Origin of the sequence: Serratia sp. 22264 (assembly GCF_052045345.1) — a bacterium.
GTDB lineage: Bacteria > Pseudomonadota > Gammaproteobacteria > Enterobacterales > Enterobacteriaceae > Serratia > Serratia plymuthica.
Window position 1 is genome coordinate 57672 of sequence record NZ_JBQEOY010000005.1, and the last position, 114182, is coordinate 171853.

The 114182-nt window shown below is 58.2% G+C and carries 101 protein-coding genes, 1 tRNA gene, 1 other RNA gene and 1 riboswitch (1 of these 104 only partly in view); of the genes, 53 read left to right on the forward strand and 50 right to left on the reverse strand.

Going from position 1 to position 114182, the window contains the following annotated elements; genetic code table 11:
* The 3 genes in view from ACTJJ1_RS17570 to ACTJJ1_RS17580 are tightly spaced (at most 30 nt apart) and all read left to right on the forward strand, a layout consistent with a single transcriptional unit that may run on beyond the window.
* Positions 1–1046 carry the 3' portion of a sucrose-6-phosphate hydrolase gene (locus tag ACTJJ1_RS17570; RefSeq protein ID WP_037434022.1) on the forward strand. 364 nt of this gene lie to the left of the window's left edge, so 1046 of the gene's 1410 nt are visible here — the last part of the coding sequence; the start codon falls outside the window, past its left edge; it ends in the stop codon at positions 1044–1046.
* A gap of 21 nt (positions 1047–1067) precedes the next feature.
* Positions 1068–2111: a substrate-binding domain-containing protein gene (locus ACTJJ1_RS17575; RefSeq protein ID WP_004948209.1), complete on the forward strand. Its 1044-nt coding sequence runs from the start codon at positions 1068–1070 to the stop codon at positions 2109–2111.
* A gap of 30 nt (positions 2112–2141) precedes the next feature.
* Positions 2142–2960, forward strand: a complete 819-nt coding sequence (locus tag ACTJJ1_RS17580) for a shikimate 5-dehydrogenase (RefSeq protein ID WP_006328125.1) — start codon at positions 2142–2144, stop codon at positions 2958–2960.
* 71 nt (positions 2961–3031) lie between these two features.
* Here ACTJJ1_RS17580 and exbD read toward each other — a convergent pair whose 3' ends face one another.
* Positions 3032–3454, reverse strand: a complete 423-nt coding sequence (exbD, locus tag ACTJJ1_RS17585) for a TonB system transport protein ExbD (RefSeq protein ID WP_006328132.1) — start codon at positions 3452–3454, stop codon at positions 3032–3034.
* A 3-nt stretch (positions 3455–3457) separates the two neighbouring features.
* Positions 3458–4429 (reverse strand): tol-pal system-associated acyl-CoA thioesterase, encoded by a 972-nt coding sequence (exbB, locus tag ACTJJ1_RS17590; RefSeq protein ID WP_020439823.1) that lies wholly within the window; start codon positions 4427–4429, stop codon positions 3458–3460.
* A 456-nt stretch (positions 4430–4885) separates the two neighbouring features.
* On the opposite strand from exbB, the gene metC reads away from it, so the two are divergent.
* Entirely contained in the window at positions 4886–6082 is a 1197-nt protein-coding gene (gene metC, locus ACTJJ1_RS17595) for a cystathionine beta-lyase (RefSeq protein ID WP_004948223.1), read from the forward strand.
* 154 nt (positions 6083–6236) lie between these two features.
* Entirely contained in the window at positions 6237–6896 is a 660-nt protein-coding gene (locus ACTJJ1_RS17600) for a DedA family protein (RefSeq protein ID WP_440834688.1), read from the forward strand.
* On the opposite strand, the gene ACTJJ1_RS17605 is transcribed toward ACTJJ1_RS17600, so the two are convergent.
* The gene (locus ACTJJ1_RS17605; protein WP_004948229.1) at positions 6893–7819 is read right to left on the reverse strand and encodes a LysR family transcriptional regulator; all 927 of its coding nucleotides are present in this window, start codon (positions 7817–7819) and stop codon (positions 6893–6895) included. The two genes, ACTJJ1_RS17600 and ACTJJ1_RS17605, sit on opposite strands and share 4 nt — an antisense overlap.
* Before the next feature lie 108 nt (positions 7820–7927).
* On the opposite strand from ACTJJ1_RS17605, the gene ACTJJ1_RS17610 reads away from it, so the two are divergent.
* A complete protein-coding gene (locus tag ACTJJ1_RS17610) occupies positions 7928–8956 on the forward strand; it encodes a zinc-dependent alcohol dehydrogenase family protein (protein WP_004948230.1) in 1029 nt (342 codons plus the stop codon).
* A 28-nt stretch (positions 8957–8984) separates the two neighbouring features.
* Here the strand turns inward: ACTJJ1_RS17610 and ACTJJ1_RS17615 are convergent, their stop codons facing one another.
* Complete coding sequence (locus ACTJJ1_RS17615; protein ID WP_122289375.1) at positions 8985–9890, reverse strand: AraC family transcriptional regulator; 906 nt, start codon at positions 9888–9890, stop codon at positions 8985–8987.
* Between the two features lie 194 nt (positions 9891–10084).
* On the opposite strand from ACTJJ1_RS17615, the gene yqhD reads away from it, so the two are divergent.
* Both yqhD and dkgA read left to right on the forward strand, forming a co-directional pair.
* Positions 10085–11248: an alcohol dehydrogenase gene (gene yqhD / locus ACTJJ1_RS17620; RefSeq protein WP_020439826.1), complete on the forward strand. Its 1164-nt coding sequence runs from the start codon at positions 10085–10087 to the stop codon at positions 11246–11248.
* A 291-nt stretch (positions 11249–11539) separates the two neighbouring features.
* Positions 11540–12364 carry a 2,5-didehydrogluconate reductase DkgA gene (gene dkgA / locus ACTJJ1_RS17625; protein WP_004948241.1) on the forward strand — a complete coding sequence of 275 codons (825 nt, stop codon included), beginning with the start codon at positions 11540–11542 and terminating at the stop codon, positions 12362–12364.
* A gap of 45 nt (positions 12365–12409) precedes the next feature.
* Here the strand turns inward: dkgA and ACTJJ1_RS17630 are convergent, their stop codons facing one another.
* The 4 genes from ACTJJ1_RS17630 to ACTJJ1_RS17645 all read right to left on the reverse strand — a co-directional run bounded on the left by ACTJJ1_RS17630 (position 12410) and on the right by ACTJJ1_RS17645 (position 15865).
* The gene (locus ACTJJ1_RS17630) at positions 12410–13813 is read right to left on the reverse strand and encodes a GH1 family beta-glucosidase (protein WP_409443669.1); all 1404 of its coding nucleotides are present in this window, start codon (positions 13811–13813) and stop codon (positions 12410–12412) included.
* A complete protein-coding gene (locus ACTJJ1_RS17635) occupies positions 13810–14139 on the reverse strand; it encodes a PTS lactose/cellobiose transporter subunit IIA (protein ID WP_004948247.1) in 330 nt (109 codons plus the stop codon). Before ACTJJ1_RS17635 ends, ACTJJ1_RS17630 begins: the two co-directional genes overlap by 4 nt.
* The gene (locus tag ACTJJ1_RS17640) at positions 14136–15455 is read right to left on the reverse strand and encodes a PTS sugar transporter subunit IIC (RefSeq protein ID WP_440834692.1); all 1320 of its coding nucleotides are present in this window, start codon (positions 15453–15455) and stop codon (positions 14136–14138) included. The genes ACTJJ1_RS17635 and ACTJJ1_RS17640 overlap by 4 nt, the downstream gene beginning before the upstream one ends.
* A gap of 104 nt (positions 15456–15559) precedes the next feature.
* Positions 15560–15865, reverse strand: a complete 306-nt coding sequence (locus tag ACTJJ1_RS17645) for a PTS sugar transporter subunit IIB (protein ID WP_004948253.1) — start codon at positions 15863–15865, stop codon at positions 15560–15562.
* A gap of 266 nt (positions 15866–16131) precedes the next feature.
* On the opposite strand from ACTJJ1_RS17645, the gene ACTJJ1_RS17650 reads away from it, so the two are divergent.
* The gene (locus ACTJJ1_RS17650) at positions 16132–16737 is read left to right on the forward strand and encodes a transglycosylase SLT domain-containing protein (RefSeq protein ID WP_004948255.1); all 606 of its coding nucleotides are present in this window, start codon (positions 16132–16134) and stop codon (positions 16735–16737) included.
* A gap of 64 nt (positions 16738–16801) precedes the next feature.
* Here the strand turns inward: ACTJJ1_RS17650 and ACTJJ1_RS17655 are convergent, their stop codons facing one another.
* Positions 16802–18967: a YgiQ family radical SAM protein gene (locus ACTJJ1_RS17655; protein ID WP_004948258.1), complete on the reverse strand. Its 2166-nt coding sequence runs from the start codon at positions 18965–18967 to the stop codon at positions 16802–16804.
* A gap of 180 nt (positions 18968–19147) precedes the next feature.
* Here ACTJJ1_RS17655 and ACTJJ1_RS17660 point away from each other — a divergent pair, with 180 nt between their 5' ends.
* The gene (locus tag ACTJJ1_RS17660) at positions 19148–20035 is read left to right on the forward strand and encodes a PfkB family carbohydrate kinase (protein WP_440834695.1); all 888 of its coding nucleotides are present in this window, start codon (positions 19148–19150) and stop codon (positions 20033–20035) included.
* A 40-nt stretch (positions 20036–20075) separates the two neighbouring features.
* Positions 20076–20249, forward strand: a complete 174-nt coding sequence (locus tag ACTJJ1_RS17665) for a hypothetical protein (RefSeq protein ID WP_440834697.1) — start codon at positions 20076–20078, stop codon at positions 20247–20249.
* Here ACTJJ1_RS17665 and ftsP read toward each other — a convergent pair.
* The 3 genes from ftsP to parC form a co-directional block, all read right to left on the reverse strand.
* Positions 20227–21642: a cell division protein FtsP gene (gene ftsP, locus ACTJJ1_RS17670; protein WP_440834699.1), complete on the reverse strand. Its 1416-nt coding sequence runs from the start codon at positions 21640–21642 to the stop codon at positions 20227–20229. The two genes, ACTJJ1_RS17665 and ftsP, sit on opposite strands and share 23 nt — an antisense overlap.
* A 131-nt stretch (positions 21643–21773) precedes the next feature.
* Positions 21774–22511 carry a 1-acylglycerol-3-phosphate O-acyltransferase gene (locus tag ACTJJ1_RS17675; RefSeq protein ID WP_004948265.1) on the reverse strand — a complete coding sequence of 246 codons (738 nt, stop codon included), beginning with the start codon at positions 22509–22511 and terminating at the stop codon, positions 21774–21776.
* 232 nt (positions 22512–22743) lie between these two features.
* Positions 22744–25017 carry a DNA topoisomerase IV subunit A gene (gene parC / locus ACTJJ1_RS17680; RefSeq protein ID WP_004948267.1) on the reverse strand — a complete coding sequence of 758 codons (2274 nt, stop codon included), beginning with the start codon at positions 25015–25017 and terminating at the stop codon, positions 22744–22746.
* A gap of 324 nt (positions 25018–25341) precedes the next feature.
* On the opposite strand from parC, the gene ACTJJ1_RS17685 reads away from it, so the two are divergent.
* Positions 25342–25923 carry an NAD(P)H-dependent oxidoreductase gene (locus tag ACTJJ1_RS17685; RefSeq protein WP_004948269.1) on the forward strand — a complete coding sequence of 194 codons (582 nt, stop codon included), beginning with the start codon at positions 25342–25344 and terminating at the stop codon, positions 25921–25923.
* Positions 25924–25970: 47 nt separating this feature from the next.
* On the forward strand, positions 25971–26279 hold the full coding sequence (locus tag ACTJJ1_RS17690; RefSeq protein ID WP_004948272.1) for a putative quinol monooxygenase: 309 nt from the start codon (positions 25971–25973) through the stop codon (positions 26277–26279).
* Between the two features lie 21 nt (positions 26280–26300).
* Here the strand turns inward: ACTJJ1_RS17690 and ACTJJ1_RS17695 are convergent, their stop codons facing one another.
* The 6 genes from ACTJJ1_RS17695 to nudF form a co-directional block, all read right to left on the reverse strand.
* Positions 26301–27197, reverse strand: a complete 897-nt coding sequence (locus tag ACTJJ1_RS17695) for a LysR substrate-binding domain-containing protein (RefSeq protein ID WP_004948274.1) — start codon at positions 27195–27197, stop codon at positions 26301–26303.
* A gap of 90 nt (positions 27198–27287) precedes the next feature.
* On the reverse strand, positions 27288–29183 hold the full coding sequence (gene parE, locus ACTJJ1_RS17700) for a DNA topoisomerase IV subunit B (RefSeq protein ID WP_020439830.1): 1896 nt from the start codon (positions 29181–29183) through the stop codon (positions 27288–27290).
* Between the two features lie 77 nt (positions 29184–29260).
* Positions 29261–29842 (reverse strand): esterase YqiA, encoded by a 582-nt coding sequence (gene yqiA / locus ACTJJ1_RS17705; protein ID WP_004948280.1) that lies wholly within the window; start codon positions 29840–29842, stop codon positions 29261–29263.
* On the reverse strand, positions 29842–30672 hold the full coding sequence (gene cpdA, locus ACTJJ1_RS17710) for a 3',5'-cyclic-AMP phosphodiesterase (RefSeq protein WP_440834702.1): 831 nt from the start codon (positions 30670–30672) through the stop codon (positions 29842–29844). Before cpdA ends, yqiA begins: the two co-directional genes overlap by 1 nt.
* Positions 30673–30699: 27 nt before the next feature.
* Positions 30700–31125 carry a DUF1249 family protein gene (locus tag ACTJJ1_RS17715; protein WP_004948286.1) on the reverse strand — a complete coding sequence of 142 codons (426 nt, stop codon included), beginning with the start codon at positions 31123–31125 and terminating at the stop codon, positions 30700–30702.
* Positions 31122–31757, reverse strand: a complete 636-nt coding sequence (nudF, locus tag ACTJJ1_RS17720) for an ADP-ribose diphosphatase (RefSeq protein ID WP_004948289.1) — start codon at positions 31755–31757, stop codon at positions 31122–31124. The genes ACTJJ1_RS17715 and nudF overlap by 4 nt, the downstream gene beginning before the upstream one ends.
* Positions 31758–32042: 285 nt before the next feature.
* Between nudF and tolC the strand changes: the two genes are divergently transcribed.
* Entirely contained in the window at positions 32043–33545 is a 1503-nt protein-coding gene (tolC, locus tag ACTJJ1_RS17725) for an outer membrane channel protein TolC (RefSeq protein ID WP_421414081.1), read from the forward strand.
* 150 nt (positions 33546–33695) lie between these two features.
* A complete protein-coding gene (dhaR, locus tag ACTJJ1_RS17730; RefSeq protein WP_004948295.1) occupies positions 33696–35645 on the forward strand; it encodes a dihydroxyacetone kinase operon transcriptional regulator DhaR in 1950 nt (649 codons plus the stop codon).
* Between the two features lie 9 nt (positions 35646–35654).
* Here the strand turns inward: dhaR and dhaM are convergent, their stop codons facing one another.
* Genes dhaM through ACTJJ1_RS17750 form a run of 4 tightly spaced genes read right to left on the reverse strand, consistent with a single transcriptional unit; the run spans position 35655 to position 39968 of the window.
* Entirely contained in the window at positions 35655–37085 is a 1431-nt protein-coding gene (gene dhaM / locus ACTJJ1_RS17735; protein WP_004948297.1) for a dihydroxyacetone kinase phosphoryl donor subunit DhaM, read from the reverse strand.
* An 11-nt stretch (positions 37086–37096) separates the two neighbouring features.
* Positions 37097–37729 (reverse strand): dihydroxyacetone kinase subunit DhaL, encoded by a 633-nt coding sequence (gene dhaL, locus ACTJJ1_RS17740; protein ID WP_004948299.1) that lies wholly within the window; start codon positions 37727–37729, stop codon positions 37097–37099.
* Positions 37730–37738: 9 nt separating this feature from the next.
* On the reverse strand, positions 37739–38809 hold the full coding sequence (gene dhaK, locus ACTJJ1_RS17745) for a dihydroxyacetone kinase subunit DhaK (protein ID WP_041417396.1): 1071 nt from the start codon (positions 38807–38809) through the stop codon (positions 37739–37741).
* A 52-nt stretch (positions 38810–38861) separates the two neighbouring features.
* Positions 38862–39968, reverse strand: a complete 1107-nt coding sequence (locus tag ACTJJ1_RS17750) for a glycerol dehydrogenase (RefSeq protein WP_440834706.1) — start codon at positions 39966–39968, stop codon at positions 38862–38864.
* Between the two features lie 352 nt (positions 39969–40320).
* On the opposite strand from ACTJJ1_RS17750, the gene ACTJJ1_RS17755 reads away from it, so the two are divergent.
* Together ACTJJ1_RS17755 and ACTJJ1_RS17760 are read left to right on the forward strand one after the other, a co-directional pair.
* Positions 40321–40986 carry a DUF1190 family protein gene (locus ACTJJ1_RS17755; protein WP_004948305.1) on the forward strand — a complete coding sequence of 222 codons (666 nt, stop codon included), beginning with the start codon at positions 40321–40323 and terminating at the stop codon, positions 40984–40986.
* 3 nt (positions 40987–40989) lie between these two features.
* Positions 40990–42150 carry a glutathionylspermidine synthase family protein gene (locus tag ACTJJ1_RS17760; RefSeq protein ID WP_440834707.1) on the forward strand — a complete coding sequence of 387 codons (1161 nt, stop codon included), beginning with the start codon at positions 40990–40992 and terminating at the stop codon, positions 42148–42150.
* Positions 42151–42207: 57 nt separating this feature from the next.
* Here ACTJJ1_RS17760 and ygiD read toward each other — a convergent pair whose 3' ends face one another.
* The gene (gene ygiD / locus ACTJJ1_RS17765) at positions 42208–42990 is read right to left on the reverse strand and encodes a 4,5-DOPA dioxygenase extradiol (protein ID WP_004948311.1); all 783 of its coding nucleotides are present in this window, start codon (positions 42988–42990) and stop codon (positions 42208–42210) included.
* A 208-nt stretch (positions 42991–43198) separates the two neighbouring features.
* Here ygiD and zupT point away from each other — a divergent pair, with 208 nt between their 5' ends.
* Positions 43199–43966: a zinc transporter ZupT gene (gene zupT, locus ACTJJ1_RS17770; protein WP_037431762.1), complete on the forward strand. Its 768-nt coding sequence runs from the start codon at positions 43199–43201 to the stop codon at positions 43964–43966.
* A 254-nt stretch (positions 43967–44220) separates the two neighbouring features.
* A complete protein-coding gene (locus ACTJJ1_RS17775) occupies positions 44221–45753 on the forward strand; it encodes an alkaline phosphatase (protein ID WP_440834709.1) in 1533 nt (510 codons plus the stop codon).
* Between the two features lie 67 nt (positions 45754–45820).
* Here the strand turns inward: ACTJJ1_RS17775 and ribB are convergent, their stop codons facing one another.
* Complete coding sequence (ribB, locus tag ACTJJ1_RS17780) at positions 45821–46474, reverse strand: 3,4-dihydroxy-2-butanone-4-phosphate synthase (protein ID WP_004948318.1); 654 nt, start codon at positions 46472–46474, stop codon at positions 45821–45823.
* A 112-nt stretch (positions 46475–46586) separates the two neighbouring features.
* Positions 46587–46748: riboswitch (FMN riboswitch) on the reverse strand.
* 145 nt (positions 46749–46893) lie between these two features.
* Here ribB and ubiK point away from each other — a divergent pair.
* The gene (ubiK, locus tag ACTJJ1_RS17785; RefSeq protein ID WP_004948322.1) at positions 46894–47172 is read left to right on the forward strand and encodes a ubiquinone biosynthesis accessory factor UbiK; all 279 of its coding nucleotides are present in this window, start codon (positions 46894–46896) and stop codon (positions 47170–47172) included.
* A gap of 32 nt (positions 47173–47204) precedes the next feature.
* Here the strand turns inward: ubiK and yjeH are convergent, their stop codons facing one another.
* From yjeH to ACTJJ1_RS17805, 4 genes are all read right to left on the reverse strand, one after another.
* Positions 47205–48455, reverse strand: a complete 1251-nt coding sequence (yjeH, locus tag ACTJJ1_RS17790) for an L-methionine/branched-chain amino acid transporter (protein ID WP_440834712.1) — start codon at positions 48453–48455, stop codon at positions 47205–47207.
* Between the two features lie 24 nt (positions 48456–48479).
* A complete protein-coding gene (gene hldE, locus ACTJJ1_RS17795) occupies positions 48480–49910 on the reverse strand; it encodes a bifunctional D-glycero-beta-D-manno-heptose-7-phosphate kinase/D-glycero-beta-D-manno-heptose 1-phosphate adenylyltransferase HldE (protein ID WP_020439835.1) in 1431 nt (476 codons plus the stop codon).
* Between the two features lie 93 nt (positions 49911–50003).
* On the reverse strand, positions 50004–52841 hold the full coding sequence (gene glnE, locus ACTJJ1_RS17800) for a bifunctional [glutamate--ammonia ligase]-adenylyl-L-tyrosine phosphorylase/[glutamate--ammonia-ligase] adenylyltransferase (protein WP_004948330.1): 2838 nt from the start codon (positions 52839–52841) through the stop codon (positions 50004–50006).
* A gap of 45 nt (positions 52842–52886) precedes the next feature.
* Positions 52887–54194 carry a CYTH domain-containing protein gene (locus ACTJJ1_RS17805; RefSeq protein WP_020439836.1) on the reverse strand — a complete coding sequence of 436 codons (1308 nt, stop codon included), beginning with the start codon at positions 54192–54194 and terminating at the stop codon, positions 52887–52889.
* 279 nt (positions 54195–54473) lie between these two features.
* Here ACTJJ1_RS17805 and ACTJJ1_RS17810 point away from each other — a divergent pair, with 279 nt between their 5' ends.
* Positions 54474–55094 (forward strand): TIGR04211 family SH3 domain-containing protein, encoded by a 621-nt coding sequence (locus ACTJJ1_RS17810; protein ID WP_004948337.1) that lies wholly within the window; start codon positions 54474–54476, stop codon positions 55092–55094.
* Positions 55095–55215: 121 nt separating this feature from the next.
* Positions 55216–56460: a multifunctional CCA addition/repair protein gene (locus tag ACTJJ1_RS17815; RefSeq protein ID WP_004948339.1), complete on the forward strand. Its 1245-nt coding sequence runs from the start codon at positions 55216–55218 to the stop codon at positions 56458–56460.
* Positions 56461–56500: 40 nt separating this feature from the next.
* On the opposite strand, the gene bacA is transcribed toward ACTJJ1_RS17815, so the two are convergent.
* Positions 56501–57325, reverse strand: coding sequence for an undecaprenyl-diphosphate phosphatase (gene bacA, locus ACTJJ1_RS17820; RefSeq protein WP_004948342.1), 825 nt, complete (start codon positions 57323–57325; stop codon positions 56501–56503).
* A gap of 131 nt (positions 57326–57456) precedes the next feature.
* Positions 57457–57816 (reverse strand): bifunctional dihydroneopterin aldolase/7,8-dihydroneopterin epimerase, encoded by a 360-nt coding sequence (gene folB, locus ACTJJ1_RS17825; protein WP_006320572.1) that lies wholly within the window; start codon positions 57814–57816, stop codon positions 57457–57459.
* A 107-nt stretch (positions 57817–57923) separates the two neighbouring features.
* Between folB and plsY the strand changes: the two genes are divergently transcribed.
* Positions 57924–58562, forward strand: a complete 639-nt coding sequence (plsY, locus tag ACTJJ1_RS17830) for a glycerol-3-phosphate 1-O-acyltransferase PlsY (RefSeq protein WP_004948349.1) — start codon at positions 57924–57926, stop codon at positions 58560–58562.
* Positions 58563–58596: 34 nt separating this feature from the next.
* Here plsY and tsaD read toward each other — a convergent pair whose 3' ends face one another.
* Positions 58597–59610 (reverse strand): tRNA (adenosine(37)-N6)-threonylcarbamoyltransferase complex transferase subunit TsaD, encoded by a 1014-nt coding sequence (gene tsaD, locus ACTJJ1_RS17835; RefSeq protein WP_004948351.1) that lies wholly within the window; start codon positions 59608–59610, stop codon positions 58597–58599.
* A gap of 326 nt (positions 59611–59936) precedes the next feature.
* Here tsaD and rpsU point away from each other — a divergent pair, with 326 nt between their 5' ends.
* The 3 genes from rpsU to rpoD all read left to right on the forward strand — a co-directional run bounded on the left by rpsU (position 59937) and on the right by rpoD (position 64033).
* A complete protein-coding gene (gene rpsU / locus ACTJJ1_RS17840; RefSeq protein WP_001144069.1) occupies positions 59937–60152 on the forward strand; it encodes a 30S ribosomal protein S21 in 216 nt (71 codons plus the stop codon).
* A gap of 136 nt (positions 60153–60288) precedes the next feature.
* Positions 60289–62037 (forward strand): DNA primase, encoded by a 1749-nt coding sequence (gene dnaG / locus ACTJJ1_RS17845; protein WP_004948354.1) that lies wholly within the window; start codon positions 60289–60291, stop codon positions 62035–62037.
* Positions 62038–62194: 157 nt separating this feature from the next.
* Entirely contained in the window at positions 62195–64033 is a 1839-nt protein-coding gene (gene rpoD / locus ACTJJ1_RS17850) for an RNA polymerase sigma factor RpoD (RefSeq protein WP_006328195.1), read from the forward strand.
* 70 nt (positions 64034–64103) lie between these two features.
* On the opposite strand, the gene mug is transcribed toward rpoD, so the two are convergent.
* Positions 64104–64592 (reverse strand): G/U mismatch-specific DNA glycosylase, encoded by a 489-nt coding sequence (mug, locus tag ACTJJ1_RS17855; protein ID WP_004948359.1) that lies wholly within the window; start codon positions 64590–64592, stop codon positions 64104–64106.
* 148 nt (positions 64593–64740) lie between these two features.
* Here mug and ACTJJ1_RS17860 point away from each other — a divergent pair.
* Positions 64741–64817: transfer RNA gene (locus ACTJJ1_RS17860), tRNA-Ile, on the forward strand.
* Positions 64818–65243: 426 nt separating this feature from the next.
* Here the strand turns inward: ACTJJ1_RS17860 and ACTJJ1_RS17865 are convergent.
* Positions 65244–65960: an HPP family protein gene (locus ACTJJ1_RS17865; protein WP_440834718.1), complete on the reverse strand. Its 717-nt coding sequence runs from the start codon at positions 65958–65960 to the stop codon at positions 65244–65246.
* Positions 65961–66131: 171 nt separating this feature from the next.
* Here ACTJJ1_RS17865 and yfcF point away from each other — a divergent pair, with 171 nt between their 5' ends.
* The gene (gene yfcF, locus ACTJJ1_RS17870) at positions 66132–66767 is read left to right on the forward strand and encodes a glutathione transferase (RefSeq protein WP_004948365.1); all 636 of its coding nucleotides are present in this window, start codon (positions 66132–66134) and stop codon (positions 66765–66767) included.
* 67 nt (positions 66768–66834) lie between these two features.
* Here yfcF and ACTJJ1_RS17875 read toward each other — a convergent pair whose 3' ends face one another.
* From ACTJJ1_RS17875 to ACTJJ1_RS17885, 3 genes are read right to left on the reverse strand one after another with little or no spacing between them, the layout of a single operon-like run.
* Complete coding sequence (locus ACTJJ1_RS17875) at positions 66835–68079, reverse strand: aromatic amino acid transport family protein (protein ID WP_004948368.1); 1245 nt, start codon at positions 68077–68079, stop codon at positions 66835–66837.
* 58 nt (positions 68080–68137) lie between these two features.
* The gene (locus tag ACTJJ1_RS17880; protein WP_004948371.1) at positions 68138–69592 is read right to left on the reverse strand and encodes an NAD-dependent succinate-semialdehyde dehydrogenase; all 1455 of its coding nucleotides are present in this window, start codon (positions 69590–69592) and stop codon (positions 68138–68140) included.
* A gap of 13 nt (positions 69593–69605) precedes the next feature.
* Entirely contained in the window at positions 69606–70871 is a 1266-nt protein-coding gene (locus ACTJJ1_RS17885; protein WP_004948375.1) for a 4-aminobutyrate--2-oxoglutarate transaminase, read from the reverse strand.
* A gap of 121 nt (positions 70872–70992) precedes the next feature.
* Here ACTJJ1_RS17885 and pdxR point away from each other — a divergent pair, with 121 nt between their 5' ends.
* Positions 70993–72462, forward strand: a complete 1470-nt coding sequence (gene pdxR, locus ACTJJ1_RS17890; RefSeq protein ID WP_004948378.1) for a MocR-like pyridoxine biosynthesis transcription factor PdxR — start codon at positions 70993–70995, stop codon at positions 72460–72462.
* On the opposite strand, the gene ACTJJ1_RS17895 is transcribed toward pdxR, so the two are convergent.
* Complete coding sequence (locus ACTJJ1_RS17895; protein WP_440834721.1) at positions 72449–74068, reverse strand: ABC-F family ATP-binding cassette domain-containing protein; 1620 nt, start codon at positions 74066–74068, stop codon at positions 72449–72451. The two genes, pdxR and ACTJJ1_RS17895, sit on opposite strands and share 14 nt — an antisense overlap.
* Before the next feature lie 302 nt (positions 74069–74370).
* Here ACTJJ1_RS17895 and ACTJJ1_RS17900 point away from each other — a divergent pair, with 302 nt between their 5' ends.
* On the forward strand, positions 74371–76392 hold the full coding sequence (locus ACTJJ1_RS17900) for an oxidoreductase (RefSeq protein WP_202290731.1): 2022 nt from the start codon (positions 74371–74373) through the stop codon (positions 76390–76392).
* 42 nt (positions 76393–76434) lie between these two features.
* Here ACTJJ1_RS17900 and rlmG read toward each other — a convergent pair whose 3' ends face one another.
* Positions 76435–77574, reverse strand: coding sequence for a 23S rRNA (guanine(1835)-N(2))-methyltransferase RlmG (rlmG, locus tag ACTJJ1_RS17905; RefSeq protein ID WP_006328224.1), 1140 nt, complete (start codon positions 77572–77574; stop codon positions 76435–76437).
* A 149-nt stretch (positions 77575–77723) separates the two neighbouring features.
* Here rlmG and ACTJJ1_RS17910 point away from each other — a divergent pair, with 149 nt between their 5' ends.
* The 5 genes from ACTJJ1_RS17910 to sstT all read left to right on the forward strand — a co-directional run bounded on the left by ACTJJ1_RS17910 (position 77724) and on the right by sstT (position 82780).
* Positions 77724–78230: a M48 metallopeptidase family protein gene (locus ACTJJ1_RS17910; RefSeq protein WP_004948389.1), complete on the forward strand. Its 507-nt coding sequence runs from the start codon at positions 77724–77726 to the stop codon at positions 78228–78230.
* Positions 78231–78330: 100 nt separating this feature from the next.
* Positions 78331–79311 (forward strand): Gfo/Idh/MocA family protein, encoded by a 981-nt coding sequence (locus tag ACTJJ1_RS17915; protein WP_440834724.1) that lies wholly within the window; start codon positions 78331–78333, stop codon positions 79309–79311.
* Position 79312: 1 nt separating this feature from the next.
* Positions 79313–80044: a glutamine amidotransferase gene (locus tag ACTJJ1_RS17920; protein WP_004948394.1), complete on the forward strand. Its 732-nt coding sequence runs from the start codon at positions 79313–79315 to the stop codon at positions 80042–80044.
* Between the two features lie 257 nt (positions 80045–80301).
* Positions 80302–81276, forward strand: a complete 975-nt coding sequence (locus ACTJJ1_RS17925) for a TerC family protein (protein ID WP_006320513.1) — start codon at positions 80302–80304, stop codon at positions 81274–81276.
* Positions 81277–81544: 268 nt separating this feature from the next.
* On the forward strand, positions 81545–82780 hold the full coding sequence (gene sstT, locus ACTJJ1_RS17930; RefSeq protein ID WP_004948401.1) for a serine/threonine transporter SstT: 1236 nt from the start codon (positions 81545–81547) through the stop codon (positions 82778–82780).
* Positions 82781–82784: 4 nt separating this feature from the next.
* Here sstT and ACTJJ1_RS17935 read toward each other — a convergent pair whose 3' ends face one another.
* The 3 genes from ACTJJ1_RS17935 to uxaC all read right to left on the reverse strand — a co-directional run bounded on the left by ACTJJ1_RS17935 (position 82785) and on the right by uxaC (position 86340).
* Entirely contained in the window at positions 82785–83342 is a 558-nt protein-coding gene (locus ACTJJ1_RS17935; protein WP_006320511.1) for a YgjV family protein, read from the reverse strand.
* 74 nt (positions 83343–83416) lie between these two features.
* Complete coding sequence (locus ACTJJ1_RS17940) at positions 83417–84907, reverse strand: UxaA family hydrolase (RefSeq protein WP_122288891.1); 1491 nt, start codon at positions 84905–84907, stop codon at positions 83417–83419.
* A gap of 20 nt (positions 84908–84927) precedes the next feature.
* Positions 84928–86340, reverse strand: coding sequence for a glucuronate isomerase (uxaC, locus tag ACTJJ1_RS17945; protein WP_004948418.1), 1413 nt, complete (start codon positions 86338–86340; stop codon positions 84928–84930).
* Between the two features lie 385 nt (positions 86341–86725).
* Between uxaC and ACTJJ1_RS17950 the strand changes: the two genes are divergently transcribed.
* The 11 genes from ACTJJ1_RS17950 (at position 86726) to ACTJJ1_RS18000 (ending at position 94231) form a co-directional block, all read left to right on the forward strand.
* Complete coding sequence (locus tag ACTJJ1_RS17950; RefSeq protein ID WP_004948421.1) at positions 86726–88024, forward strand: MFS transporter; 1299 nt, start codon at positions 86726–86728, stop codon at positions 88022–88024.
* A 114-nt stretch (positions 88025–88138) separates the two neighbouring features.
* On the forward strand, positions 88139–88915 hold the full coding sequence (exuR, locus tag ACTJJ1_RS17955) for a transcriptional regulator ExuR (protein ID WP_004948422.1): 777 nt from the start codon (positions 88139–88141) through the stop codon (positions 88913–88915).
* A 185-nt stretch (positions 88916–89100) separates the two neighbouring features.
* Positions 89101–89547: a hypothetical protein gene (locus ACTJJ1_RS17960; protein WP_004948424.1), complete on the forward strand. Its 447-nt coding sequence runs from the start codon at positions 89101–89103 to the stop codon at positions 89545–89547.
* Between the two features lie 139 nt (positions 89548–89686).
* On the forward strand, positions 89687–90367 hold the full coding sequence (locus ACTJJ1_RS17965; RefSeq protein ID WP_004948426.1) for a DedA family protein: 681 nt from the start codon (positions 89687–89689) through the stop codon (positions 90365–90367).
* On the forward strand, positions 90367–90738 hold the full coding sequence (gene mzrA / locus ACTJJ1_RS17970) for an EnvZ/OmpR regulon moderator MzrA (RefSeq protein ID WP_004948428.1): 372 nt from the start codon (positions 90367–90369) through the stop codon (positions 90736–90738). Before ACTJJ1_RS17965 ends, mzrA begins: the two co-directional genes overlap by 1 nt.
* 210 nt (positions 90739–90948) lie before the next feature.
* Positions 90949–91320, forward strand: coding sequence for a DUF1090 domain-containing protein (locus tag ACTJJ1_RS17975; protein ID WP_006328229.1), 372 nt, complete (start codon positions 90949–90951; stop codon positions 91318–91320).
* A 164-nt stretch (positions 91321–91484) separates the two neighbouring features.
* Positions 91485–91790, forward strand: a complete 306-nt coding sequence (locus ACTJJ1_RS17980; protein ID WP_004948431.1) for a DUF883 family protein — start codon at positions 91485–91487, stop codon at positions 91788–91790.
* 1 nt (position 91791) lies between these two features.
* Positions 91792–92193 carry a phage holin family protein gene (locus tag ACTJJ1_RS17985; protein ID WP_004948433.1) on the forward strand — a complete coding sequence of 134 codons (402 nt, stop codon included), beginning with the start codon at positions 91792–91794 and terminating at the stop codon, positions 92191–92193.
* Complete coding sequence (locus ACTJJ1_RS17990; RefSeq protein WP_006328231.1) at positions 92190–92477, forward strand: YqjK-like family protein; 288 nt, start codon at positions 92190–92192, stop codon at positions 92475–92477. The genes ACTJJ1_RS17985 and ACTJJ1_RS17990 overlap by 4 nt, the downstream gene beginning before the upstream one ends.
* 297 nt (positions 92478–92774) lie before the next feature.
* Entirely contained in the window at positions 92775–93170 is a 396-nt protein-coding gene (locus ACTJJ1_RS17995; protein WP_006328232.1) for a DoxX family protein, read from the forward strand.
* 74 nt (positions 93171–93244) lie between these two features.
* Entirely contained in the window at positions 93245–94231 is a 987-nt protein-coding gene (locus ACTJJ1_RS18000; protein ID WP_440834730.1) for a glutathione S-transferase family protein, read from the forward strand.
* A 108-nt stretch (positions 94232–94339) separates the two neighbouring features.
* Here the strand turns inward: ACTJJ1_RS18000 and ACTJJ1_RS18005 are convergent, their stop codons facing one another.
* On the reverse strand, positions 94340–95245 hold the full coding sequence (locus tag ACTJJ1_RS18005; RefSeq protein WP_004948447.1) for a LysR family transcriptional regulator: 906 nt from the start codon (positions 95243–95245) through the stop codon (positions 94340–94342).
* Positions 95246–95352: 107 nt separating this feature from the next.
* Here ACTJJ1_RS18005 and ACTJJ1_RS18010 point away from each other — a divergent pair, with 107 nt between their 5' ends.
* A complete protein-coding gene (locus ACTJJ1_RS18010; RefSeq protein ID WP_440834732.1) occupies positions 95353–96054 on the forward strand; it encodes a pirin family protein in 702 nt (233 codons plus the stop codon).
* 84 nt (positions 96055–96138) lie between these two features.
* Here the strand turns inward: ACTJJ1_RS18010 and rnpB are convergent.
* Positions 96139–96517: RNase P RNA component class A (gene rnpB, locus ACTJJ1_RS18015), an RNA gene on the reverse strand.
* A gap of 41 nt (positions 96518–96558) precedes the next feature.
* A complete protein-coding gene (gene rsmI, locus ACTJJ1_RS18020; RefSeq protein WP_004948453.1) occupies positions 96559–97422 on the reverse strand; it encodes a 16S rRNA (cytidine(1402)-2'-O)-methyltransferase in 864 nt (287 codons plus the stop codon).
* Between the two features lie 62 nt (positions 97423–97484).
* On the opposite strand from rsmI, the gene ACTJJ1_RS18025 reads away from it, so the two are divergent.
* Genes ACTJJ1_RS18025 through dolP form a run of 4 tightly spaced genes read left to right on the forward strand, consistent with a single transcriptional unit; the run spans position 97485 to position 101089 of the window.
* Positions 97485–99512, forward strand: coding sequence for a penicillin-binding protein activator (locus ACTJJ1_RS18025; RefSeq protein WP_122288888.1), 2028 nt, complete (start codon positions 97485–97487; stop codon positions 99510–99512).
* Complete coding sequence (locus ACTJJ1_RS18030; protein ID WP_004948459.1) at positions 99509–99862, forward strand: YraN family protein; 354 nt, start codon at positions 99509–99511, stop codon at positions 99860–99862. The genes ACTJJ1_RS18025 and ACTJJ1_RS18030 overlap by 4 nt, the downstream gene beginning before the upstream one ends.
* Positions 99863–99913: 51 nt before the next feature.
* On the forward strand, positions 99914–100504 hold the full coding sequence (diaA, locus tag ACTJJ1_RS18035) for a DnaA initiator-associating protein DiaA (protein WP_004948462.1): 591 nt from the start codon (positions 99914–99916) through the stop codon (positions 100502–100504).
* A gap of 9 nt (positions 100505–100513) precedes the next feature.
* Complete coding sequence (gene dolP, locus ACTJJ1_RS18040) at positions 100514–101089, forward strand: division/outer membrane stress-associated lipid-binding lipoprotein (protein WP_004948464.1); 576 nt, start codon at positions 100514–100516, stop codon at positions 101087–101089.
* Between the two features lie 42 nt (positions 101090–101131).
* Here the strand turns inward: dolP and mtgA are convergent, their stop codons facing one another.
* From mtgA to ACTJJ1_RS18060, 4 genes are all read right to left on the reverse strand, one after another.
* Positions 101132–101863, reverse strand: a complete 732-nt coding sequence (mtgA, locus tag ACTJJ1_RS18045; protein WP_006328238.1) for a monofunctional biosynthetic peptidoglycan transglycosylase — start codon at positions 101861–101863, stop codon at positions 101132–101134.
* Complete coding sequence (gene elbB / locus ACTJJ1_RS18050; protein WP_073440851.1) at positions 101860–102513, reverse strand: isoprenoid biosynthesis glyoxalase ElbB; 654 nt, start codon at positions 102511–102513, stop codon at positions 101860–101862. The genes mtgA and elbB overlap by 4 nt, the downstream gene beginning before the upstream one ends.
* A gap of 238 nt (positions 102514–102751) precedes the next feature.
* A complete protein-coding gene (gene arcB / locus ACTJJ1_RS18055) occupies positions 102752–105091 on the reverse strand; it encodes an aerobic respiration two-component sensor histidine kinase ArcB (protein WP_006328248.1) in 2340 nt (779 codons plus the stop codon).
* A 104-nt stretch (positions 105092–105195) separates the two neighbouring features.
* On the reverse strand, positions 105196–106122 hold the full coding sequence (locus ACTJJ1_RS18060; RefSeq protein ID WP_409443710.1) for a TIGR01212 family radical SAM protein: 927 nt from the start codon (positions 106120–106122) through the stop codon (positions 105196–105198).
* 694 nt (positions 106123–106816) lie between these two features.
* Between ACTJJ1_RS18060 and gltB the strand changes: the two genes are divergently transcribed.
* Together gltB and ACTJJ1_RS18070 are read left to right on the forward strand one after the other, a co-directional pair.
* Entirely contained in the window at positions 106817–111277 is a 4461-nt protein-coding gene (gene gltB, locus ACTJJ1_RS18065; protein WP_440834737.1) for a glutamate synthase large subunit, read from the forward strand.
* A gap of 10 nt (positions 111278–111287) precedes the next feature.
* Positions 111288–112706, forward strand: coding sequence for a glutamate synthase small subunit (locus tag ACTJJ1_RS18070; RefSeq protein WP_440834739.1), 1419 nt, complete (start codon positions 111288–111290; stop codon positions 112704–112706).
* A gap of 180 nt (positions 112707–112886) precedes the next feature.
* On the opposite strand, the gene sspB is transcribed toward ACTJJ1_RS18070, so the two are convergent.
* Together sspB and sspA are read right to left on the reverse strand one after the other, a co-directional pair.
* Complete coding sequence (gene sspB / locus ACTJJ1_RS18075) at positions 112887–113384, reverse strand: ClpXP protease specificity-enhancing factor (RefSeq protein ID WP_004948483.1); 498 nt, start codon at positions 113382–113384, stop codon at positions 112887–112889.
* A 5-nt stretch (positions 113385–113389) separates the two neighbouring features.
* Complete coding sequence (sspA, locus tag ACTJJ1_RS18080) at positions 113390–114031, reverse strand: stringent starvation protein SspA (RefSeq protein ID WP_004948486.1); 642 nt, start codon at positions 114029–114031, stop codon at positions 113390–113392.
* Positions 114032–114182: the final 151 nt, after the last annotated feature.

Consider the following 114182-nt stretch of genomic DNA (forward strand, 5'->3'; position numbering starts at 1 on the left):
CCGACGGTTCTCGCACCGCGTACCAGTGCCTGGCGCTGGAAAATGCGCAGGGCGGGTATGACAAGCTCGGCCCGGTGCTGCCGCTGCCGGAAGGCTACAGCGGCCACGTGCGCGATCCCAAGGTTTGGCGCCATCAAGACAACTGGTACATGGTGCTCGGTGCCCGTGACCTGCAGGATCGCGGTAAGGTGCTGTTGCTGCGCTCCGCCGATCTGCGCAGTTGGCAGCTGTTGGGGGAGATTGCCGGATCGCAGCTGAACGGCATGGGCGATTTCGGCTATATGTGGGAATGCCCGGACCTGTTCACGCTGGCGGATGCCGAGGTGTTGATTTGTTGCCCGCAAGGGCTGGCGGCGCAGGACGAACGTTATCTCAACGTTTACCAGGCGGGCTATCTGACCGGCAAGCTGGATTATCGGCAGGCGGCCTTTGAACATGGCGAATTCCACGAGCTGGACGCCGGGTTCGAATTCTATGCGCCGCAAACCACGCTGGCCGAAGACGGCCGCCGTCTGCTGGTCGGCTGGATGGGCGTACCGGAGCAGGACGAAGCCTGTCACCCGACGTTGCAATACGGCTGGATCCATACCATGACCTGCCCGCGCGAGCTTTCTTTGCAGAACGGCAAGCTTTACCAACAGCCGGCCCGTGAGTTGCAACGGTTACGCGGCGAGGGCAGCCAATGGCAGGGAATTGCAGATAACGCGCCGGGCTGGCCGGTCGACAGTGCCGAAGTGATGCTGACGCCCAACGGCGCATTCAGCGCCGACTTTGGCGATGCGATGACGTTGAGTTGGGACGGCGCCTTGCTGCGCCTGACGCGCAACAACCTGCGCAACGGGCAGCCTGAACACCGTTACTGGCGCGGTGAGGTCACCCATCTGCAAATGCTGTTCGACAGCTCCAGCGTGGAGATTTTTATCAACCACGGCGAAGGGGTCATGAGCTCACGCTACTTCCCTGGCCCGCAGCCGCGCCTGCGTTTGAGCGGAGAGGCGCAGCTTGCACTGGAGCACTGGCCGCTGACGCCATGCATGCTAGAATGACGCATCTCCCGTTGAACTCAGATGCCGTCAGTGAAAAAAAACAAACGCATAACCATCAGTGATATTGCCGCGCTGGCCGGCGTGTCGAAATCGACCGCCAGCCTGGTGCTTAACGGACGCAGCAAAGAATACCGGGTGTCCGACGACACCCGTGACCGCATTCTGGCGCTGGCCGGCGAGCACCACTATCAGCCTAGCTTCCATGCACGTTCGTTGCGCTCTTCCCGCAGCCATACCCTGGGGCTGGTCGTGCCGGAAATGACCAACTACGGTTTTGCCGTGATTTCACGCGAGCTGGAAACCCTGTGCCGCGAGGCCGGTTTGCAGTTGCTGATCGCCTGCTCCGATGAAAACCCGGCACAGGAAATGATGGCGGTGAACAGCCTGGTGCAACGCCAGGTCGACGGCCTGATTGTCGCCTCCAGCCAGCTCAGCGATGTGGAATACCAAAAGATTAACGCCGGCCTGCCGGTGGTGCAGATGGACCGCCTGATCACCGGCTCCGCGTTGCCGCTGGTGATGACAGACTCACTGACCTCGACCGCCACGCTGGTGGAAAACGTCGCGCGCCAGCATCCGGACGAATTTTATTTCCTCGGTGGCCAGCCGCGCATCTCGCCGACGCGCGATCGCTTGGCCGGTTTTCAGCTCGGCCTCGAACGCGCCGGGGTGACCTGTAAACCGGAATGGATCATCAACGGCAATTACCACCCCAGCTCCGGCTACGAGATGTTCGCTCAGCTTTGCGCGCAGCTTGGCCGGCCGCCGAAAGCGCTGTTTACCGCCGCCTGCGGCCTGCTGGAAGGGGTGTTGCGCTATCTGAATCAGCATCAGTTAATGGAAAGCGACCTGCACCTTTGCAGTTTCGACGACCACTACCTGTTCGATGGCCTGACGCTGAAAATCGACACCGTAGCCCAGGATTGCCGCGCCCTGGCCCAGCACAGTTTCGATATGGTCAGCCGGCTTATCGACGAGCAGCCGTTGGCGCAGAATTCATTATATCTGCCGGGCAGTATCCACTGGCGCCACCCAGGTTCGAAGGCACTGCTCGGCCAGCCCTAAATTCAGGTTTTCCCGATTAAGGAGCCCATCATGAGTCGTGAGATTAACAAAGATACCCAGCTGTGCATGTCGCTGGCCGGCCGCCCTGGCAACTTCGGCACCCGCTTCCATAACTATCTGTACCAGGAACTGGATCTGAACTTTATCTATAAGGCATTCACCACCCAGGATATTCAGGCGGCGGTGGGCGGCGTGCGCGCTCTGGGTATTCGCGGTTGCGCGGTCTCCATGCCGTTCAAAGAGAGCTGCATTCCCTTCCTCGATGAGTTGGACGCTTCCGCCACGGCGATTGAATCGGTCAATACCATCGTCAATGACGGCGGCTTCCTGCGGGCCTATAACACCGACTATATCGCCATCGCCAAACTGCTGGCACAGCATCAGATCCCGGCGGACACCACTTTCGCCCTGCGCGGCAGCGGTGGCATGGCAAAGGCGGTGATCGCCGCCCTGCGCGACGCCGGTTTCAAACGGGGACACATCATCGCCCGCAACCCGGCGGCAGGCCAGGCGCTGGCTAGCGCTTACGGTTATCAGTGGCTGGCGGAAGTCGGGGAGTTAACCGCGGATATGCTGATCAACGTGACCCCCATAGGTATGGCCGGCGGCGCGGAGGCGGAACAGCTGGCCTTTACCCCGGCAACCCTCGAAGCGGCGAAAATCGTCTTCGACGTGGTGGCACTGCCGGCGGAAACCCCGCTGATTCGCAACGCGCGCAAGCAAGGCAAACGGGTGATCACCGGTGCGGAAGTGATTGCATTGCAGGCGCTGGAGCAGTTCGTACTCTATACCGGCGTGCGCCCTACCGATGAGCAGATCGCCCGCGCCGCGGCGCATGCTCGCGGCTGAATTTTATCAAAGCATTGATATAGAAAAAGGGCGCCTCGGCGCCCTTCTCATCGTTAGCGATATCCGGCCCGCTACTTCGCGGCGCCTTCCATCCCCACCAGCCCCACTTTCAGGTAGCCGGCTTTACGCAAGGTATCCATCACGCTCATCAGCGTTTCGTAGTCCACGGTCTTGTCGGCCTGGAAGAAGATGGTGGTCTCTTTGTTCGCCTGAGTGCGCTGATCCAGCACCGCCGTCAGTTGATCGGCGCTGACCGCTTGCTCACCCACGTACAGTTGCTTATCCGCTTTCACCGACAGGAACACCGGTTTTTCCGGGCGCGGCTGCGGTTTGGCTGAAGAAGCGGGGAGATCGACGCGGATATCTACCGTTGCCAGCGGCGCGGCCACCATAAAGATGATCAACAGCACCAGCATGACGTCGATAAACGGCGTCACGTTGATTTCATGCAGTTCGCCGCTGTCGTCCAGATCTTCATTTAAGCGCATCGCCATAACTCACCCCACCCGCAGTTGGTGTGAATGCTGTGAGCGTTTGGCCTCTGCCGTCGCGGCCAGATCCAGATCGCGGCCCAACAGCAACAGCACCTGCGCCGCCACGTCGCCAACCTGGGCACGATGGCCGCTGATGACACGGGCAAAGACGTTATAAATCACCACCGCAGGGATCGCGGCGACCAACCCCAATGCGGTCGCCAGCAGCGCTTCCGCAATGCCGGGCGCGACGACGGCCAGGTTGGTGGTTTGCGAGTGGGCGATGCCGATAAAGCTGTTCATGATGCCCCAAACGGTACCGAACAGACCGACGAACGGCGAGATAGCGCCAATGGTCGCCAGGAAGCCGTTGCCGCGCCCCATGTTTCGGCTGTAGCCCGCTACGCGGCGCTCAAGGCGGAAACCGGTACGTTCTTTGATGCCGTTGTTGTCGTTGGACTCCGCCGACAGTTCCAGCTCGTTTTGCGCGTCGTTCAGCAACACCACGCTGATGCTTTCTTCGGAGAAATGCTGCGCCAGCTCGCTGGCTTCATCCAGCGTACGCACATTGGCCAGCGCCAGCTGCTCGCGGCGCAGACGGCGCTTGGCGCGGAACAGTTCGCTGCCTTTGGAGAACAAAATGGTCCAGGTGACGATAGACGCCAGCACCAGACCGATCATCACTATCTTCACGACGATGTCCGCGTGCTGGTACATGCCCCAAACGGACAGATCCATGCCGCGGGTTTCCGGTGGCTGAAGGGTCGGCGCCGGATTGAGCGGGGTCAGGCTTTCAGGTGCTGCAGCAGCAGGTGCGGCGGCCGGAGCAACGCTCTCGGTCACGGCGGGGTTGGCCGCCGGTGCAGCCTGTGCGCTGCCGGCCAGCCCAATCACCAATACCATCGAAGCGATCAGACCACGGCCTAACGCCTTGCCCCATTGCGCCCGGCCTTGGCCGAACGATCCTTGATTTAAATGCTTGCCAGCCGTTTTCACGCTGTGCCTCCACCCGTTACCGATCAAAATTGAGGAATAATTCAGCGTGCGATCATATCAAACCAATCAGGGATTGATAGTAGTTCTCATTATTATTTACCAAATAATCGGCAATATTTCAGATCTCGCGGCGTCGGAGCCGCAACATTCGCCCATTCGCTGCCGGTTAGGCCCTTTACTCCCCTTTTAAAGGGTTTTTCGTTACTTTTCGCCCACAGAGGTGCAACAAACGCGCGCCGACAGTATTTTTGCCTGTGGGCTGTCCGTTTGCCGATATGCGTGCGAGTTAAACGCCGTCATGCAGAATGATGGCGTGCCAGAACGCTCTCCGACAGAGGATTATGGCCGTTTCTATATCTGGAAGTTAAAACGTCTGGATGGCTATTATATGTCATGTTAACCTAAGGGCTATCGCAAAAACGCCAGTGAAAAGTCAGTAAAAGTGAGCCCATTCCTATGACGTCAAAAAATATCGAAACCACGCTGATCGCCGCCGGGCGCAGCAAACGCTATACCCTGGGCTCCGTCAATCCCGTCACCCAGCGCGCTTCCTCACTGGTATTTGACTCCGTTGCGGCCAAGAAACACGCCACAGCCCAACGCGCCCACGGCGAACTGTTTTATGGCCGCCGCGGCACCCTGACCCACTTCGCGTTTCAGGATGCGATGGTCGAGCTGGAAGGCGGCGCAGGCTGCGTGCTTTATCCGTGCGGCGCGGCGGCGGTATCCAACGCCATTTTGTCTTTTGTCGGTGCCGGCGACCACGTGCTGATGACCGGTTCGGTCTATGAGCCGACGCAGGATTTTTGCAGCCACATTCTTAGCCGCATGAACGTGACGACCACCTATTTCGACCCGCTGATCGGCGCCGATATCGCCGGGTTGATTCAGCCCAATACCCGCGTGGTGTTTCTTGAATCTCCCGGTTCCATCACCATGGAAATTCAGGATATCCCGGCGATGGTGCAGGCCATCCGCGCCGTAGCGCCGGAAATGGTGATCATGATCGACAACACCTGGGCGGCCGGCGTGCTGTTCAAGGCGCTGGATTTTGATATCGATATTTCGATTCAGGCCGGCACCAAATACATCATCGGCCACTCCGATTACATGCTCGGGACCGCCGTGGCCAACGAACGCTGTTGGGACCAACTGCGCGAATATTCTTACCTGATGGGCCAGATGGTGGACGCCGATACCGCCTATATGGCAAGCCGCGGCCTGCGTACGCTGGGCATACGCCTGAAGCAGCACGAGCAAAGCAGTATCGAAGTCGCCAACTGGCTGGCGGAACGGCCGGAGGTAGAGGTGGTCAATCACCCCGCGCTGCCCGGCTGCAAAGGCCATGAATTCTACCGCCGCGATTTCAGCGGCTGCAACGGCCTGTTCTCTTTCGTGCTGAAACAGCGGCTTAGCGACAAACAACTGGCCGACTATCTGGATAACTTCAGCCATTTCAGCATGGCCTATTCCTGGGGTGGCTATGAGTCGCTGATCCTGGCTAACCAACCGGAAGAGCTGGAGGCGATCCGTCCGGCGGGCGGCGTTGATTTCTCCGGCACGCTGATACGCCTCCATATCGGCCTGGAAAACGTGCAGGATCTGATCGCCGACCTCGCAAAAGGGTTCGAGCGTATCGCCAACGCACGCTGATCCGCAGCCCGTTGCGCTGCCAATTTTATTCTGCTTCGTTTAATGTGTGCTTAAGCTATTAGCAGTACACTACGCGAGTAATGGTCAGATACGGTCAACATCACCTCCTGGAGAAGGGGGCCCCGGGCGCAACCGGCATGCAACAGGACTTAAAATGGATGTATTACGAGAGATTGTTCATGCGCTTTGGCAGCAGGACTTCATTGCCCTTGCCGACCCAAGCGTAATTTGGGTGGTTTATGCCGTGCTTTTCACCACTTTGTTCCTTGAAAATGGATTACTGCCAGCCTCCTTCCTGCCCGGCGACAGCCTGCTGCTGTTATCCGGCGCATTGATCGCCAAAGGCGTGATGGCTTTTGTCCCCACGCTGATTATTCTGACCCTCGCCGCCAGCCTCGGCTGCTGGCTCAGCTACTTGCAGGGCCGCTGGTTGGGGCATACCAGTCTGGTGAAAGGCTGGCTGCTGCAACTGCCCGCCCAGTACCACCAACGCGCGCACAACCTGTTTAACCGTCACGGCCTGATGGCCCTGATGATCGGCCGCTTCCTCGGCTTCGTTCGCACCCTGCTGCCGACCATAGCCGGCATCTCAGGGCTGAACAGCACGCGTTTTCATCTGTTTAACTGGTTAAGCGCGGCAGTTTGGGTCGGCACTCTGATCAGCCTCGGCTACGCTTTCAGCCAGATCCCGCTGGTGAAACGCTACGAAAGCCAGGTGATGACCGGGCTGATGCTCTTGCCGCTGCTGCTGCTGTTGGTGGGCTTACTGGGCGCCATGCTGGTTATCTGGCGCAAAAAACGCGCTTCCGCCTAGCCGACAGGCTTCGCTTCGATCAATTCCATATTGGCGGGCAACTTGCTCGCCAACAGATCCACCGCCAGCCGCACCTTCAACGGCAGATGCGGCGTCTGCGGCCACACCGCATGAGCGTCAAAAAACAGCCCTGGCCTATCCCGCATAACCCGCACCAGTTCACCTTTAATCAGTTGCCCGCGCACCAGCCAACACGGCAGCCAGGCAATGCCGAACCCGGCAACCGCCGCATCCACTATCGCCTGCAGATCATCCATCTGCAGACGGGTGCCCGGCATCATCTCCCGCGTCACGCCGTCCGCTTCGGGGATCAACCAGTTACGCACCACGCCGGCACGCACATAAGCCACCGCGTCGTGCTGCGCCAGTTGTTCAATGTTCTGCGGTTCACCGCGGCGCTGCAAGTAAGCCGGTGCGGCGCAAAGCGCCATGCGATGGTTACCGAGTCGCCGTGCCACCAGCCCGCTGCTGTTGCCCAACTCGCCGTTGCGGATTGCCAGATCAAAACCGTCCTCAATCAAATCCACGACGCGATCGTTAAACGACAGCTCCAGCTCCAGCCCAGGGTGTTCGCGCGCCAGTTCGGTCAGCAACGGCGCGATGCAGATGCGGCCAAACAGCACCGGCATCGTTACCCTTAGCCTGCCGCTGACTTCTCGTTTGCCCGACTCCAGCAGCGTTTCCGCCGTGCGGATCTCCTCCAGCGCCCGCAGGCAGCGTTCGTAGAACAGCGCCCCGTCGTCGGTCAGGCTCAGGCTGCGGGTCGTGCGGTGGAACAGGCGCACACTTAGCCGCTGTTCCAGTCTGGCGATGGTCTTCCCCACCGCCGAGCGCGAAAGATGCAGCCGGTTGGCGGCCAGCGCAAAGCTCCCCGCCCCCACTGCGGTGACAAATACCGAAATGCCGTTCAACCGATCGGTCATGGTTTGTATCTCTTAAAGAAACAATCAAAGGAAATCTTATCGCCACTGGCGAATATCAATCAACGATAATATCGACAGGTCTACTTATTGCCGACTTTGGAGTGAATCATGACTGACACAATGCAACGCTGGACAATGGCCGCCCTGGGGCGCCAACATCTGCAACTGACCGAAAGCGCCATCCCGCAGCCGGGGCCGCACGAGATCAGGGTGAAAGTGAAGGCGGTATCGCTGAACTACCGCGACAAGATGGTGATAGAAACCGGCATGGGGCAGACATTGCCGCAGCCTTTTATCCCGGCTTCCGACATGGCCGGAGAGGTGGACGCCATCGGCGCAGGCGTCAGCCGCTTCCAGCCCGGGGAACGGGTCATTTCCACCTTCAGCCCCGGTTGGATCGACGGTCGACAGAAGCCGCACGGTGATGCGCGCACACCGCCCTACCGCACCCTTGGCGGTTTTTATCAGGGTATGCTGGCGCAATACGTGGTGCTGCACGAAGACTGGCTGGCCGCAGCACCCGCCTCGCTGGACGACGTACAGGCCAGCACCCTTCCGTGCGCCGGGCTGACCGCATGGTTCGCTCTGGTGGAACAAGGCCGCCTGCACGCCGGCGAATCGGTGTTGGTGCAAGGCACCGGCGGCGTGGCGCTGTTCGCGCTACAGATAGCCAAGGCGCACGGCGCGGAGGTGTACGTCACCTCCGCCAGCGATGAAAAACTGGCGCGCGCCAAAGCGCTGGGTGCCGATCACGGCATTAACCGTCTGAACGGCGACTGGGTGGACGCCGTGTATGAACTGACGCAAGACCAGGGTATCGACCATATAGTTGACACCGTTGGCGGCCCTAACCTCGGCAACTCGCTGCGCGCCGTGGCGGTTCACGGGCGCATCTCGGTGATCGGCGCGCTGGAAGGTTTCGAGGTTTCGGCCCCCGTCGTCCCGCTGCTGCTGAAATCGCCGGTGATTCAAGGAATTGGCGTCGGCCATCGCCGCGCGCTGGAAGATCTGGTGCGCGCCGTGGATACCTTGGGGCTGCAGCCGGTGATCGACCGGGTTTACCGCTTCGATCAACTGCCGCAGGCGCTCGATCATCTCGACCGTGGGGCCTTCGGCAAAATCGTACTGACGCCGTAAAGCGCTGCCCGGCGGCAGGCAGCCGACGTTAACCGAGTGGGCTGTCGCGCAGCCGGGCAATTTCATCGCTCGGCGTCACGCCAAAGAAACGTTTGAATTCGCGGCTGAACTGCGAGGCGCTCTCGTAGCCGACGCGGATCGCCGCGGTGCTGGCCTTCAGGCCGTCGTGCACCATCAATAAACGCGCCTTGTGCAGCCGATAAGATTTCACATATTGCAGCGGCGAGGTGTTGGTTACCGCCTTGAAGTTATGGTGAAACGCCGAGATGCTCATATTGACCTCACCCGCCAGCTGCTCCACGTTGAGGCTTTCCGCATACTGGTTCTCGATACGCCGCAGCGCCTTGGCGATCTGGCTAAAATGCGTATGGCGGTTGACCAGCTCCTGCAACGATGCCCCGCAGGACCCGCGCAGCACGTGATAGAGGATTTCACGCACGATCTGCGGCCCCAGCACCCGGGCGTCCAGCGGTTTGGCCATCACGTCCAGCAGGCGCTCGGTGGCGCACAGCATCTCTTCCGACAGCGTAGCCAGATTCACCCCGCTGCTTTCCCGGCGCGGCTGCATCAGATAGTCGTCATCGCCGATGTCGATCAACAGATCCTGCAGCATCTGGGTATCGATATTGACCGCCAGCCCTACCAACGGCTGCTCAGGGCTGGCAAAGGTTTCGCACTCGAACGGCAGCGGCACCGACATCAGCAGATAGTTGCGCGGATCGTACTGGAACACCTTGTTGCCGCAATAACCGACCTTGTGTCCCTGAAAAACGATCACCACCCCAGGTTCATACATCACCGGTTGACGCGGGCAGTAGCGATCGACGTACAGGATCTTGACCCGCGGCACCGGCGACGGCGTATAGCCGTTACCCTCGGCAAAGCGCGCGGCCTGGCGCGCCATGCGGCAGCGCAGTTCATCGATTTCCGTCACTGAAACACCCTCTTACACTCAGAACAATTCGGCATAAATAATAGTTTAAAACTCTATTTTTCTACAATGCTTTGTAGGAATAGGCAAGACTTGCACAGGAATGTGCATTGTGCTGCGAGGCTAAGTTACTGACAATACGCATCAGATATTTTTGCGCCGCCGGCGCTTTCCCCATGCAGAAGAGAAATGACCCCATGCAAAACTTTATCCTTCATACCCCAACCAAAATCCTGTTCGGCCAGGACCAAATTGCCGGCCTGGCACAGCAGATCCCTGCGGACGCACGCATCCTGATCACCTACGGTGGCGGCAGCGTGAAGAAAAACGGTGTGCTGGATCAGGTTTATGCCGCGCTGGCCGGCCGTAACGTGCAGGAGTTCTCCGGCATCGAGCCTAACCCAACCTACGAAACGCTGATGAAAGCGGTCGAAGTGGTACGCGCGGAAAACATCGATTTCCTGCTGGCGGTCGGTGGCGGTTCCGTGGTTGACGGCACCAAGTTCATTGCCGCAGCGGCGCATTACCAGGCGGACAGCGATCCGTGGCACATTCTGAAAACCGTCGGCAGCCAGATCACCGGTGCGGTGCCAATGGGTTGCGTGCTGACGCTGCCGGCTACCGGTTCTGAATCCAACAGCGGTGCGGTGATCACCCGCAAAAGCAGCGGCGACAAGCAACACTTCTTCTCGCCGCACGTGCAGCCGCTGTTCGCGGTGTTGGATCCGGTAGTGACCTACTCGCTGCCGCCGCGCCAGATCGCCAACGGCGTGGTAGATGCCTTTGTGCACACCCTTGAGCAATACCTGACTTACCCGGTCAACGCCAAAGTGCAGGACCGTTTTGCCGAAGGCCTGCTGTTGACGCTGCTGGAAGACGGCCCGCGCGCGCTGGCCGAGCCGGAAAACTACGGAGTCCGCGCTAACGTGATGTGGAGCGCCACCATGGCGTTGAACGGCCTGATCGGCGCCGGCGTGCCGCAGGACTGGGCGACCCACATGCTGGGCCACGAGCTGACCGCAATGCACGATCTGGACCACGCACAGACGCTGGCGATCGTTCTGCCGGCCCTGTTGACCGAGAAAAAAGCGCAGAAGCGCGAAAAACTGCTGCAATACGCTGACCGCGTTTGGGGCCTGCGCGACGGCAGCGAAGACAGCCGTATCGACGGCGCCATCGCCGCCACCCGCGCCTTCTTCGAGCAAATGGGCGTGCCGACCCGCATGGCGGATTACCAACTCGACGGCAGCTCGATCCCGGCGCTGCTCGACAAGCTGCATCAGCACGGCATGACCGCATTGGGCGAACACCAGGACATCACCCTGGAAGTCAGCCAACGCATTTATGAAGCGGCGCGTTAATCGCAAACCGGCGATTTCCTGCTAGGCTTTAGTTTCTGTTTATCGTTTCTGCACCCTGCGCCCGACCGATCACCGGGCGCAGTTCAGCGCTTTATCTGCGCTGCCGATCGCATCGCATGACCTCGTCTCGTTAATCTAATGGGAGAAAAACATGACCTGTACCAGACCGTGCCGCAACCGCTGAAATTTGGTTAGCAAACTCAGCACCACCCCGGTTTGCCAACTAGAATTTATTTATAGCCGCTTTCCGGCGCATGCTGTGCCGGGCAATCAGTTCACAAGGAGACGCGCATGACAACGCAACAACCCATCATCAAACTCCACGATGGTAATCTGATGCCGCAGTTGGGTCTCGGCGTTTGGCAGGCGAGTATTTCAGAGACCACCAATGCAGTGACCAAAGCGCTGGAAATTGGTTATCGCTCGATTGATACCGCTGCGATCTACAAGAACGAGGAAGGGGTCGGCGCCGCGCTGCAATCGGCCTCGGTACCGCGCGAGCAATTGTTCATTACCACCAAACTGTGGAACGACGATCAGGGCGATCCGCAGGCCGCGCTGGAAACCAGCCTGGAAAAGCTCAAACTGGACTATGTCGATCTGTATCTGATCCACTGGCCAAAACCGCAGCAGGATCAGTATGTCGACGCCTGGCGTGGGCTGATCAAGCTGCGCGAACAGGGGCTGATCAAGAGCATCGGCGTGTGCAACTTCCACATTCCGCATCTGCAGCGTCTGCTGGATGAAACCAGCATCGCGCCGGTAATCAATCAGATCGAGCTGCACCCGCTGCTGCAACAGCGTCAGCTGCGCGCCTGGAATGCCACCCATCATATCGCCACCGAGTCCTGGAGCCCGCTGGCACAGGGTGGCGAAGGGGTATTTGACCAACAGGTGATCAAACATCTGGCGGATAAATACGAGAAGACCCCGGCGCAGATCGTGGTGCGCTGGCACCTGGACAGCGGCCTGATCGTGATCCCGAAATCGGTCACGCCATCGCGCATCCGTGAAAACTTCGAGGTGTTTGATTTTAAACTGGATAAAGACGAACTGAGCGAGATAGCCAAACTGGATATCGGCAATCGCCTGGGGCCGGATCCGGATTCTTTGTAATGTTGCCCGGCCCTCTCCCAAGGAGAGGGCCATTTTATTTCCCCGCTATAGCTGCTCGCCGTTGGTGGCGATCACCCGCTGATACCAGCCAAAGCTCTGCTTCTTCTTGCGCGCCAGATTGTCGTTATGATCGACATAGACGAAACCGTATTGCTTCTGATAGCCGTTGAGCCAGGAAAGCAGATCGATAAACGACCAAGGGTAATAGCCGCGCACGTCGGCCCCCTGTTCGATCGCCGCGCCGATCGCCTGAATATGATCGCGCAGATAATCAATGCGCGGTTGATCGCGCACTTCGCCGTCGACAATCGGATCCTTGGCCCCCAGCCCGTTCTCGGTGATGTAGAGGGGAATATTGCCGTAGCGTTTGACGATGCGGCCAATGGCGTCGGTCAGCCCCTGCGGGTAAACCTCCCAGTCCCAATCGGTGTAAACGCCGTTCGGGTTGCGCACCAGTTTGAACAGCCCCTTAAAGCCCAGTTCACGCCCGCTGCCCTTCTGGCCGCTGGTGTTGATGGCATAGCCGTCCACGTCGTCGTTATGCGCCACCATCTCGCGCTTGTAGTAATTCAGGCCGATAAAATCGACGATGTTCTGCTTGAGCAGTTCTTCGTCACCCGGCGCGAAATACGGCACGCCAAACGCCTGCTGCGCCATCGCCAGCAGCTCCGCCGGGTATTCGCCCTTCAGCACCGGATCGTACAGCCAGTGGGTGAAGATCCCTTCGGCAATCTCGCAGGCGCGCCGATCCTGCGGCGAATCGCTGATCGGATCGTTAGGTTGCAGCACGTTGACGAAACCGATCTGCCCGTCGATCCCCATTTCGCGGAAGCTTTTTACCGCCCGCGCATTGGCCAGAAACACGTGGTGGCAGGCCTGAATGCCCTTTTTCGGATCGGTCAGCCTGGGCGGATGTGCGCCGGTAATGTAACCCATGCCGATAAACACGATGGTTTCGTTGAAGGTTGACCACAGCTCGACGCGGTCGCCAAAGCGCTGATAGCACAGGCGGGCGTATTCATCGAAGGCGTCGACGATCTCACGCGATTCCCAGCCGCCGAACTGTTCCTGCAAAGCCTGCGGCAGATCCCAGTGATAAAGGGTGATCATAGGTTTGATATTGTGCTTCAGCAGTTCGTCGATAAGTTCGCTGTAGAAGCGGATCCCGGCTTCGTTCACCTCTCCCCGCCCCTGAGGCAACAGCCGCGGCCAGGAGATCGAAAATCTATAGGTTTGCATGCCCAGTTCGGCCATCAGCGCCACGTCTTCCCGGAAGCGATGATAGTGATCGACCGCCACGTCGCCGTTGGTGCCCTGAAAGGTAGTGCCGGGCAGATGGGAAAACAGATCCCAGTTGGACAGGCCCTTGCCGTCGGCATCATGGCCGCCCTCAACCTGATAAGACGCGGTCGCCGCGCCCCAGAGGAAATCCTTTGGAAATACGCTCATGCGTTTTGCACTCCGTTTTGTTCCAGCAATCGATAAATTCTGACCAGCTCTTCCACCAAATCGCGCGCCAGCATGGCGTTCATGATGTGGTCCTGCGCGTGTACCATGATCAGGTTGACCGGCAGTTTGCCTTCCCCCTCGTCAAAGCCGATCAGCTCAGTCTGGGTCGCGTGGGCGCGCTTCGCCGCCAGCTGCGATTCCGCCAGCAGAATATCCACCTGATCCCACTGGTACTTGCGCGCCGCATACAGCGCCTGCATGGCGCAGCTGCGCGCCTCGCCGGCATTGATAATCAGCTCCATTACCGCCGTTTCCATGTCGATCATTCGGTCACTCCTTGCGTTTGTTCAATCGGATCCGCGTCACTTACTTCCTGATCCAGCAGTTGCTGCTCATAAACTTTGAAGAACGGGTAGTAGATCAGCGCCGATACCGCCGCCAGCAGCAGCACCAGCAGCGCTGCGCGGTAGTCCCAGCCGGTGGCCCAGGCTGCGCCAATCGGCGCCGGTGCAGTCCAGGGCACCACCGAGATCACCCGGCCGATCAGATCCAGTTTCACCGCCGCATACGCGATGATCGAATTGACGATCGGCGCGGTGATGAACGGGATAAAGAAGGTGGGATTCATCACGATCGGCGTGCCGAAGATCACAGGTTCGTTGATGTTGAAACAGCTCGGCACCAGACTCAGCTTGCCGATCGACCGCAGGTGTGCCGAACGGCTGCGCAGATAAAGCAGCACCAGCCCAAAGGTGGCGCCGGAGCCGCCAATCACGATAAAGAAGGTCCAGAAGGCTTCCATAAAAATGTGCGGCAGCGGCTGGCCGGCCGCGAGCATATCCTGGTTGATGCCCAAATTGGTCAGCCAGAACGCCTGCAGCATGCCGGAGACAATCACCGCGCCGTGAATCCCGGCGAACCACAGCAGATGGCCGATCAGTACCGCCAGCAGGATCGCCGGCAACGAGTCGGCGGCGGAAATCAGCGGCTGGAACAACGCCATGATCGCCTGCGGCAACAGCAGGCCAAACTGGTGTTGCACCAGCAGGCTGAGAGGATACAACGTGATCACCACCGCCAGGATCGGGATCAGCAGATCGAACGACTGCTTGATTTTGGCCGGCACCTGCTCCGGCAGCGAGATACCGATATTGCGCACTTTAAGGAAACGGATCAGCTCGGTGGTGTAGACCGCCACCAGAATGGCGGTGAAGATCCCCACGCCGCCCAACGCGGCAGTCGGCAGCACCTTCTCGGTTTGCGGCGCGGCGACCAGTAAAAAAGACATCAGCGCCAGCATCGCCGCCATAAAGGGATCGAGCTTATAACTCTGCGCCAGATTGTAGGCGATGGCGGCGGTAATATAGATCGACATAATGCCCATCGTCATATTAAACGGGGTAAGAATGGCGACCTGATGTTTTTCCGCAGCATTCAGCCACCATTGGGCTATTCCCCAACTGCTGTCGGCGGCAAAAGGCGGATAGGCGAAGACCAGTAAAAATGAGCCGACGATCATGAACGGCATGGCGGAAATAAAACCGTCGCGGATCGCCATAATATGGCGCTGGGTCGATAATTTACCGGCAATCGGGCTGATGCGGTTTTCGATGAAATTGAATGCGGCCTGGCTGATACTCATGGTTCAACCCTCGGGACGTTTCTGAGTAATGGAGCAAAAAACGGCTCAACCGGGGCCGGGAAGCCAGGTACAACAGGAGTGGCGCGGCCCTGGTTCTCTCGGTGTCATGCGATCATCGCTAATGCTTCGGCCAAAATCTTATCGCCGCGCATCATGCCGTAATCCATGCTGTTAATAACCGCAATCGGTTTATTTTCCCGATCGGCGATCTTTTTAAAATCGGCCAGCTTATATTTGATTTGTGGCCCCAGCAGGCAGCATTGGTAATTAGCCAGCGTAGATTCGAATTCCTCTATACCTACGGCAATAATATCCACCTCAATTCCCTGCTGTTCGGCAGACTTTTTCATTTTACTCACCACCATGCTGGTCGACATGCCGGCAGCACAGCAAAGAAATATCTTTTTCATCCGATCTCCTGAAGCTAATTGCGTACAAATGATTCAGTTGAGAAATGAGTATGGTGGTAAACCTGAAAAAACAGCAACCGGTTTCAGTAACCGGTTTCATCATTTAATCGGGTTATGTGAGGAAGATCCAGAATTGTCGCCGGCGATGAATTCATCATCATGGAGCCCAGGAAAACAGCCATTTTTTTGCTAAAGATCTTTTACCCGGCTGACGCTATCATGACGCACCTGAGGTTACCCCCCACTCAACTAAAGCACGGAGCACCATGAAATTTTCTCTACGGCAGTGGTCACGCCTGGGCATCGTCTGCGCGATGCTGGTATTGGCAGGCTGCGCCGGCAAAAAGCACCGCGTCAGTTACAATCCTCACGCCTACGACGACGCGATCGAAGATGCCGCCGATAAATACGGCGTCGACCAAAAACTGATCGCCGCGATGATTAAGGTAGAATCCGGCTTTAACCCAGAGGCGGTCAGTAAGTCCAACGCCATCGGTTTAATGCAGTTGAAAGCCGATACCGCCGGCTGCGATGCCTATCGCTACAAAGGGAAACGCGGCTGCCCGGACGAAGACGATCTACTGGATCCCGATACCAACATCGATCTCGGCGCTGCCTATCTGGCCGTGTTGCAAAAACAGCAGCTTAGAGGGATCTACGATCCAGTGACTCTGCGTTACGCCACCATTATCGCCTACGTAAACGGCACAGGCGCGCTGTTACGGACCTTTTCCAGCAACCGCGAGCAAGCCATCTCGATGATTAACACTCTGTCGCCGGAAGCCTTTAACTGGCATGTGCGCAAATATCATCCCGCTCCGCAGGCGCCGCGCCATTTGATGAAGGTGGAAGCGGCCTACGAACAATTGTGATTTTCAAAAGCAAAAAAGGAGAACCCGGGGGTTCTCCTTTCGTTTAAGCGCCTGACTCGGGCCGTTACGGCTTACCGTTGCGGATAGGTTTGCGCGGCGGCTTGTTCGACGGCGTACGCTGCCGGGTAATGTCGGTATGCTTGGTCAGCGCCGGGCGAGTATGACGCTGCAGGCGTTTCGCTTCGCGCTGCTCGTCGATGCTTGGCGCAGGCACCAGACACTCGCGGCGGCTGCCGATCAGGTGCTTCATGCCCATTTCTTCCAGCGCGGTGCGGATCATCGCCCAGTTAGCCGGGTCGTGATAGCGCAACAGCGCCTTGTGCAGACGGCGCTGACGATCGCCGCGCGGCACTACCACATCTTCCGACTTATACCCCACCTTGCTCAACGGGTTCTTGCCGGTGTAATACATGGTGGTGGAGTTGGCCATCGGTGAAGGATAGAAGTTCTGCACCTGATCGAGGCGGAAACGGTTTTTCTTCAACCACAGCGCCAGATTCACCATGTCCTCATCGCGAGTACCCGGATGCGAAGAGATAAAATACGGGATCAGATACTGCTCTTTGCCCGCCAACTTCGAATAATGGTCGAACAGCTGTTTGAACCGATCGTAGCTGCCCATGCCCGGTTTCATCATTTTCGACAGCGGCCCTTCCTCGGTGTGTTCCGGGGCGATCTTCAGATAGCCGCCGACGTGGTGGGTTGCCAGTTCTTTGATGTAGCGCGGATCTTCCACCGCCAGGTCATAACGGACACCGGAAGCGATCAGGATCTTCTTGACGCCCTCCAGCGAACGCGCGCGGCGATACAGGTTGATGGTCGGCTCGTGGTTGGTGTCCATGTAGGTGCAGATTTCCGGATAGACGCACGAGGCGCGGCGGCAGGTCTGCTCGGCGCGCGGGTTGGTGCAGCGCAGCATGTACATGTTGGCGGTCGGGCCACCCAGATCGGATATCACGCCGGTAAAGCCCGGCACCTTGTCGCGGATCTCTTCGATTTCACGAATGATCGAATCTTCCGAACGGCTCTGGATGATGCGCCCTTCATGCTCGGTGATCGAACAGAACGAACAGCCGCCGTAGCAACCGCGCATGATATTGACCGAGAAGCGGATCATGTCGTAGGCCGGAATGGTTTCCTTGCCGTAGGACGGATGCGGAATACGCTGGTATGGCAGGGCAAACACGCTGTCCATTTCCGGCGTGGTCAGCGGGATTGCCGGCGGGTTGATCCACACATAACGGTCGCCATGCGATTGCATCAGCGCACGGGCGCAGCCTGGGTTGGTTTCATGGTGCAGAATTCGCGAGGTGTGCGCATACAGCACTTTGTCGGCCTTCACTTTTTCGAAGGACGGCAGCAGCACGTAGGTTTTTTCCCACGGCTTTGGCTTGGCGGCGCGCACGGTGACCGGCTTGGCTTCCGGCTCCGGCGTACCGCCGTCGGCGCACGGCAGATCCTCGCCGTAAGGGTTGGGGATCGGCTCAATGCGGCCCGGCTTGTCCAGACGGGTGGAATCCACGCCGGTCCAGCCCGGCAGCGCGCCTTTACGCATCACCGCCGTGTTGCGGATATCGTGGATCTCGCTGATTTTTTCACCGGCGGCAAGGCGGTGCGCCACTTCCACCAGCGGACGCTCGCCGTTGCCGTAGATCAGCATATCGGCTTTGGAATCCACCAGCACCGAACGGCGCACGGTATCCGACCAGTAATCGTAATGCGCGATGCGACGCAGACTGGCTTCGATACCGCCCAGCACGATCGGCACGTCTTTATAAGCTTCTTTGCAGCGCTGGCTGTACACCAGCGTCGCACGATCCGGGCGTTTGCCGCCCACGTTGCCGGCGGTATAGGCATCGTCGTGGCGCAGTTTGCGATCGGCGGTGTAGCGGTTGATCATCGAGTCCATGTTGCCGGCGGTGATACCGAAGAACAGGTTCGGTTTGCCCAGGCGCATAAAGTCGTCTTTATTGCTCCAGTCCGGCTGCGCAATAATGCCCACGCGGAAGCCCTGCGCTTCCAGCATGCGGCCGATGATCGCCATGCCAAAACTCGGGTGATCGACATAGGCGTCACCACTGATAATGATCACATCGCAGCTGTCCCAGCCCAGTTGATCCATCTCTTCGCGCGACATCGGTAAAAACGGCGCGGTGCCAAAACATTCAGCCCAATAAGGCTTATAGGAAAACAATTCACGGTCGGGTTGGATCAGGCTGGTCGTGCTCATTCTGGTGCTCTTTCACAGGTTAATTAATCGCCGGGCGGCGATTATACGCACTAGTGGCAAAAAGAGCATGGTTATTTCACACATTAGTCACATCGCCAACCGCTTGCCCCTCGACTCCGGGCGTTTGCGCCGTCATCATAGCCTATCTGTCCGGCCCGATGGCCGGCAGCGGAGGACAAAATGAATGAGCTTTTAGCAGTAAAACCGGTTCTGGTGCTGGGCAGCGCAATCGGAGAAATCGATCTGGAGCAACAGCGGCGAATTGGCGGCAGTGCATTTAACGTGGCGCGCGCGCTAAGCCGCCTGCAGGCACCGGTGGTCAATGGCATGCCGGTAGGCAATGGCGAATGGGGCGCGATGATTGAGGCCGCCATGAATGAACTCGGTCTGCCGGTGCTGCTGCGCCACGGCCAGAGGGATAACGGCCAGCGTCTTACGCAGTTGGAACCCTGCGGCAAGCGCACCTTTGTCAGGGTGCCGGGCTGCGAAACCCAGTGGAACAAGGCCCAGCTCGCCACGCTGCCGTTGACGCCTGAAACGCTGATCTACATTCATGGCGACGAACTGACGGGCGAGAGCGGTGAAGCGCTGCGCGACTGGCTGACACGGCTGCCGTTCGACCAATGGCGCCTGATCGATCCCGGCTCGCGGGTTGGCCTGCTGGATGCGGATTTCTTCGCCATGCTCAGCGACAGCGACACGGTACTGACGCTCAATCGCAACCAGGCAACAACGCTGTGTGGCGAAGACGACGTGCTCACCGCCGCACAACGCTTTGCCGCCGCGCACAATATTACGCTGATATGCCGGCTGGAGGGGGAAGGCGCATGGATTTGCGATGGCCGTAATCCGCCGCTGAACGTTGCCGCATCTCAGGCCCAGGTTGCAGATACTCTCGGTGCCGACGACGCCCACTGCGCCGGTCTGTTGGCCGGTCTCTCCGCCGGCTGGCCACTGCCGCAGGCAGTCAGCCTGGCCAACCGCGTGGCCGCCTGCGTAGTGGCAAGCCAGGACGCCACAGACGCGCCGAACTGGCAACGGCTGCAACAACGCTTTCCCAAAAGCTGAAGCGCAATGGGCGCACCTCTGCGCCCATTTCCTTGATCTAATGAGCGCACTCTACCGGCCCGGCGTGCGGTTCTGCCCGCTGCGGCAGGCGCCGTCGGCGGATTTGTACGCTATCTACCGAGAACGCCAGGTAGTGCAGGCGTTTCTGGACATGCTGCGTGCGGCCCCTGACGGCGCCGCACAGGGCCGGCTTAAGGTGCCGGCTGTACCATAAACTGGCCGGCGGTACCGCGATCCGCCATCTCCAGCGTCTGGCTGTAGAACAGGAACGGGAAGTGCTCCGAGGTGGACTGATTGAAGTAAACCAGCAGCTCGACGTCGCCGTCGACCCATACGGTGTCCTTCCAGCCGCGATCTTCCGCCATCGGCTGCGCGCCATTGACGCGTTTCACCAGGAACTGCACGCCCTGAATGTGAAACGCCTGCGGCGCATCCGCGTGAATGTTCCAGCGCTCCCAGGTGCCCTGCTGCGTTTGCACATCGATGCGGTTCATGTCCCAGATAGCGCCGTTGATCCCTGGCTGGCTGTCGCCCAGACGGAATTCGCGGGTGCGGCTGGCGCTGCCGTCCAGCAGTTGATCCGCCAGCAAGCGCATCGGCAGGTTATCGGTCACCAATGGCAACAGGCCGGTAGGCCTCAGCGTCAGCACCTGGGTGGAGACCAGAATGCTCGAAGGTTCAAACAGGCCGCGCAGGCGATCCATCATGCCCGCCGCTTCACCGGCGGTGATGGTTACCTCATCGCCTTTTGACATATCGACCAGCACTTCACGGCGTTCGCCCGGCGCCAGCGAAAGCTGCTGCACCGCCACCGGCGCAGGCAGGAATCCCTGATCGCTGGCGACAACGTTGAACGGCCGGCCGTCGCTCAATTGCAGCATGTAGCGGCGCGAGTTAGAAGCATTAAGCAGGCGCAGGCGCACCCAACCGCGAGAAACCTCGACGTAAGGATTTTGCACGCCGTTGACCAGCAGCGTGTCACCGACAAAACCGCCCTGCGACGGCGGATCGTATTCCGGCGTACCGAAATTATCCAACCGTTTGTCCTGAATGATCAGCGGGAAGTCGTCAACGCCGTAGTGGTTCGGCAGCGGCAGCGCTTTGCTGACCTCATCCTCAACCAGCCACAGCCCGGTCAGGCCATTGTAAATGTGCGGCGCCATGCGGTTCGGCGTGCTGGCGTGATACCAGCAGGTGGCCGCGCTCTGGCGAATAGGCAACACCGGCGACCAATCGACGTTAGGCGACATCATGCGCGGCGCGCCACCCATCAGGGTGCCGGGCACCTGCAGGCCGCTGATGGTCATCGCCACCGGCTCCGGCAGACGGTTGCTGTAGATCAGCTTGACGTCGTCCCCGTTGTAAACCCGCACCGTCGGCCCAAGATACATGCCGTTAATGCCCCACACCGACGCCTTGCGGTTATCCATAAACGCCCAATGGGCGCGCTGCAAGGTTAAAAACAACGGCTGACCGCGGCGGGATTCCAGCAGCGGAGGAATCGGTAATGGCGTCTGCGTTCCGCTCGCCTCAGCCCTCAGCGGCACGGCTCCTGCGCACAGCGCCAAGCCCGATGCCTGAATAAACTGACGTCGACTGAGTGACATATTTTCTCCATGAAAAGCAATGACTAACCGTGTGCAAAGACCGGGCCCCTGTTAATCAGATTAGCAGGAGCCCGGGCGTTAACGGCATCAGGCGCCGTTTAAAAGTTCATTCTTTGAAGCCGGTGGGAATATTATTTTCCGACCGCATTGCGCTGGGCGACTTCTTCGTCCAGCTCGGCGATTTTCGCCAGCATCAGCGCATGGCAATGGGCCGCCAGCTCACGTACATTTTCTCTGCCGTAATTGCTGACGTCGATCGGTTCCAGTATTTCTACGATCGCATGGCCATTATTCCAACGGTTAAGATTAATTTTACCGGTGGTGGTAGAAACGCAGATCGGCACAATCGGCACCCCTGCGGCGATTGCCGCGTGGAATGCGCCGGTTTTAAACGGCATCAGCCCGCGCCCGCGGCTGCGGGTGCCTTCAGGAAACATCCAGATCGAGATATCTTTCTTCTTGAACTGTTCGGCTACCTGAGCAATGGTGCCATGCGCTTTGGCGCGGTTATCCCGATCAATCAGCAGGTTACCGGTCAGCCAATACAGCGGGCCAAAAAAGGGAACCCACAACAGGCTTTTTTTGCCGACGGTCACGGTTCGCGGCTGCACGGCTTTGGCAGCCGTCACCATATCGTAGTTATTCTGGTGGTTAGCGATATAAATGCAGTTGCCGTTTTTGGCTGCATCGGCCGGTACGCGGACTTCTACGTTCAAACCGAATAACCCGGACAGACGGCCAAACAGATGACCGAACGTCGCCACATGGCGGGGATCGCGAGGACGGAATAATAAACAGTAAATAGAACCGAAAATGCACACCAGAAGACAATACAGAGTGGCGAGCACGGCACGCAAAATTAATAACATAACAACCTCATTAGCACACTGCCGACGCAGCCTGAAGCGCTGCGCAGATCCCTTTACTCATTCTTTGATTGCAGAGCCCGAAAACCTCACCTGCATTTTTTTCTATTTTCCCGCCAGCCGACGATACGCACAATAATTTTATGCAGCGAAATGTTAACTATTTGAAAATAATTGCCGGTGGCGGGAAATAAAGCGGGCGCAGCATGCTGCGCCCGTTTGTTATGCCGTCAGCTTACTCTTCGCTGTCGCCCGCAGACGCACGCGCCGGTGCATCGATCTCTACGCGATCGATACGCTGCAAGCCACGTGGCAGTGAGGTGCCTTTACGGCCGCGTTCCGCACGGAACTTCTGCAAATCTTCCGGGCGCAGCGTCAGCTTGCGTTTACCCACATGCAAGGTCACGGAGGTTTGCGGTGGCAGCACGAACAACCATGTCAGCTTGTCTTCACCGGAAGCGGCCTGCGCCGCCGGGATGGAAACAATCTTGTTGCCCTTGCCCTTCGACAACTGTGGCAGATCGGCAACCGGGAACAGCAACATGCGTCCGGCAGCAGTGATCGACAGCAGCATGTCGTCGTCACCGTGGATCTCCATCGGCGCCAGCGCTTTGGCGTTGTCAGGCAAAGTGATCATCGCCTTACCGGCACGGTTGCGTGCCACCAGATCGTTGAAGGTGCAGACAAAACCGTAACCGGCGTCAGAAGCCATCAGCAGTTTCTGATCGTCCGCCGCCATCAGCACTTGCTCAATGGTCGCGCCCGGCGGTGGCGTCAGCTTGCCGGTTAACGGCTCGCCCTGCCCGCGCGCCGAAGGCAGCGTCAACGGATCGAGCGCGTAACTGCGCCCGGTGGAGTCGATAAATACCACCGGCTGGTTGGTTTTGCCGCGCGCCGCGCTGCGGTAGCTGTCGCCGGCTTTGTAGCTCAGGCCGCTTGGATCGATATCGTGGCCCTTGGCGCTACGCACCCAGCCCATTTCCGACAGTACGATAGTCACCGGCTCGGACGGCACAAAGTCATGCTCGCTCATCGCCTTGGCTTCCGCACGCTCGGTAATCGGCGAACGGCGATCGTCGCCATAGGCCTGCGCATCGGCCTGGATCTCTTTCTTGATCAGGGTGTTCAGCTTGCGTTCAGAAGCCAGCAATGCCTGGAGGTGATCGCGTTCTTTGGCCAGTTCATCCTGCTCGCCGCGGATCTTGAACTCTTCCAGCTTCGCCAAATGGCGCAGTTTCAGCTCGAGGATCGCTTCCGCCTGGGTGTCTGAAATGCCGAAACGCTGCATCAGCACCGGCTTGGGTTCGTCCTCGCTGCGGATGATGTGGATCACTTCATCGATATTGAGGAACGCCACCAGCAAACCTTCCAGAATGTGCAGGCGTTTCAGCACTTTTTCCAGTCGGTAATTCAGACGGCGGCGCACCGTGTCGCGGCGGAATGCCAGCCATTCGGTAAGGATTTCCACCAGCCCTTTGACCTGCGGGCGGTTGTCCAGGCCGATCATGTTCATATTGATGCGGTAGCTGCGTTCCAGATCGGTGGTGGCGAACAGGTGGTTCATCACCTGGTCCAGATCGATACGGTTGGAGCGCGGCACAATCACCAGCCGCGTCGGGTTCTCGTGATCGGATTCGTCACGCAGATCTTCCACCATCGGCAGCTTTTTGGCGCGCATCTGGCTGGCGATCTGCTCCAGCACCTTGGCGCCGGAAACCTGGTGCGGCAAGGCGGTGATCACCGCGCTGCCGTCCTCTTTTTTCCATATGGCGCGCATACGCACCGAACCGCGGCCGTTCTGGTAAATTTTACGGATTTCATCGCGCGGCGTAATGATTTCGGCTTCGGTCGGGAAGTCCGGGCCCTGCACGAACTCGAGCAACTCCTCAAGCCCTGCGCCGGGTTTGTCGATCAACGCCACCACGGCGGCAGCCACTTCCCGCACGTTGTGCGGCGGGATATCGGTCGCCATGCCGACGGCAATGCCGGTGGTGCCGTTCAGCAGAATGTTGGGCAGGCGCGCCGGCAACATCTTCGGCTCCTGCATGGTGCCGTCAAAGTTCGGCACCCAGTCAACGGTGCCCTGGCCCAGTTCGGCCAGCAGCACTTCCGCGTATTTGGACAGGCGGGATTCGGTATAACGCATCGCCGCGAAGGATTTCGGATCGTCCGGCGCCCCCCAGTTCCCCTGGCCGTCTACCAGCGGATAGCGATAAGAGAACGGCTGCGCCATCAGCACCATAGCTTCATAGCAAGCGCTGTCGCCGTGCGGATGGTATTTACCCAGCACGTCACCCACGGTACGGGCGGATTTTTTGAATTTGGCGCTGTTGTTCAGCCCCAGCTCGGACATGGCGTAGATAATGCGCCGTTGTACCGGCTTTAGACCGTCGCCAATGTACGGCAACGCCCGATCCATGATGACGTACATGGAATAGTTCAGATAGGCGTTTTCAGTGAATGTGTGCAGCGGTAAACGCTCTACACCGTCATGAGTCAGATCACTCATTACTCAATTATCCTCAGACCGTGGCTTGGCAATCCCTGGACGACAAAGGGTATAGCTTGTCGATTCTGTCGGCGATAGTAACCCATCAGCAGGGTAGCTGTCACAGTTGGCGCAGCAATCGCCCGGTGAAGCCGGTGCAACTGCCGATTTTATGCAAAAATTTATTACCTGGCAGCGTCTTTATTGACTCACAGTCAACACTGTTGTGCGCTGGATCCCATTTTTACGGCTATTGCTAACGATTACACTCCCTGTCAACGAAATGCTTTCTGCGCTCAAACGCGGAAAGCCGTACCCATTTTAACTCTGACAGGAGCCGCGAAAATGAGCAACATCCTGATTATCAATGCTAAAAAGCAATTCGGCCATTCAAACGGCGAACTTAACCAAACGCTGAGCGACGTGGCGGAAAGCTTCTTGCGCGACGTGAAACACGATGTGCAGGTCACCGTGGTCGACGACGGCTATGACATCGAAGCCGAAGTGCAGAAATACCTGTGGGCCGACGTGGTGATTTATCAGATGCCGGGCTGGTGGATGGGTGAGCCCTGGATCCTGAAAAAATACATCGATGAAGTGTTCACCGCCGGGCACGGCAGCCTGTACGCCAGCGACGGCCGCACCCGCGCCGACGCCGGCAAGAAATACGGCTCCGGCGGCCTGATCCAGGGCAAGAAATACCTGTTGAGCCTGACCTGGAACGCGCCGCTGGAAGCCTTTACCGATCCGCAGCAGTTCTTCCACGGCGTGGGCGTTGACGGCGTTTACCTGCACTTCCACAAGGCCAATCAGTTCCTGGGCATGGAAGCGCTGCCGACCTTTATCTGTAACGACGTGATTAAACAACCTGATATCGACAGCGATATCGCACGTTATCGCGCGCACCTGGCAGAAATTTTTGCTTAACTAAGGCCGCGTAAGCGTATAAATCCGCATAAATCAATGAGGTTGTGATGATCACCGTAATTGCAGAAATCAAGACCAAACCGGGCCACCGTGAAACGGTGCTCAAAGCGATCGAGAAACTGATCCCGTTGGTGCTGGCGGAAGAGGGTTGCGGCGAATATACGCCGATGATCGACAGCCATACTCAGGCGCCATGGCAGAAACTGTCGCCGGACTCGGTGTTTATGCTGGAAAAATGGGAAAGCCAGGCGCACCTGGAAAAACATCTGGATATCGCTCACATGCACAAGCATCGCGATACCATTAAAGACAGCGTAGTTGGCGTAACCATTCACGTGCTGGGTAACGCGCTGTAATGCCTGGGGCCGCTCTGGCCCCTACAGCGTCTGCGCGTCGATATGCGCGCTGACGTAGTCCAGAAAACAGGTAATACGTGCCGCCAGCTGGGTATTGCGGTAATACACCGCATTAATCGGCTGGCGCACATCCAGCGTGTCCTGCTCCAGCAACTGCACCAACCGCCCGCTGCGCTGATCGTCACGCGTCATGAAATCCGCCAACTGCACTATCCCTTCGCCACGTAACGCCAGTTGCCTTAGCGTTTCGCCGCTGGATGCCGAGAGAGTCGGCGTGATGGCGAAATGTGGCGCCTGAGGGTTGCGCAGCGGCCACAGATTGAGTGATTCCGGTTGGGTAAAGCCGAGCAGGCAGTGTTCGCGCAGCGCTTCCACGCTGTTCGGGGTGCCGTAACGTTCAAGGTAATCCGGGCTGGCGAGAATACGCAAACGGCTGGCCCCCAGCAGACGCGCATGAATGGTTGAGTCGCGCAATATGCCGATGCGAATGGCGATGTCGGTACGCTTCTCCAGCAGATCGATAATCAGGTTGTCGGTATTCAACTCCAGCTCGATCTGCGGATAACTTTGGCGAAATCCCGCCACCAGCGGCACGATCACGTGTTCCATAAAGGGGGCAGCAGCGTTGACCCGCAATTTGCCGGCCGGGATCAGCCTGCGCAGCGCCATCTGCTCTTCGGCGTTCTCCACCGAACGGATAATGTCGCGCGCATGGCCAAGAAAGCTTTGGCCTTCTTCGGTCAGCTCAAGCCGGCGCGTGGTGCGGCGCATCAGGGTGGTGTCGAGTTTCTTTTCCAGGCGACTGAGTGCGCGGCTGATGCCGGACGTGGTTTGGCCGAGCTGTTCAGCGGCGGAGGTAATGGAGCCGCTGTCGACCACGGAGGTAAACGCCAGCAATTCTTCGAGGGTGATTTTCATGCATTCCGCCCAGAGTGGTCGGGTGCGGCCTGCCGCGCCCCTGCGGGAAGAAGGCCCGGCGCAGAAGCCGGGCCTGACAAGAGATCAGAATCAGACGGAAAGATCGGCCATATCGCCTTTGTCCTGCAGCCAGTTACGGCGATCTTCAGAACGTTTCTTGGCCAGCAGCATGTCCATCATCGCCAGCGTCTGGGCCACATCGTCATCGCTCACCGTCAGCTGTACCAGACGACGGGTGTTCGGATCCAGAGTGGTTTCACGCAGTTGCAGCGGGTTCATCTCGCCCAGCCCTTTAAAGCGCTGAACGTTCGGTTTGCCCTTTTTGCGCTTCAACTGTTCCAGCACGCCGGCTTTCTCTTCTTCATCCAGCGCGTAGAACACCTCTTTACCGAGGTCGATGCGATACAGCGGCGGCATTGCCACATACACGTGGCCGCCCTTCACCAGCGAACTGAAATGGCGCACGAACAGCGCACACAGCAGCGTGGCGATGTGCAGGCCGTCGGAGTCCGCATCCGCCAGGATACAGATTTTGCCGTAACGCAATTGGCTGAGATCTTCGCTGTCCGGATCGATGCCGATCGCCACGGAAATGTCATGCACCTCCTGCGAGGCCAGCACTTCGTCCGAGGAGACTTCCCAGGTATTCAGGATCTTGCCCTTCAGCGGCATGATGGCCTGATACTCGCGATCGCGAGCCTGCTTGGCTGAACCGCCCGCCGAGTCCCCTTCCACCAGGAACAGTTCGGTCATGTTCAGATCCTGCGACGTACAGTCCGCCAGTTTACCCGGCAGAGCCGGACCGCTGGTCAGCTTCTTGCGCACCACTTTCTTGGCGGCGCGCAGACGGCGCTGGGCGCTGGAAATAGCCAGCTCGGCCAGCTGTTCCGCCGCCTGTACGTTCTGGTTCAGCCACAGGCTGAAGGCGTCTTTCACCACGCCGGAAACGAAGGCCGCGCACTGGCGCGACGACAGGCGTTCTTTGGTCTGCCCGGCGAACTGCGGATCCTGCATCTTCACCGACAGCACGTAGGCGCAGCGGTCCCAGATGTCTTCGGCGGACAGCTTCACGCCGCGCGGCAGGATATTGCGGAATTCGCAGAACTCGCGCATGGCGTCCAGCAGCCCCTGACGCAGGCCGTTAACGTGGGTGCCGCCCTGCATGGTCGGGATCAGGTTGACGTAGCTTTCCGTCAACAGCTCGCCGCCTTCCGGCAGCCACAACAGCGCCCAATCCACCGCTTCGGTATCGCCGGCGAAGTTGCCGATAAACGGCGCTTCCGGCAGGGTGATCAGGCCGTTGACCGCTTCCATCAGGTAATCGGTCAGACCGTCCTGATAACACCAGCGCTGCTCGGTGTTGTTCAGCTTGTCGATGAAGTAGATTTCAACGCCGGGGCACAGTACCGCTTTGGCTTTCAGCAGGTGGCTCAGGCGCGAAACCGAGAAGCGCGGGCTGTCGAAGAACTTTTCGTCAGGCCAGAAGTGGATGCTGGTGCCGGTATTGCGTTTGCCGCAGCTGCCGGTCACCGCCAGTTCTTGCACCTTGTCGCCGTTTTCGAAGGCGATGCTGTAGACGTTGCCGTCACGCTTAACGTTGACTTCCACCCGCGTCGACAGGGCGTTAACCACCGAAATCCCCACGCCGTGCAGGCCGCCGGAGAACTGGTAGTTCTTGTTGGAGAATTTACCGCCCGCGTGCAGACGACACATGATCAACTCAACCGCCGGGACGCCTTCTTCAGGGTGGATATCCACCGGCATACCGCGGCCGTCGTCGATCACTTCCAGTGACTGATCGGCGTGCAGAATCACGTCGATGCGCTTGGCATGGCCTGCCAGGGCTTCATCGACGCTGTTATCGATCACCTCTTGGCCGAGGTGATTTGGGCGCGTCGTGTCGGTATACATGCCGGGACGACGGCGCACTGGTTCTAGACCGCTGAGGACTTCAATGGCATCAGCGTTATAGGTGGATTGAGTCATCGTTGAATTTTTTTCGTGGTTAGAAGGAAGGTGCCTATACCCGTCGTCTTTCAAGCCGCAGGATATAACTCGCTTATTCACACAGCGTTTAGCCCTAAAAAATCCACAATCTGGGGGAAGTAGTGCTCGAAACCGACGAAGGCGTGGTTTCCACCCGACTCCACCGTTTGCCGGCACGCAGTGTAATAGGCCACCGCCTGCCCATAATCGAGAATTTCATCGCCCGTTTGTTGCAGCAACCAGATTAAATCCGGTGACTCCAAGGGATCGATCTGCATCGTTTTCAGATCGTAAACGTGACGTGACTCTAACACATATTGTTGACCGGTGTAGGGGTTCTCGTTTTTGCCAAGGTAGTCAATCAACAGCTCAAACGGCTTCACAGCGGGGTTAACCACTACCGCCGGCAGTGAAAAACACTGCGAAAGCCAGGTGGCGTAGTATCCGCCCAGCGAGGATCCCACTACGCCCAGCGTCTGCCCGGCGCGCTCCATCACCATGTTCTCAAGCATCTCGGCGGCATCGGCCGGGAAAACCGGCAATTGCGGCACCAGCATCTCGATGTCCGGGTGGTTCTCAGCCAGCCACGCCTTGAAAGAAGTTGCCTTGGCCGAGAGCGGCGAACTGTTAAAACCGTGCAAATAAAGTAGCGTCGACATCAGTACCCTTCCGAATCCATGTCGGGGCGAAAATCATCGTTTTCCAAGCGGAAAACCTGGGTCTCGACGCGACCGTCCGGCAGCAGATCGAGATAGCGCCAGCCGGGCGAAACGTCGTCGATGGTAAAATTGGTGCAGTGCGGCTTGAATTGCACGCAGGTGGAAGGCGATGCCAGCAAACGGCGGCCCTGCCATTCCAGATCCAGATCCTGGTGAATATGCCCGCACACCACGGTGTTTACGTTCGGGTAACGCAGCAGCACCGCGCCCAGCATGTGCGGATTGCGCAAACTGTGCTGATCGAGCCAGGTGCAACCGGAAGGCAGCGGATGATGATGCAGCAGCAGTAACGTATAACGCTCGGGATGGGCCTGCAGGCAGCGCTCCATCCATTCGAGCTGGTAGTCGCTCAGCTCACCGTGCGGCACGCCAAACACCTGGCTGTCCAGCAGCAACACCTGCCAGTTCTCGCCCAACAGCACCTGCTTTGACGGGGCAATGCCTGCTGCGGCCAGCGCATCGACCATCGCCGGCTGAAAATCATGGTTACCCGGCAGCCAGACGCAAGGCGCAGGCAACCGCGCAATACCTTCGGCAAAGTGCCGGTAAGCAGCCAGCGAATGATCCTGAGCCAGGTCGCCGGTGGCGACAACCAGATCAAAATCGCGCTGCTGCGCCATCATAATGGCGTCCAGCACCGCGTGGTAACTGCGATAGGTATTGATGCCGAGCAAGGTCTCGTTTTCGCCGGCAAAAAGGTGGGTATCTGTTATTTGCAGAATCCTGACCCTGGCCCCACTTGCCACGGTCAGTTTAAACAGGCTTTCCAAATGGTGTCCTTTGTTATTTCAGTCTACCTAACAAACCGGAACCGCCATTGCTCCATGCGCCAAACAGTAGCGCAACCAATCAGCAAGAAACTGGTTAATTTGATGCTTTTCGTCGCGTTGATGCAACTTTTTATTGGGATAATCATAACGCGCTTTAAAGCGGTAGATCTGCTGACTGGAACACACTTCCGCAACCATCGCGTCATGATACAGCCGCACCGTCATGGCGGGCAGGCTCCAATAGCTGACCGCCGGCGCGGTCTGCTCTATCTGCACCAACGAGGTGTAGCGCGTGGATTCAACAATAGTCAGACGATAGCTGGCGCCGTTCACCTGATAAGTCACCGTTTCGCCCACTTCATCGTTGCGCGGCAGCAAGCGACGCAATTGCGCGAAGTTGGTTTCACACAATCTCATCATTTCCGGGAAATCAGGGGTATAGCGCTGTTTCATTGGTTGGCCCACTCTTTTCTTAACGATTCATGGTGCAACGCCAGCCACTGCAATGCAATCACAGATGCGGCGTTATCAATCGCGCCTTCTTCAACCCAACGGTAAGCCTGTTCGCGGCTGACGACGTGGACACGGATATCTTCATGCTCTTCTTCCAACCCATGGATGCCTTCGGCAGTGGTCGCGTCCACCTCGCCCACCATGATTGACAACCGTTCGCTGGTGCCGCCGGGGCTTGCCAGGTAGCTCAGCACCGGTTTGCAGCGCCCGACCTCGACGCCGGCCTCTTCCTGCGCTTCACGGCGGCATACGTCTTCGACGCTCTCGCCGGTTTCGATCATACCCGCCACCATTTCCAGTAGCCAGGGGGAGCTACTGGTATCGACCGCGGCGATCCGCAGTTGTTCAATCAGCACCACTTCGTCGCGCACCGGGTCATAGGGCAGCAGCACCGCCGCGTGGCCGCGTTCGAAAATCTCGCGCTTCACCTCTGGGCTCATGTCGCCGTTGAACAAGCGATGGCGGAACCGATAGAGATTGAGTGAAAAAAAACCACGGTAAAGCGTCTCACGTGCAATAATTTCTACATCATTTTTATCGAGAGTAACGGGCGACGGCTGTGAGTGGTTCATAAGCGAATTCTCCTGCGTGAGTATGCCGATAAAATAAACAGTTTTGATGACAGAAACGGCGGGGTAATCTTCCGCAGCTTTATGCTAGATTGTGAACCATGATATCAGGTGTAACGTGCTCGGCCAGTTGAACCAAAGTAAACACGGCAGTCTGAAAGGCAAAAGATACGCGAGATGGCACATTCAGCCACCTTATGCGAACAACAGACTCTGCTAGAATCGGCAACTATTTCGTCTATCGTCAGCGCTAACCATAGCAATATTGCTGCACAACAAGGAATGCAAATGAAGAAACTGCTCCCCCTTCTTATCGGACTGAGCCTGAGCGGCTTCAGTGCAATGAGCCAGGCAGAGAACCTGCTGCAGGTTTACAAACAGGCCAGGGAAAGTAATCCGGATCTGCGCAAGACTGCCGCTGACCGTGACGCCGCATTCGAAAAAATCAACGAAGCGCGCAGCCCGCTGCTGCCGCAGTTGGGTTTGAGCGCCGGTTATAACCGTAGCTATGGCTATCGTGACAATCGCGACCAAAACGGCAATACCACCAGCGGCTCGCTGGCGCTGACTCAAACCATTTTCGACATGTCGAAATGGCGCGCGCTGACGCTGCAGGAAAAAACCGCCGGTATCTCCGACGTGACCTTCCAGACCTCGTCGCAACAGCTGATCCTCGACACCGCCACCGCCTATTTCAACGTGCTGAGCGCCATCGACTCGCTGTCTTATACGCAGGCGCAAAAACAGGCGGTTTACCGCACGCTGGATCAAACCACCCAACGCTTTAACGTGGGTCTGGTGGCGATCACCGACGTGCAGAACGCCCGTTCCAACTACGACACCGTGCTGGCGTCCGAAGTGACCGCTCGCAACACCCTGGATAACGCGCTGGAAAAACTGCGCCAGGTGACCGGCACCTTCTACCCGGAACTGGCCTCGTTGAATACCGATCGTTTCAGCACCCAGCGTCCGGAAGCGGTGAATAACCTGCTGAAAGAAGCCGAAGCGCGCAACCTGAGCCTGCTTTCCGCCCGTCTGAGCCAGGATCTGGCGCGCGAGCAGATCAAATCAGCGCAAACCGGCTATATGCCGACCGTTGATTTCAGCGCTTCAACCGCCGTGTCCAACAACAGATACAGCGGTTCCCGCAGTATTTCTACGGACAACGATGCCGGCGAGAACAAAGTGGGGCTGAGCTTCAATCTCCCGCTGTACAGCGGCGGCCAGACCAATTCGCAGGTGCAACAGGCGCAGTACAACTTCGTCGGTGCCAGTGAGCAACTGGAAAGCGCGCACCGCAGCGTAGTGCAGACCGTGCGTTCGTCATTCAACAACGTGAACGCTTCGATCAGCAGCATCAATGCCTACAAACAGGCCGTGATCTCTGCACAGAGTTCATTGGATGCGATGGAAGCCGGTTACCAGGTGGGTACCCGTACCATCGTTGACGTGCTGGATGCCACCACCACGCTGTATAACGCCAAGCAGCAGCTCTCCAGCGCGCGTTATACCTATCTGATCAATCAGTTGAACATCAAGTCCGCACTCGGCACGCTGAATGAAAATGACCTGCTGTTACTGAACGGCGCGTTGGGCAAACCGATTTCTACCTCGCAGGATGTGGTAGCGCCGCCAACCACCGCGCAAGACGCTTACGCGGAAGGTTATAACGGCAATGCCCCTGCGCCGCAAACGGCTGCACCGGCGCCGGTCGCTACCCGCGCGTCTGCGCCGGCGGTCACCCCCACCCAGCCGGCGCGCAGCAACAGCGGTAATCCATTCCGCAACTGATTCGCGCACTGCTGAACACGGGGCCCGGCATCTGCCGCGCCCCGTTTTTTTTGCCTCAACGCCGGTTCTGCCCGCCGCCTCACAGCCAGCCCCCCGCCCTGCGGTGGTATCATCGGCGCCATTGCCTTATCTCAGCCCGGATGGGACCCAATGCAGAACACCTCAAGCTGGCAACGGTTGATGGCCGATGGCGTATTGCCGCCCGCACAACGCCCTGCGCCGGCAATCTATGCTTCCTGGCTGCGCTGCCGCAGCCTGATGCAGCCCGCCGTGTGGAAAGCGCCGCACTGTGCGCTCGGCGCCACCTTCAATTCTATCTGCCAGCGTAAAAACGATCTGCTGACGCTTGGCCAGGCGGCGCTGGAAGACGCCTGCGAATATATGGAGCCCCGCCGCTGCCTGCTGATGATCCTCGACGAAAGCGGCTGCATGCTGTGGCTGTGCGGTGACGCCCTGACGCGTGAACGCCTGCAGCAATTGGGGTTTACCCCCGGCGCCTATTGGGCCGAGGGTGACATTGGCACCAACGCGCCTTCGCTGGCGGCGGCAGAAGGCCACCCGATACAGGTAAGCGGCAGCGAGCATGTGCGCCAGGCACTGCATGACTGGTCATTCTGCGCCACGCCGGTTTATGACAACAGCGGCCGCCAGCGCGGCTCGATTGCGCTAGGCTGCCTGCTGGCCGACTCCGCCGCCGGCGATCTGTCACTGACACTGGCGATAGCGCGCGAGATAGGCAACTCGCTGAACGCCGACGGCCTGCTGGCGGAGTCCAACCGTCACCTGAACCAACTTTACGGTTTGCTTGACGGGGTGGATGACGGCGTGATGGCCTGGGACCATCGCGGCTACCTGCAATACATCAACCAGCGGGCCGCCACCCTGCTGAAGCTGGACGAACAGCAAAGCCAGGGCAAACTCCTGACGCAGTTGCTGACGCTGCCCGCCCTGCTCAACCGGGCCATCGCCCAGCGCCAGCCGTTGCAGCACGTTGAGGTCACCTTCGAAAGCCAGCGGCAGTTCATCGCCGCGCTGTTGACCCTAAAACCGATCTTCGACGGCGAACGCTGCAGCTTTATCGCCCTGCTGCACCCGATTGAACGGCTGCACCAGTACGTCAGCAGCCAACTGGGCCGCGTCAGCCACAGCTTTGAACAGATGCCTTCCGCCTCTCTGGAGATGCGCCGACTGATCCGCTATGGCCAGCAGGCGGCGAAGGGCCAGCACCCGATCCTGCTGTGCGGCGAAGAAGGGGTCGGCAAAGAGTTGCTCAGCCAGGCGATCCACAACGCCAGCGAACGCGCCGCCGGGCCGTATATCGCGCTCAACTGCCAGTTGATGCCGGAAGCGCAGGGGCTGCGCGAACTGCTGGGCAGCGACGCCAGCGAGGAAGAAGCGGGCCAGCTCAGCAAGTTTGAACTGGCCAACGGCGGCACCTTGTACCTGGAGCAGATTGAGTATCTGCCGGCGGAAATGCAGTCGGCACTGCTGCAGGTGCTGAAGACCGGCGTGGTGATGCGGCTTAATTCCAACCGGGTGATCCCCGTCGATGTGCGGGTGATCGCCAGCAGCGCCGCCAATCTGCCGCTGTTGGTGCAGCAGAACCGCTTCCGCCGCCAGCTGTTTTACAGCCTGCAAGCGTTCGAGATCCAGATCCCGGCACTGCGCCAGCGGCTGAGCGACATTCCGCTGTTGGTAAAGCATCACCTGCGTGCGCTGGAACAGCATTTCCAGTGTCGGTTCCGGGTCGATGATGAAGTCATGGCCCAGCTTGGCCTGTATCTGTGGCCCGGCAACGATCTGGAGCTGAAAGGCGTGGTGGAACGCACGGCAATGATTTGCCACGGCCACCATCTCCAGTTAGCGGACTTGCCCGAGCACTTGCTCAGCCACCAGCCGCTGCTGGAAAGCGAACCGCAGCCGGGTATGCCACTGCTGACGCTGGCGGAAATGGAACGCCAGGCGATCATTCGCGCGGCCAACGTCAGCCGCGGGCAACTCAACGAAATGGCGCAGCTGTTGGGCATCGGCCGCACCACGCTGTGGAGAAAAATCAAACAATATCAAATTGATATCCGGCAGTTTAAGCTACGCGCCTGATACCCGCACTCAATGGCTGAGCTGCAATACCCCACGCGCCGCGTCCAGCATCGCTTTCTGACCGCTGCGGGTTTTGCTCATACAGTCGTTCATGCCGACCACCATCGGGATGCCCATCGCTTTCGCCAGGATCGCGCTGTGCGACAGCGCATTGCCGCCGCTCAGACAGATGCCGAGCACCAGGCGACGATCGAGCATCACCACGTCGGAAGGCATCAGTTCATCCATCACCAGTATCGAGGGCGCAGTCAGCGTAATCGGCAGCAACGGCTGCTGTTGCAAATGGCTCAGTGTACGGCGCAGCATGTCCCGCACGTCCAGTTCGCGCGCCCGCATGTACTCATCGTCCAGCGCGCGATAATCCTCGATGATCGCTTCCATTTCCTGCCGCCAGGCCTGCTCGGCACTGCATTGTTGCTGAGCAATGCGCGTATAGGCCGCCTGTTGCAGATCCGGATCGTCCAGCAGCATGCTGTGCGCGCCGAAAATCGCCGCCTGCGGCTTGCCAATCAGCGTGCCGGTACGCTCCGCCAGCCGACTAAGATCGCCCAGGGTATGTTGCAGCGCCTCACGCAGCCGCTGCTGTTCGGTCAGCACGTCGTCCGCGCCAATCGGGCGCTCGGTCACCGTCGGCCAGAAGCTGAGCGCCTGCAACACCGGCCCGCTGGTCACGCTTTCCGCCACCGGGATGCCGTGCAGCGAGGGCAGTTGCTGCTCTGATACCGTTTCACCAAAGTGCTGTTCCGCCAGTGCCCTGAACGCCGCCAGCGCCTGCTCAGCCTGTGGGCCGTCGGCAATCAACCGAACGGTGTCGCCGTGCCGCACCTGCAGCAACGCCAGTTGATTCAGGCTGCGCGGATTGGCGCATTGCCCCTGTTTTTCCAACACCAGCTCGGTGTCGAAGGGCGCCAGCGTTTCCGCCAGCCGCGCCGCCGGGCGGGCGTGCAACCCATGCGGATTCTGCACCGTCCAACTGACGCTCTTGCCGTGGGTCAGCGGCAATTCAACGCTTTTTACCGCAGGCGCGGCTTCCCCCAACTGCACCTGTTTGGCCAGCAGCGCGCCCTGCGCTTCCGCCAGAACCTGTTCCAGCCCGGCACCGGAATTGGCGGCGACCACCGCGGCCAGCGTCCCCTCCACCAGCGGTGCCGAACACAGCCGCACTTTGGCGGCCAACTGCGGATCCAGCAGATCGAGCGCCGTTTCGGCACTCAGCAACGCACTGCCCAAATCCATCAGCACCAGAATACCCGCACCGTCCGCCACCGACTCAATGGCCTCCATGACTTTGAGCGCATCGGTGCCTATCGGATGCTCGGCGTCATCGACGCCCGCCGCCAGCACCAGTTTGCAGCCGTCGCCACGCATCATCTGCCGCGCCAGCTCTTCAACCCCGCGCGCCAGCTGCGCGCTGTGGGAAACTACAACGATATTGATCATCTCGCCTCCTGCTAGTGGCCGGCGACCTCGGCCAGCGTTTTTATCATCAGCATCACCGAGGTGGCGCCCGGATCCTGATGGCCGATGCTGCGCTCACCCAGGTAGCTGGCCCGCCCTTTGCGCGCTTGCAGAGTAATGGTGCCCTCCACCGCCTGTTCCGCCCGCTCACTGGCGCGCTGCAAGGCCTCTGCCATGCTCAACTGCTGCTGCGCCGACTGGCCGAGGCTTTCCACCACCGGCCACCAGACGTCGCACATGGTTTTGTCGCCCGGCTCCGCCTTGCCGCGCATCACCACGCCCTCTACGCCCTCTTGCATCAACTGATGCAGCTCCGCCAGATCCAGACTTTGCTTGGCATTGGCCGCCTGTGCCGCACGAATGAAGAAAGTGCCGAACAGCGGGCCGCTGGCGCCGCCAACGCTCGACAGCAGCGTCATACCGGTGTTTTTAAGGATAAAACCGATGTCTTTATCCGCCACCGACGGCAGCTTTTCCACCACCTTGTTGAAGCCGCGGTTCATGTTCAGACCGTGGTCGGCATCGCCGATTTCGGTATCCAGCCGGGTCAAGAAATCGCGCTGCTGAGTGAACACTTCGCCGCAACGCATCAGCCAATCGACCACTTGTTGTTTGGTTAACGCCATAATTCCTCCTCAGCAACCCCAACGCAGCGCAGGCGTTTTCACCGGCGCATCCCACAATGCCAACAGCTCGTCATCCACCTTCAGCAGGGTGATCGATACCCCCTGCATGTCCAGAGAGGTGCAATAGGAGCCCACCAGACTGCGTTCAACGATCATGCCCGCCTCGGCGCAGCGTTCCGCCAGCCGGTGATAAACGCCGTACAGCTCGGAAAGCGGCGTCGCACCCAGGTTATTCACCAGCACAATCACCCGGTCACCGCGCGTCAGCGGCTGCTTGGTCTGCACTTCATCGCGCCATTCACCCTGCCGGCGATCCCAGGCACGAATGGTGCGCTGGTAATGCCCATGTTCGATCAGGGTATGGAACATGTCATCCACCGCCGCATTGAGGCCGGTAAACGGACGCCGCGCAATGCCAGGCTCGCCGTGAATACCGACGCCGAACTCCATCTCGTTTTCCGCCAATACAAACGAAGGTTTGCCGGCTGCGGGCACGGTACAGGCGCCCAGCGCGATGCCAATCGAATGCCCTTGATTGTTGATCCTATGGCCCAGCGTCACCACGGTGTCCAGATCGTCGCCACGCGCCGTCGCTGCACCAAGCAGTTTTTCCATCAGTACGGTATTCGCTACCCCACGCCGGCCGGCGGTGAACAGGCTGTCTTTGACCGCCACGTCATCGTCCACCAGCACCGTCGCCACCTGGGTGCCGCTGTCATGCAGCAGTTCGGTGGCGGTTTCGAAGTTCAGTACGTCGCCGGTGTAGTTTTTGATCAGCAACAAGACCCCGGCCCCACCGTCGATTGCCTGGCCGCACTCGTACATTTTATCCGGCGTCGGCGAGGTAAAAATCTCCCCAGGGCAAGCGCCGTCGAGCATGCCTTCGCCGACAAAGCCACAGTGCATAGGCTCGTGGCCGCTGCCGCCGCCGGACAGGATAGCCACCTTGCCCGCTACCGGCGCGTCGGCGCGGGTCACGAACACCGGCTCCTGATGCACCAGCAATTCAGGGTGCGCTTCCGCCAGCCCCAGCAATTGCTCTTCCAGTACCGACTCAACCTTATTGATCAGTTTTTTCACGGTCATTTCCTCGTTTAGCCAACGGGGCGCAGCCTGCCGCGCCCCTGCGGTATCAGCGTTGGTGTTGTTGCAGCCAGGCGCTGCCCAGCCGATCGGCCGTCAAGATTGCAGCCTGCACGCTGGCCGGCGTCACCTTGAACGGCATGTTGTGGATGGTTTCGCCGGCGGCGCAGCTGGCTTGGGCAACCGCCATGATTTTCTCTGCCGCATCGCCGCTAACGCCCATCTCGGCCAGCGTGACAGGCAAGCCGATGCGGTGGCAGAAATCCAGCACCGTTTCGATCTGCGCCATGCTGCTGTTTTGCAGCACCAGTTGCGCTAGCGTGCCGAAAGCCACTTTCTCGCCGTGGTACAGGTGATGGCACTCTTCCAGCACGGTGAAACCGTTGTGAATAGCGTGCGCCGCCGCCAGCCCGCTGCTTTCAAAACCAATGCCGCTCAGGTAGGTATTGGCCTCGATAATGCGCTCGACCGCTTCCGTCACCACACCGGCCTCAACCGCCAGTTTGGCTTTGACGCCTTCTGCCAGCAGCGTCTCATAGCACAGTCGCGCCAGGCTGAGCGCCGCCAGCGTCGATTTGCCACCCGCCATGCTGGTTGCCTGAGCGTCGAAACAGGCCTGCGCCTCAAAATAGGTGGAAAGCGCATCGCCCATTCCCGCGACCAACAGGCGCACCGGCGCCTTGGCGATAATCGCGCTGTCCATCACCACCATATCCGGGTTGCGCGGGTAGATCAGGTACTCGGCAAATTCGCCCTGTTCGGTGTAGATCACCGACAGCGCACTGGTCGGCGCATCGGTGGAAGCAATGGTGGGAATTAACACTACCGGCAATTGCTGGTAGTGCGCGATGGCTTTGGCGGTATCGAGGGTTTTGCCGCCGCCGACGCCAATCACGCCGCGACAGCCATGGGCCTTCAGTTCGCGCCCCAAGCGGTCGATTTCCTTATGGCAGCATTCGCCGGTGAACAGGCAGGCGTGATGTTTCACTCCGTGCTGTTGCAGGCTGCCCATCAGGGTATCGCCCGCCAGCTTCATGACGAAGTCGTCGGCAATCACGAAATAATGGTCGGCAAGCGCTTTAGCGTATTGGCCCACGGCGACCAGCGCATTGGCGCCCTGAATGTACTTGCCTGGAGACTGGATGATTCTCAACATAACCGGATCCTTGTAGGGAAATTGGCGATGGTAACGTTCAGATATCAGGTGATGATGCGTCCGGTCTGTGCCGTCGCGTTGTTATGCACTGACTATAGGGCTAACGGAGAGCTTTGCGACAGAACGCATTATTGTTCCATTATGGAACATAACAGCCTCTCCGCCGTTTCATAATGAAACTCTGCCGCCGCTTTTCCAGCCGGTAAAGCGAGCTGGCGCACAGCCTAACGTATAACTGCGTAAAGAGTGGATTCTACGGGCGTTTCAGCTTTAATTTTGACCATCTTTCCCCTATTCTTACCGCCACTACTGGGAAAGGGCGAAAACAGCCCGACTGATGGGATTAATAACGATGAAACGGACAAAAAACATCAACCAAGAGACGTTCCGCAAATCCTGGCGCACCTATCGCGTTGCGCCCGTAGCCTTGGCAATCAGCGGAGTCTTTATGCTGGCCGGCTGTGAAAAAGCGGATGAAACGGTCTCGATGTATCAAAATGCCGACGAGTGTTCGCGCACTAACCCTTCCATGAGCGAGCAGTGCACCACCGCCTATAACAACGCTCTGAAAGAAGCCGAAAAAACCGCACCTAAATACGCCACCCGCGAAGACTGCGTCGCCGAGTTCGGTGAAGCGCAGTGTACTCAGGCCCCCGCTCCGGCGCAGGCCGGCATGGCGGCTGAATCGCAAAGCAGCGGCAGCTTCTGGATGCCACTGATGGCAGGCTACATGATGGGCCGCATGATGGGCGGCTCCGGCTTTGCCCAACAGCCGCTGTTCACCTCCAAAAACGCCGCCAGCCCGGCCAACGGCAAGTTCGTTGACGCCACCGGCAAGAGCTACGGCCCGGCCACCGCAGGCGGCCGCACCATGACGGTGCCGAAAACCGCGATGGCGCCAAAACCAGCGGTAACCAACACCGTTACCCGCGGTGGCTTTGGCGAATCCGTGGCCAAGCAGACCAGCATGCAGCGCAGCAGCGCGACTTCCGGCAGCTCACGCAGCATGGGCGGTTAAGGCATGAAACGCGTTGCGATTACCGAGCGCCCGAACTGGCGCGAAAAAGCGACCGAGTTCGGCTTCAAATTCCATACCATGTATGGCGAGCCGTACTGGTGTGAGGATGCCTATTACCAGTTTACGCTGGCGCAAATCGAAGAGATTGAAAGCGCCACCGCCGAGCTGCATCAGATGTGTCTGCAAGTGGTGGAGAAAGTGGTCAGCAGCGATGCGCTGATGGCCAAATTCCAGATCCCGAAGCACACCTGGGATTTCGTGCGCAGCTCATGGCGCACCAGCCAACCTTCGCTGTATTCGCGCCTCGATCTGGCCTACGACGGCGTCAATCCACCCAAGTTGCTGGAGAACAATGCCGATACGCCAACCTCGCTGTATGAAGCGGCCTTCTTCCAATGGCTGTGGCTGGAAGACCAGATCAACGCCGGCAATCTCAGCCCGGAGTCCGATCAATACAACAGCCTGCAAGAAAAGCTGATTGAGCGTTTTGCCGATCTGAAAGCGCACCACGGCTTCGGTCTGCTGCATCTGGCCTGTTGCCAGGACAGCGAAGAAGATCGCGGTACGGTGCAATACTTGCAGGACTGCGCACTGGAAGCCGGCGTGCCGACCGAGTTCCTGTTTATGGAAGACATTGGTCTCGGCGAGAAGGGCCAGTTTACCGATCTGCAAGACCAGGTTATCGGTAATCTGTTCAAGCTCTACCCGTGGGAGTTTATGCTGCGCGAGATGTTTTCCACCAAGCTGGAAGATGCCGGCGTGCGCTGGCTGGAGCCGGCCTGGAAAAGCATAATCTCCAACAAGGCGCTGCTGCCGATGCTGTGGGAAATGTTCCCGGATCACCCGAACCTGCTGCCTGCCTACTTCGCGCAGGATGAACATCCGCAGCTCGATCACTACGTCACCAAGCCGCTGTTCTCACGTGAAGGCGCCAATATCCAGATCGTGCAGAACGGTCAGGAAGTGGCGCGCGTTGACGGCCCGTACGGCGAAGAAGGCATGATTGTGCAACAGTTCCACCCATTGCCGCAGTTCGAGAGCAGCTATACGCTGATCGGCAGTTGGCTGGTGGACGATCAACCTTGCGGTATCGGCCTGCGTGAAGATCGCGAGCTGATCACCCAGGATCTGTCGCGTTTCTACCCGCACATCATACTCGGCTGACGAAGACTTGTCAGATACCAGAAATGCAAACGCCAGTCTGAGACTGGCGTTTTTTATTTAACCGACCTGCACCGACAGCATGCTCAAAGCGCCCATCTCGATGCCGTCCACAGGTACGGATATCGCTTCTTCGCCATCCCAACTGCCCAGCACATACAGCAGCGGCAGATAATGTTCCGGCGTCGGGTTCGACAATGCCGCCCCCTGATGCTGCATGAAATTCACCAGAGGATGGTTATCCCCCCGATAATTCAGATTGTCGCGCACGAACTTGTCAAAGGACTCCGCCCACGGATAAGGGGTGGTATCCCCCTGCCATTTCACCATTCGCAGGTTATGCACCACGTTGCCGCTGGCGACAATCATCACGCCCTGCTCGCGCAGCGCCGCCAGTTTGCGACCCAGTTGGTAATGGTATTCAGCCGGTTTGGTGCCGTCGATACTGAGTTGTACGATCGGGATATCCGCGTCGGGGTACATCTTGATCAAGACTCCCCAGGTGCCGTGGTCCAGCCCCCATTCGCTGACATCCGCCGTGACCTCAATCGGCGCAAGCAACTGCTGCAACTGCGCCGCCAGTTCGGGAGAGCCCGGCGCCGGGTAGCGAGTATCAAACAGCGCCTGCGGGAAACCGCCAAAATCATGGATGGTTTTTGGCTTTTCCATCGCGGTCACCGCGGTGCCACGGGTGTACCAGTGCGCGGACACGGCGACGATGGCTTTTGGACGCGGCAACGTTTCACCCAGCGTACGCCATGCCTGGGTGTAGCGATTTTCTTCCAGCGCGTTCATCGGGCTACCGTGACCGAGGAAAAGAGCAGGCATACGAGAGGTGTTCATACATAATCCTTGGTTAGTCATCATAGGTTCTGCTAAGCAGATTACGCCGTTTGCCACGGCAACACAGCCGGATAACCATGATGATCATCTTCAATAAATTTGAATGGTTTGAACAATCGAAGTCATCCGTCAAACCCGCTCGATTTCAGCTGTGACTCTGTTAGTATCAGAAAATAAACAATAATTATCGGCATATAAGGAGGCTATTCTGTCAGTACCCCTGATCCTGACCCTGCTGGCCGGCGGTGCCACCTTTGTCGGTGCCCTGTTCGGCATCATCGGCCAAAAACCGTCCAACCGGATGCTGGCCTTTGCCCTCGGCTTTGCCGCCGGGATTATGCTGCTGATTTCATTGATGGAAATGCTGCCTGCGGCGCTGCACACCCAGGGTATGTCGCCGATGCTGGGCTACGGCATGTTCATGCTCGGCCTCTTGGGGTATTTTGCGCTGGACCGCATGCTGCCGCATCAGCATCCACAGGATTTGCAGCAAAAGCCGCTCACTCCCTATAACCTGAAACGCACCGCAATGCTGCTGACGCTCGGCATCAGCCTGCACAATTTCCCGGAAGGCATCGCTACCTTCGTCACCGCCAGCGCCGATCTGGAATTGGGGATGGGTGTTGCGCTGGCGGTCGCCATCCACAATATTCCTGAAGGGTTGGCGGTTGCCGGACCGGTGTATGCCGCCACCGGCTCAAAAACCAAAGCGCTGCTGTGGTCGGGCATTTCCGGCATGGCGGAAATTCTCGGCGGCGTGCTGGCGTTCCTGCTGCTCGGCCCGATGATCTCGCCGGTGGTGATGGCGTCGATTATGGCAGCAGTGGCCGGCATTATGGTGGCGCTGTCGGTAGATGAATTGATGCCGCTGGCCAAAGAGATCGATCCGCACAACAACCCCAGCTACGGCGTGTTATGCGGGATGGCGGTCATGGGGTTCAGCCTGACGCTGTTGCAAAGCGGCGGTATCGGTTAACGCCGATTCTGACTGGCGGGGCCCCCAACCCCGCCAAATCGAATGCCTTCCAATAAATTCATAACCTATATGAATATCAAAGTATTACTGCCACACAGGTCTAATTTGTGAGCGATTTGTATATTATTTGTTAACTCAAAATATACAATGAATTTCTCTGCCGGCTCCCCGCCGGCAGGTTGCGGCGCTACGGTGAAAACGTCGTACCCTCCGCGCTCGGCAACACGGAACTCAAGCACAACAAGGAGGAATTCATGTTCAGATCCACACTGGCAACCCACCTGGCTCTTTCCGTTACCTTATGCACCGGGTGGGTAGCAACCGTCTGCGCAGAGGAAAAAGCGCAACTGGTACAGCGCGAAGATCCTTACTTCAAACAGGCGCAAGAACAGCTGCAACAAAGGCTGGCACAGCCTAAAAACACCCATCGGGCGAAAAACGTCATTCTGGTCGTTGGCGACGGGATGGGGTTTTCAACCGTTACCGCAGCGCGCATTTTCGAAGGGCAACAACGCGGAGTCGACGGCGAATCTAACGTGTTGGCATGGGAAGCTTTCCCCTACCTGGCCGCAGCCAAAACCTACTCTGCCAACGCCCAGATTACCGACTCCGCCCCCAGCGCGGTCGCCATGACCACCGGCGTCAAAACCCTCAATGACCTGATGGGGCTGGACCATACGGCGAGCCTTAACAACTGCGAGGATCAGAAAACCAAAACGGTCACCACCCTGTGGGAGATGGCCGCCTCCCTCGGCATGTCTACCGGTGCCGTCACCACCGCGACCATCACCCATGCCACTCCCGGCGCCACCTATGCCCATATCGCTAACCGAGACTGGGAATCCGATGCAAAAATGCCGGCCGAAGCCCTGGCCGCCGGCTGCAGCGATATTGCTCGCCAGTTGGTTGAGATGAAATACGGCAACGGCCTCAACGTCGCCATGGGCGGCGGGCGCGCCAACTTCCTGCCGGAGAGTGCAACCGATCCTGAATATACCGCTAAAAAAGGCAACAGGAAGGATGGCCGTGACCTGACGCAAGCCTGGCTAAAACGCTATGGTGAACGCGGCAGCTACGTGTGGAATCAATCGCAGTTCGATCGGATCGACCCCGCGAAGGTTGATCATCTGTTGGCTCTGTTTGAACCGTCGCATATGAACTTCGATCACGACCGACGGGAAGATGCCGCAGGTGAGCCTTCGCTGGCCGAAATGACCGGCAAGGCCATCGATATTCTGGCCAGAAACCCCGAGGGCTATCTGTTACTGGTTGAGGGCGGGCGCATTGACCACGGCAGCCATAACGGCAATGCCTATCGCACCTTAACCGATACGGTGGCCCTCAATGAGGCGGTAAAAACCATTATCGGCAAAGTTGACCTGAACGAGACGCTGGTGGTGGTGACCGGCGATCATAGCCATACGCTCACCCTTGCCGGCTATGCGAAACGGGGCAATCCGATCCTCGGCATCTCGATTGGCGTCAACGGCAAACCGCTGCTGGGCAGCGACGGCAAGCCCTATACCACGGTCAGCTTCGCCAACGGCCCCGGCGGCGTCATTCCGCTGCCGGAGCGCCCGGCACTCACCATAGAGCAGGCCAGCGCACCCGACTTTATCCAGCCGGCGCTGGTGCCGATGAAGAGCGAAACGCATGGGGGTGAGGATCTTGGCATCTACGCCATCGGCCCTTGGTCGCATCTGTTCCAGGGCACGGTCGAAGAGAACTACACGTTTCATGTGATGAACTACGCCAGCCGTATCGGCGAACGTCTGTCAAATCTGTAGCCCTTTGTTAAGCCGATAAAAAAAGCCGCATTACGCGGCTTTTTTTATCGGCGAAGACCAGGCTGAATCAGCTGGCTTTCTGCTCCTGAGCCTGGCGGTAAGCCACCAGATCCTCGATGGTCAGCACCGTCATATCATGCTTCCTGGCGAACTCGATCACTTCCGGAGCATGCGCCATGCTGCCATCGTCGTTGGTCAGCTCGCACAGCACGCCGGCAGGTTTGAAACCGGCCATAGCCACCAGATCGATGGTCGCTTCGGTGTGGCCACGGCGGCTCAGCACCCCACCCGGCTGCGCACGCAGCGGGAACACGTGGCCAGGGCGGTTCAGATCGCTCGGCTTGGCGTTGTCGGCCACCGCCGCACGGATGGTGGTCAGGCGGTCGGAGGCGGAAACGCCGGTCGTCACGCCCTGCGCCGCTTCGATAGTCACGGTGAAGGCAGTCTGGAACTGGCTGGAGTTGTTGGTTACCATCATCGGCAGCTCAAGCTGCTGACGGCGGTCTTCGGTGATGCACAGGCACACGATACCGCTGCCGTGACGAATGGTCAGCGCCATTTGCTCAACGGTCATGGTTTCTGCGGCGAAGATCATATCACCTTCGTTTTCACGATTTTCATCATCAAGCACCATCACACCGCGCCCATTGCGCAATGCTTCAAGAGCGCGTTCAACGCGTTCTACCGGCGTGCCGAAATCTGAAAGTAGCGTCTGATTCATGGTAAAAAACCTCATTAGAAAATTATGGATTACCAGAACCAGGGCGATCTTGAGGAGTAGCTACAACAATAGCTAAAAAAATAACGCAAGCGGGCGCAAACCCGGCAGATACCGTTACTCTCTCCCATCCGGACTATAACCGTCGGCCCCGGAATTACACCGGATCTGCTGACCTCTAACCAAACTACAAGAGACTGGCTGAGCGCTCGCGGGCTTTCACCGTAGAAGGTGATTTACCGCCGGTGGGGACTTGCACCCCGCCCTGAGAATAAGCATTCTGACTATAACGCTAATGATTAATCAGGGCAATTGGCAAAAGCACAATTCGGCCCCCTGCGGAGAATGCGGTTATTGGTTTATCCGGCGGGCAACTCGCATTACACTAGGCGACAGCTATTAAACTCTCAAAGGGATACGCCATGATTGACCCGAAAAAAATTGAACAGATCGCACGCCAGGTTCATGAGTCCATGCCTAAAGGCGTTCGTGAATTCGGGGAAGACGTCGAGAAGAAAATCCGTCAGGTGCTGCAATCGCAGCTCACTCGCCTGGATTTGGTCAACCGCGAAGAGTTCGACGTGCAAACCCAGGTGCTGCTGCGCACCCGTGAAAAACTGGCATTGCTGGAACAGCGTATGAGCGAGCTGGAAAGCAAGCTGAACGCAGCGCCGGCAGCGCAACAGCCAGACGCAGAATAAGATGTCGCCAAGGGCGCGATACCGCGCCCTTATCAGGAGCCAATCGCCGCCCGCGGCCTGCGCGGCAACACCAGCCAAATCAGCGCGAACATCCCCAACGCATACAGGCTTTTCCAGCCGATAATCACCATCAGTAACAGGCACAGCACCAAACCTGCCACCGCCATCAACCGTGAACGCCCGTGCAAAATTCGGCACCCCGCCAGCATGCACAGCAGATAAATCAGCACAAAGATGCCATTGGCATACACCAGCAGCGTATCCAGCGGCAGCTTCAGCGTATAAATCAGCAAGGTGAACAGCAGACAGCACCCCACTACCGCGCTCAATGCATTGACCGGTGCTTGCCCGGCAGACAGCTTGGCCAACGCGCTGGACGGCCGATCCTGCGCCTGCGACCACACCAGCCGGGCAAAGCTCTGCGTATAAATATTCACGCTGGCGAAACAGGCCAGATAACCAATGATGCAGGCGACCCACAGCGCATGCTGCCCAAACAGTTGCACCACGATGCCGGGCAGCGACGCGGCGGCAGCCTGATGCTCGCCGTAAGCCTGGAAATGCAGCACCGCTACGGTGCAGCCCCAATAGACCGCCCCGGCGACCAACATGCCAAGCAACAGCGCACGCGGGAAATCGCGCTCGGGGTTACGGAATTCGGTCGCCAAATGCGCGAACGCTTCAAGGCCGACAAAACACCAGAACATCACCGCCAGCGCATGGAACAAATTGGGAGGAGAAATTTCGTCTATCGCAGGCCAGGGGATTTGGGCAGGCGAGATATCGCCTCGCCACCAGATAGCGGCCACCAACCCCACCACCAGAATGGCGATCAGCGTTTGAATATTGGCGCTGGAGCCCGCACTGCGCGTCCCCAGCAGCCAAATCGCCAGCAGCGTGGCGATCTGCACCAACAGCAGGCCGTTGGCGCTCCAACCGAGCGTGGCTTGCCAGAACCCGGCGGCAATTTGCAAGGCGGCCGGCAGGCCGACCGGGATCACCGACAAAAACAGCCAGCCGGTGACCTTCGCCATGCGCAGGCCAAAAGCCATACCGACAAAGTGCGCAGCGCCGCCGGCGCTGGGGAAGTGGCGGCCCAGAGCCGCAAAAGCGATGGCGATAGGAAATACCAGCGCAATCAGCACCGGCCAGGCCCACAGGCTATCGCCTTGCGCGACCTGTGCCGCCAGTGCCGGAACGGCAAACACCCCGGTACCCAGCAACGAAGTGGACAATAACCCGACGCCCTGCGCCAACCCCAGATCCTGCTTCAGCCCACTCACTGACCACCGCCATTTTCAGCAGGCTTAACCACGCCCGTCTTTGATTGCCTTGATGATGTTGGTGGTCGACAGGCCGTCTTCAAAGTTCAGTACCTTGACGTCGCCGCCGTTGGCCCACACCTCGGCGCTGCCGGCGATCTCTTCAGGCTTGTAGTCACCGCCTTTCACCAGCAGGTCCGGCAGGATGTCGGCGATCAGGCGCTGCGGGGTGTCTTCTTCAAACGGCACAACCCAGTCCACCGCTTCCAGAGCGCCAAGCACAATCATGCGGTTTTCCAGCACGTTGACCGGACGGGTTTCGCCTTTCAGACGTTTGGTGGACGCATCGCTGTTCACCGCCACGATCAGGCGATCGCCCAACTTGCGGGCATTAGCCAGATAAGAAACATGGCCGGCATGCAGAATGTCGAAGATGCCGTTGGTCATCACCACTTTCTCACCGCGCTGACGAGCCTGGGCCACGGCAGTTTTCAACTGGGCTTCGGTCATCACGCCAAAGCCGGTTTCGGCACGGCCGCGCACTGCGTTTTCCAGTTCGATTGGCGAAACGGTCGAGGTCCCCAGTTTGCCCACCACCACGCCGGCGGCGGCATTGGCCAGGAAACAGGATTCCTCCAGCGTATTACCGGCGGCCAATGCGGCAGCCAACACGCCAATCACGGTATCGCCGGCACCGGTCACGTCAAACACTTCCTGCGCCAACGTTGGCAGATGCAGCGGCGCAATGCCCGGTTGCAGCAGCGTCATACCATGCTCGGAGCGGGTAACCAGCAGTGCGGAAAGGTCAAAATCCGCCACCAGTTTCATGCCGCGTTCAACCAATTCGGCTTCGTCTTTGCAGTGGCCTACCACTGCCTCAAACTCGGACAGGTTTGGCGTCAGCAGCGTCGCGCCGCGATAACGCTCAAAATCAGAGCCTTTTGGATCGATCAGCACCGGCACCTTGGCGGCGCGGGCCAGTTGGATCATGCTCTGCACCTGGCTCAATGCGCCTTTGGCGTAGTCAGACAGCACCAGCGCGCCAATGTGCGGCAGGGCCTGCTGGATGCGTTCCAGCATCGGCTGCGGATCGACGTTGGAGAAACCTTCTTCGAAATCGAGACGGATCAGTTGCTGATTACGCGACAGCACGCGCAGCTTGGTGATGGTCGGGTGCGTCGGCACCGAAACAAAATCACAGCGCACGTTCACTTCGTTCAGCTTGGCGCTCAGCGCCCGCGCCGCGTCATCAATGCCGGTCAGGCCCACCAGACGCGAGTTAGCGCCCAGCGAAGCGATGTTCATCGCCACGTTAGCCGCACCGCCCGGACGCTCTTCGATGGTATCGACCTTGACCACAGGCACCGGCGCTTCCGGTGAAATGCGGCTGGTCGGGCCATACCAATAGCGATCCAACATGACGTCACCCACCACCAATACTCCGGCGCGGCGAAAATCAGGCAGCGTAACTTTCATCCGATAACTCCAAAAAAGTCCAAAATTTTAGTGGCGCAGATATTACCACAGACGTCCGTAATACCTGCAAAACGTATTGCGCAACCGGCCTTGTCAGCCCAGCCATTTCGCCCAGCTGGCGCGAACCTGCTCACGTTCGGCGGCGAACAGCTCACTGCTGACCTTGCCGGAATGCTCTTGCAACGCCAGGTGGTGGATCTCATCGCGCATGGTGACATAAGCCTGGGTCAGCGCGCGCGCTTCCTCTTCCGGCATGATGTCGTAATTGGCCATCAGCTCGAAAATGCGCACGTTATCCGACCAGCGCGTCAGGCGCGGCTCGGCGCCCGCATAGCCTAAGACCAGATATTGGGCGATAAATTCGATATCGGTGATGCCGCCCTCGTCGGCTTTGATATCAAACAGATCGCGCTGCTTGCTGCCGAGGTGACTGCGCATTTTCTCGCGCATCTCGCGCACCTCCTTCCGCAAGGTTTCAGGATCGCGCGGTTTGCACAGGATCTCACGGCGGATGACGTCAAACTGTTGATGCAAAGCCGGATCGCCGTGCACGATGCGTGCCCGCACCAGTGCCTGATGTTCCCAGGTCCAGGCTTCGTTCTGCTGGTAATCGGCAAACGCCTCGACGGTGCTGACCAGCATGCCGGCAGCGCCCGAAGGCCGCAGGCGAGCGTCCACTTCGTACAGAATGCCGGACGAAGTGCGGGTACTGAACAGGTGCATCACCCGCTGCGCCAGGCGCAGATAGAACTGGCGGCCATCAATGCAGCGTTCGCCGTCAGTCATCACGTCCGGCGGGCAATCGAGGATAAACACCAGATCCAGATCGGAACTGTAACCCAGTTCCCAACCGCCCAATTTGCCGTAGCCAATCACCGCAAAACCACGCCCTTCCCGCTCTTGCAAATGGGTTGGCTGGCCGTAGCGCGCAACCATGTCACTCCACGCCTGCTGCACCACCACGTCGATGATCGCCTCTGCCAGATAGGTGAGGTGATCGCTCACTTTCATCACCGGCAGCGCACCGGAGATATCCCCGGCGGCGATACGCAGTTGCTGGGCCTGCTTGAACTGGCGCAACGCTTCCAGCTTTTGTTCTTCGTCGTCTTCCGGTACTCGCAGCAGGTACTGGCGCAGCTCGCTGCGGTAGGCGTCCGGCGCCACCGGCTGATACAACGTCGCCGGATCCAGCAGCTCATCCAGCAGCAGCGGGTAGCGCGACAGCTGATTGGCGACCATCGGCGAAGCGGCGCACAGGCGAATCAAGTGGCTGAGCGCCGCGTGGTACTCCACCAGCAGCTCAAGATAGGTGGTGCGGGTCACAATGCTCAGCAGCAGTTGGGTCAAACGCAGCAGCGCGGTCGGCGCATCCCGGCGCGGGCACACTTCGGCCAACAAGCGCGGCATCAGTTGATCGAGCACGTCGCGGCCGCGCGGGCCAATGGTGCGTTTGTCTACGTCATGGCGGAATTCGGCAATGATACGCAGCACCTGCCTGCGCGCGTCTTCATCCAGATGCGGGGTCAGCGGCGCCAGTTCGTTTTCTTCCAGCGCGTCCTGCCACAGACTGTGATAGTGCTGATAATCGGGATCTTCGCCCACATCGGGGCTATCATCGCCAATCAGGTCGTTAAATACCGCCCTTACTGCCTGCATGTGGGTTTCCAGCGCCGCCAGCAGCGCCGGCCAGTCGCTGAACCCCATGCCCCAGGCCAGACGAGCCTGATCGAGCTCATCCTGCGGCAGCGTTTGGGTCTGTTGATCGGCAATCGCCTGCAGCAGGTTTTCCAGCCGGCGCAGGAACAGGTAGCTGGCGCTCAGCGCCTGCGCCTGTTGCGGCTCCAGCAGCCCCAGTTCACCCACCGCTTGCAAGGTCGGCAGCAGCGAACGCCCTTGCAGCATCGGCTCGCGCCCGCCGCGGATCAGCTGGAATACCTGGGTGATAAATTCAATCTCGCGAATGCCGCCGGCGCCCAGTTTGATGTTGTCTTTCAAACCACGCCGGCGCACTTCACGTGCGATCATCCCTTTCATGTTGCGCAGCGACTGGATCACGCTGAAATCGATATAGCGACGGAACACGAACGGCCGCAGGGTTTTGCGCAACTCCTGGCTGTAAGCGTCTTCAGACCCGCCCATCAGCCGCGCCTTTACCATGGCGTAACGCTCCCAGTCACGGCCCTGCTCCTGATAATAATCTTCCAGCGCGGCAAAACTCATCACCAGCGGACCACTGTCGCCGAAAGGCCGCAGCCGCATGTCCACGCGATAGACAAAGCCGTCAATGGTTTGCTGGTCCAGCGCTTTGATCAGCCGCTGCCCCAGACGGGTGAAGAACTGGGCGTTATCCAGCTCACGCCGCCCGCCCTGGGTCTGGCCGTTTTCCGGGTAGGCGAAGATCAGATCGATATCGGACGAGAAGTTCAGTTCACCGCCGCCCAATTTCCCCATGCCGAGGATCAGCAGCGGCTGCGGAACGCCCTGCGCGTTGCAAGGCGTGCCCCACTCGCGGCAACAGGTTTGGTACAGCCAATCGCGGGCGCTGACAATCAGCGTTTCCGCCAACCCACTCAGTTGCAGCAGCGTTTCTTCCGTACTGCACAGGTTCAGCGCCTGCGCCCAGGCGATCCTCACCAGCGTCTCGCGGCGGAACAGGCGCAGCACGCGCATCAGTTGCGCTTCGTCACGCACCTCTTCCAGAGAGTCCTGCAACCAGGCGGCATAGTGTTGCCACTCATTCGCCACCGGCGGTTGCTTACGCAGCGTCTCCAGCCATGCTGGCTGGTTGAGCAACATGTCGCTGACAAAGTCACTCGATGCTAAAACCCACTGTTCCTGACTGCTGAGCGCGCAATCCGCGCCCTGAGTTTCCTGAAAACGCTGCACGATGTTCTGTGCCTGAGCCTGTAACGCGCATGAGAGTGGCAACATAGTGAATGATCCGTCCTGCGGCCTGCGCCTCGCAGGCCGGCTTGATTAGCGGAGCGCGCCGTTTAACCAGAATGGCGCATGCGATAAGGCCTGTTTGCGGGTGGCTTCGTACCAGCCCTGACGCCGTTCAGCCACCGCCAGCTGCAGCTCGCGCCAGCTTTCGATATACGGGCCGGTTTCGTCGTCCGGATATGCGCCCGACAGCAGAATAAATGCCGAGACCTGGCGCGTCAGACGCGGCAGTTGTTCTTCATACTCGTCGTCATTGAGCGTGCGGGTGAAGGCTTCTTTCAGCTCGGCGGCACTGCGCCCCAGCATAATGTCGCTGAAACGTTTGAAGGAACCGTCCAGCTTGGTCTGTGCTTTTGCGTCGATAAAGGGTCGCCAGGCGCCGGTCACCAACCACGATGTGAGCGCCAACTTACATTGCAGGTATTCCGCGCTGTAGCACAGCACCTGCGGTTTGGTGGTCTTATCAACCAGCAACGGCTCCAGGGCCGTTAGCCGGGCGCGCAGATCGGCGCTGGCCTTGCGCGGCACCAGGCCGCCGAAGACGACCAGTGCCTGGCGGATCAGAGCAATCGCCTCCATCACCGAACGGCGAGCCTGGTTATCACCGCGCAACCACAGCTCTTCGTGATATTGCCAATGGCTCAGCCCCAGTTCAAAGCTGGCAACCATCCCCTGTTCAACGCTGGATTTGGCTGCCGGCTTCAATACCGCCAGCGGGTGGCGCTCGCGCGAGGGGTTCCCCTGCGCCAAATGATAACCGCGCGCCGCCTTGCTCAGGCTGCCCTGACGCAGGCCGCCGTGTTCTGCCAGCACGTTCGCCAACGCCAGCAAATCGGCGGTGTTGCCTTCTTTAAGCTCCAGTTCGATCTCGCACAGCGCTTCGTTCAGTTCACCCGCGCTCACCTCGCCCTGGTCCAGACCAACCTCAATCTCGCTCTTACCGTAAGTGACCACCCACTTCTCACGCACGAAATCGGTGCGGAACAGCGGTTGCAATTGCTGCTGCAGCGCCTGGATGTCGCAGCCCTGCGGCCAGATATCCGCCGGGAACAAATCCAGCGCCAACTCGGGCTTGGCGATCGCCACGTTGTATTCCGGACGCTGATGCAAACCCGCCACCACCTTGCCGGCGGTTTTGATGGTCATTTCGTAACTGTCGTCAAAACCGCGAATGCGCAGCCCCATATCATGGCTGCGCAAAAAATTGTCGGCGGTTTCAAAGTAAATATTGGTCAGCTTTTGCGGCGCCGAATGCTGATGCGGCCAGGCGGCCAGTTGCTGCGGCAACGCGGCGACGGCATCCGGGGTAGCAATAAATTTCAATTCTATTTCAACGGTCATAAGTCTTTTACACCAATAAGTTACGCGTTCGCGTCAGCCTTCACGGCGGCGAGCTCTGCCTGCCACGCTCTGCCCGATGACGCACAGTTGCCGTTATCTTACCGCGATTCCCGGCGCCTTAACCCTGCTAACTGCAGAAAAAACCTGTTACGTTATAAAACGCTGCGCAACTCACAGAATCTGCCACAGTAAGATAGTTCTCATTCCGGTTTTTGCGTTGCGTCGTCAGACTGAACGCTCTACTATCGTTCCATAAATTCACACAGAAACGATGAACTAATGCAGAAATTACGCCTAATTTGCCTTGCCGTGCTGAGCTTCAGCATCACTTGGGGCGCACATGCCGAAGATAAGCGCTATATCTCCGATGAATTAAGTACTTACGTCCACAGCGGCCCAGGTAACCAGTACCGTATTGTCGGGACTCTGAACGCCGGTGAAGAAGTCGCCCTGTTGAGCGTAAATGAAAGCACCAATTATGGCCAAATCCGCGATCCGAAAGGCCGCAATATCTGGATCCCGCTCGATCAGCTCAGCCAAACGCCAAGCCTGCGCACTCGCGTACCTGCGCTGGAACAACAGGTGAAAACTCTGACCGACAAGCTGGCCAATATCGACAACAGCTGGAACCAGCGCACGGCGGAAATGCAGCAAAAAGTGGCTGCCAGCGACGGCACCATCAGCGGCCTGCAGCAGGAAAATCAAGATCTGAAAAACCAGCTGGTCGTAGCCCAGAAGAAGGTTAACGCGGTTAACCTGCAGCTCGACGACAAACAGCGCACCATTATCCTGCAGTGGTTCATGTACGGCGGCGGCGTCGCCGGCGTTGGCCTGCTGCTCGGCCTGCTGTTGCCGCACCTGATCCCGCGTCGCAAGAACAGCAATCGCTGGATGAACTGATTTCAGTATCGTTCAGTTTGAGATGGGCGCCTGCGGGCGCCTTTTTTATTGGCTTCGGCACGGCCCGGCTAATTGAGGTAATCTGGTCAACAGAGTCCCAGAATCATGCAGGAGCATAATAGTGAAGATCTACCTGGTCGGCGGCGCTGTCCGCGACAGTTTACTTGAGATACCGGTTTTCGACCGCGACTGGGTGGTGGTGGGCGCTTCGCCTTCCGAACTGCTGGCGCAGGGGTATCAACAGGTCGGTAAAGACTTCCCGGTGTTTCTCAACCCTGAGACCCATGAAGAATATGCGCTCGCGCGCACCGAGCGTAAATCCGGCCAGGGGTATACCGGCTTTACCTGCTACGCCGCGCCGGACGTGACGCTGGAAGAAGATTTGCAGCGCCGCGATTTGACCATCAACGCCATCGCTCGCGGCAGCGACGGTGAGCTGATAGACCCTTTCCACGGCGTGGCCGACTTGCAAGCGCGCGTGTTGCGCCACGTTTCTGATGCCTTCGGTGAAGATCCGTTGCGCGTGCTGCGCGTGGCCCGTTTTGCCGCCCGCTTTGCTCATCTGGGCTTTACCCTAGCCCCGGAAACCGCTGAGCTGATGCGCCACATGGCGCGCAGCGGTGAATTGGCGACGCTGACCGCCGAACGGGTATGGAAGGAAACGGAAAAAGCCCTGCAAAGCCAGAGCCCGCAAGTGTATTTCCAGGTCCTGCGCGACTGCGACGCGCTGGCGATACTGTTCCCCGAGATTGACGCCCTGTTCGGCGTGCCGGCCCCGGCCAAGTGGCACCCGGAGATCGACACCGGCATTCATACCCTGATGACGCTGGCTATCGCCGCCCAGCTCAGCCCTGACGTCGACGTACGCTTTGCGGCACTGTGCCACGATCTCGGTAAAGGGCTGACGCCACAAGAACTCTGGCCGCACCATCACGGTCACGGCCTGACCGGCGTTAAGCTGGTCGAAGCATTGTGCCAACGTTTACGGGTGCCCAACCCGGTGCGCGATTTGGCCAAACTGGTGGCCGAATACCATGATCTGATTCATACCGTAAACAAGCTGCGTCCGGAGACTCTGCTGAAGCTTTTCGATGCGATAGACGTCTGGCGCAAACCGCAGCGGCTGGAACAGATGATCCTGACCAGCGAGGCGGACGCACGCGGCCGTACCGGCTTTGAAAACAATCCCTACCCACAGGGCGACTATTTGCGCCAGGCTTTCCAGGTGGCAAATGCGGTCTCGGTAAAAGAGGTGGTCGCCAGCGGCCTGCAGGGGCTGGCTATCCGCGATGAGCTAAAACGCCGCCGCCAGCAGGTACTGGCCGACTGGAAACTCACCCAGGATATCCCTCTCGATCAGGCATAAAAAAACCCCGCGGTGCGGGGTTTTTTATTGGCGCGGTCGCTTACATGAAGACCATGTAAACCACGGCGGCAACGATAAAGCGGTAGATGGCGAACGGCACGAACGAGATGCGCTTAATCAGCGACAGGAAGGTCTTAATCGCAATCAGCGCCACCACGAAAGCAGTCGCAAAGCCGACGGCGAACATCGGCAGATCGCCCATCGTCAGGAAATGCAGACTCTTGTACAGGTCCAGGCCGCTGGCGCCAATCATCATCGGCACCGCAAGAATGAACGAGAACTCAGAAGCCGCATAACGGTTCACGCCCACCAACATGCCGCCGGCAATGGTGGAGCCGGAACGGGAGAAGCCCGGCCACAGAGCCAGACACTGGAAACAGCCAATCATAAACGCCTGACGGTAGGTGATGTCATCCAGCCCTTCCGCGCTCGGTTTTTTCGGCTTCAGCCATTCCGCTGCCAGCAGCAGGAAACCACCGACCACCAGCGCATACATCACGTTCTTTGGTGCGAACAGCGACTTGATGAAATCATGGAGTAACAGCCCCAGCACCACCGCCGGGATCATCGCCAGCAGGATATGGCCCAGTTTTAACCGCCCTGCGGTCTTGCCTTCGTGCTCAACCGGCTTGCCGCCAAAGTGAATGCCGATCAGGCCGAACAGACGGCGCCAGAACATCACCACCACCGCCAGAATCGATCCCAGTTGAATAATGACTTCAAAGGTTTTGGCCTTGTCGCCGGTAAAGCCCAGCCACTCGCCCACGATAATCATGTGCCCGGTAGAGGATACCGGCAAGAATTCAGTTAACCCTTCGACCACCCCAAGAACAAACGCGATAAACAGTGAATGCATGTCCGCCATGTGTTTCGCTCACCCTATAAATTTGCGACTACCAACATAAAAAAGCGGCAGTGTTCAATACATTGCCGCTAAAACAGTTCTCTGGTTCAGACCAGGTTAACGGTCTTTAGTTGCACGCGTATGACAGGAAGTCACACCGGCCGGGTACCACGTTCAATAATGACCCCAACCCGGCTGGCGTGTGCAACTGCGCCCGGTTTGCTGACCTTAATACGGACCCACGGGGAATTGAAGCGCTGGAGTAAAATTTCAGATATTTCCTCCGCCACCCGCTCCACTAACGCAAAACGATTCGGCTCCACGTGCTGGATGATGGCTTCGCTGATATCGGCGTAGCTCAGGCAGTCGTTCACATCATCGCTGGCAGCGGCCTGGCGGTTGTCCCAGCCCATTTCGATATCGAACACCAGCTTCTGGCGAATGTTTTGTTCCCAATCATAAACGCCAATGGTAGTAATAACGGTAAGCTCTTCAATAAATACGATATCCATCACGTCATTCTCTGTTTTTGGCCTTGCCGGATACCACTTCCAGCGGAATATGCGTATTATCCATAGATGTTGCTAGTAAAACGACCATTATTAAACGGAACCGCGTTATGAGTGCTACCGCGCTTGGCATGATTATCTTCGCGTATCTGTGTGGCTCAGTTTCCAGTGCGATCCTGGTTTGTCGGATCGCCAGGCTGCCCGATCCGCGTGAACATGGCTCAGGGAATCCAGGGGCCACCAACGTCCTGCGCATCGGCGGTCGCCTGGCGGCGGCAGCGGTGCTGGTGTTCGATATTCTCAAGGGGATGCTGCCGGTTTGGCTGGCGTACAAGCTTGAAATACCGCCGCTGTATCTGGGCCTGACGGCGATAGCCGCCTGCCTGGGGCATATCTATCCGGTATTCTTCCATTTCCGCGGCGGTAAAGGCGTGGCGACGGCCTTTGGCGCCATCGCGCCGATCGGTTGGGATCTTACCGGCCTGATGACCGGCACCTGGCTGCTGACCGTGCTGCTTAGCGGTTACTCCTCGCTGGGCGCAATTATCAGCGCCTTGATTGCCCCGTTTTACGTTTGGTGGTTCAAACCGCAGTTCACCTTCCCGGTAGCGATGCTGTCTTGCCTGATTTTGATGCGGCACCATGACAACATCCAACGCCTGTGGCGTGGGCAGGAAGGGAAAATCTGGGACAAGTTCCGCAAGAAAAAAGCGGATGCGGCGGAGCCGGAAGAAAAGAAAGAATCGTGAAGCGAAAGGCCGGAAATTTCCGGCCTTATGTCTATCATACCGCAGGCAACTCTGCCAACGGCCAACGCGGGCGCACCGAAACGCTCAGTTCCGGGTTGGCGCCGCTCTTCAGCCGCACCAGACCCGCGTAGGCGATCATCGCACCGTTATCGGTACAGAATTCCGGACGGGCGTAGAACACCTCACCGCCGCGTTTATGCATCATTTCCGCCATTTTGCTGCGCAGAGTGCGGTTGGCGCTGACGCCGCCGGCCATCACCAGACGTTTGAAGCCAGTCTGCTCCAGCGCACGTTTGCATTTTATCGCCAGCGTATCCACCACCGCATCTTCGAACGCGCGGGCTATGTCCGCACGCGTCTGGTCATCATTGCCGTTAGAGCGGATGGTGTTGGCAGCAAACGTCTTCAGCCCGGAGAAACTGAAATCCAGCCCCGGACGATCGGTCATCGGACGCGGGAAGGTGAAACGGCCCGCGACACCTTGTTGCGCCATCTTCGACAGCATTGGCCCGCCAGGGTAATCCAGCCCAAGCAGCTTGGCGGTTTTATCGAAGGCTTCGCCGGCCGCATCGTCTATCGACTCGCCCAACAGTTCATACTGCCCAATGCCGGTCACGCTGATCAACTGCGTGTGGCCGCCGGAAACCAGCAGCGCGACAAACGGGAATGCCGGCGGATTGTCTTCCAGCATCGGCGCCAACAGGTGGCCTTCCATATGGTGTACCGGTACCGCAGGCACGTTCCAGGCAAACGCCAGCGCGCGACCAATGGTAGCGCCGACCAGCAACGCCCCTACCAGGCCAGGCCCGGCAGTGTAGGCGACACCGTCGATATCGGCGGCGGTCAGGTTCGCTTCCTTCAAGGCCGCCTGAATCAGCGGCACGGTTTTACGCACGTGATCGCGGGAGGCCAGCTCCGGCACTACACCGCCGTAATCGGCATGCAGCTTCACCTGGCTGTACAACTGATTCGCTAATAAACCGGTCTGATCGTCATACACTGCAATTCCGGTTTCATCGCAGGAGGTTTCTATACCCAGTACTCGCATTACCCTTTCCCATCATTCACGTGCGGCCTGCAGTTTACCACAATCATGCCTATTTACCGCCAGCACGGCGCATCTTGTCGCCGACCAAAGGCTATGTCGATGATTCCAGCCATAAATGCCGGTTTGATTAAAAACGAGCATTTTTTTCTGATTAGACTATAATCAGCGCCCGATGCAAAATTGCGCACGTTTTACCAGGGCGGCGCAGGTTTCAATTTGCTGTGGTGCTTTACAAAGCAGCATCCGTTGAAGTAAAATTCCGCACCATTTTGAAAAGGCTGGCGCTTGGCCAGCAGCAAACCGAATTTTATTGAGGTGAGAGGCACATGCCGGTAATTAAAGTACGTGAAAACGAGCCATTTGACGTTGCTCTGCGTCGTTTCAAACGCTCTTGCGAGAAAGCAGGCGTTTTAGCTGAAGTTCGTCGTCGTGAGTTCTATGAAAAACCGACTACCGAACGTAAACGCGCTAAAGCTTCTGCTGTGAAACGTCACGCGAAGAAACTGGCTCGCGAAAACGCACGCCGCACTCGTCTGTATTAATTCTTCGGGGGTAACCCCGCCGCGTGAATTTCTGATTTTAAAAATCGCGCAGACCGTGTAGTTGCATACGAAGGCCGTGCTTTCCGAAAGGAATGCGCGGCTTGTTCTCGTTTATAGGCTAGTAAAGTAAGGGCTTATGGCTGGACGAATTCCGCGTGTATTTATCAATGACTTGCTGGCTCGCACCGACATCGTCGATCTGATCGACGCGCGTGTAAAGCTCAAGAAGCAAGGCAAGAACTATCACGCGTGCTGTCCGTTCCACCACGAAAAAACGCCTTCATTTACCGTTAATGGCGAAAAGCAGTTTTACCACTGCTTTGGTTGTGGTGCGCACGGTAACGCCGTCGACTTTCTGATGAATTACGACAGACTCGAGTTTGTCGAAACCATCGAAGAGCTGGCGACCATGCACGGGCTGGAAGTGCCTTACGAGGCAGGAACCGGGCCGACCCAGATTGAACGCCATCAGCGTCAAAGCCTGTATCAACTGATGGAACAGCTCAGTACGTTCTATCAACAGTCACTGCATCAGCCTTCCGGCACGCCGGCGCGCAATTACCTGCAACAGCGCGGGCTCAGTGACGACGTTATCCGCCATTTTGCCATCGGCTTTGCACCCGCCGGTTGGGATAACGCATTGAAGCGTTTTGGTCGTGACGCCGACACGCGTCTCGCATTGAACGATGCCGGCATGCTGGTGACTAACGATCAAGGCCGCTCGTACGATCGTTTCCGTGAGCGCGTGATGTTCCCTATTCGCGACAAACGCGGGCGTGTGATCGCCTTTGGCGGTCGCGTATTGGGTGACGGCATGCCGAAATACCTGAACTCGCCGGAAACCGAAGTATTCCACAAGGGTCGTCAGCTGTACGGCCTGTATGAAGCGCAGCAGAACCACCCTACCCCGCAACGTTTGCTGGTAGTGGAAGGCTATATGGACGTGGTGGCGCTGGCGCAATACGGCATCGATTATGCCGTCGCCTCGCTCGGAACTTCAACGACGGCTGAACATATTCAGCTGCTGTTCCGCGCTACCGATAACGTTGTCTGCTGCTATGACGGCGACAGAGCCGGTCGCGAAGCGGCCTGGCGCGCGTTGGAAACCGCACTGCCCTATCTGAACGACGGGCGCCAACTGCGGTTTATGTTTTTGCCCGACGGCGAAGACCCGGACACATTGGTCCGAAAAGAAGGCAAAGACGCCTTCGAGCAGCGAATGGAGCTGGCGCAGCCGCTTTCCACTTTCCTGTTCGAAACGCTGATGCCACAGGTAGATTTGAGCAGCCCGGACGGCCGCGCCAAGCTGAGCACGCTGGCACTGCCACTGATTACTCAGGTGCCGGGCGAAACGTTGCGCTTGTACCTGCGCCAACAGCTCGGCAGCAAGCTTGGCCTGCTCGATGACAGCCAGCTCGACAAGCTGATGCCCAAACAGGCTGAAAATGCGAATACTTATCAGGCGCCCCAGCTAAAACGCACAACCATGCGTATACTGATAGGGTTACTGGTACAAAATCCGCAACTGGCTACACTTATCCCTTCACTCGAGGGATTGGAGCAGACCAAACAGGCGGGTTTACCGCTATTTGTCGAGCTGGTGCAGACCTGCCTGGCCCAGCCGGGGCTGACGACCGGCCAATTGTTGGAGCAGTATCGCGACAACAAATTGAGCCAGCAGCTTGAAACCTTGGCGACATGGAACCATATGATCGTTGAGGACAGGGTCGAGCAGACATTTTTGGATACCTTGGCCAGCCTGTACGACTCCGTACTGGAGCAGCGGCTGGAGACATTGATCGCACAGGCCAGAACGCACGGCCTGAGCCCGGAAGAACGTGAAGAAGTCCGTTCTCTCAATCAGGTTTTAGCGAAGAAAAACTGAATACCAAACGGCTTAAGTGCCGATAAATGCGAGGGCAGAGCCCTGCAATATGCCGCCACAGTGGGCCGCGGCAACAACAAAAACGCCCCAAATGCTATTGTTGGCGGTTTCGCCGACCGACACCAACCTAAATACTCTGAAGTGTGGATACCGTCTTATGGAGCAAAACCCGCAGTCACAGCTTAAACTTCTTGTCCAACGTGGTAAGGAGCAAGGCTATCTGACCTATGCTGAGGTCAATGACCATCTGCCGGAAGATATCGTCGACTCCGATCAGATCGAAGACATCATCCAGATGATTAACGACATGGGCATCCAGGTGATGGAAGAAGCCCCGGACGCCGATGACCTGTTGCTGGCTGAAAACTCCAACAGCACAGACGAAGATGCGGAAGAAGCTGCCGCTCAAGTCCTGTCCAGCGTTGAATCTGAAATTGGCCGTACCACCGACCCGGTGCGCATGTACATGCGCGAAATGGGTACCGTTGAACTGCTGACGCGCGAAGGCGAAATCGACATCGCCAAGCGTATTGAAGACGGTATCAACCAGGTTCAGTGCTCGGTTGCCGAATACCCGGAAGCCATTACCTATCTGCTGGAGCAGTACGATCGCGTTGAAGCCGGCGAAGCTCGCCTGTCCGACCTGATCACCGGCTTCGTCGATCCTAATGCGGAAGAGGACATCGCCCCAACCGCAACGCACGTCGGTTCTGAGCTGTCGACCGAAGAGCAGAACGACGACGAAGAAGACGAAGATGAAGACGACGACGCTGAAGACGACAACAGCATCGATCCGGAACTGGCACGTCAGAAATTCACCGACCTGCGCGATCAGTATGAAGCGACCCGTCTGGTCATCAAAAAGAACGGCCGTAGCCACGCCAGCGCAGCGGAAGAAATTCTGAAGCTGTCTGAGGTGTTCAAGCAGTTCCGCCTGGTGCCAAAACAGTTCGACTTCCTGGTCAACAGCATGCGCATCATGATGGACCGCGTTCGTACCCAGGAACGTATCATCATGAAGCTGTGCGTTGAACAGTGCAAAATGCCGAAGAAAAACTTCGTCACTTTGTTCGCCGGCAACGAAACCAGCAATTCCTGGTTCGAAGCGGCGCTGGCAATGGCCAAGCCATGGTCAGAAAAGCTGAAAGACGTAACGGACGACGTGCAGCGCAGCCTGCAGAAACTGCGTCAGATCGAAGAAGAGACCGGCCTGACCATCGAGCAGGTGAAGGACATCAACCGTCGCATGTCTATCGGCGAAGCGAAAGCCCGCCGTGCGAAGAAAGAGATGGTTGAAGCCAACTTGCGTCTGGTTATTTCCATCGCCAAGAAATACACCAACCGCGGTCTGCAGTTCCTGGATCTGATCCAGGAAGGCAACATCGGTTTGATGAAAGCGGTAGACAAGTTCGAATACCGCCGTGGTTATAAGTTCTCAACTTACGCCACCTGGTGGATCCGTCAGGCCATCACCCGCTCTATCGCCGACCAGGCGCGTACCATCCGTATTCCGGTGCATATGATTGAGACCATCAACAAACTCAACCGTATTTCGCGCCAGATGCTGCAAGAGATGGGCCGCGAACCGACGCCGGAAGAGCTGGCTGAACGTATGCTGATGCCGGAAGACAAAATCCGCAAAGTGCTGAAGATCGCCAAAGAGCCGATCTCCATGGAAACGCCAATTGGTGATGATGAAGATTCACATCTGGGCGATTTCATCGAGGATACCACCCTCGAGCTGCCGCTGGATTCTGCCACTTCGGAAAGCCTGCGCTCTGCAACGCACGACGTATTGGCCGGCCTGACCGCCCGTGAAGCGAAAGTGCTGCGCATGCGTTTCGGCATCGATATGAACACTGACCACACGCTGGAAGAAGTGGGTAAACAGTTCGACGTTACCCGTGAGCGTATTCGTCAGATCGAAGCCAAAGCACTGCGTAAACTGCGTCACCCAAGCCGTTCCGAAGTGCTGCGCAGCTTCCTGGACGACTAAGGCTAGCGGTTAGCTGCAAACAAAAAACCCCGGCATGCCGGGGTTTTTTATTGCCTGAAATCCTGGGGAATCACTCCAGCGCCAGGAACAGCTCGCGGTAGCTTTCGGTAAGCTGCTCCAGCGTGGCGCGGTTCAACCCGCTGGGATTAGGCAATACCCACACCTCGGTTTTGCCTATCGTCATCTCCTGCCGCCCCCAGGGGGCATTTTTCACCCCGAAGGCGCTGCTGAACGCCTGCTTGCCCAGAACCGCCAATGCACGCGGCTGGAATTGCAGAATTTTGTCTTTTAACGCCTCCCCGCCGCTGCGCAACTCTTCACGCGTCACTTCGCTGGCCGCTACCGTCGGGCGCGCCACCAAAGCGGTGATGCCGCAGCCGGTATCCTGCAACTGCTGCCACTGCTCCGGCGCCAGTTGGCGTTGGGTGAAACCGGCCTGATGCAGCACCTTCCAGAAACGGTTGCTGCCATTGGCAAAGGGATAGCCCTGGTGGGCGGAGGAAAGGCCGGGATTGATGCCACAAAACACCACCCGCAAGTTTGGCGCCAAAAGATTCATGGGTCTGTGAGGTCCGATAAAAGGGATTTACACCGGTTATCGCAAAATCCACCAGCAATTACAACAGACTACAACTGAGCAGAAAAACAACATACAGGCGGCAAACAGTAGACCTGCACCGGAGGATTACCGTATAATCTCGCCGCTTGGCCCCTTAGCTCAGTTGGTTAGAGCACGCGACTCATAATCGCTTGGTCACTGGTTCAAGTCCAGTAGGGGCCACCAAATTCTCGCTGATATAACAGCGCATCAAACCACCTCTCTGCAGGTGGTTTTTTGTTTCCGCTCACTCAACGCTGCCAAAGCGAATCTCGCCCCTCCTGATGCACGTCGCAACGCCGCAGCCCAATGTCACGCAACTGACAACGGCTCATCGAGCACAAAGACTTTCTACGCATATACGTAAAATACACACGGCGGCAATGCCGGCATAATTTGCGCCACAAGCCTTCGCGATCAGCGGGTAAATCTAGTGTCTTTTCCATCACGTCACCCCAATTACACGCAAAGTAATAGGGTGACTCAGGTCACAAACACAAGACAGATTCAACGACTAACAATCAAAACCACACAGATCGACGTTCTGTGATTCTGTATGGTTAAAACAGTGGGTTTGTGTACCGGTTGCCGTCTTGCCAATCGCCGACATCATCAGGCTGCGCCGTTCTGCCGCCGATGAGCGACCTGCTCCGCTCGTTGCAGGATCTCCTGCAAATCGTCCTCGTCGATGTCAAACAGCTCGCCCTGCATCAGCGCTTCATGCAGATCCGCCCGGGTAATCGATACCGCATCAATCGGCAGACCGGCAGGCTTGGCCTCGGCCGGTGCCAGTTGGTGCGGGTAACGGCGTCCGGCCAGGTTATTGAAGATAATCGCCAGTACCGCCAGCAACACCGAGTTAAGCAGCACCGGGTACAGTACAAAGCTGTAACCCAGTTGGTGGATGCCCGGCCCGCCGAGGATCGCAGTCAGCGCCACCGCGCCGCCGGGCGGATGCAGGCAACGCAGTTTGAACATCAATCCAATGGCCACTGCGGCCGCCACGCCGCAAGCCAGCCCGGGATCGGCAATCAGCAGGCTGGTGCTGACCCCCACCAGCGCAGCCGACATATTGCCGCCCACGATCGACCAGGGTTGCGCCAACGGGCTGTTCGGTACGCCAAACAGCAAAACGGCGGAGGCTCCCATCGGCGCGATAAACCACAGGTTTACCTCCCCCAACACAAAATGGCTGATCCAACCGGTAATCATCAACCCCAGCCCGGCACCGATGCTGGAAAGCAAAATCTCTTTTTTGCGCATGACCAACGGATGCGGCCACAGGCGCGCACAGCCGATCTTGAGTCTTGTTACTAACGGGTTCTTCATGTTACTTCGCACTGCCAAATTCAACGTAATAGCAACAAATATATCACATCATGCCCGGCGGAATAACCGCAGCCCCGCCTGCACCCGGCAACAACTTTCCGCTAACAGATTGATTTTTCGCCACCCCTCGGTAATGATCAATGTTCTCCCCTTAGCCTTGAGGAAAAGCCGATGTCTCAACCGATTGCCGAGCTCTATACCGACAGCCAATTTTTCAGCCCTTATGCCATGTCCGCATTTATTGTGCTGACGGAGAAAAGCATCCCCTTCACCGTGAAACCGGTCGATTTGGCGCAGGAAGAAAATAAAGGCGCTGCCTATGCGGCACTGTCGCTAACCCGTCGGGTGCCTACGCTGGCGATCGGTGAGTTCCAACTGTCCGAGTCCTCGGCAATTGGCGAGTACCTGGAGGATATCCATCCAGCTCACGCGGTCTACCCGCGCGACGTCAAGCTACGCGCCAAAGCGCGTGAAATTCAAGCCTGGCTGCGCAGCGATCTGTTGCCAATTCGCGTCGAACGGCCAACCGAGGCGGTTTTCGGCAACGAAAAATTCCCGCCGTTGTCCGCCGCCGCCGAGGCCGCTGCCAACACACTGATCGCCGCAGTCGAAAAGTTGCTGAGCCACGGCCAGGATAATTTGTTCAGGGAGTGGTGCATTGCCGATACCGACCTGGCGTTGATGCTGAACCGGCTGGTAATGAACGGAGATGACGTGCCGGAGAACCTACGCCACTACGCGCAAAAACAGTGGCAACGCCCTTCGGTGCAGGCCTGGCTGGCGCTGCCGGAGCAAATGCGCAATTGAAAAAATCGGCGGCCACGACGCCGCCGTTCTCAACTGAGAAACAACATCACTTCTTGAGGGAAGGCAGTCACCATCCAGAGGGCAGATAGCCTAACAACGACGCAACAGCGTATACCGCACTGGCCAGATACAGCAGCACGATACTGATCTGCAACAATGGGTGGGTGATCCAGTTGCACTGCCAGCGCGGCGTTTGATCACCGTGCTTGCGCGCCCCTCGCAGGATCAACATCGGCATAATCGACAGGATCACCCCGCTGAATACCCCGGCGAAATACAGCGCGTTAACGAACGACACCAGACCGCTGTAAGCCAGCGCGAACGGGGGGACCACCACCAGCAGCAGCACGCCGAAACGGCGCAGCGGTTGCTCGTCATTGCCCAGTCTGAACTTGTCGAAAATATTGGTCAGGAAGCTGCCGCCCAGCCCCCAGTAAGAGGTCAGCATCGCGCACAGCGCAAAGATATTGGCGGAGAAGAACGCCCACTGCCCGAGAGCCTGCCCCCAGGAGATGGTCGCCACGTCGGAGATATTATTCAGCCCGCTGAGGGCAATCACCGACATCGGCACCGCTGCCAGCAGCACGAAGGTAACCGCCATGCCGACGATAATCGCCTTCGGCAGCTGTTCCGGCTTATCCGAGAAGCCACGCGCCATTTCCGGCACTATGTACTGCGCCGAAAAGCAGAACACCACCACGTTGAATACCGGCACCATAAAGCGCCAGTCGCCGTCCAGCAGATTGCGCATCTGGGTAGTGTCTTTCAGCAGTGTGGCCGCCACCAGCGCGGTCAGCATCACCACCATGCCGATACTGATAAATTTCTCGCCGCGGCCAATCGCCTTCAGCCCCAGGTACAACACCCCTGCCGCGGGAATGAAAAACAGCAGGCTGCCGATGGCCGGCGAGATACCGAACAGAGATTGCAGCAGCTTGCCGCTGCCGGTCATGTACGCGGTTAACGCCCCGACGCTGTTGACGCACACCGAAGCGAACATCAGCCAGGCGCCAATACCGCCGACATAGCGTTTCGCCAGCCCGCTTAATTGCAGGTGGGCACGGGTGCGCAGGGTAGATTCGGCGACGTACAGCATGGTGATGGTGGTCAGGCTCCCCACCAGCACCAGCCAGAACAGCAGCGGTAAAAAACCGGCTTTGCTGGAGGCATAAGCGATGGACAATACGCCGGCGCCGATATTGGTGCCGACAATCATCGCCACCCCTTCGAGGAAACTCAGTGATTTGGCGGGTGCAGACGTTCGCACCCCGGCGGCAAGCGCCGGAGAAATAGAGATGTTTTCAGAAGACATGCAGCATCCTTTGTTGCCCGGCGGCTCCGGCCACCGGGACAGGTTAATTTCCCGGTGGTTAACAGCTCACATCGATACACAGGTATTTCAGCTCCAGATATTCTTCAATGCCGTAACGCGATCCTTCACGTCCGAGTCCTGACTGCTTCACACCGCCAAACGGCGCGACTTCATTGGAGATCAGCCCGGTGTTGATGCCGACCATGCCGTATTCCAGCGCTTCCGGCACTCGCCACTGGCGCGAGGCACTCTGCGTAAACAGATAAGCGGCCAGACCGAATTCGGTGTCGTTGGCCATGGCGATCGCTTCCGCTTCATCATGGAAACGGAACAGCGGCGCCACCGGGCCAAAGGTTTCTTCCCGGGCGAAGCGCATTTTTTGCGTCACGCCGGTCACCACCGTCGGTTGGAAGAAGGTTCGGCCCAGCTCGTGCGGCTGCCCGCCGATAGCAATCTGCGCGCCTTTAATCAGCGCATCGTCAATGTGGCTCTGCACTTTATCCACCGCGTCCTGGTCGATCAGCGGCCCCTGGGTGGTGCCTTCATGGCTGCCGTCACCGACCTTCAGTTGCTCAACCGCCGCCACCAACTTGTCCACCAAACGATCGTAGATGCCGTCCTGCACGTAGATGCGGTTGGCACAGACGCAGGTCTGGCCGCTGTTACGGAACTTGGAGGCCATAATGCCCGCCACCGCCGCGTCCAGATTGGCATCGTCGAAAACGATCACCGGCGCGTTGCCCCCCAGCTCCAGCGACAACTTTTTAATCGTCGGTGCGCACTGCGCCATCAGAATGCGGCCGACCTCGGTCGAACCGGTAAAGCTCAGTTTGCGCACCACCGGGCTGTCGCACAGCACCTTGCCCACCTGCGCCGCGTCGCCGGTCACCACCTGCAACACGCCTGGCGGAATGCCGGCATCCTGCGCCAGCTTCGCCAACGCCAACGCGGTCAGCGGCGTCTGTTCGGCCGGTTTGACGATCATCGCGCAGCCCGCAGCCAACGCCGGCGCAACCTTGCGGGTGATCATCGCCGCCGGGAAGTTCCACGGCGTGATCGCCGCGCAAACGCCGATCGGCTGTTTCACTACCACCAGGCGCTGCGAGGCCAGGGGCGCTTGCAACACGGCACCGTCGACACGCTTGGCCTCTTCGGCGAACCAGGTAATAAACGAAGCGGCATAGGCGACTTCACCGCGCGCTTCCGCCAGCGATTTACCCTGCTCGGCGGTCATCAGCTGCGCCAAATCCTCCTGGGCCGCCAGCACCTTGTCGGCCCAGGCCAGCAACAGCACGGAGCGCTGTTTGGCGGTCAGCTGTTTCCAGCCCTGCTGCGCCAACTGCGCCGCGTTAATCGCCTGCTGCGTTTCTTCTTCGCTGACCAACGGAATGCTTGCCAGCTCAGCACCGGTCGCCGGGTTGATGACCGCTTCACGCTGGCCGCTCAACGCGTCGCACCACTCACCGTTAATCAGGCACTGGCTGCGCAGCAGCTCGGGATTATTCAGTTTCATTGCCGGTCACTCCTTATTGGGCCAACGCGCGGGAAAGAATGCCCAGCGCCTGGGTGAACTGTTCCTCAGGGATGGTCAGCGGATACAGGAAGCGGATCACGTTGCCGTTCACACCGCAACTCAACAGCAGCAGGCCCTCTTCCAGCGCCTTCTGCTGTACCTGACGGGTGATCTCCGCCGAAGGCTTGCCGGTCGCCGGATCCTTGAACTCCACCGCCACCATTGAACCCTGCGCGCGAATATCCGCGATCGCCGGGCTGGTTTTGCGCGCCTGTTGCAGTACTTCCACCAAATGCTGGCCCAAACGTTGGGAACGCTGGCACAGCTGTTCTTCGTCGATCACGTCCAGCACCGCAAGTGCCGCAGCCACCGCCAGCGGGTTACCGGCATAGGTGCCACCCAGCCCGCCCGGCGCCGGGGCATCCATCACGTCGGCACGGCCGGCTACCGCCGACAGCGGCATACCACCCGCCAGGCTTTTCGCCATGGTGATCAGATCCGGTTTCACCGCGTAATGTTCCATGGCAAACAGCTTGCCGGTACGGGCAAAACCGGTCTGCACTTCGTCGGCAATCAGCAAAATGCCGTGCTGGTCGCACAGTTCGCGCAGCGCCTGCATAAAATCGGCCGGCGCGATGTTGAAACCGCCTTCGCCCTGTACCGGCTCCAGCACGATGGCGGCCACTTGTTTGGGATCGATATCCGCCTTAAAGATGCGCTCCAGGCTGTTCATCGCGTCTTCGGTGGTCACGCCATACAGCGCATTCGGATACTGGCCGTGGAACACCGAACCGGGGAAGGGCCCGAAGCCCAGCTTGTACGGCGCCACTTTGCCGGTCAGCGCCATGGTCATGTAAGTGCGGCCATGGAAACCGCCGCCAAAGGTGATCAGGCCCGGCCGACCGGTATAGGCACGGGCGATTTTGACCGCGTTTTCCACCGCTTCTGCGCCGGTGGTGAACAAGGCGGTTTTACAAGGGCCTTCAATCGGTGCGCGCTGGTTGATGCGCTCTGCCAACGCGACATAGCTTTCGTAAGGAACGATTTGGTAAGCGGTGTGGGTGAAGGCCTTCAGTTGCCGTTCAATGGCGGCGATCACCTTCGGATGCCGGTGTCCGGTATTCAGGACAGCAATACCGGAAGCGAAATCAATAACCTCATTGCCTTCTACGTCCCACAGCGTGGCGTTCTCCGCACGCTCGGCGTAAAAACCGCACATCACGCCAATCCCGCGTGGGGTGGCATCCTGGCGACGTTGATTCAGTTCTGCGTTTTTCATGCTGTTCTCTCCGGTCGGTGTCCGTTGTACGTTTCGTTCACATTCGTGAAACAATGACGTTTATTTACACAGGATGTGGCCCTATAATCGAGTGCCAGTTACGATTAATTGAGGGATCCAATTGCGCTCACTGAGTGGTGACCTGTTATTGCAGCGCCTCGGCGAACAGCCCGATGATAAGCTGCACAAGCGGCTGTATAACGCGATCCGCACCAGCATTTTGGACGGTAGTTTGCCGCCCTCCAGCCGCCTGCCCGCCTCGCGCGATTTGGCGCAGGAACTCAGGCTGTCCCGCAACACCGTATTAACCGTTTATGAACAACTTCTGGCGGAAGGTTATGTTTTGGCACGCGCAGGCAGTGGCACATTCGTCGCCGAAACCGTGCCGGACAGCTGTTTATCTACCGTCAGCGCCCCCGCAGGCAGTGACGGGGAACAGCGGCGCATTGAGCTGTCGGCGCGGGGTTCCACCCTGCTTCATCACGCCAGCGCCAGCCCCAAACAGTGGGGGGCGTTTATCCCCGGCGTACCCGACGTCAACGCCTTTCCTCACCAGTTGTTCAGCAAGATCCAGGCGCGCATCAGCCGCCGCCCCGTCCCACAGCGGCTGACCTACAGTAATCAGGGCGGCAGCCCGGAGTTGCAGCATGCATTGGTGGACTATCTGCGCGTGGCGCGCTCGGTGCGCTGCTCGCCGGAGCAAATTTTGATTACCGAAGGCATTCATCAGGCGATAGATCTGGTGACGCGCATGCTGTGCAATCCGGGCGACGACGCGTGGATTGAAGAACCGGGCTATTGGGGGATCCGCAATATTCTGCGGATGAACGACGTGAATATCTGCCCGCTGGGGGTCGATGAGGCCGGCATGGTGCCGCCGGAGCAGCCAACCGGCGCGCCACGGCTGATTTTCGTCACCCCCTCGCACCAGTATCCGCTGGGATCGGTGATGAGTCTGGCGCGGCGGCAGCGGTTGCTGGCATTGGCGCGCAACGGCGGCAGTTGGATTGTCGAAGATGACTACGACAGCGAGTTCCGCTTTTCCGGGCAGCCCATCCCGGCGCTGCAAGGGCTGGAAGCCGATGCGCCGGTGATTTATATCGGCACCTTCAGCAAGACGCTGTACCCGGCGCTGCGGCTGGGTTACGTGGTGCTGCCAAAACCCTTGATGACGGCGCTGAAAACCGCGCACGCCGAACTCTATCGCGGCGGTCACCTGCTGATCCAGACCGCGCTGGCGCAGTTTATTCAGGAAGGCCACTACACCGCGCATATTCGCCGCATGCGGCTGCTGTATGCCCGGCGGCGGGCGTTTCTGACCGCGTTGATTGAGCAGCATCTGGGCAAGCAGGCGTTGAGCGAATTCAACAACAACGCCGGGCTGCACCTGATCCTGAACCTGCCGGACGAAGCCGACGACGTGGCGATCGCCGCCGCCGCCAGCGCACGCGGCGTGCTGGTGCGGCCGCTGTCGCGTTACTACATGCTGCCCAACCACCGCCGCGGCTTGCTGATGGGCTTTGCCTGCGTGCCGGAAGAACAGATGGCCGCCGCCTTTACCCTGCTGCTGCAATGCATTACAGCGCCCTGAACTGCCAGCCCCCGTCCTGCCAATGCAGGCGATGAGTCAGTTTCAGCGCCCGCAGGAAGGCTTCATCGTGCGAGACCACCAGCATAGCACCGGGAAATTCCGCCAGCGCGGCCTCAATGGCCAGTGACGAAGCCAGATCCAAATGGTTGGTCGGCTCGTCCAGCAACAGCAATTGCGCCGGCTCCTTACGCCACAGCGCACAGGCCAGCGCTGCCTTCAGCCTTTCTCCGCCGCTCAGCGCCGCCAACGGCAACGTGATCCGTTCCGCACCGAGTTGCAACTGCGCCAGTTGGGTGCGCAATGCCCCCTCCGCCAGCGGAGAATCCTGCAACCCCAGCAGCGCCATCACCGATAGCCGCGAATCGAACTGCGACAGGGTTTGATCGAGGTAAGCCATTGGCAGCGGGCAGTGAACCTGACCGGACACCGCAGCCAACTGGCCGAGGATCACCTTCAGCAACGTGGATTTTCCGCAGCCGTTCGGGCCGGTCAGCGCTACGCGCATGGGCCCGTAGATACGCATATCCAGCGGAGGCGCACTGACAAAAGGCAGTTGCAGTCGCTCGAGCACCAGCACCTGCTTGCCCGCCATCACCGTGCTGCCTGGCAGGGTCAACATCACCGGGCTGTCTTCTTCCACCCGCTGGTACGCCTCGCGCACGGCGGCATCGAGGCTGCCTTTTTGGTCCTGATGCTGTTTGCGCAGCGTGCCGAGGCTCTCTTTGGCCGCCGCCTTGTAGGCCACGCGTTCGAAAGAGGCGATATTCAGCGTGTCGACGGTTCTTAGCGTTTGGGCTGAACGCCGCTGGCTGATGTCGTGTTCTTTCTGCTGCCGGGCGCGAGTGCGTTTGCGTTCCCGCCGCGCATGTTCCCAGCCAGCTCGCGCCGCCTGTCGCTCCAAATCGCGCTGCCGGCGATAGTCATCGTAGTTGCCGCCATAGCTGTGCAGCCCGTCGGGCGTCAGCTCGACGATGCGCGCCATACGCGCCAGCAGTTGCCGATCGTGGCTGGCAACCAGCAGCCCGCCGCGCCACTGCGCCAACTGCCGGTACAGCCAGTCGCGCCCATCGGCATCAAGGTGGTTGGTCGGTTCATCCAGCAGCAAGCAATCCGCACCGCCCAGCATCGCGCCACACAGCGTCGCGCGCATTCGCTCCCCGCCGCTCAGGGACCCGGCCGGCCGCAGCGGATCGAACTCAGGCAATCCGGCGGCAGCGAAGGCAGCGTGCAGACGATCGATCAGATCCCACTGCCCTTCCAGACGATCGATATCGTCCGCCAACGGACGCCCCTGCTCAATGCGGGCCAACGCGGCAAACACCTCGCCATAGCCCAGCAATTGCGCCAGCGTGATCTGCGCTGCGATCTCCGGCTGTTGAGCCACATAGGCCAGAGAAGCATGCGTTTCCACATGTCCGCTCCCCGGTTGATCCAGGCCGGCGATCAAGCGCAGCAGACGGGTTTTGCCGACGCCGTTACGCCCAACCAGGCCACAGTGTTGTTGATCGAAAGTAAGCTCCAGCGGGCCGAACAGCGTTTCGCCGTCAGCAAACTGGCAGGTCAGTTGGTGTAAAACAAAATAAGGGGATTGCGCAAAATGAGCCATAAGCACTCCTGAATGAAATCAAAATATCCCCATCCGGCACTGGCGTGCTCAGCATGGGACAAGATATCAACAGGCGTGTTTGTTCATTTTCGGTGATGGCTCCGCAAAGAAGGCATAGACATGCCGCAGACAAAGGTTACCCGATAACTTGTCTACTATGCAAACAACCACAAAGATTCATGACATCTATCACATTCAGCGCAACGCAGATTCCCAACGGCACTGACAACGGCTAGATTTATCTCATCCGACCACTTGGGTCGCACATAATAATAACGATGAAAGACGCGATGGAGACTGCAATGAGCAATTACCCGCACCTGCTGGCACCGCTGGATCTCGGCTTCACCACCCTGAAAAACCGGGTGCTGATGGGATCGATGCACACCGGCCTGGAAGAACTTCCCGATGGCCCGGAACGCATGGCCGCTTTCTATGCCGAACGCGCAGCGGCCGGCGTGGCGCTGATCGTGACCGGCGGCATCGCCCCCAATGAAAAAGGTGTGGTGTATCGCGGCGGTTCCACTCTCAGCCGCCGGGATCAGGTCGATCATCACCGGATCGTCACCGACGCCGTCCACCAGGCCGGGGGCAAAATTGCGTTGCAGATCCTGCATGCCGGCCGCTACAGCTATCAACCGCAGCCGGTGGCGCCGTCCGCGCTGCAGGCGCCGATCAACCCTTTCGCCCCGACCGCGCTGAGCGAGGCGGAGATCGAACAGACCATCGCCGACTTTGCCCACTGTGCGCTGCTGGCGCAGCAGGCCGGCTACGACGGCGTAGAGGTGATGGGTTCCGAAGGCTATTTGATCAACCAATTCCTGGTGTCGCGCACCAACCAGCGCGATGACTCATGGGGAGGCAGCTTCAGCAACCGCATGCGTTTTGCCGTGGAGATCGTCCGGGCGGTGCGTCAGGCGGTTGGCCGCGAGTTCATTTTGATTTACCGCCTGTCGATGCTCGATCTGGTGGAAGACGGCTCCAGCTGGCAGGAGATCGAACAGCTGGCTCTGGCGATCGAACAGGCGGGTGCGACCCTGATCAACACCGGCATCGGCTGGCATGAGGCGCGGATCCCGACTATCGCCACCATGGTGCCGCGCGCCGGTTTCAGTTGGGTGACCCGCAAGCTGATGGGCAAAGTGCGCATTCCGCTGATCACCACCAACCGCATCAATGACCCGGCGGTTGCAGAACAGGTGTTGGCGGACGGCTGCGCCGACATGGTGTCGATGGCCCGCCCGTTCCTGGCCGATGCCGCTTTTGTGCAAAAGGCCGCCGAAGGGCGCGCCGACGAGATAAACACCTGCATTGGCTGCAATCAGGCCTGTCTCGATCAGATTTTTGAAGGCAAGCTCACCTCCTGCCTGGTGAACCCGCGTGCCTGCCGCGAAACCGAAATGCCGCTGACCATGGCCGAAAAGCCGAAAAAGTTGGCGGTGATCGGCGCCGGGCCGGCCGGATTGGCGTTTGCCACCACCGCCGCCAGCCGCGGCCACCGGGTGACGCTGTTCGATGCCGCCGATCAGATTGGCGGGCAGTTCAATATCGCCAAGCAGATCCCCGGTAAAGAAGAATTCCACGAAACCCTGCGCTATTTCCGTCGCCAGCTGGCACTGCTTGAGGTGACGGTAAAACTGGGTACGCAGGTAGAAGCCGCCGATCTGGCGGAATTCGACGAAGTGATCCTCGCTTGCGGCATTGTGCCGCGCACGCCGGCAATTCCAGGGATTGATAACGCCAAGGTGCTGACCTACCTGGACGTATTGCGCGACAAAAAGCCGGTCGGCCAACGGGTGGCGATTATCGGCGCCGGCGGCATCGGCTTCGACACCGCCGAGTACCTCAGTCAGCACGGCGTGTCGAGCAGCCTGGATCAGGCAGAATTTAACCGTGAATGGGGTATCGATGGCCAGCTCAGCCAACGCGGCGGGTTGGCGGCGCAAGGGCCGGTGGCGGAACGCGGGCCGCGGCAAATCTATCTGCTGCAGCGCAAAACCAGCAAGGTGGGTGAAGGGCTGGGGAAAACCACAGGTTGGATCCACCGCGCCAGCCTATTGATGCGCGGCGTCAAGATGCTCAACAGCGTGAACTATCAACGTATTGATGAGGAAGGATTGCACATCTCGCGCGCAGAGCAGGAAAGCTGTCTGCCGGTGGATACGGTGATTATCTGCGCCGGGCAGGAGCCACGCCGCGAACTGCAGCAGCCGCTGCTGGCGATGGGAAAAACCGTGCATTTGATTGGCGGTGCGGACGTAGCCGCCGAGCTGGATGCCCGCCGCGCAATCGATCAGGGCACGCGGCTGGCGATGGCGCTGTAATAAATAACCATTAAGGGGCGCATGCATTGCGCCCCCGGTGACTCAATAACGTGCGCCGGATTTCACCGCTTTCAGGATCACAAATTTCTTGTTGGATGCCACAAGGGTGCAGTTACCAAACAGACGCTTCAGCTTCTGGTGGTAATCCAGATGACGGTTGCCGACGATGCGCAGCTCGCCGCCCACCTGCAGGCAACGCTTGGCGTCGCAGAACATCTGCCAGGCAGTATGATCGGTGATCGCATGTTGCTGGTGGAATGGCGGATTGCACAGCACCGCCTGCACGCTTTCACGCTCAATCCCCGCCAACGAGTTATTCACTTCAAACTGACAGCGATCCAGTTCCTGCGGCAGGTTGTGCTCCACGTTCAACTCGCTGGACGCCACCGCCATATAGGACTCATCGACAAAGCTCATCTGCGCCTGCGGGTTCTGCACCAGCGCGGCCAGGCCAATAACGCCGTTACCGCAACCGAGATCGACAATGTGACCGTCCAGATCGTGCGGCAGATTTTCCAGGAACAGACGAGCGCCAATATCCAGGCTGCCGCGTGAGAACACGTTGGCATGGTTGTGGATCAGCCAATCGGTGCCATCCAGCGTCCAGTTGGTGGTTTCCGGCGCCGCCGGTGGCACGATGTCCGCCACTTCGCAGTGGATCAGGCGCGCTTTCTTCCACGCCAGGCTGGTACGCGTCGGCCCCAGTACCTTTTCAAACAACTGCATGGTTGAAGTGTGCACGTCGCGCGCCTTGGCTCCGGCGATGATCACCGTGTCCGGTGCCACCACGTTGCGCAGCGAACGCAGTTGCTGTTCCAGCAGCGCCAGCGCCTTGGGAATGCGGATCAACACCACTGCCGGTGATGCAGGCAGTTCGGCGAGGCTGTCCAGCAGCGTAACCTGCTCCGGATCCAGTTCGTTGAGCTTCAGGTTATGGCGCGTAGCCAGCTGGCTCATGTAGGAATCGCTAATGCTGTAAGGCCGATGGCCGTGCAGCGCACAGGCCAGCGTGCCGAAGTTGTCGTTGAAAATCAGCACCGGGCGACCGCCAATGTCTACATTTTCAAGCTGTTGCAGCAGATATTCGTCTGCCGCTTCCCACGCCTGCAATTGGGTGGATTCTTCCTGTTGGGGATAACGCTCCAGCTCAAGTTGCTGTGTTCCCAGATCGAGTTGGCTCATTGCCCCTCCTGACTGATAAAATTTGGGCTGTTTATCCCCTAAAAACGTCCATCAGTAAAATGTTTTTTCGGATAAATTGCCCTTTGCGGGCTTTGCGCGAAAAAACGTCATAGAATAGCCCGCTGAATTGCCGCCAATACGGGAAGATGATGTCCGAACTGACTTACCTGCAGGGTTACCCTGAACATCTGCAAAGCCAGGTGCAGCAGTTGATCGACCAGCAGAGGCTGGGGGATGTGCTGTTGCAGCGCTATCCGCAGGTGCATGATTGCACCACCGACAAGTCGCTTTATCAGTATACCGTCGATCTGAAAAACCAGTATCTGCGCAACGCCCAGCCGCTGAGCAAAGTGGCCTACGACGGTAAAATCCAGGTGATGAAACACGCGCTTGGCATGCACACCGCCATTTCACGCGTGCAGGGGGGCAAGCTGAAGGCCAAGGCGGAAATCCGCGTGGCGACGGTGTTCAAGCTGGCGCCGGAGCCGTTTCTGCGCATGATCGTGGTGCATGAACTGGCGCACCTGAAAGAGAAGGATCACAACAAGGCCTTCTACAGCCTTTGCTGCCATATGGAGCCGAATTACCATCAGTTGGAATTCGACACCCGGCTGTACCTGACCCACCTCTCCGTATTTGGCGATCTGTATGCATAGCGGGATTCGCCTTCGGTAATTGCCGTGATAATCTGATTCTTTCTACCCTATGCAGCACTTGAAATTCATAGGGTATAGGGCTTGGGAACCGGAGATATCTATGATTCGCTTTGCCGTCGTTGGCACCAACTGGATTACGGAACGCTTTATCGACGCCGCACATGAAAGCGGCAAGCTGAAGCTGACCGCCATCTATTCGCGCAAGCTCGAGCAGGCGCAGGCGTTTGGCGCCAACTATCACGTCAGTCTGTTTTTCGATTCCCTGGAGGCGCTGGCCCAATCCGACGCCATCGATGCGGTGTACATCGCCAGCCCCAATTCCCTGCATTGCCAGCAATCGCTGCTGTTCCTTAGCCATAAAAAGCACGTGATCTGCGAAAAGCCGCTGGCCTCCACCCTGCACGAAGCGGAACGACTGGTCGCCTGCGCGCGGGAAAACCAGGTGGTGCTGTTCGAAGCCTTCAAAAGCGCCCACCTGCCGAACTTCCTGGCCCTGAAGCAGGCTCTGCCGAAAATCGGCCGGCTGCGCAAAGCCTTTATCAACTATTGCCAATACTCTTCGCGCTATCCGCGCTATCTGGCCGGCGAGAACCCAAACACCTTTAACCCGCAGTTCTCCAATGGCTCTATCATGGACATTGGTTACTATTGCCTGGCCAGTGCCGTGGCGCTGTTTGGCGCACCAAAATCCGTGATCGCCAGCGCCGCGCTGCTGGACACCGGCGTTGATGCGCACGGCACCGCCTGCCTCAACTACGGGGATTTTGACGTAACCATTTCTCATTCCAAGGTCAGCAATTCGGATATCCCGAGCGAGATCCAGGGTGAAGAAGGGACGCTGGTCATTGATAAAATTTCGGAGTGTCAGGGAGTGGCGCTGACGCCGCGCGGTGGCAATCGTCAGGATCTGACCCAACCGCAGCATATCAATACCATGCTGTATGAGGCGCAAGCGTTCGCCGACCTGGTTGAAAAACGGCAGGTGGAACATCCAGGGTTGGAAAACTCGCTGATCGTCGCCCAGTTGCTGACCGAAATCCGCCGCCAGACCGGCGTAGTATTCCCTGCCGACGGAGAATGACATGAAACCGCTATTGTTGATGCAAACCGGCGATGCGCCGGAGATTATCCGCAGGGAAAAGGCCAACTTCGACGAAATGTTCCTGCAGCAGGGCAACATTGACGCCGATCGCGTGCAGATCGTGCACCTTCCCTCAGGTGAACAGCTGCCGGCTCCGCAAAACTACGCCGGCGTGGTGATTACCGGGTCGGCGGCGATGGTCACCGAACAATTGCCGTGGAGCGAGCAGGCCGCCGAGTGGCTGCGTCAGGCGATGCAGATAAAGCTGCCGATTTTCGGCGCCTGCTACGGTCACCAACTGCTGGCCTACGCGCTCGGCGGTGAAGTGGGCTACCACCCGCAGGGCATGGAGGTCGGTACGCTGGATATTGAACTGCTGCCTGCCGCCGCCAACGATCGGCGTCTGGCGATGCTGCCGCCGCATTTCAAGGCCAATCTGATCCACTCGCAGAGCGTACTGACGCCGCCTGTGGGCGCGAAGGTGCTGGCGCGTTCACAGCAGGACGCCTGCCAGATCCTCAGTTATGGCGATCACGTACTGACCACCCAGTTCCATCCGGAATTTAACGGCGCGGTGATGCATCAATACCTGAGCTGGCTCGGCGAACTGTACCCCGAGCAGCAGGCGCAGTATCGGCTTAAGCAACAGCAGGTTAGCGATACGCCCTTCAGTCGGTTATTGCTGCAAGGTTTCGTCGTCAGCCTCGGCGCGCAAAAGGCCCTGGCCGGCTAGCGTGATAAACGTTGACCGCTGACACATTTTGCATTACTTTCTGCGGTGCAAAGGGGAGTAACTTCATTGCCGGTTAATCGTCATTACGATGCGCAAGCATCCGGTTACCGGGCAACATGATGTGATGGGCACGGCAGGTGCACCTTCATCAACGTTGTAAGTGAGACCTTGCCGGAAGGCGAGGTTTGCTTGCAGCGTTCACAGAGCGGCTGGCGTCTTCCGACGTTGGCCGTTTTTGTTTTTGAAGGATATCTCTGATGATGAATACCGTTGGCACACCTTGGTTATGGGGCAGTTTCGCCGCCATCATAGTTGTGATGCTCGCAATCGACTTATTGCTGCAAGGCCGCAAAGGCGCGCACACCATGACGCTGAAGCAGGCCGCCAGTTGGTCGCTGGTGTGGGTCAGCCTTTCCCTGCTGTTCAACCTGGGTTTCTGGTACTACCTGAACCAAACCGCCGGGCGCGCCGTCGCCGATACGCAGGCGCTCGCCTTCCTCACCGGTTACCTGATCGAAAAAGCGCTGGCGGTCGATAACGTCTTCGTTTGGCTGATGCTGTTCAGCTATTTCGCCGTTCCGGCTAACCTGCAACGACGCGTGCTGATTTTCGGCGTATTGGGCGCGATCGTGCTACGTACCATCATGATCTTCGCCGGTAGCTGGCTGGTGACCCAGTTCCAGTGGCTGCTGTATCTGTTCGGTGCCTTCCTGCTGTTCACCGGCATCAAGATGGCGCTGGCGAAAGAAGACGATTCGGCGATTGGCGACAAACCGCTGGTAAGGTGGCTGCGCAGCCATCTGCGCATGACCGACAACCTCGAAGGCGAACGTTTCTTCGTGCGCCGCAACGGGCTGTTGTTCGCTACGCCGCTGGTGCTGGTATTGATCCTGGTGGAACTGAGCGACGTGATTTTCGCGGTCGACAGCATTCCGGCCATCTTTGCCGTTACTACCGATCCGTTTATCGTCCTGACCTCTAACCTGTTTGCCATCATGGGCCTGCGCGCCATGTATTTCCTGCTGGCCAACGTGGCGGAGCGCTTCTCGATGCTGAAATACGGTCTGTCGATCATCCTGATGTTTATCGGCGTCAAGATGCTGATTATCGACTTCTTCCATATCCCGATCGGCGTTTCGCTCGGCGTGGTAGCCGGTATTCTGACATTAACGCTGCTGATCAATGCCTGGGTTAACCGCCGCAACGATCGCCTGGCGAATAAAGCGCCATAATCTGTTATCCGGGGCGCTAGCCGCCCCGCGATTGTTTGGCAATTCGTCCAAAACGCCAAACGTTATTGCGATCACACAAATGTAACCAGTATGTTATCAAGAGTTGATCCGCCCTCAGAATTTCACTTCCTCCCCTTTCCAACCCCCTTTGTTTACTGAATACTGATTTGGCAAACATACTTAGTTACAGATAGAAATAAAAATTGCCCGGCAGCGTTCCTGTCGAGGCAGTCAGTCTGTGCGCAACCTCACCGGGAAGAAAAGCACTATGCAAAAACTGTTAAAACGGATCACACAGGGCAGCCTGGTTAAGCAAATTATGGTCGGCCTGGTGGCCGGTATTATCGTGGCGTTGGTTTCACCGGGGACGGCCTCCGCCGTCGGGCTGCTTGGCGCGCTGTTCGTCGGCGCGTTAAAAGCCGTGGCGCCGCTGTTGGTTCTGGTACTGGTCATGGCCTCGATCGCCAACCACAAGCACGGGCAGAAAACCAATATTCGCCCGATCCTGTTCCTCTATCTGCTGGGGACTTTCGCTGCGGCGCTGGTGGCGGTGGTGGTCAGCTTTATGTTCCCGTCCAATCTGGCGCTGGTTGCCGGCAACGCGGACATCAACCCGCCGGGCGGCATTGTTGAAGTGCTGAAAAGCCTGTTGATGAGCGTGGTCGCCAACCCATTCCACGCGCTGATTAACGCCAACTATATCGGCATCCTGGCCTGGGCGATTGGCCTGGGGCTGGCGCTGCGCCACGCTTCGGAAACCACCAAATCGCTGATTAACGATATGTCGCATGCAGTAACTTTGGTGGTGCGCGCGGTGATCCGCTGTGCGCCGCTCGGCATCTTCGGTCTGGTGGCTTCGACGCTGGCGGAAACCGGCTTCGGTGCGCTGTGGGGCTACGCGCAACTGCTGATGGTGTTGATCGGCTGTATGCTGCTGGTCGCGCTGGTGCTGAACCCGCTGATCGTTTACTGGAAAATCCGCCGCAACCCTTATCCTCTGGTGTTCGCCTGCCTGCGCGAAAGCGGCGTGACCGCGTTCTTCACCCGCAGCTCGGCCGCCAACATTCCGGTGAATATGGAGTTGTGCAAAAAGCTGAATCTGAACGAAGACACCTACTCGGTTTCTATCCCGTTGGGCGCAACCATCAATATGGCCGGCGCGGCGATCACCATTACCGTGCTGACGCTGGCGGCGGTGCACACTCTGGGCATTCCGGTTGACGTCCCGACCGCGCTGCTGCTGAGCGTCGTGGCGGCGATCTGTGCCTGCGGCGCTTCCGGCGTGGCCGGCGGTTCGTTGTTGCTGATCCCACTGGCGTGCAACATGTTCGGCATCCCGAACGATATCGCCATGCAGGTCGTGGCGGTGGGCTTTATCATCGGCGTGCTGCAGGACTCCGCAGAGACCGCACTGAACTCATCCACCGACGTGCTGTTCACCGCCGCGGCCTGCCAGGCGGAAGATCAACGTCTGGCGGATGAAGACCCGTTGAACGTGCGTTAAGCGGTTAACGATCGTCAGCAAGGCGCCCAATGGGCGCCTTTTTTTCTACCGCAAAAGGATCAATGCCGCGCAGTTGCAGGCGACGGAAACGGATAATGTTGAAGCCGTTCATCAGCAGGAAGCTGCCTTCTATCAGCGAACCGCCTATCGACCCGAGCCAGATGTTATGCGTGACCCAGCAGGCGGTGGAACACCACATCACGCAACGGGTCGTCAGCCCGCGGGTGCGAAACAGTGCCCAGGTGCTGATTGAAGTACCGAAGATCGGCAACAGTTCGATGGGATGTTGGAAGTGCGTCAGGCCGATAGTCAGCGTCAAACTGATAAACAGCCACATCACCCACAGACTGCGAGTGCGCATTGAAACCAGATTGCGGCAGGCGCTGAGCAACGCGCTGCTGCCGGCGGCGCTCGCCCCCATCAGGAAGAAGTGGATGCCGATAATCAGGCTGTATCCTGACAGTTGCAGCTTGAAACGCTGGTCGTCGCGATTGAAAAAACTGGTGATGCCTACCAGAAAAGCCAGCACGCCCACGGCCTGGGCAAACCAATAAAACGTCATTAGGGGATCCTGAAGCGGGAGACAATGGCGTTAAAAGTGAAACGCTGTTTTATGCTACTCCCGCTGCCGGTGCTTTACAATGTCACCCCGCTTTTAAAAATCGCCAACTCGCGGAAATCGTTCGCTTCGTTGCGCGCCGCTTTGCCATCGGCGATCGCCACGATCAGATCGACAAACTGTTCCAGCAGGCGATCCATCGGCGTGCCGTGGATCAATTGCCCGGCGTCGAAATCGATCCAGTGCGGTTTTTTCGCCGCAAGTTCGCTGTTGGTCGCCAGTTTTACCGTGGGAACAAAGCCACCGTAGGGCGTGCCACGCCCGGTACTGAACAACACCATATGGCAGCCGGCGCCGGCCAGCGCGCTGGTCGCCACCGCGTCATTGCCGGGTGCGCTGAGCAGGTTTAACCCTGGCTGCCGCAGCCGTTCGCCGTATTTGAGCACGTCCACTACCCGGCTCTGCCCGGCTTTCTGCGTGCAACCAAGGGATTTTTCTTCCAAAGTGGTAATGCCGCCCGCCTTGTTGCCCGGCGAAGGGTTTTCATAAATCGGCTGGTTATGGGCGATAAAATACTGTTTGAAATCGTTGACCATGCTGACGGTTTTCTCGAAGGTCGCCCGATCGCGGCAGCGGCTCATCAGGATCCGTTCTGCGCCAAACATCTCCGGCACCTCGGTCAGCACCGTGGTGCCGCCGTTGGCGATCACATAATCGGAAAACCGCCCCAGCAACGGGTTGGCGGTGATGCCGGACAGCCCGTCCGATCCGCCGCACTCCAGGCCGAACTTCAATTCGCTCAATTTGCCCGGTTGGCGACGATCGTCGCGCATGGCCCGGTACAACTCATGCAGTTGCTCCAGCCCGGCTTCCACCTCATCGTCCTGCTGCTGGCACACCATAAAGCGCACCCGCTGCTCATCCGTCGGCCCGAGCGTGCTGCGGAAAACATCTACCTGATTGTTCTCGCACCCCAGGCCAATCACCAGCACCGCGCCGGCATTCGGATGGCGCACCATATTTTGCAGCATGGTACGGGTGTTTTCATGATCCTGCCCCAATTGCGAACAGCCGAACGGATGGCTGAACAGATGTACGCCATCGATCCCCTGCGCATCCTGAGTTTCCTTCAGAAAACGCTGCTGGATCTGCCGGGCAATGCCGTTGACGCAACCGACGGTCGGCACGATCCACAGTTCGTTGCGGATCCCCACCTCGCCGCTGCTGCGGCGATAGAGCTGTACTTCACGATCGGCAGCCTGCGGCGGCAGCGCGGGAAATTCCGGCTGGTACTGATAGCTGTCCAGATCGCTCAGGTTGGTTTTGGCATTTTGCGAGTGGATGTGCACGCCCGGCGCTATGGCGACCAGCGCATGGCCGATCGGCAGCCCGTACTTGATGATCGCCTCGCCGGCTGCGATCGGCTGCAGCGCAAACTTGTGTCCACGCGCCACCGGCTGCGAAAGCCGAATAGTCAGCGCTTCCAGCGCCAGCGTTTCGCCGTCGGCCAGATCGCGCAGCGCCACCGCCACATTATCCTGCGAATGAATTTTTACGATGCTTTGCATAAACCAACCTCGGGCAGCGGCTACGCCAGTTCAATGGCGAAATAATTTTTGGCATTGTCGAAGCAGATGTTTTTCACCATCTCGCCGAGCAGCGCGATATCCGCCGGCGCTTCCCCCTCCTCCACCCAGCGACCTATCATCTGGCAGAGAATGCGCCGGAAATATTCATGGCGGGTATACGACAAGAAGCTGCGGCTGTCGGTCAGCATGCCGACAAAACGGCTCAGCAGGCCAAGCTGTGCCAACTGTGTCATCTGGCGTTGCATGCCGTCTTTCTGATCGTTGAACCACCAGCCTGAACCAAACTGCATTTTGCCTGGCGTGCCCTCACCCTGGAAATTACCCACCATGGTGCCGATCACTTCGTTATCGCGCGGGTTGAGGCAATACAGGATGGTTTTCGGTAATCCTCCCTGCCGGGATTGAGCATCCAGCAAGCGGGAAAGCGGCTCCGCCAGCGGCCGGTCGTTAATGGAGTCGAAGCCGATATCCGGGCCAACGCTTGCCAGCATCCGGCTGTTGTTATTGCGCAATGCGCCGATGTGATACTGCTGCACCCATTCACGACGTTGATATTCAGCGGCCAGGAACAGCAGCACTGCGCTTTTGAACTGGGCGCTTTGCTCCGGCCCAGGCAGCTTGCCGCTCAGGCGCTGGGCCAGAATGGCGTCCAGTTCGGCTTCGTTAGCTTCGCCATACACCACCACATCCAGCGCATGGTCGGCCACTTTGCAGCCGTGAGCGGCGAAGTGGTCCATGCGTTTTTTCAACGCGTCGCACAGCGAGGTGAAGCGGCTGATACTGATATCCGCTGCCGCCTCCAGCTTTTTCAGATAATCGTTAAAGCCCGGCGCATCGATATTGAACGCCTTATCCGGTCGCCAGCTTGGCAGCACCTTGATATCGAAACTGTCGTCGGCGGCAATCGCTTTATGGTGGCGCAGATCGTCGATCGGATCGTCGGTGGTGCCGACCATTTTCACCTTCATCTGCTGCATGATGCCACGCGCTCTGAAATCGTCCTGCGCCAACAGCGCGTTACCGCGATGCCAGATATCGTCCGCCGTCGCCGGGGAAAGCAGCGTGCCGGTGATGCCGAACGGGCGGCGCAGTTCGAGATGAGTCCAGTGATACAGCGGGTTGCCGATGGTATGTGGCACTGTGGCGGCCCAGGCGTCGAATTTCTCGCGGTCGCCGGCATCGCCGGTGCACAGACGTTCGGCCACGCCGTTGGTGCGCATCGCCCGCCATTTGTAGTGATCGCCCTTTAACCAGATGTCATATAAGTTTTTGAAGCGGGTATTCTCGGCGATCTGTTCCGGCGGCAAATGACAGTGGTAGTCAAAGATCGGCTGATCCGCCGCATAGTCGTGATACAAACGCCGGGCAAATTCGCTGCCCAACAAAAAATCTTCGTTTAAAAACGTCGCCATATCAGGCTCCTCACCTTGCTGACCGTTCGGCACAGTGTTCAATACGACAAAGTTATCACACCAATTACATGAAGCGTCCAGCAAAATCTTACCCCAGCCTGCGGCCTTTTTCCCTCGAAAAAGGCAATTAATGCGTGATTTCGCAGCAAAAGACGGCCTGAATCACGTAATTACCGGCCAAAGCGCATTGCCCAATTGAATCTTGGCTTTTGTGATATCACTCAACTTTTAAATCTGTATGACAAGTTATTGTCTCGCCACCCCGTCGCTGGTGCGTTGGGAATGCGTCGGTGATGGAAGGGCCGATGCAGATCAACGAAAAGGAATCACACCCCTACACGCCGCCACCTCGGCTGCGCATATTCAAGACTGGGAGATATTTCGGATGCGTAAAATTAAAGGGTTACGCTGGTACATGATTGGGTTGGTGACCATCGGCACCGTGCTGGGTTACCTGACCCGCAACGCCATTGCCGTGGCGGCGCCGACGCTGGAAGGCACCTTGCATATCACCACGCAGCAGTATTCTTACATCGTCGCCGCTTATTCCGCCTGCTACACCGTGATGCAACCGGTGGCGGGATACGTGCTGGACGTCTTGGGCACCAAGGTAGGCTATGCCATGTTCGCCGTCTTGTGGGCGCTGTTTTGCATGGGGACTGCGCTGGCTAACAGTTGGGGCGGGCTGGCGCTGGCGCGCGGCGCCGTGGGCATGGCCGAGGCGGCAATGATCCCCGCCGGCCTGAAGGCCAGCAGCGAGTGGTTCCCGGCCAAAGAGCGTTCCATCGCCGTAGGGTACTTTAATGTGGGTTCGTCGATCGGCGGGATGATCGCGCCGCCGCTGGTCGTCTGGGCCATCGTCGCCCACAGCTGGGAAATGGCGTTTATTATCACCGGTGTGCTGAGCCTTATCTGGGCCATCTGCTGGCTGATCTTCTACAAGCACCCGAAAGATCAAAAGAAACTCAGCCAGGAAGAGCGGGATTACATCCTCGGGGGCCAGGAACCGCAACACCAGACCGGCAACGCCAAGAAAATGTCCGCCTGGCAGATCGTGCGCAACCGCCAGTTCTGGGGCATCGCGCTGCCGCGTTTTCTGGCAGAACCGGCCTGGGGCACCTTCAACGCCTGGATCCCGTTATTCATGTTCAAAGCCTATGGCTTTAACCTGAAGGAAATCGCCATGTTTGCCTGGATGCCGATGCTGTTCGCCGATCTCGGCTGCATCGTCGGCGGGTATCTGCCGCCGTTCTTCCAGAAACACTTCAAGGTGAACCTGATCGTTTCACGCAAGCTGGTGGTCACGATGGGCGCGGTGCTGATGATTGGCCCCGGTATGATCGGCCTGTTCACCAGCCCCTACGCCGCCATCGCGCTGCTGTGCGTCGGAGGCTTTGCTCACCAGGCGCTGTCCGGTGCGCTGATCACCCTGTCTTCAGACGTATTTGGCCGTAACGAGGTCGCGACCGCCAACGGCCTGACCGGCATGGCGGCCTGGACCGCCAGCACCCTGTTTGCTCTGGTGGTCGGCGCGTTAGCAGATACCCTGGGCTTCAGCCCGCTGTTCGCCGCGCTGTCGGTATTCGATATTCTCGGCGCCATCGTTATCTGGACCGTCCTGCAAAACCGGCCGGCCTTACCCCCCACGGAAGAGGCTCCACAGCCTGTCCCGGCGCGCAGTTAACCCCCCCCGCCCGGCCACGCGCCGGGCGTCCCTTGCGGCCACTGGCAGCCCTGCCGAATAAGTGGTATAACAAATCCGACAGCCACGCCCCTTCTTACCCTAAGAGCATTCATTATGGAATTCACTGAAACCAGACGCCTGTATCAGCAACTGGCCGCCGAGCTTAAGCAGCGCATTGAAAGCGGCCGCTACCCGGTGGGCGATAAGCTGCCGGCCGAGCGCTATATTGCTGAAGAGATGAACGTCAGCCGCACCGTGGTACGCGAAGCCATCATCATGCTCGAAGTGGAAGGCTACGTTGACGTACGCAAGGGGTCCGGGATCCACGTGATGTCCAACCAGCAAAAGCATCTGGTGGTGCCGGGCGACAGCATTGAGTTCGCCACCGCCGGGCCTTTCGAACTGCTGCAGGCGCGCCAGTTGATCGAAAGCAACATCGCCGAATTCGCCGCCACCCAGGTCACCAAACAAGATATCGTCCAGTTGATGGAGATCCAGGAACACGCACGCAAGGAAGACCGGTTCCGTGATTCGCAGTGGGATCTGAAATTCCACGTGCAGGTGGCGCTGGCTACGCAAAATACCGCGATGGCGACCATCGTGGAAAAAATGTGGAGCCAACGGGTGAATAACCCTTATTGGATCAAGCTGCACGAACATATCGACGAGCGATCTATCGCCAGTTGGTGCGACGACCACGATCAGATCCTCAAGGCATTGATACGTAAAGACCCTTATGCCGCCAAACTGGCGATGTGGCAGCACCTGGAAAACACCAAGCAAATGCTGTTCAACGCCACCAGCGACGATTTCGAATATAACGCCGACCGCTATCTGTTCGCCGAAAACCCGGTGGTGCATCTGGACGGCATGACCGCCGAAAACAAATAGCGCACGCGGTCAAAAACCGTTGGGTTATGTCAGGTAATGTAAAATCCGCCGAATCGATGCCTGAACCGCCGTTTGCCGTGTAGTATTTCACCGGAGGCAACGTAGATTTCCCTGTTGCCAATCGTGCTATTTTGGTAAAGTTAGGCCACTTTTTTACCCTTTGCTGCGGGGCGGAACACGAATACATGCGCTGGTTGTTTGCCATGCTTATTGCTCTTTTTTGCTGGACCGGTTCGGTCTCCGGCCAAAAGCTATGCGCGGCCCCCTCCAAAGCAACCCCCACGGCACTGAGTAGCCTGCCCTCGCTCGATAACCCGGCGCTGTCCCCTTATGACCAGGTTTATCGGTCTCCAGCAGAGTTGCAGCGCAAAGCGCCCGGTAAATTGCCGCTGCTGTTGCCGCGTGTGCATTCTTACCCCGGCTCACTGCCGGCCTCCGCCCAATTGCAGCCGGTCTATACGTTGGCCTCTGAGCTGGGCCATAATGCCAGATTCCCGCGTCAGCACTTATCTGTACCCAATCAGCTTGTTCAGGCCAACTGGATGCTGCACACCCCACAGCAGCAAAACAGGCTCGGTGGCTGGAAAGAAAGTAATATGCTTTATCGTGGCACGCTGACTTACCACTCATGACCGGTGTAGCACCGACGAGAACTCACTAAAAGCAACACCGTTTCATCGTTATCAGCAGCCAGGATCGCCCGCGCGCTTTCAGCCCACTTCCGATCCGCCGCTGAGATAAAGACAAACAATGACGTTTTAGGAACACCGGATGGACATCATTAAAGAACTGTTACATGCCTTATGGCAGCAGGATTTTGAGACGCTGGCGAACCCATCGCTGGTCTGGACGCTTTATGTCCTGCTGTTTCTGATTTTATTTCTGGAAAACGGCCTGCTGCCGGCAGCATTTTTACCCGGCGACAGCCTGCTGATCCTGGTAGGCGTTTTGATCGCCAAAGGCACCATGAATTTCCCGCTCACCATCCTGATCCTGACCGTTGCCGCCAGCCTGGGGTGCTGGGTCAGTTACATACAAGGCAAATGGCTGGGCAATACGCGAACGGTGCAGGGCTGGCTGTCGCATCTGCCGGCGCATTATCACCAGCGCGCGCACCAATTGTTCCACCGCCACGGGCTTTCCGCCCTGCTGGTCGGTCGTTTCCTGGCGTTTGTCCGCACCCTGTTGCCTACCATTGCCGGTCTCTCCGGCCTGAGTAATGCCCGTTTCCAATTCTTTAACTGGATGAGCGGTCTGCTGTGGGTGGTGATCCTGACGTCACTGGGCTTTGCTTTGGGCAAAACCCCGGTGTTCCGCAAGTATGAAGACCAACTGATGTTCTGCCTGATGCTGCTGCCGCTGGTACTGCTGGTGGTTGGGCTGGTGGGATCGCTGATCGTGCTGTGGCGCAAGAAACGCGCCGACAGCCAGAATCAGGGGAAAGGGGCGTGATGGCAAAGCGCCCGCGCTGGCAGTATGTTTTGCTGATTGCACTCGCCCTGTTGGCGCTGGCGACGCTGCTGGTTCCCTGTATGGTGCGCACCGAAAGCGAGCTGCGCATCCGCGCCAGTCAGCAAGGCCTTTCGCTGCCTGACGGCTTTTTTGTCTATCAGCGGCTGGATGAGCGCGGTATTCGCATCAAAAGCATTACCCCCGAAGGTGATGGTCTGGTGATCCGTCTGGATTCACCGGAACAACAGCTGTTGGCGCGCGAAGCGCTGCAAACGATTTTACCGCCGGGTTATATCATCGCTCTGAGCGAATCCCCTGTTCCAAGCCATTGGGTCCGTGAATTTGCACGCGCCCCGCTCAATCTGGGATAATACCCCTTCGAATGAAGGGTTTTCCTTTCGTTTTTACGCCCTGTTCAATTAATCACCGATCGCCATCGAACTGTGGCTGATTCTTTGGGGTCTGCGCGATTCAAGGCTATGCTGAAAGCTAGCTGCGTAAACTCCTGTCGCACTGCTTTTGCAAGCAGTCAGGAAAAGCGGATGCGTGCCAATGCGTCCCATTAACAAGGAACCGATAGCATGAAATTACGCCACTCACTCTTACTGATCCTCCCGTTATGTGCATTGCCGGCCCTGTCATTTGCTGCCGAAGGCGGTTGTGCGACCAAGGCGCAAAACATCCAGCAGCAGATTGATTACGCCACCCAACATGGCAATCATAACCGTATAGCCGGGCTGAAAAAGGCGCTGAGCGAAGTACAGGCGAACTGTACCGAAGCGAGCCTGCAGGCCGATCGCCAGAAAAAAATCGAAGAGAAACAAAGCAAGGTCGCCGAACGTCAGCAAGAGCTGAAAACAGCCCAGCAAACCGGCAACCTGGATAAAGTTGCCAAGAAGCAGAAAAAACTGACGGAAGCACAGGCCGAGCTTAAACAGGCCCAGGCGGAATAATTTTTTTACACCAGCGGATTTATCGCTGAGAGCCGCGTCATGCGGGATTTTTACTGCATATAGAATGAATGCTTAGTGATATCGGCTACTCATTCACCCTTTGCTCCGGCGAAAAAATCCGCTATGTTGAAAGTCTGTCGAAGTTAACGTTAAGGAATAATCACATGGCACATGATTCAAATGCAGAAAACTTACGCGCTGAACTTAAATCCTTAGCCGATACGCTGGAAGAAGTGCTGAACTCTTCCACCGATAAACCAAAAGCCGAGCTGGAAAAGCTGCGCTCCAAAGCCGAAAGCGCATTGAAAGATACCCGCGTTCGCCTGAGCGACGCCGGGGACAAAATTGCTTCCCAGACCAAGCAAATCGCCGGCCAGGCGGATGATTACGTGCGTGATAATCCGTGGACAGGTATCGGTATCGGCGCTGCGGTTGGCGTAGTGCTGGGCGTTCTGCTAGCGCGCCGCTAATATGGCAGAACAACCACAAGTTCGTGCACAGGGCCCCGCCAAAGGGGTCCTCGATGTCGCCCAACGCATCATCACTATTTTGGTGAGTATGGTCGAAACGCGGGTGCGCCTGGCGGTTGTCGAGCTGGAAGAGGAGAAAGCCAACCTCATTCAGTTGCTGATCATGGCCGGTATGACCCTTTTATTCACTGCATTTGGCCTGATGAGCCTGCTGATCCTGATTTTCTGGGCCATTGACCCTATCTACCGCTTGATGGCGTTAGGCGCCACCACGGGCATCTTGCTGTTCCTGGCTATTTTCGGCGCCATCTGGACGCTGGTCAAAGCGCGCCGCTCCACCCTGTTGGGCGCTACACGCAAACAGTTGGAGATCGACCGTTCCGAGCTGGAGGGTGAAAAATGAATCGCCGTCGCTACCTGGAATGGAGAAAAGAGAAACTGATTCGGCAGATCCAGCAACAACGGCTGGATCTGGCCGAAAACAAAACCCTGTGGCTGGAAAAAACCGAGCGCATCGATCGCGGTTGGCAAACTCTTTTCGGTCTGCGCAAATACCTGGTCGTCGGCTCCAGCGTGATGGCGCTTTACGGTATCCGCCACCCAAGCAAACTGATTCGCTGGTCACGTCGCGCTTTTGGTGTCTTTGGCACTATCCGATTGATCCAGAAAACTTTTTCTACCAAATAACCCTACTGATTTCTTCAATTCTTCCGTCGTTATGCCCAGTTTTTCACAGAAATTTATTCTTTCTGTCGATGACGGCTGGGTAACTTTCTGATTCGCCATCATTTGTTAGCAGGCTACAGATTCAGTTTTTTTGAAAAAATACGACAGTTTTACTTGCTAACAACGGAACCACTTCCCGATTAACATTCACTCCATCAAACACGTAACGGGCAGGACAGGGTCAGAGACCCGGCATACCGCCCGCTAACAGCGGTAAACGCCAAGACTGGCGAACTAAAAATCACTTTGGAGTTGATGATGAAAAAATTAGAAGATACAGGTTTGCTGGTTGCTCGTATTCTGATGCCAATCCTGTTTATCGTGGCAGGTTACGGCAAAATGGGCGACGCCTATGCCGGCACCCAGCAGTATATGCAATCGATGGGCGTACCTGGCTTCTTGTTGCCGCTGACCATCTTGCTGGAGTTCGGTGGCGGCCTGGCGATTCTGTTCGGTTTCCTGACCCGCACCGTGGCGCTGTTCACTGCCGGTTTCACCCTTCTGACTGCGGTACTGTTCCATACTAACTTTGCGGAAGGCGTAAACCAGCTGATGTTCATGAAGAACCTGACCATCGCCGGTGGCTATATCGTACTGGCCGTTGCCGGCCCAGGCGGTTTCAGCATCGACCGTATTTTGAACAAAAAGTGGTAAGCTTCTAATACCGAATCAGGGGTCCGGCATGCCGGACCCTTCTGCTTTTTCACTCGGACACGAAGGAGATCATCATGGGACAACTCGTCGATGGCGTTTGGCAAGACATCTGGTATGACACCTCATCTACCGGAGGCCGTTTCAAACGCTCAACCTCTCAGTTCCGCAACTGGGTGACTGCAGACGGCCAACCGGGCGAACACGGCACCGGAGGGTTTAAAGCGGAGAAAGACCGTTATCACCTGTACGTTTCACTCGCCTGTCCTTGGGCGCACCGCACGTTGCTGATGCGCAAACTGAAGGGGCTGGAGCAGATTATCCCGGTTTCCGTGGTGCATCCGCTGATGTTGGAAAACGGCTGGACCTTCGGCCAGGACTTCCCTGAAACGACCGGCGACAGCCTTTATCACTCAGACTTTCTCTATCAGCTTTACCTGCGCGCCGATGAACATTACACCGGCCGCGTGACGGTGCCGGTACTGTGGGACAAACAGCAGCAGACCATCGTCAGCAATGAATCTGCCGATATCATTCGCATGTTCAACAGTGCATTTGATGGCGTCGGCGCTCGCGCGGGGGATTCTTATCCCAACGACCTGCGCGGCAAAATCGATGAGCTGAACGGTTGGATTTATGACCAGGTGAATAACGGTGTCTACAAGGCCGGTTTCGCCACCAGTCAGGAAGCCTATGACGAAGCGGTGAATGCGCTGTTTGACGCACTGGCGCGGCTGGAGCAGATCCTGGGCCAACACCGTTACCTGACCGGCGATCGCCTGACCGAGGCCGACCTGCGTCTGTGGACCACGCTGGTGCGCTTCGATCCGGTGTATGTCACCCATTTTAAATGCGATAAACGCCGCATCAGCGATTATCTCAACCTGTACGGCTTCCTGCGCGACATCTACCAGATGCCAGGCATCGCCGAAACGGTTAGCCTACCGCACATCCGCAACCACTATTACCGTAGCCACACCACTCTCAACCCGCACGGCATTATTTCCATTGGGCCGGCGCAGGATCTGGACGAGCCACACGGCCGCGACAAACGTTTCGGTTAGCCCATTTCCCCCTTTCTTTAACGGTCAGGGGGAACAATAAAACAGCCCGCTGTGCTTGCACCTGCGGGCCGTTGGCGATCAGGCGCTCAATAACGGCACACAGTCCGGTTACTGCCGTTCCTGCTGGGCGAAGAGCCGTGGGATTTCGCGCAGGAACCAGGCTTTCGCCTCCCCCATGCTGTCGCGCCGCCAAGCCATGATGATATCGGCCTCACGGCTGTATTCCGGCCCCACCACCCTCAGCCGCCCTTCTTCAATGTCTTTTTCCACCATCGGGTAAGGCATGGTCGCCACGCCCAGGCCGGCCAGCAGCGCCAGGCGCTTGTCGCCAATGGTGCTGACCGTCAGGCGCTGCTGTTTATCCAACAACTGCACGGTCAATACCGGCCGTTCACGGGCTGTATCCGCCACCGCAATGCCGCGGTATTTCACGCGAGTCAGTTCGGACAAGGGTTCCGGCTCCAGATGAATGGGGTGATCCGGCGCGGCGACGTAAACGCTCATCACCTTGTACAGCTTGCGGGTGTTGATCTCCGAGGAAGCACGGAAATGCATGTCCGGTGCGATGACGATATCGGCTCGCCCTTGCTCCAGCCGCTCCCAGGCACCGGCCAGCACTTCGGTAAAAATCGATACCTGGGTATTGGCCTTCAGCGCCAGCTTGTCGACCAGCGGAAACAGTTTACTCGCCGGCGACAGCGCTTCGCTGACGATGGTCAGGTGAGTTTCCCAACCGCGCGCCAGCGCTTCGGCATCCGTAGTCAGCTTGTCGGCCGCCTCCAGCAACACCCGCCCGCGCTCCAGCAGCATGCGCCCAACGTTGGTGAACTTGGTGCGGTGGCCGGAGCGATCGAACAGCACCACGTCCAATTCTTCTTCCAATTTTTGCATGGTGTAGCTGAGCGCCGAGGGCACCCGCCCCAGTTCATCGGCTGCCGCAGCAAAGCTGCCGCGTCGGTCGATCGCATCCATAACCCTTAACGCTTCAAGCGTTAACGCCCGATCTCTGGCCATCGAATCTCTCTGTCAGGAAATTTGAATATGCCGACCAGATTAACTGGCTAACAATCCGGCGTCCAGATGCTTACCATTTGGATAATGAATTTAGAGAGCCGATTGCCATGATTACATGCAGAACAGCACAACAATGCGGGCAAGCTGACTTTGGTTGGCTGCAGGCTCGCTATACCTTTTCTTTTGGACATTATTTCGATCCCAAACTGATGGGCTACGCCTCGTTGCGGGTGCTGAACCAGGAGGTGCTGGCGCCGGGTGCGTCATTCCAGCCACGCACCTATCCCAGCGTGGATATCCTGAATCTGATCTTGCAGGGGGAAGCCGAATACCGCGACAACGACGGCAATACCGTGCGCGCCAAGGCCGGTGAAGCCTTGTTGTTGGCCACGCAGCCAGGGTTGAGTTACAGCGAACAGAACGTCAGCAGCGATACGCCGCTGACCCGTCTGCAGCTGTGGCTGAATGTCTGCCCGGACCGCAACAACGATCGAGTACAGCGTCTGAGGCTGCCGGATAACGGCTCGACGCTGCTGGCATCACCGGACGGCGCCCAGGGCAGCCTGCAACTGCGCCAGCAGGTGTGGATCCATCATCTGGATTTACAGCCGGGCGAACAGCAGACGTTTGCGCTGAACGGGCAACGGGCTTACCTGCAGTCGATCCACGGCACCATCGAAGCCAATGGCGATCGTAACGAAGGCCAACGCTTGACCTGCGGCGACGGGGCTTTTATCCATGAAGAGAACCGCCTGACGATCCGCGCCGAAACGCCGCTGCGTGCGCTGCTGATTGATTTACCGGTGTGAATCAAGCGGGTGCAACATGTCGAACTCGCTGAATACCAATGGAAAAAACCCCGCGTAACTTGCGTCACGCGGGGTTTTCTTTATAGAGGGAGTTGACCGGTAAGCCGGGTTCTGTCGTGGACAGTCATTCCTCTAGGCCAGCAATCGCTCACTGGCTCAAGCAGCCTACCCGGGTTCAGTACGGGCCGTACCATGTGAACCCCTATTTGGCCTTGCTCCGGGTGGAGTTTACCGTGCCACGAACTGTTGCCAGCCGCGCGGTGCGCTCTTACCGCACCCTTTCACCCTTACCTGATCCCGCTTGCGCGGGCCATCGGCGGTTTGCTCTCTGTTGCACTAGTCGTAGGCTTGCGCCTCCCAGGCGTTACCTGGCACCCTGCCCTATGGAGCCCGGACTTTCCTCCCCTCCACCTGTCTCCCCCGAAAGGGACGGCAGTGAAGCGGCGACTGTCTGGTCAACTCCGGCGCGGATAGTAGCGTCGCGCTCACGGCAGGTCAACCGCTTTACTGTTCTTGTTGCTCTAACGCGTGTTTATACAACGCATTTTTCTTCACGCCGTGGATTTCCGCCGCCAACGCCGCCGCCTTTTTCAGCGGCAATTCTTTTTGCAGCAACGCCAGCGTGCGCAGCGCCTCCAGCGGCAATGCGTCATCCTGCGCCTTATGGCCTTCGACGATCAGCACCATTTCGCCACGGCGACGCACTTCGTCTTCCTGTACCCAGGCCAGCAGCTCACCCACCGGCGCACCCGTGATGGACTCCCAGGTTTTGGTCAGCTCACGCGCCAGCACTACATAGCGCTGCGGCCCCCACACGGTGACCATGTCCTGCAAACTTTCCAGCAAACGGTGGGTGGATTCGTAGAAAATCAACGTGCGCGGTTCCTCTGCCAGCGCCATCAGCGTATCCTTACGCCCCTTGGTTTTCGCCGGCAGGAACCCTTCGTAACAGAAGCGGTCTGAAGCAACGCCGGCGGCACACAGTGCGGTGGTTGCCGCACAGGCTCCCGGCAGCGGTACCACGCGAATGCCGGCTTCGCGGCAGCGGCGCACCAGGTGATAACCGGGATCGTTGATCAACGGGGTGCCGGCGTCGGAAACCAGCGCAATGCTCTGGCCTTCCTGCAGTTTCGCCAGCAGTTGGTCGGCCTTTTGCTGTTCGTTATGGTCATGCAGCGCAAACAGCCGCGCGCTAATCGCAAAGTGTTGCAACAGCAACCCGGTGTGGCGCGTGTCCTCGGCCGCAATCAGATCAACGCTTTTCAGTACCTCTAACGCACGGTGGGTAATATCCCCCAAATTACCGATGGGAGTGGGCACCACATACAGCGTTGATGCAGAAATGACTGATTGTTGGTGTTGATTCATTGTTTCATCCGGGTTGCCGATTTAATATTGAGCATCTTGAAAAAAACATCACTGGATACAGTATGCTTTCCTCAACATTCGTTCGTACCAAAGCAGGGCGTTCAAAGCCTGTCCGACTTACCGCAGTGATCGCGGCAGCCCTGTTCCTTGCAGGCTGTCCTAGTCAGGCCCCGCAGACGCCGCCCGCCAATATACAGGACGAAGCGAGCGCCAGCTCCGATTACTATCTGAAGCAGCTGCAACAAAGCAGCGATGATAACAAGGCTGACTGGCAATTACTTGCTATTCGCGCGCTGTTACGTGAAGGAAAACTGCCGCAGGCCAGTGAACAACTGAACCAACTGTCGAAAAACCTCAGCAGCGTTCAGCAGGTTGAACGCCAGTTGCTGACCGCAGAACTGCAGGTGGCGAACAAAAGCTATGTGAGCGCCCGCAGCACGCTGGGCCATCTGGATAGCGGTTCACTGTCAGCTAACCAATTGGTGCGCTTCTACCAGGCGCAGATCGCCGCCAATCAGGGTAAACCCTCTCTGCCGCTGATCCGCGCCTACGTTGCGCAGGAACCGCTGCTGACCGGCAAGGCTCATCAAACCAATCTGGATCAAACCTGGCAGGCACTGCTGCAGTTGACGCCGCAGGACATGAACAGTCTGGTGATCAACGCCAATGAAAACGTGCTGCAAGGCTGGCTGGATCTGCTGCGTGTCTATCAGGACAACAAGCAGGATCCCGACCTGCTGAAGGCCGGCATCAAGGACTGGCAAAACCGTTACCCGCAGAACCCGGCGGCGAAAACGTTGCCGACGCAGCTGAACCAGGTGCTGAACTTTACCCAGGCTTCCACCTCCAAAATCGCCCTGCTGCTGCCGCTGAACGGCCAGGCAAAAGTGTTCGCCGATGCGATCCAACAAGGTTTTGAAGCGGCGAAAAACGGCGTGGCCGCACCGGCGCAGGTACAGCAACAGCAGCAGCCTGCCAACAATCCCGTTCAGGCAGCAGCCCCTGCGGACGCCAATGCCAACGGTGCGGTAAGCACCTCGGCGCCGTCTGCGGATGCCGCGCCCGTGACCGCGGCTCAGCCTTCTACGCCGTCCAATGCGCAGATTACGCCGCCGCAGGCCACCAATGCGCAAATTAAAGTGTATGATACCACCAGCCAACCGCTGGCCGCGCTACTGACACAGGCACAGCAAGACGGCGCAACGCTGGTGGTGGGTCCGCTGCTGAAAGAGAACGTCGATCAACTGTCCGGCAGCAATACCACGCTGAACGTGCTGGCGCTCAATCAGCCGGAAACGCCGAAAGACAATCCGAACATCTGTTACTTCGCCCTGTCGCCGGAAGACGAAGCGCGCGACGCTGCGCGCCACATTTGGGAACAACAAAAGCGCCAGCCGCTGCTGCTGATCCCGCGCGGTTCGTTCGGCGATCGCGTTGCCAAAGCCTTTAACCAGGAATGGCAAAAACTGGGCGGCCAGACCGTGCTGCAACAAGGTATCGGCTCTGCCGGCGAACTGCGTCAGGCGGTGAACAGCGGCGGCATCCGCATGAGCGGCACGCCGATTTCCGCGGCACCAGCTCCGCAGGCCGTGACCATTGCCGGGCTGACCATTCCGGCGCCGCCAAGCGATGTGCCTGCCGAATCCGGCGGCAACGTGGATGCAGTCTACATCGTGGCGACCCAGTCCCAGCTGACGTTGATCAAACCGATGATCGACATGGCCACCACCTCGCGCAGCAAACCGGCCATGTACGCCAGCTCGCGTAGCTACCAGGCCGGTGCAGGCCCTGACTTCCGTCTGGAAATGGAAGGCCTGCAGTTCAGCGATATCCCGTTGCTGGCCGGTGCCAACCCGCAGCTGTTGCAGCAGGCGAGCAGCCGGTTCCGCAACGACTATTCGCTGGTGCGTCTGTACGCCATGGGGATGGATGCCTGGACATTGGCCAATCACTTTGCTGAAATGCGCCAGTTGCCCGGCTTCCAGGTCTCCGGCACCACCGGCATGCTGACCGCTTCACCAAGCTGCGTGATCAACAGGAAACTGCCTTGGCTGCAATACCGTCAGGGAATGGTGGTTCCCGTCTCTTGAGTCAACGCGCCAAGGGGGCGGGCTATGAGTTACAGGCCCGCCGCTATCTGGAACGCGCCGGGCTCACCTTCTTCGCCGCCAACGTTACGCTGCGCGGCGGTGAGCTCGATCTCATCATGCGCGATGGTCAAACCTGGGTGTTTGTTGAAGTCCGCTACCGCCGCAGCGACGCCTTTGGCGGTGCGGCCGCCAGCGTGACTTACCGTAAACAACAGCGGTTGCTGCATGCCGCCGCCGTTTGGTTGGCGGGGCGCGGAGCCAGTTTTGACACATCGTCTTGCCGTTTTGATGTTTTGGCCATCACCGGTAGCCAGTTAGAATGGATACCCAACGCCTTCAATGCGGATTAATCATGGTTTACCGGTGCAGACCGGCCCTTTGACTTAGTGGATTAATACAACGTGCTGGATAGAATTAAAGCCTGTTTTACCGAAAGCATCCAAACCCAGATTGCGGCGGCGGAAGCCTTGCCCGACGCCATCTCGCGTGCGGCGATGACGCTGGTTCAATCCTTACTTAACGGTAATAAAATTCTGTGCTGCGGCAACGGTACCTCGGCGGCCAACGCGCAACATTTCGCCGCCAGCATGATCAACCGCTTTGAAACCGAGCGCCCAAGCCTGCCGGCCATTGCGCTGAATGCCGATAACGTGGTGCTGACGGCGATCACCAACGATCGTCTGCACGATGAGGTTTATGCCAAGCAGGTGCGCGCTCTCGGCCATGCCGGCGATGTCTTGCTGGCAATTTCCACCCGCGGCAACAGCCGTGATATTGTGAAAGCGGTCGAAGCCGCAGTGACGCGTGACATGACGATTGTCGCACTCACCGGTTACGACGGCGGGGAGTTGGCCGGTTTGCTCGGTCAACAGGATGTCGAGATCCGTATCCCATCGCATCGCAGTGCTCGTATTCAGGAAATGCATATGCTCACAGTAAATTGCCTATGCGACCTGATAGATAGTACGTTGTTTCCCCACCAGGACGAATAAGGAACTGAGATGAAGCTGAAAGCCACATTTGCAGTGCTGTCCAGCGCCCTGCTGTTACAAGGCTGTATCGCCGGCGTTGTCGTCGGCAGTGCGGCTGTCGCCACCAAGAGCGCCACCGACCCACGCAGCGTAGGCACTCAGGTAGACGACGGCACGCTGGAAGCCCGGGTTGAAAACGCCCTGAGTAAAGATCAACAGTTGAAGAAAGACGCCCGGGTGGTTGCTACCGCCTATCAGGGTAAAGTATTGCTGACCGGCCAGTCGCCGAGCACCGACCTCGCCGCCCGCGCCAAGCAAATAGCGATGGGCGTCGAAGGCACGGCCGAAGTGTATAACGAGATCCGCCAAGGGACGCCAATCAGCCTCGGCACTGCGTCCTCCGATACCTGGATCACCACCAAGGTGCGCTCGCAACTGCTCACCAGCGACACGGTGAAATCATCCAATGTGAAGGTCACTACCGAAAACGGTGAGGTATTCCTGCTGGGCCTGGTCACACAACAAGAAGCGCAGTCGGCCGCGCAGATCGCCAGCCAGGTGAGCGGCGTGAAACACGTCACCACCGCCTTTACCTTCGTGAAATAACCCGCTGCGCCGGGGTAGGCATGATGCCTTTATCCCGGCGCGCTAATCCAGATTATTTTCTTTCAGAAAGCCTTCCCCACCCAACTGCCGCATCTGGCGCATAATCCACTGCTGCCGTTGAATCACATAGCCGGAAGGCGCACTGGCTTTAAAACGATGCGGGTTTGGCAACACCGCCGCCAGCAGCGCCGCTTCAGAAGCGGTCAGGCGTTTAGCCGGTTTATTGAAAAAGCGCTGCGACGCCTCTTCCACGCCGAATACCCCATCGCCAAATTCAACGATATTCAGGTAAACCGTCAGGATCCGCCGCTTGGTCCACACCAGTTCGATCCCCGAGGTCAGCCCGGCCTCCAGCCCCTTGCGCAGCCAACTGCGGCCATCCCACAAAAACAGGTTCTTCGCCGTTTGCTGCGACAGCGTGGAGGCGCCGCGGATGCGTGTGGGGCGACGTTCGTTGTGGCTGAGCGCCTTTTCGATCGCCGCCACGTCGAACCCCCAGTGTTCAGGGAACTTCTGGTCCTCCGCCGCCATGACCGCCAGCGCCATCTGCGGAGAAATATCGTCCATCGATACCCAGTCGGAGTGCGCCACATAGCCAAAATCGCCGCTCAGCCAGGCACCGAACTGCCGCTCCACCATCACCGCAGAAAAAGGCACCGGCAAGAAAGCAAAAACGGCTATCCCAAGCCCCCACAGGCCGACCAGGGCAATTATTCCGCGTTTCAGCCAAAACCAGGGCCGGGAAAAAATCGATTTGCCCGCGGACTTTCTCATTCAACCAAATCCAGCACCCGTGAAACCAGCTTATCAATCCCGTCGGCCGCCTCGCCGATAGATTTCGCCAACATATAGGCTGGCGTGGTCACCACTTTGTTTTCAATATCCACCACGATGTCATCAACCGGGCAAATAACCGGCTCGCCGCCCATGGCATCAATCACTTCACCCAGGTCCGGATCGTTGCCAATGGTCAGCCGCACTTGTTGATCCAGCAACTTCGGCAGCAGCGCGGGGGCAATGCACATAAAACCAATTGGTTTATTTGCCTTATGCATTTGTTGCGTTAACTTAGCTAAATCTTTATCAATCCAGCATTCTGCCCCTTCACTGGCGAAGCTGCTGAGGTTCTTCGCCGCACCAAATCCACCGGGTACAATCAGCGCATCCAACTGGCCGGCATCGGCCTGTGAAAGCGGCCGAATTTTCCCTCTGGCAATACGCGCAGACTCGACCAAAACATTGCGCTCTTCCGGCATCTCATCGCCAGTTAAGTGATTAATAACATGAAGTTGAGATTTATCCGGCGCAAAGCACACCGCCTGTGCCCCCGCCCGGTCCAACGCAAGCAGCGTCAGGACGGCTTCATGGATCTCCGCACCGTCATAAACTCCGCAGCCGCTCAGCACAACGCCAACGTTTTTCATCACCCTTACTCCTTATGAGACTGTCAACTGGTTAGTGCTCGGAGTTAACAAACACTAATCTACATCACACATTTTAATGAATCTTCTAACAAGAGCGCTTACATTTGCTATGTTGTTGGCTGTATGATGTTTAGGAATTCTCTACAACCTGCTCGACCAGAACACTGAATACCAATACGCAGGTTCACAATTTCCCTGGTGTTGGCGCAATATTCGCGCACCCCGGCCTAGGTCGGGGTCATTTTTTTTCAGCGTTCGCAACCCACTCGCGCAGTACCTGTACATCGTTGCGCCATTCCTGCTTGAGCTCATCAACCCAGTCCTGCACGTTATCCCACCACGCCGGCAACGTCGGGGTCTGAATCTGTTGCGCCAGTAACTGCAAATGACGCAGGCCAACCGACCCGCAAGCGCCCTTGATTTTATGCCCTTCTTCGGTGATGCCTTTCTGGTCACGCGCCGTCATATTGGACTCCAGCACCGCCAGATAGCCCGGCATCATCTGCTCAAACATCTCCAGGCTCTGATGAATCAGTTGCGGCCCCACCAGGTCCATGTACTGTTCCAGCATTGTGGTATCCAGTAACGACTCATTAATCTGCATCGCCTTTTGCTCCGTTTTCTTTGTGGTGTGAGAGGGTTGATGATCCCAGTAATGTTTAATGACCTTGGTCAACGCCGGTACAGAAAGCGGCTTGCTCAGCACATCGTCCATACCCGCGTCGAGATACTCTTTTTTGTCTTTCAGCACGTTGGCGGTCAAAGCAACCAGCGGCGGCAGCGTTTGCCCGGCATAACGCTCGCGCAGCACCCGGGCGATATCCAGCCCGGTCATGTCCGGCAGTTGGATATCCAGCAGCACCAGATCAAACTCGTCCGGATCGAACATCGCCAGCGCGTCGGTGCCGTTCATCGCCACTTCCACGCTGTTGCCGAGCTTCTCCAGCACTGAGCGCGCCACAATCACGTTCAGTTCGATATCCTCCACCAGCAGGATATGCAGCGCCGGCAACGGCAGATCCTCCTCGGCACGCGTCTCACTTTCCGCCTCCTGCACCGCCGGCGCATTGATGGTCAAGGTGAAGCAAGAACCGTGCCCCTGTACGCTGCTGACGGTGATATCGCCGCCCATGCTCTGCGCCAGGCGTTTGGAAACAGCCAACCCGATGCCGGTGCCGGTCGCCGGGCGGCCGCCGTGCTGATCTTTCACCTGATAATACATGGCGAAGATCTTGTCCTGTTCGTCCTGCGGAATACCCATGCCGGAATCTTCCACCTCAAACACCAGTCGATCCTGCTCTTCACGCCGCACACGCACCACAATCTGCCCGTGCGGGGTAAACTTCACCGCATTGCCGATCAGGTTCCACAGGATCTGCCGCAGGCGGGTGCCGTCGGTGATGATTTGCTGCGGCAGCGGCGATTGCGGCTCCATCACGAACTGCAGGCCTTTTGGCTGCGCCAGCAGGCCGGAGAGGTTTTCCAGATCCGCCAGGAAGCCGGTAAAATCCACCGGCTGGTTGTCGAGCTGCACTTTCCGCCGCTCGAGCTTGTCCATCTCAATGATGTCATTGAAGATATTGCCCAGCGTGATGGCGCTGACATGGATGGTCTTCAGGTATTTCAGTTGCTCATCGTTCAAATCGGTATCGAGCAGAATACGGCTCAGCCCGACGATGCCGTTAAGCGGCGTACGAAGCTCGTGGCTGATCGTTGAGATGAAGGTGGTCTTGTCCCTGCTGGCGTTCTCCAGCGCGTCCTGGTAGCGCTTACGCTCGGTTATATCGCGACCAAAGCCCATCAGCCCGTGACGTTTGCCCACGCGATCGTAAAACGGCACCTTGCGCAGCTCAAAACAGGCCTTGCGCCCGTCCGGGTAAACCAGCCACTGTTCGTAGGTCAGGGAGACGTTATGGCGAAAGACCTTCTCATCGGTTTCTATCACCTTTTCGGCGATTTCCTGGCTGTAGACGTCAAACGGCGTCAGGCCGATCAGCTGCTTTTCGCTTTTGCCGGTCAGCAGTTCCATCGCCCGGTTACAGCCGGAGAATTCTTTGTCTTCGTTGCGGTAATACACCAGATCGGGGGAAGCATCGAGGAACGAACGCAACAGCGCCGATTGCTGGCCCAGCTCAATCTGCGCCAATTCGCGCTGCTCCATCTCTTCCGTCAGCTTGTCCATTACCTGCTGGCGATCTTGCTCCGCCTTGATGCGGTCGGCGATTTCCTGATTCAACTGGCTGATGTTGTCTTTAAGCTGCTGGTTCAGCTCCAGATCGCGGTGGCGCATTTCTTCCAGTTTATCGACCAGCCGCGCCAGGCGCTGGCGAGATTCTTCCAGTTGCTCGACCACCACCGACAGAAAATACACCGCCCAGGGCGTGATCAGCAGGCCGAAGAAGATCGAACGCACCACGTCGATGCTTTCCACCTCGCCGCGCAGCAGCATGGTCACCGCCATTTGCACCACCATCGCCAGCACCACCAGCGCCGAAGCCAGCAGCAGCGAAAAGCGCACCAGCCCCAGTTTCACCATTAAATCAACGTAGTACTGGGCTAATACCCGGATTTGCTTCATAGCGGCTCCCATCAGACAGAATCGGTTAAATCATACCGTAAAACCTCGGTGAGATAAGGAAGCAAACACCGAAGTGTGGGAAAGTTTGCAAATCAAAACAGCGATCAAGGGCGATATTGCCGCTTTTCATCCAATCCGCTGCCCTGCCCGCCATAACGCTGCAGGTAGCCGCCGACCGCCTGCATGCCGTTCCAGCGGTTTTCGCACCATAATGGTGCCAACAGCGTCGGCCGACGGGCGCTGGCGGAGATGCGGTGATAGACAATCTCTCTCGGCGTATGGCGGATCATCTCCCCGGCACTGGCGGCGTACTCCTCCAGCGCCAATTCAGGCATGCGCCCGGCCTGCCAGGCACGCGCCAGAGTGCTGCCGGTAACGATATGCAGCGGGTGCAGCTTGATGCCGTCCACGCCGCTGTCCACCACCTGCCGCAGCGTAGCCAGATGATCGGCCGAGCTTTCCCCCGGCAGCCCGACGATCAGGTGGCTGCATACCTTCAGCCCACGTTCGCGTGCCAATCGGGCGGTATGCTGGTAACAGGAGAAATTGTGGCCGCGATTAATGCGCTTCAGCGTTTTATCGTGCGCAGTCTGCAGGCCCAGCTCGAGCCAAACCTCATAACCTTGTTCAAGGTAGCCCGCCAGCAAATCAAGCGCGGCGGGCGGCACGCAGTCCGGCCGCGTGCCAACGCAGATCCCGATCATATCGGCCTGCGCCAGCGCCTGCCGATACATGTCCGCCAGCAGGCTCACTTCTGCATAAGTACTGGTATAGGCCTGAAAGTAGGCCAGATAACGTTTTGCGCGGTTGACCCTGCCGGCCTGCACCCTCAGCTGTTCGGCAATGCTCTGGCGCTGCATCTGTTCGTCGGCAAAAGAGGCTACGTTGCAGAAAGTACAACCGCCACGGCCAAGGGTACCGTCGCGATTTGGGCAGCTAAAACCGCCGTGCAGCGTGAGTTTATGAATCTTTTCGCCGTGCCGACGCTGGAGATCGGCGCCAAACATATTGACTAATTGCGGCAACTGCATAATCTTGGCTTTCTCTGTACTCAAAGCCCGTGATGCTAATAAGAAACGGCTTTTCCTGCGATGACAGAGATCAACGCTTTCCCTTCAAGGCTTCACCAGGCATAACTATTCATTATAAATGCAAATAAAATCACCCGAGCCAAGATGAATTTTTCTTATTCTCCCCTAACCGTTAACGCCTGTATGACAAAGCGATTAAAAATAGTTACAAATAACAAGAAAGCATAACTTAATAGAATAAAATTCTGACATTCACGCCCGCACTAGCATGGTGCAGAGATTCAGAGGTTGCACTATAGTGAGACAGCTCACATTTCCTCGAGCCCTGACGCTCCTCGCCACCACCGTAAATTCATGTAAAAACATTTACCTTTCAAAAAGATAACCCACAATAATTCAATAAAAAACGCTCTTAAGCCTATATTTGACCTGCGTATTCTTTCTCGCTAAGTTGGAAGTCCGCTGGAAGCTTTCTGGACGGGCAAACGTCTCGTCATATTTATGCAGTTATTTAAGACTCCCTCTTAAAACAAGTCATTCACCACTTGTGAGAACCGTCACGAGAGGCCATTGATGGAGGGCGGAAAAGCAGATCGGCGATATTAACCTTGCTGATTGGACTTCCGCCTGACGTTGGGAAGCCCCCTCGCAGTTGGTTGTAAGAGTCACGCAGAGCCTGGGGAGGTTCACTGATATGTTGTACGATAAATCCCTTGAGAGGGACAACTGTGGTTTCGGCCTAATCGCCCACATAGAAGGCGAACCTAGCCACAAGGTGGTGCGAACTGCTATTCACGCGCTGGCCCGAATGCAGCACCGTGGCGCAATCCTTGCTGACGGCAAGACTGGCGACGGTTGCGGCCTGTTATTGCAAAAGCCCGATCGCTTTTTCCGCATGGTTGGAGAAGAGCGCGGCTGGCGTTTAGCCAAGAACTACGCCGTTGGCATGATGTTCCTCAGCCAGAACGAAGAGGAAGCCCGTGCCAGCCGCCGCATTGTGGAAGAAGAGCTGCAAAATGAAACGCTGTCGGTCGTCGGCTGGCGTGAAGTGCCGACCAACCCGGACGTTTTGGGTGAGATCGCCCTCTCTTCCCTGCCGCGCATTGAACAGATCTTCGTTAACGCCCCGGCGGGTTGGCGCCCGCGCGATATGGAACGCCGCCTGTTTGTGGCGCGTCGCCGTATCGAAAAGCGCGTTCAGGACGACAGCTTCTATGTCTGCAGCTTCTCGAATCTGGTCACGATCTATAAAGGCTTGTGCATGCCTGCGGATCTGCCGCGTTTCTATCTCGATCTGGCGGACCTGCGCCTGGAATCGGCCATCTGCCTGTTCCACCAGCGTTTCTCCACCAACACCGTGCCGCGCTGGCCGCTGGCGCAGCCGTTCCGTTATCTGGCGCACAACGGTGAGATCAACACCATCACCGGCAACCGCCAATGGGCGCGCGCCCGTACTTATAAATTCCAGACGCCGCTGATCCCGGATTTGCAAACCGCCGCCCCCTTCGTCAACGAAACCGGCTCCGACTCCAGCTCGCTGGACAACATGTTGGAGCTGCTGCTGGCGGGGGGCATGGACCTGATCCGCGCCATGCGTTTGCTGGTGCCGCCGGCCTGGCAGAACAACCCGGACATGGACACCGATCTGCGTGCCTTCTTCGACTTCAACTCAATGCACATGGAGCCGTGGGACGGCCCGGCAGGCATCGTGATGTCCGATGGCCGCTACGCCGCCTGTAACCTGGACCGTAACGGTCTGCGCCCGGCGCGTTATGTAATAACCAAAGACAAACTGATCACCTGCGCCTCCGAAGTCGGCATCTGGGATTACCAGCCGGATGAAGTGGTGGAAAAAGGCCGCGTTGGCCCTGGCGAGCTGATGGTGATCGACACCCGCAGCGGCAAGATCCTGCACTCCGCCGAAACCGACGACGACCTGAAAAGCCGCCACCCGTATAAAGAGTGGATGGAAAAGAACGTCAAGCGCCTGGTGCCGTTCGAGGATCTGCCTGAAGATCAGGTCGGCAGTCGTGAGCTCGACGACTCGCAGCTCGAGACTTACCAGAAACAGTTCGGCTACAGCAGCGAAGAGCTGGATCAGGTGATCCGCGTGCTGGGCGAGATCGGCCAGGAAGCTACCGGCTCGATGGGTGACGATACCCCGTTCGCCGTGCTCTCCAGCCGCCCACGCATCGTTTATGACTATTTCCGCCAGCAGTTCGCGCAGGTGACCAACCCGCCTATCGACCCGCTGCGCGAAGCGCATGTGATGTCGCTGGCGACCAGCATCGGCCGCGAAATGAACGTGTTCTGCGAGGCCGAAGGCCAGGCGCACCGCCTTAGCTTCAAATCGCCGATCCTGCTGTACTCCGACTTCAAGCAGCTCACCACGCTGGAAGGCGAATATTATCGCGCTGACACGCTCGATCTGACCTTCGATCCTGCGGTGCAGGATCTGGAGCAAACCATCCGCGCCCTGTGCGACGAAGCGGAACGTAAAGTTCGCGACGGCGCCGTGCTGCTGGTGCTGTCCGATCGCGCCATCGCCGCCAACCGTCTGCCGGTGCCTGCACCGATGGCTGTAGGCGCGATCCAGACCCGTTTGGTAGAGAAAAGCCTGCGCTGCGACGCCAACATTATCGTTGAAACCGCCAGCGCCCGCGATCCGCACCACTTCGCCGTGCTGTTGGGCTTCGGCGCTACCGCAATCTACCCGTACCTGGCCTACGAAACGCTGGCCAAACTGGTGGATACTCAGGCGATCGACAAGAAATACCGCGACGTGATGCTGAACTACCGTAACGGCATCAATAAAGGCCTGTACAAGATCATGTCCAAAATGGGCATCTCGACTATCGCCTCTTACCGCTGCGCCAAACTGTTTGAAGCGGTCGGCCTGCATCGCGACCTGTCCGATCTCTGTTTCCAGGGTGCAGTCAGCCGCATCGGCGGCGCCAGCTTCAGCGACTTCCAACAGGATTTGCAGAACCTGTCCAAGCGCGCCTGGCTGAAACGCAAACCGCTGGAACAAGGCGGCCTGCTGAAGTTCGTTCACGGCGGCGAGTACCACGCGTACAACCCTGACGTGGTGAGCACCTTGCAAACTGCGGTACACAGCGGCAAATACAGCGACTATCAGGCTTACGCCAAACTGGTGAATGAACGCCCGGTCGCCATGCTGCGTGACCTGCTGGCCATTACGCCACAGGGCACGCAGATCCCGGTCGACCAGGTTGAACCGGCAGAATCGCTGTTCAAACGCTTCGATACCGCGGCAATGTCTATCGGCGCATTGAGCCCGGAGGCCCACGAGTCGCTGGCCATCGCCATGAACAGCCTCGGCGGTTTCTCCAACTCTGGGGAAGGCGGCGAAGACCCTGCACGTTACGGCACCAACAAGGTTTCACGCATCAAGCAGGTGGCATCCGGCCGTTTCGGCGTGACGCCGGCCTACCTGGTGAATGCCGACGTGATCCAAATCAAAGTGGCGCAAGGGGCAAAACCGGGCGAAGGCGGCCAGTTGCCTGGCGACAAAGTGACGCCTTATATCGCCAAGCTGCGTTATTCGGTGCCGGGCGTAACCCTGATTTCTCCACCGCCGCACCATGACATCTACTCGATCGAAGATCTGGCGCAGCTGATTTTCGACCTGAAACAGGTCAACCCGAAGGCGATGATTTCGGTGAAACTGGTTTCCGAACCGGGCGTCGGCACCATCGCTACCGGCGTGGCGAAAGCCTATGCCGATCTGATCACCATCGCCGGCTACGACGGCGGTACCGGTGCCAGCCCACTGTCGTCGGTGAAATACGCCGGCTGCCCGTGGGAACTGGGCCTGGTGGAAACTCAGCAGGCGCTGGTGGCTAACGGCCTGCGCCACAAAATCCGCCTGCAGGTGGATGGCGGCCTGAAAACCGGCGTGGATATCGTCAAAGCGGCGATCCTCGGCGCAGAAAGCTTCGGCTTCGGCACCGGCCCGATGGTGGCGCTGGGTTGTAAATACCTGCGTATCTGTCACCTGAACAACTGCGCAACCGGCGTGGCGACTCAGGACGAAAAACTGCGCCGCGATCACTATCACGGCCTGCCGGAACGCGTCACCAACTACTTCCAGTTCATCGCGCGTGAAACCCGCGAGATCATGGCGCAGCTGGGTGTCAGCCAATTGGTTGATCTGATTGGCCGCACTGAGTTCCTGACCGAGCTGGACGGCATCTCCGCCAAGCAGAACAAACTGGATCTGTCGCCGCTGCTGAAAACCGCAACGCCGCATCCAGGCAAGGCGCTGTACTGCACCGAAAGCAGCAACCCGCCGTTCGACAAAGGGTCGATGAACAAAGATCTGCTGGCACAGGCGGAACCGCATATCGAAGCGAAGCAGAGCAAGACCTTCTACTTCGATATCCGTAACACCGACCGTTCAGTGGGTGCCACCCTGTCCGGCGCTATTGCTACCGTACATGGCGATCAGGGCATGGCAGCAGACCCGATCAAGGCCTATTTCTCAGGCACCGCTGGCCAGAGCTTCGGCGTATGGAATGCGGGCGGCGTTGAGCTGACCCTGACCGGCGACGCCAACGACTATGTCGGCAAAGGCATGGCCGGCGGCCGTATCGCCGTACGCCCACCGATTGGCTCTGCCTTCCGCAGCCATGAAGCGAGCATTATCGGCAACACCTGTCTGTACGGCGCCACCGGCGGCAAGCTGTTCGCTGCAGGCCGTGCGGGCGAGCGCTTCGCGGTGCGTAACTCCGGCGCTATCACCGTAGTTGAAGGCATTGGTGATAACGGTTGTGAATACATGACCGGCGGCATCGTCTGCGTGCTGGGTAAAACCGGCATCAACTTTGGCGCAGGTATGACCGGCGGCTTCGCTTACGTGCTGGATGAAGATGGCGTGTTCCGCAAACGCGTTAACCCGGAGCTGGTGGAAGTCTTGGATGTCGAGCAACTGGCCATTCATGAGGAGCACCTGCGCGGTTTGATTACCGAACACGTGCAAGCGACCGGTTCTGCGCGCGGGGAAGAGATTCTGGCTAACTGGCCGGAATGGGCGCCGAAGTTCGCTCTGGTCAAGCCGAAGTCCAGTGATGTCAAAGCATTGTTGGGTCACCGTAGTCGTTCCGCAGCCGAGCTGCGGGTTCAGGCGCAGTAAGAGGTCATTAATGAGTCAGAATGTTTATCAATTTATCGACCTGCAGCGCGTTGATCCGCCAAAAAAACCGCTGAAGATCCGTAAAATTGAGTTTGTAGAGATTTACGAGCCGTTTTCGGAAACTCAGGCGAAAGCGCAGGCGGACCGTTGTCTTTCCTGTGGCAACCCTTATTGCGAATGGAAATGCCCGGTTCACAACTACATCCCGAACTGGCTGAAGCTGGCGAACGAAGGCCGCATCATGGAGGCGGCGGATCTGGCGCACCAGACCAACAGCCTGCCGGAAGTGTGCGGACGCGTCTGCCCGCAGGATCGCCTGTGCGAAGGTTCCTGTACCCTGAACGATGAGTTTGGTGCAGTGACCATCGGTAACATCGAACGCTATATCAGCGATAAAGCGATCGAAATGGGCTGGAAGCCGGACATGTCCCACGTGCAGCCTACCGGCAAGCGGGTGGCGGTGATTGGCGCCGGTCCAGCCGGCCTGGCCTGTGCCGATGTGCTGACCCGCAACGGCGTGAAAGCGGTGGTTTACGATCGTCATCCGGAGATCGGCGGGCTGCTGACCTTCGGCATTCCGGCCTTCAAGCTGGAAAAAGAAGTGATGGTGAAACGCCGTGGCATCTTCAGCGAGATGGGCATTGAGTTCCAGCTGAATACCGAAGTGGGCAAAGACATCACCATGGATGCACTGCTGAACGAGTTCGACGCGGTATTCCTTGGCGTCGGCACCTATCAGTCGATGCGCGGCGGGCTGGAGAACGAGGAAGCGCCGGGCGTCTACGACGCACTGCCGTTCCTGATCGCCAACACCAAGCAGCTGATGGGCTATGAAGCCGAGCCACACGAGCCGTATGTCAGCATGGAAGGCAAGCGCGTGGTGGTTCTGGGCGGTGGTGATACCGCAATGGACTGCGTGCGTACTTCCATCCGTCAGGGCGCAACTCAGGTTATCTGCGCCTACCGTCGTGATGAGGCCAACATGCCGGGTTCCAAACGCGAAGTGAAAAATGCGCGTGAGGAAGGGGTTGAATTCAAATTCAATCTGCAGCCTCTGAGCATCGAACTGAATAGCGCCGGCCGCGTCGCCGGTGTGAAAATGGTTCGCACTCAGTTGGGTGAGCCGGATGCCAATGGCCGTCAGGTTGCTGAGCAAGTGCCGGGTTCCGAGCACGTGATCGATGCCGATGCCGTAGTGATGGCGTTTGGTTTCCGTCCGCACAAGATGGATTGGCTGGCGGCACATGACGTTGAACTCGACAAGCAGGGTCGCATTGTGGCGCCGGAAGGCACCGATAACGCCTTCCAGACCAGCAACCCGAAAATCTTCGCCGGTGGCGATGCGGTGCGCGGTTCAGACCTGGTAGTTACGGCGATTGCCGAAGGCCGTAAAGCTGCCGATGGCATCATGAACTACCTGGAAGTGTAATATCCCTTCTGCTTCACGCTTCAGGGGCCCGGTTCACAATACCGGGCCCTTTGTTTTTCCGCACACGCGACAACCCCACCTTCTGCCCCGATACAACGATTGCATGACTTGATTATTCGGCAGGATCAAGGCAATAAAAAAGGTCGCCTGAGCGACCTTTTGCTGTTCGTAGCTGCAGGATTATTTCACCACGCGCAGCGATGGGCGGCCACCGCGCGGCGGCTGCGGCGGTTCATCGTCCGGCTCGTGGTCATCACTCATGTCCGGGCGATCGCCATCAATCACCGACATCAGGCTTTCCGATGGGATCGTCTCATTGTCCATGCCTTCAAAAGTGCCTTCCGCTTCATAAGCGGCTTCCGGTTCAAACATGGTGCCTGCGCCATTTTCACGCGCATAAATCGCCAGTACCGCTGCCATTGGCACCGAAACCTGACGCGGCACACCACCGAAACGCGCGTTGAAATGCACTTCGTCGTTGCCTAATTCCAGGCTACCTACCGCACGTGGCGCAATGTTCAGTACGATCTGGCCATCGCGGGCAAACTCCATCGGCACCTGCACGTCAGGGCGCGTCACGTCCACCACCAGATGCGGCGTCAGCTGATTATCAAGCAACCAGTCATAGAACGCCCGCAGCAGGTACGGACGGCGCGGGGTCATTTGAGACATATCCATGACGCTTAGCCCCGAGTCTGCAGGCGCATTTCGCGCTCGGCTTCGGTCAGGGAGGCCAGGAAGGCATCACGCTCGAACACGCGGGTCATGTAGCCTTTCAGCTCTTTGGAGCCTGTACCGCTCAGTTCAATGCCCAACTGCGGCAAACGCCACAACAGCGGTGCCAGGTAGCAATCCACCAGGCTGAACTCTTCGCTCATGAAATAAGGCGTCTGGCCAAAGATCGGAGCAATCGCCAGCAGTTCTTCACGCAGCTGACGACGGGCTGATTCTGCTTCCTGGCCGTTGCTCTTCTCGATTTTGTACATCAGCGAGTACCAGTTTTTCTCGATACGCAGCATCATCAGGCGGCTTTCACCACGGGCTACCGGGTAAACCGGCATCAGTGGCGGGTGCGGGAAGCGCTCATCCAGGTATTCCATAATGATACGGGATTCATACAGGGTCAGCTCGCGATCAACCAGCGTAGGCACCGTTTGGTACGGGTTGAGGTCAATCAAATCCTGCGGCAGGTTATCCAACTCGACCTGCTCAATCTCGACGCTGACACCTTTCTCCGCCAGTACGATACGTACTTGATGGCTAAAAATGTCGGTCGGGCCAGAAAACAGCGTCATTACCGAACGTTTGTTGGCAGCGACAGCCATGAAAACCTCCAAGTTTATCTAGAAAATACTGCGAATAGCCAACTAACAGGCTGCTATCCTGAATGATCTTGACCGCTGGCCAGCAGCACACAGATAAACCCTGGGTCTAAAACAGGACGCGGAGGTAGACTGACGACAGCTGCATGGCGAA

Excerpts from the sequence above, each read along its gene's own strand:
- ACTJJ1_RS17575 (WP_004948209.1), top strand. The coding sequence starts at position 1,068 with ATGCCGTCAGTGAAAAAAAACAAACGCATAACCATCAGTGATATTGCC.
- ACTJJ1_RS17580 (WP_006328125.1), top strand. The coding sequence starts at position 2,142 with ATGAGTCGTGAGATTAACAAAGATACCCAGCTGTGCATGTCGCTGGCC.
- exbD (WP_006328132.1), bottom strand. The coding sequence starts at position 3,454 with ATGGCGATGCGCTTAAATGAAGATCTGGACGACAGCGGCGAACTGCAT.
- metC (WP_004948223.1), top strand. The coding sequence starts at position 4,886 with ATGACGTCAAAAAATATCGAAACCACGCTGATCGCCGCCGGGCGCAGC.
- ACTJJ1_RS17600 (WP_440834688.1), top strand. The coding sequence starts at position 6,237 with ATGGATGTATTACGAGAGATTGTTCATGCGCTTTGGCAGCAGGACTTC.
- ACTJJ1_RS17605 (WP_004948229.1), bottom strand. The coding sequence starts at position 7,819 with ATGACCGATCGGTTGAACGGCATTTCGGTATTTGTCACCGCAGTGGGG.
- ACTJJ1_RS17610 (WP_004948230.1), top strand. The coding sequence starts at position 7,928 with ATGACTGACACAATGCAACGCTGGACAATGGCCGCCCTGGGGCGCCAA.
- yqhD (WP_020439826.1), top strand. The coding sequence starts at position 10,085 with ATGCAAAACTTTATCCTTCATACCCCAACCAAAATCCTGTTCGGCCAG.
- dkgA (WP_004948241.1), top strand. The coding sequence starts at position 11,540 with ATGACAACGCAACAACCCATCATCAAACTCCACGATGGTAATCTGATG.
- ACTJJ1_RS17630 (WP_409443669.1), bottom strand. The coding sequence starts at position 13,813 with ATGAGCGTATTTCCAAAGGATTTCCTCTGGGGCGCGGCGACCGCGTCT.
- ACTJJ1_RS17635 (WP_004948247.1), bottom strand. The coding sequence starts at position 14,139 with ATGATCGACATGGAAACGGCGGTAATGGAGCTGATTATCAATGCCGGC.
- ACTJJ1_RS17640 (WP_440834692.1), bottom strand. The coding sequence starts at position 15,455 with ATGAGTATCAGCCAGGCCGCATTCAATTTCATCGAAAACCGCATCAGC.
- ACTJJ1_RS17645 (WP_004948253.1), bottom strand. The coding sequence starts at position 15,865 with ATGAAAAAGATATTTCTTTGCTGTGCTGCCGGCATGTCGACCAGCATG.
- ACTJJ1_RS17650 (WP_004948255.1), top strand. The coding sequence starts at position 16,132 with ATGAAATTTTCTCTACGGCAGTGGTCACGCCTGGGCATCGTCTGCGCG.
- ACTJJ1_RS17655 (WP_004948258.1), bottom strand. The coding sequence starts at position 18,967 with ATGAGCACGACCAGCCTGATCCAACCCGACCGTGAATTGTTTTCCTAT.
- ACTJJ1_RS17660 (WP_440834695.1), top strand. The coding sequence starts at position 19,148 with ATGAATGAGCTTTTAGCAGTAAAACCGGTTCTGGTGCTGGGCAGCGCA.
- ACTJJ1_RS17665 (WP_440834697.1), top strand. The coding sequence starts at position 20,076 with ATGAGCGCACTCTACCGGCCCGGCGTGCGGTTCTGCCCGCTGCGGCAG.
- ftsP (WP_440834699.1), bottom strand. The coding sequence starts at position 21,642 with ATGTCACTCAGTCGACGTCAGTTTATTCAGGCATCGGGCTTGGCGCTG.
- ACTJJ1_RS17675 (WP_004948265.1), bottom strand. The coding sequence starts at position 22,511 with ATGTTATTAATTTTGCGTGCCGTGCTCGCCACTCTGTATTGTCTTCTG.
- parC (WP_004948267.1), bottom strand. The coding sequence starts at position 25,017 with ATGAGTGATCTGACTCATGACGGTGTAGAGCGTTTACCGCTGCACACA.
- ACTJJ1_RS17685 (WP_004948269.1), top strand. The coding sequence starts at position 25,342 with ATGAGCAACATCCTGATTATCAATGCTAAAAAGCAATTCGGCCATTCA.
- ACTJJ1_RS17690 (WP_004948272.1), top strand. The coding sequence starts at position 25,971 with ATGATCACCGTAATTGCAGAAATCAAGACCAAACCGGGCCACCGTGAA.
- ACTJJ1_RS17695 (WP_004948274.1), bottom strand. The coding sequence starts at position 27,197 with ATGAAAATCACCCTCGAAGAATTGCTGGCGTTTACCTCCGTGGTCGAC.
- parE (WP_020439830.1), bottom strand. The coding sequence starts at position 29,183 with ATGACTCAATCCACCTATAACGCTGATGCCATTGAAGTCCTCAGCGGT.
- yqiA (WP_004948280.1), bottom strand. The coding sequence starts at position 29,842 with ATGTCGACGCTACTTTATTTGCACGGTTTTAACAGTTCGCCGCTCTCG.
- ACTJJ1_RS17715 (WP_004948286.1), bottom strand. The coding sequence starts at position 31,125 with ATGAAACAGCGCTATACCCCTGATTTCCCGGAAATGATGAGATTGTGT.
- nudF (WP_004948289.1), bottom strand. The coding sequence starts at position 31,757 with ATGAACCACTCACAGCCGTCGCCCGTTACTCTCGATAAAAATGATGTA.
- tolC (WP_421414081.1), top strand. The coding sequence starts at position 32,043 with ATGAAGAAACTGCTCCCCCTTCTTATCGGACTGAGCCTGAGCGGCTTC.
- dhaR (WP_004948295.1), top strand. The coding sequence starts at position 33,696 with ATGCAGAACACCTCAAGCTGGCAACGGTTGATGGCCGATGGCGTATTG.
- dhaM (WP_004948297.1), bottom strand. The coding sequence starts at position 37,085 with ATGATCAATATCGTTGTAGTTTCCCACAGCGCGCAGCTGGCGCGCGGG.
- dhaL (WP_004948299.1), bottom strand. The coding sequence starts at position 37,729 with ATGGCGTTAACCAAACAACAAGTGGTCGATTGGCTGATGCGTTGCGGC.
- ACTJJ1_RS17750 (WP_440834706.1), bottom strand. The coding sequence starts at position 39,968 with ATGTTGAGAATCATCCAGTCTCCAGGCAAGTACATTCAGGGCGCCAAT.
- ACTJJ1_RS17755 (WP_004948305.1), top strand. The coding sequence starts at position 40,321 with ATGAAACGGACAAAAAACATCAACCAAGAGACGTTCCGCAAATCCTGG.
- ACTJJ1_RS17760 (WP_440834707.1), top strand. The coding sequence starts at position 40,990 with ATGAAACGCGTTGCGATTACCGAGCGCCCGAACTGGCGCGAAAAAGCG.
- ygiD (WP_004948311.1), bottom strand. The coding sequence starts at position 42,990 with ATGAACACCTCTCGTATGCCTGCTCTTTTCCTCGGTCACGGTAGCCCG.
- ACTJJ1_RS17775 (WP_440834709.1), top strand. The coding sequence starts at position 44,221 with ATGTTCAGATCCACACTGGCAACCCACCTGGCTCTTTCCGTTACCTTA.
- ribB (WP_004948318.1), bottom strand. The coding sequence starts at position 46,474 with ATGAATCAGACGCTACTTTCAGATTTCGGCACGCCGGTAGAACGCGTT.
- ubiK (WP_004948322.1), top strand. The coding sequence starts at position 46,894 with ATGATTGACCCGAAAAAAATTGAACAGATCGCACGCCAGGTTCATGAG.
- hldE (WP_020439835.1), bottom strand. The coding sequence starts at position 49,910 with ATGAAAGTTACGCTGCCTGATTTTCGCCGCGCCGGAGTATTGGTGGTG.
- glnE (WP_004948330.1), bottom strand. The coding sequence starts at position 52,841 with ATGTTGCCACTCTCATGCGCGTTACAGGCTCAGGCACAGAACATCGTG.
- ACTJJ1_RS17805 (WP_020439836.1), bottom strand. The coding sequence starts at position 54,194 with ATGACCGTTGAAATAGAATTGAAATTTATTGCTACCCCGGATGCCGTC.
- ACTJJ1_RS17810 (WP_004948337.1), top strand. The coding sequence starts at position 54,474 with ATGCAGAAATTACGCCTAATTTGCCTTGCCGTGCTGAGCTTCAGCATC.
- bacA (WP_004948342.1), bottom strand. The coding sequence starts at position 57,325 with ATGGCGGACATGCATTCACTGTTTATCGCGTTTGTTCTTGGGGTGGTC.
- folB (WP_006320572.1), bottom strand. The coding sequence starts at position 57,816 with ATGGATATCGTATTTATTGAAGAGCTTACCGTTATTACTACCATTGGC.
- plsY (WP_004948349.1), top strand. The coding sequence starts at position 57,924 with ATGAGTGCTACCGCGCTTGGCATGATTATCTTCGCGTATCTGTGTGGC.
- tsaD (WP_004948351.1), bottom strand. The coding sequence starts at position 59,610 with ATGCGAGTACTGGGTATAGAAACCTCCTGCGATGAAACCGGAATTGCA.
- rpsU (WP_001144069.1), top strand. The coding sequence starts at position 59,937 with ATGCCGGTAATTAAAGTACGTGAAAACGAGCCATTTGACGTTGCTCTG.
- dnaG (WP_004948354.1), top strand. The coding sequence starts at position 60,289 with ATGGCTGGACGAATTCCGCGTGTATTTATCAATGACTTGCTGGCTCGC.
- rpoD (WP_006328195.1), top strand. The coding sequence starts at position 62,195 with ATGGAGCAAAACCCGCAGTCACAGCTTAAACTTCTTGTCCAACGTGGT.
- mug (WP_004948359.1), bottom strand. The coding sequence starts at position 64,592 with ATGAATCTTTTGGCGCCAAACTTGCGGGTGGTGTTTTGTGGCATCAAT.
- ACTJJ1_RS17865 (WP_440834718.1), bottom strand. The coding sequence starts at position 65,960 with ATGAAGAACCCGTTAGTAACAAGACTCAAGATCGGCTGTGCGCGCCTG.
- yfcF (WP_004948365.1), top strand. The coding sequence starts at position 66,132 with ATGTCTCAACCGATTGCCGAGCTCTATACCGACAGCCAATTTTTCAGC.
- ACTJJ1_RS17875 (WP_004948368.1), bottom strand. The coding sequence starts at position 68,079 with ATGTCTTCTGAAAACATCTCTATTTCTCCGGCGCTTGCCGCCGGGGTG.
- ACTJJ1_RS17880 (WP_004948371.1), bottom strand. The coding sequence starts at position 69,592 with ATGAAACTGAATAATCCCGAGCTGCTGCGCAGCCAGTGCCTGATTAAC.
- ACTJJ1_RS17885 (WP_004948375.1), bottom strand. The coding sequence starts at position 70,871 with ATGAAAAACGCAGAACTGAATCAACGTCGCCAGGATGCCACCCCACGC.
- ACTJJ1_RS17895 (WP_440834721.1), bottom strand. The coding sequence starts at position 74,068 with ATGGCTCATTTTGCGCAATCCCCTTATTTTGTTTTACACCAACTGACC.
- ACTJJ1_RS17900 (WP_202290731.1), top strand. The coding sequence starts at position 74,371 with ATGAGCAATTACCCGCACCTGCTGGCACCGCTGGATCTCGGCTTCACC.
- rlmG (WP_006328224.1), bottom strand. The coding sequence starts at position 77,574 with ATGAGCCAACTCGATCTGGGAACACAGCAACTTGAGCTGGAGCGTTAT.
- ACTJJ1_RS17910 (WP_004948389.1), top strand. The coding sequence starts at position 77,724 with ATGTCCGAACTGACTTACCTGCAGGGTTACCCTGAACATCTGCAAAGC.
- ACTJJ1_RS17915 (WP_440834724.1), top strand. The coding sequence starts at position 78,331 with ATGATTCGCTTTGCCGTCGTTGGCACCAACTGGATTACGGAACGCTTT.
- ACTJJ1_RS17920 (WP_004948394.1), top strand. The coding sequence starts at position 79,313 with ATGAAACCGCTATTGTTGATGCAAACCGGCGATGCGCCGGAGATTATC.
- ACTJJ1_RS17925 (WP_006320513.1), top strand. The coding sequence starts at position 80,302 with ATGATGAATACCGTTGGCACACCTTGGTTATGGGGCAGTTTCGCCGCC.
- sstT (WP_004948401.1), top strand. The coding sequence starts at position 81,545 with ATGCAAAAACTGTTAAAACGGATCACACAGGGCAGCCTGGTTAAGCAA.
- ACTJJ1_RS17935 (WP_006320511.1), bottom strand. The coding sequence starts at position 83,342 with ATGACGTTTTATTGGTTTGCCCAGGCCGTGGGCGTGCTGGCTTTTCTG.
- ACTJJ1_RS17940 (WP_122288891.1), bottom strand. The coding sequence starts at position 84,907 with ATGCAAAGCATCGTAAAAATTCATTCGCAGGATAATGTGGCGGTGGCG.
- uxaC (WP_004948418.1), bottom strand. The coding sequence starts at position 86,340 with ATGGCGACGTTTTTAAACGAAGATTTTTTGTTGGGCAGCGAATTTGCC.
- ACTJJ1_RS17950 (WP_004948421.1), top strand. The coding sequence starts at position 86,726 with ATGCGTAAAATTAAAGGGTTACGCTGGTACATGATTGGGTTGGTGACC.
- exuR (WP_004948422.1), top strand. The coding sequence starts at position 88,139 with ATGGAATTCACTGAAACCAGACGCCTGTATCAGCAACTGGCCGCCGAG.
- ACTJJ1_RS17960 (WP_004948424.1), top strand. The coding sequence starts at position 89,101 with ATGCGCTGGTTGTTTGCCATGCTTATTGCTCTTTTTTGCTGGACCGGT.
- ACTJJ1_RS17965 (WP_004948426.1), top strand. The coding sequence starts at position 89,687 with ATGGACATCATTAAAGAACTGTTACATGCCTTATGGCAGCAGGATTTT.
- mzrA (WP_004948428.1), top strand. The coding sequence starts at position 90,367 with ATGGCAAAGCGCCCGCGCTGGCAGTATGTTTTGCTGATTGCACTCGCC.
- ACTJJ1_RS17975 (WP_006328229.1), top strand. The coding sequence starts at position 90,949 with ATGAAATTACGCCACTCACTCTTACTGATCCTCCCGTTATGTGCATTG.
- ACTJJ1_RS17980 (WP_004948431.1), top strand. The coding sequence starts at position 91,485 with ATGGCACATGATTCAAATGCAGAAAACTTACGCGCTGAACTTAAATCC.
- ACTJJ1_RS17985 (WP_004948433.1), top strand. The coding sequence starts at position 91,792 with ATGGCAGAACAACCACAAGTTCGTGCACAGGGCCCCGCCAAAGGGGTC.
- ACTJJ1_RS17990 (WP_006328231.1), top strand. The coding sequence starts at position 92,190 with ATGAATCGCCGTCGCTACCTGGAATGGAGAAAAGAGAAACTGATTCGG.
- ACTJJ1_RS17995 (WP_006328232.1), top strand. The coding sequence starts at position 92,775 with ATGAAAAAATTAGAAGATACAGGTTTGCTGGTTGCTCGTATTCTGATG.
- ACTJJ1_RS18000 (WP_440834730.1), top strand. The coding sequence starts at position 93,245 with ATGGGACAACTCGTCGATGGCGTTTGGCAAGACATCTGGTATGACACC.
- ACTJJ1_RS18005 (WP_004948447.1), bottom strand. The coding sequence starts at position 95,245 with ATGGCCAGAGATCGGGCGTTAACGCTTGAAGCGTTAAGGGTTATGGAT.
- ACTJJ1_RS18010 (WP_440834732.1), top strand. The coding sequence starts at position 95,353 with ATGATTACATGCAGAACAGCACAACAATGCGGGCAAGCTGACTTTGGT.
- rsmI (WP_004948453.1), bottom strand. The coding sequence starts at position 97,422 with ATGAATCAACACCAACAATCAGTCATTTCTGCATCAACGCTGTATGTG.
- ACTJJ1_RS18025 (WP_122288888.1), top strand. The coding sequence starts at position 97,485 with ATGCTTTCCTCAACATTCGTTCGTACCAAAGCAGGGCGTTCAAAGCCT.
- dolP (WP_004948464.1), top strand. The coding sequence starts at position 100,514 with ATGAAGCTGAAAGCCACATTTGCAGTGCTGTCCAGCGCCCTGCTGTTA.
- mtgA (WP_006328238.1), bottom strand. The coding sequence starts at position 101,863 with ATGAGAAAGTCCGCGGGCAAATCGATTTTTTCCCGGCCCTGGTTTTGG.
- elbB (WP_073440851.1), bottom strand. The coding sequence starts at position 102,513 with ATGAAAAACGTTGGCGTTGTGCTGAGCGGCTGCGGAGTTTATGACGGT.
- arcB (WP_006328248.1), bottom strand. The coding sequence starts at position 105,091 with ATGAAGCAAATCCGGGTATTAGCCCAGTACTACGTTGATTTAATGGTG.
- ACTJJ1_RS18060 (WP_409443710.1), bottom strand. The coding sequence starts at position 106,122 with ATGCAGTTGCCGCAATTAGTCAATATGTTTGGCGCCGATCTCCAGCGT.
- gltB (WP_440834737.1), top strand. The coding sequence starts at position 106,817 with ATGTTGTACGATAAATCCCTTGAGAGGGACAACTGTGGTTTCGGCCTA.
- ACTJJ1_RS18070 (WP_440834739.1), top strand. The coding sequence starts at position 111,288 with ATGAGTCAGAATGTTTATCAATTTATCGACCTGCAGCGCGTTGATCCG.
- sspB (WP_004948483.1), bottom strand. The coding sequence starts at position 113,384 with ATGGATATGTCTCAAATGACCCCGCGCCGTCCGTACCTGCTGCGGGCG.
- sspA (WP_004948486.1), bottom strand. The coding sequence starts at position 114,031 with ATGGCTGTCGCTGCCAACAAACGTTCGGTAATGACGCTGTTTTCTGGC.